Source organism: Phyllobacterium sp. 22552, assembly GCF_052044585.1.
Taxonomy (GTDB): domain Bacteria; phylum Pseudomonadota; class Alphaproteobacteria; order Rhizobiales; family Rhizobiaceae; genus Phyllobacterium; species Phyllobacterium ifriqiyense.
Genome location: NZ_JBQENG010000002.1, coordinates 1 through 113,510 on the forward strand (window position 1 = coordinate 1; position 113,510 = coordinate 113,510).

Here is a 113,510-nt window from a genome sequence, read left to right on the forward strand (position 1 = left end):
GCCGATCCATTGGCTGCATGATGACATGGCCGTTGATTCCGAGAATTCGGGTCAACAGCTCGGCCCGAAAACCATTCATCACCGCCATGACGATGATAAGCGTCGCCACGCCAAGCATGATACCGGTAAACGAGAACCCGGCGATAACCGAAATAAACGTTTCCTTGCGCCGAGCACGCAGGTAGCGCCAGGCAATCATACGCTCAAAGGCTGAAAATGGCTTTGAACCAGAGGGCGCGGTCGCTGCTTTTTCTGTCATAAAGTTCCCGCCTGAAAGTCCGCAGGGCCGGCCAATTTGTTGATTGCGGCTTCGATGGAGAGCGTTTCACGCTCGCCTGTAGCACGATCCTTGATCTCGACTTCGCCAGCGGCCACACCACGCGGACCAACAATTACCTGTGTCGGCAAACCGATCAGATCCATCTTGGCAAATTTTGCACCCGGACGATCATCCGTATCATCAAGCAGCGGCTCAAGGCCGGCCCTCGTCAAGGCGTCATAGAGCTTCAGCGCAACTGCATCACATGCATCGTCGCCGGGCTTCATGTTCACAATACCCGCACCAAACGGAGCAACTGCCTTGGGCCAGATGATTCCGTTTTCGTCATGTGAGGCCTCGATGATCGCTGCAATAACGCGCGACGGCCCAATGCCATAAGACCCCATCGAGACCAAATGCTCCTTTCCGTCAGGACCGCTTACCTTGGCCCCCATTGGTTCGGAGTATTTTGTGCCGAAGTGGAAAATGTGGCCAACTTCAATACCGCGTGCGGCCATCTGGTGGGAGCCATCCACCTTGGACCAAGCCGCCTCATCGTGCATTTCGTCAGTGGCAGCATAGGGCGTCGTCCAACGCGTGACGATATCGGCAATCTGCTGATTATCGTCGAAATCCGTATCAGCACCTGGCACTGGCAGATCGAGATAGGCGCGATCGCAAAAAACCTGGCTTTCTCCGGTTTCGGCAAGAATAATGAATTCGTGGCTCAAATCACCGCCGATTGGACCCGTATCCGCGCGCATCGGAATGACCTTGATACCGAGGCGCGAGAATGTCCGTAAATATGCAACGAACATACGATTATACGCAGCCTTGGCACCCTCAAAATCCATATCGAAAGAATAGGCATCTTTCATAAGGAATTCGCGCGAACGCATAACACCAAACCGGGGACGGCGCTCGTCGCGGAATTTCCACTGAATATGATAAAGATTGAGCGGCAAGTCCTTGTAAGATTTGACATAAGCCCGGAAAATCTCGGTGATCATTTCTTCATTTGTCGGGCCAAACAACATTTCCCGATCGCCGCGATCTTTAATACGCAGCATCTCGTCGCCATAAGCATCATAACGGCCGCTTTCACGCCAAAGATCTGCTGACTGAATTGTCGGCATCAGCAATTCAATTGCGCCCGAGCGATTCTGTTCTTCACGGATGATGTTGCTTACCTTGTTGAGAATGCGCAGTCCCGCCGGCAACCAGGCATAAATGCCTGCTGATTCTTGGCGAATCAGTCCGGCACGCAGCATGAGCCGGTGCGAGACGATTTCAGCCTCTTTAGGATTCTCTTTAAGGATGGGCAGAAAGTAACGGGAAAGCCGCATTGAGGGTCACCAAAATTGAACAACGCCTGAGTGCTTGAAGAATCAGGCAAAACCAAGTGCAAAGTCGATATTTCTTATCGGCTTCATGGCTGATTGGGAACCCGCAACTGCATATAACACAGGATGATATTGAGGGGTGATTCACTCTGCTGCAAGATTTCTAATCAAAAGATGACAGTAACGAATATTTTTCGTGACATTTCGAAGGCAGTCCGCTATTTTTTTAAGCATAAGGAGAAAGTAAGAATATTTCTGCTTTCCTACGCGGTCAAAGTCTTGGGAGGATGTGACCCTTGGCGCGGTTTCCGCAGCCGCCACGCAAGTGGATGGGTCAGACGCGATCTTTAAATGCAAGGCGAAAGCCTTGCATTTTTTTTGTCTTCATTTATGGGTTTGACGAATATTTTTCATATTAAATTCAATACCTTATTTTTTGTGCCTAATATCCTAATTTTAAAATAGGTGTGATTCCCGACCGACTGTCGGCTGTAACAGCGCTGTAACTAGAAATTAAAATTTATTTTAGCGCACCCATTCAATGAACTCGCACGGTCGCACGTGCGAACAGCATTTTTAGTCCAAGCTATTTTATTTATTTCAGGCAGATTATTTCATGACAGAATTATTGCGCAGAATTTGCGTGGGAACCGTTACCCGCAATCGCCCGATCATGTTGCAAGCACTCCTCGCCTCCTATGCGAAAATGGCTATCCCTGCCAACACGCAGCTGCATTTTGTTATTGTTGAGAACAATTCCTTTCCGACGCTTACCGAAATTATAGAGCGCTTTCGTACGAGCGTTCCCAACTGCAGCGTACAATATGAAGTCGAATCGCGCCTTGGAATTGCATATGTACGCAACCGCGTGCTCGATATTGCAATTTCCAGCGGCCACGATCTGCTTACCTTTGCCGATGATGATGAAACGGTAGAACCGGATTGGCTGGTTGAGCTGCTCGCGGAACGGGATGCTTCAAATCTTGATATTGTCGGCGGACCAGTACGGCCAGCACAAGTAGAGCAAATGTCGTTTTTCGAAAAGGTCGTTTGGAAAGGACTGTTTGAGAGTACTCAAAAATACGAGCAACGAGCAATTCAGCGACGAGAGGGCGGTAAGGCTGACAGGATTCTTATTGCCACAGGGAGTTGGATGGGAAATTTAGCGTTCTTTCGTGCAACCGGATTGAGATTTGATAATCACTTGGCTCTAAATGGCGGAGAGGATTGGAAGCTCTATCGGGAGGCCACGAGAATCGGCGCGCGGACAGGTTGGACACCTCATGCCGTAGTTTTTGAAACTGTTCCCCGCGAACGCTTGACTCTGACCTATCAATTTAGACGAAGCAGAGATCATAGCGCTTCTGATTTACGGGCAAGATTCGCCGAGGATCGCACTACCGCTCTTCTTCGTTTACCGGGCTCAATTCTATCGCGATTTTTAAAACTGATGACCCATCTTCTGAAGCTACCATTCAGACCCAGCCGATCGCTCGTCTTAGCGGCATCTTATCTTGGTCATATCGCTGGATCTTTCCTGGCATTTACTGGGAAAGCTTCGCCACATTATCAAACAACTACCGGCAAATAAGATCAGTCCAATTGTGGAAAAAATACCGGCAGGTCGTTGACGCCATAACCAAGCCGTTGATTGACCACATAGAAAATTGCGAAAATGACTGCGGATACAAGCGTGGTCCACAGGAAGACTCGTCCCATGCGATGCTTGTGCGGCGCGCTCGGCGTTGTGCCCAGTGTTACGTCATTCTCTTCAGCCTGCGTGCGCAGGCCAATCGGCAGCATGGTAAAAAGCGTCAACCACCAGAAAATGAAATAAACTGCCAGCGCTGTTGCAATCGGCATTACTCTTGCTCCAGTTCGATCAACGTTCCGTTGAAATCCTTCGGATGAAGAAACAGAACAGGTTTGCCATGAGCTCCAAGCTTCGGCTCCCCATCACCCAAAACCCGGGCACCCTGCTCTTTTAGGCGATCTCGCGCGCTCAGTATATCGGGCACTTCGTAGCACACGTGGTGAATACCACCTGACGGATTTTTCAAGAGGAAAGCCGATATGGGCGACTCGGAAGAAAGCGGTTCAAGCAGTTCGATCTTGGTGTTTCCGACATCGATGAACACAACTGTAACGCCATGCTCAGGCAATATCTGCGGTTCTGTCAGCTTTGCTCCGAGCGTATCCCTATAGATGGCTGACGCAGCCGCCATATCTGGAACTGCGATAGCCACATGGTTGAGCCGTCCCAGCATTGCTTACCTCAGACCTTGGTTACGAACACAGTGACAATCGGCTTTTTGCCCCATGCTTCGTTGGCGGCGGAGCGAACCGCACGGCGAATTGCCTCACGCACCATGGCAAGATCGCGTCGCTTCTCCCTCGGGATACTTTGGACCGCACCAACAGCAGCATCGTAAAGAAGATCCTCCAGGAGCTCACCTTCATCGTCGACTTCCGGAACTCCGAAAGGGACAAGCTCCGGATCTTCAAGAACGTTGTACTTGGCGTCGAGAATAAACGACACCGCAACATGGCCGACATAGGAAAGCTTTCGGCGATCAACGATGCCGACCTCTTCCTCGTCGCCGATCAGCCTGCCGTCTTTGATCAAGCGTCCGAAGGGCGCTTCACCAATGATCTCTGCCTTGCCCGGAGCAAGGCGCAATATATCGCCATTGCGCACTTGCGGCACTTCTGGAATGCCTGCCATTGCAGCCAGTGATCCCTGCCCGACAAGATGCGCAGCCTCACCGTGAACAGGAACAAGAATGCGCGGGCGAACCCACTCATACATCCGCTTCAATTCGTTGCGTCGCGGATGCCCCGACACATGCACCAATTGATCACCATCGGAAATGATCTGGACACCCTGCTCTATCAGAAGGTTTTTGGTGTCATTAATCGCCTTTTCATTGCCGGGAATGGCACGCGATGAGTAAATAACCGTATCGCCGGGCGAAAGTGCAACACTGCGCATTTCATCGCGCGCCAGTTTGGCAAGGGCAGCACGTGGTTCACCTTGGCTGCCGGTCAATATGATGACCATGTTTTCCCGCGGAATATAGCCGTAATCATCCTCCGACAGGAACTCAGGCACACCATCCAGATAACCAAGCTCGGTCGCGACATCGATCATGCGCTTCATCGAACGTCCGAGCACAAGCGTTTGCCTGCCGGCATCGCGCGCTGCCAGGGCAATCGAACGGATACGCCCGACATTGGATGAAAACGAAGTTATCGCAACGCGTCCACGGGCGTTTTCAATGATTTGCCGCAGGCTTTCGCCAACTTCTTGTTCGGATGGCGATTCGCCATCACGCAAGGCATTGGTAGAATCGCACATCATGGCAAGAACGCCTTCGTCCCCCAGAGCGCGGAATCGCGCTTCATTGATCAGCGGTCCGATCGATGGTTCCGGGTCCATCTTCCAGTCGCCCGTATGGATGACTGTTCCAAGCGGAGTCTTGATTGCCAATGAAACCGGTTCAGGAATGGAATGCGTTACAGCCAGTGCTTCGAACTCGAAAGGGCCGACATTGAAGGTTTCGCCAGCACGGTAGATTGTGACTGGAATGTCCGGTGCACCGGGTTCCGAGTGCCGCTTGGCGGCAAGAAGTCCGGCAGTAAATGGCGTGGCATAAACAGGAACATTGAGAAGTGGCCAGAGATCAAGCAGTGCTCCGTAGTGATCTTCATGCGCGTGGGTGATAACAATACCCTTGAGGTTGTTGCGCTCAGCCTGCAAAAAACGAATATCGGGCAGGATCAGGTCAGCTCCGGGAAGATCCGGGCCAGCAAAGCTCACACCCATATCGACCACGACCCATTCGCGTTTGCGCGCGGGGCCATAGCCGTAAAGGGCCAGATTCATGCCGATTTCGCCGACACCACCTAAAGGCAGGAAAACAAGTTCCGCTTGATCGGAATTTGCCATTTATGCTCCTAAAAACTGAAACTCATTCAGCGTTTGCCGATGCCACTGTTCCAAAATGGACGTCACCGGCTGCAATTTTTTGCCGTACACCGTCATTATCACGAATGACGAACTGGCAATCTTCGTCAATTGTTTCGAATATACCACGCAGTACAGCTCCGTCTATTCGAACGGCGACTTCACTGCCAATTCCTGCCGCCTGCGAGAGCCAACGTTTGCGAATGTCACTTAAGCCCCGTCCATTCGCCCAAATGCGATAGTTTTCTTCCCAGGCGTCCGACAAGGCTAGAAACACTGTTTCGGCATCGCAGTTCGCACCAAGCCGTGCCAATGACGTAGCTGGATAAGGGACATCCTGCGGATAGGCAACAACATTAACGCCGATGCCGATAACTACTGCCAAATGCCCATCCGGCATCAAGGTCGATTCAAGCAGGATACCGGCGAGCTTTGCGCCACCCGCCAGCAAATCGTTTGGCCATTTAAGCTCCACCCGTAATGGCGATTTTCCAGCACCTGCATTGCTGGCGCCATCAATGCCAACGGAAAAATTTGCTGAAGGACATACTGCGTTGAGCGCATCAGCAAGCGAAAGGCCAGCTACAAAGCCGAGCGTCGCCGCACTTTTCAGTTCAAGATTTCCAGTAAGCAATAAGGAAGCCGCCAGATTGCCCTCGGGAGAAGACCAAGCCCGGCCGCGCCGCCCTCGCCCGCTCGCCTGCTTCTTGGATACGATCCACAGCTTGCCAGGATCACCCGCCTGTGCGCGCTCGAGCGCGACAGCATTGGTGGATCCAATCGTTTCGAAAGCTTCCAGTCGAAAACCATTCTGCTCTGCGATAGGCGATAGGGCAAATCCCGTCAAATTCTTCGCCCTAGAAGAAGGACTTGGATGCCGCTTCCGCGTAGGTACTAATCGGACCGCCGATCAGAACATAGAGCAGAACAAGCAGACCGGAGGCACCAAGCACGAGTCGAAGTTCGCCAGCGACTGGAACGAAACCGCCAACCGGTTCATCGAACCACATGATCTTGATGATGCGCAGGTAGTAGAATGCGCCCACAACCGAAGCCACAATGCCGATAATGGCAAGCGCATAGAGATTAGCCTGCATCGCTGCAAGGAAGGTGTACCACTTGCCCCAGAACCCGGCGAGCGGTGGGATACCTGCGAGCGAGAACATGAGGATGGTCAATATGGTCGCCATAATCGGATTTGTACGCGAGAGACCGGCAAGGTCGCTGATCTGTTCGACATTTCCATCCTTGCGGCGCATTGCCAGAATGAATGCAAATGTACCAAGCGTTGTGACCAGGTAGATCAGCATGTAAATGGCAACGCCTTTAACGCCAACCTGCGTACCTGCAGCAAGCCCAACAAGGGCATAGCCCATATGGCTGATGGAAGAATAAGCCATCAGCCTCTTGATATTGCGCTGGCCGATGGCCGCAAAAGCGCCAAGGATCATCGACGCAATGGCAATAAACACGACAATCTGTTGCCAGTCATGCGTGATCGGCTGAAAGGTATCCACTGATACGCGTGTCAGCAGCGCCATCGCCGCCATTTTCGGCGCAGTTGCAAAGAAAGCTGTTACCGGTGTCGGCGCGCCTTCATAAACATCTGGCGTCCACATATGGAATGGAACTGCCGATATCTTGAATGCAAGACCAGCAAAAATGAAAACCAATCCAAAAACAACGCCGAGCTGGCGTTCGGAGCTGGCGAGAGACTGGGCAATACCTTCAAAGCCGGTATGACCCGTAAAGCCATAAACCAGTGAAATACCATAGAGGAGCATGCCGGATGACAGCGCGCCAAGAACAAAATATTTCAGGCCAGCTTCCGTGGAGCGAACGCTGTCGCGGTTGATGGCGGCGACGACATACAGCGCGAGTGATTGCAGCTCAAGGCTCAGATATAGAGACAGCGTGTCATTGGCTGAAATCATCAGCAGCATGCCGACATTGGCCAAAAGGATCAGGATCGGGAATTCGAACTTGTCGAATTTCTCGCTTTTGGCAAAGCCGGACGACATGATGAGAGTAACGATCGAGCCTGCCAGTGTGAGTACTTTCATGAAGCCGGAAAAGGAATCATTGATGAAAGCACGACCGAAAGCGTTTCCCTGTTGAGGAAACACGGCAACAAGCACCAGTGCCAGCAACAGCAATATGATGCTGAGACCATTGACCAGCTTGTACGACTTCTCGCCGGAAAATGCTCCGACCATCAGGAGAGCCATCGCTCCCACTGCTAGAAGCAGTTCGGGAGCCATGAGCGTCAGGTTGGCAATCATATCGGTCTGCATCGGCCTTGGCCTCTTCCTGCTATTTCAACGCCAAAGTGGCCGCTGAGGACAGCGCGTTATTATATTGATTGATAAGTGCATGGACGGAGCTGGCCGTCGCATCGAATACTGGCATTGGATAAACACCGTAGAAGATCGTCAGGATCAGCAGCGGATAAATCACTGCCTTTTCCCGCGGCGACATATCCAGAAGCGCCTTCAGGCTTTCCTTGTCGAGTGAACCAAACACAACGCGCCTATAGAGCCACAATGCATAGGCCGCCGAGAAGATAACACCCGAGGTGGCAAAAAGAGCAACCCATGTGTTGACACGGAACACGCCCATCAAGGTCAGGAATTCACCGATGAAACCGGATGTGCCAGGCAAGCCGACATTGGCCATGGTGAAGATCAAGAACACGACCGCATATTTCGGCATATTGTTCACAAGGCCACCATAGGCAGAGATTTCGCGCGTATGGGTGCGGTCATAGACAATACCGACACACAGGAACAGCGCTGCCGAAACCAGGCCGTGGGAAAGCATCTGGAACAATGCACCCTGAATGCCCTGCTCGTTTGCTGCGAAAATACCCATGGTCACATAGCCCATGTGAGCGACCGAGGAGTAAGCGATCAGCTTCTTGATGTCTTCCTGCATGAGGGCGACAAGGGATGTGTAAACAATAGCGACAACCGAAAGAGTATAGATGATCGGCGCGAAATCAGCCGATGCTATCGGGAACATCGGAAGCGAGAAGCGCAGGAAGCCATAGCCGCCAAGCTTCAACAGAATACCGGCAAGAATGGCGGAAGCTGCAGTCGGCGCTTCAACGTGCGCATCCGGCAACCAGGTGTGAACCGGCCACATAGGCATTTTCACCGCGAAGGATGCAAAGAAGGCGAACCAAAGCCATGTTTGCATTGAAGCGGGGAAAGAATGTGCAAGCAAGGTAGGAATATCGGTCGTTCCAGCCTGCCAGTACATTGCCATGATGGCGAGCAGCATCAGAACCGAGCCGAGCAGCGTATAAAGGAAGAACTTGAAGCTGGCATAGACCCGGCGCTTTCCGCCCCAGACACCGATGATAATGAACATCGGGACCAGTACTGCTTCAAAGAACACGTAGAATAACACGATATCGAGTGCGCAGAACACACCAATCATCAGCGTTTCCAGAACAAGAAACGCGATCATATATTCTTTAACGCGGTTCTGGATCGCTTCCCAGCTGGCCAGAATGCATAGAGGCATAAGGAAAGTGGTGAGGATGACGAACAGCATGGAAATGCCATCGACGCCCATATGGTACGATATACCACTATCGAGCCATGCGGCCTTTTCCACAAATTGAAAGCCCGCTTCTGCATTGTCGAAATAATACCAGATCGGCAATGACAGAAGGAAGGTAATGATCGTCGTCCACAAAGCGACATTGCGAATGTTGCGGCGTGCAGCATCGCTGTCATCCCGGATGAGCAGGATCAGAAAGGCACCGACCAATGGTAAGAAGGTAACGGTGGTAAGAATTGGCCAGTCGGTCATCAGAAGTTGCTCCCGAGCATCATCCACGTGACGAGTGCGGCGACCCCGATGAGCATCGCGAACGCATAGTGATAAAGGTAACCGGTTTGCAGACGCACCACGCGGTTGGTGACATCAACGACACGGGCGGAAATACCATCCGGGCCATGCCCATCAATCAGCCAACCATCGCCGCGCTTCCAGAGGAATTTGCCGAGTGCCATTGCCGGGCGAACGAAGAGGAAATCATACAGCTCGTCAAAATACCATTTGTTCAACAGGAACTGGTAAAGTCCGGAATGCTGCTCTGCCAGACGCCGCGGCGTTTCTGGCGAGCGAATGTAGAAGTACCAGGCACCGATAAAGCCCGCTACCATTGCCAGGAATGGCGACATGGCAACGATGAACGGCACGTGGTGATACTCCGCCAATATTTCGTTTTCAGGCCCGGTAAACAGCGCACCCTTCCAGAACTCGGCATATTCGTGGCCGAAGAAAAACTCCTTGAACACGACACCGGCAAAGAGAGCGCCAATGGCCAGAATGAACAGAGGCACAAGCATGATGTAAGGCGATTCATGGACGTGATGCATCACATCATGGCTTGCACGCGGCTTTCCATGGAATGTCATGAATATCAGGCGCCATGAATAGAAGCTGGTAAATACAGCCGCAATCACAAGCAGAATGAAAGCGTAGCCTGAAACCGGACTATGCGAAGCAAAGGCGGATTCGATAATCGCATCCTTGGAGAAGAACCCTGCCGTGCCGATAACGGTACCTGGAATACCAAGCCCAGTCAGTGCAACTGTTCCGATGATCATCATCCAATAGGTCTTGGGGATGAGCTTACGCAGACCACCCATACGGCGCATGTCCTGTTCGTCGGAAACGGCATGGATAACCGAACCGGCGCAAAGGAAAAGCAGTGCTTTAAAGAAAGCATGCGTGAACAGATGAAACACACCTGCGCCGTAAGCACCAAGACCGAGCGCCACAAACATATAGCCAAGCTGCGAGCAGGTTGAATAAGCGATGACGCGTTTGATATCGTTCTGGACCAGACCGACGGTCGCAGCAAAGAAAGCTGTTGTTGCGCCGACGACCGTCACGAAGATCAAAGCGGTATGGGACAGCTCGAATATTGGTGACAGACGCGCCACCATGAAAACGCCGGCCGTGACCATCGTTGCGGCATGGATCAGCGCCGACACAGGTGTCGGGCCTTCCATGGCATCCGGCAGCCATGTGTGCAGCAAAAACTGTGCCGACTTACCCATGGCGCCCATGAACAGTAGCAAACAGGCAATGGTGATTGCGCCCTGCTTGTCGAGTTCATAGCCAAGGAAGTTCAAGACAACCTTCCCTGCATCCGCAGCGCCTTCAGCAGGAAGATAGGTAGCAGCGGCGCTAAACAATGTGTCGAACTGAACAGTATCGAAAAGCACGAAAAGCGAGAAAATGCCGAGCAAGAAACCAAAGTCACCGACACGATTGACTATAAAGGCTTTCATGGCGGCAGCATTTGCCGAAGGCTTCTTGAACCAGAAGCCGATAAGCAGATAGGAAGCAAGACCAACACCTTCCCAGCCAAAGAACATCTGGACAAGGTTGTCGCCGGTCACAAGCATCAGCATTGCGAAGGTAAAGAGCGAAAGATAGGCGAAGAAACGCGGGCGATGCGGATCGTGATGCATATAGCCGATGGAATATGTATGCACGAGCGCCGATACAGTATTGACCACGACGAGCATGACAACAGTCAGCGTATCAATACGAAGAGCCCAGTCGAAGCTCAACGAGCCGGATTCCACCCAATGCAGAACCGGAACTTTGAACGCCTCGCCGTGACCAAGACCTACGCTTACAAAGGCTACCCAAGACAGGATAGCGACAATGATCAGCAGACCAGTCGTTACATATTCACTCGCCTTGGCACCGATTGACGAGCCAAAAAGGCCCGCTATCAGAAAGCCGATCAGCGGCAGGAAGACAATCGCCAGATACAGCATGCCCCCGTCAACCTTTCATCATATTGACGTCTTCCACGGCAATCGACCCACGATTGCGGTAGAACACGACGAGAATTGCAAGACCGATCGCAGCCTCAGCAGCAGCAACAGTCAGAACAAACAATGCGAAGATCTGGCCAACCAGATCACCCAACGCGGCTGAGAAAGCCACGAAATTCAAATTAACTGCCAGAAGGATCAATTCGACCGACATCAGGATAATGATCACGTTCTTTCTGTTAAGGAAAATGCCGAAGATGCCCATCGTGAACAACAAGGCAGAGACAGTGAGATAGTGAGCGATACCGATTTCCATCATCAAATACCTTTGCCTGTTTCAACCTGTTTGATCTCGACCGCCGTTTCAGGCGTGCGCGCGACCTGCTGCGAGATATTCTGACGCTTGATGCCTTCCTTGTGGCGCAGTGTCAGGACAATCGCACCGATCATCGCAACCAGAAGCACAAGACCTGCAATCTGGAAGAAATAAACGTAATCAGTGTAGAGAATATCGCCGAGCGCCGCCGTATTGGAACGTGTGGCAATGTCCGGCGTTGGCTGAACGACGACCGACGCAACATTTGGCGCAAAGACTGAACCGCCGAGCACTACAATCAATTCAACTGCAAGGATAATACCAACAAGCGCTCCAACCGGAGCATACTGCAAGGCGCCGCTTTTCAGTTCGGCAAAGTCCACATCCAACATCATGACAACGAAGAGGAAGAGAACAGCCACCGCACCGACATAGACAACAAGAAGGATCATCGCCAGGAATTCAGCGCCGGTCAGCAGGAACAGTCCCGCCGCATTAAAGAAGGCAAGGATAAGGAACAGTACGGAATGCACTGGATTGCGGGCTGCAATCACCATGAAAGCACTGGCGATTGTTATGAAGGCGAAGAGGTAAAAAAACGCCGCCGCTATACCTGTCAGCATGGGTTCCCCCGATTTCCATTCCGGCAGAATGTTCTGCCATTTTCAACGAATCGGCCGCACATTCGGCAACCGGTCCTTCCAAATTTCATGCGTCTTAGCGCATGTTCATGTCTGGTTGAAGCGACCGGACATGGACACAAGCGCGCAGTCGTCAATTAACGGTAAGGCGCGTCCAGAGCGATATTGCGCGCCAGTTCCCGCTCCCATCGATCGCCATTGGCGATCAACCGTTCCTTGTCGTAGTAAAGTTCTTCACGGGTTTCCGTGGCGAACTCAAAATTCGGCCCTTCGACAATCGCATCGACCGGGCAAGCTTCCTGACAGAAGCCGCAGTAAATGCACTTCACCATGTCGATATCGTAACGAACGGTGCGGCGCGTTCCATCATTGCGGCGTGGGCCAGCTTCGATGGTTATCGCCTGCGCCGGACAGATCGCCTCGCAAAGCTTGCAGGCAATGCAGCGCTCTTCCCCATTGGGGTAGCGGCGCAATGCATGCTCACCACGAAAGCGCGGGCTGATTGGTCCCTTTTCATAGGGATAATTCAATGTTGCCTTCGGCGCGAAGAACTGCCGCATCGACAAAAAGAATGCGTTGACAAACTCTAAAAGGAGTAGCGATTTGGCAGCTTGTGCGAGCGAACTCATGGTGTAAGCCCCGTGATTTTGAGAAAGGCTGCGGTCGCAACAACCATGAAGAGCGAGATCGGGAGGAATACTTTCCAGCCAAGGCGCATCAACTGATCATAGCGGTACCGCGGAACAAATGCCTTCACCATGGCGAACATGAAGAAGCACATAAAGAGTTTCAGCAGGAACCAGACAACACCCGGAACCCAGTTCAGGAACCAGACATCGACCGGCGGCAACCATCCACCGAGGAACATGATGGTCGTCAATGCGCACATCAACGTGATGGCAACATACTCGCCGAGGAAGAAAAGCAAAAACGCTGTCGAGGAGTATTCGATCATATGACCGGCAACGAGTTCGGATTCAGCTTCAACCAGATCAAAGGGTGGGCGATTGGTTTCAGCCAAAGCCGAAATGAAGAAGATGATGAACATCGGGAAGAGGCCGAGCCAATACCAGTCAAGGAAAGAGCTTGGCAGGCCAGCCATTGTGCCTAGGCCATCCCTCTGCGAATTGACGATATCCGTCAGGTTGAGTGAACCCACGCAAAGCAGGACGGTGACAATCACGAAGCCGATGGAGACTTCATAAGAGACCATCTGCGCTGCAGACCGGAGCGCGCCGAGGAACGGATATTTCGAGTTGGACGCCCAACCAGCCATGATCACGCCATAGACTTCCAGTGACGAAATCGCGAGAACATAAAGAATACCGACATTGACGTTGGCAACGGCCCAGCCTTCATTGACCGGGATAACAGCCCATGCAGCCATGGCCAGAACCGATGAAACCAAAGGCGCAAGAAGGAAAATACCCTTGTTTGCACCCGATGGAATAATCGGTTCCTTGACAACAAACTTGAGAAGATCGGCGAAGGACTGCAGTAAACCGAAGGGGCCGACAACGTTTGGACCACGACGCAACTGTACAGCGGCCCAGATCTTGCGATCTGCCAAAAGCAGGTAAGCGATGATCAACAGCATCACGACCAGCAGCAGCAGTGATTTTCCGAGGATAATCAGCAGCGGGACGATGTACGTGTAGAATATGTCTTCCATGTCAGTCTCTTCCCGCCTACTCGGCTGCCTGCTTGAAGCCGCCCTTGGCAAGCGCAGAGCACTCCGCCATGACAGCAGAAGCCCGCGCTATCGGGTTGGTTAGGTAAAAATCAGCGATCGGCGAAACGAAGGCCGTCTTTTCAATCGAAAGGGATGCATTTGCCAGCTTTGCAACATCGGCAGAGGCACCAGATTCGATTGCATCGACCGCTGCCAGATGCGGATACTCTGCATAGAGCTTCGAACGCAAGGCCACCAGAGAGTCGAAGGGAAGTTTTTTACCAAGAACATCAGACAGGGCACGCAGCACCGCCCAATCTTCTTTGGCATTGCCCGGAGCAAAACCGGCGCGATTGGTCATCTGCACCCGGCCTTCCGTGTTCACATATGTTCCGGACTTTTCAGTATAGGTTGCCCCAGGCAGAATAACGTCCGCATTATGCGCACCTTGATCGCCATGCGTGCCGATATAGACTGTGAACGCAGCGCTCTTGCCGGACCATGGAAGTTCGTCAGCGCCGAGCAGGAACAATACATCCAGTGCGCCGTTCATCTCGGCAACAGTCTTGCCGCCCTCACCCGGTACAAAGCCAATATCGAGCGCACCGACACGGCTTGCAGCCGTATGCACGACGCCAAAACCATTCCACTCATCGCCAAGCGCGCCGGTATCAGCAGCGATTTTCGCTGCAAGACCGAGAACTGCCGCACTATCAGCACGGTTAAGCGCGCCCTGACCGATAAGAATCAGCGGATTCTTTGCTTTCTTAAGGACGCCATGGAACTTCAGCGAACCGGTGGCAAGGTCAGCCAGGGTTTCAGCACCCGCGCCAAGATATTCGTACTTGAAGCGCATATCGGCCTGCTCGCCGATAACTGCAATCGGTATCCCAGCAGCTCGCCAACGCTTGCGCAGACGCGCATTGAGCAAGGAAGCCTCAAAGCGCGGATTCGAACCAATGATCAAAACCGCATCGGCTTGCTCAATTCCATCAATCGATGGGTTGAAAATGTAGGATGCGCGGCCATTGGCCGTGTTGAGCACCGAACCATCCTGGCGCGCATCGGTATTGGCTGAACCAAGCGACTGCATCAGCAGCTTCAGGGCATACATTTCTTCGACGGTTGCCAGATCGCCTGCAATCGCGCCGATCTTTTCGCCGCTTGTCTTCGCAACAGCGGCCTTGATCGCCTCAAAGGCTTCCGGCCAGCTGGCAGCAACAAGACGTCCGTCCTTGCGGATATATGGCCGGTCAAGACGTTGTGTACGCAAACCGTCCCAGATGAAACGTGTTTTGTCGGAAATCCATTCCTCGTTCACCTGCTCATTGACGCGCGGCAGAATGCGCATCACTTCGCGGCCTCGCGTATCAACGCGGATCGCTGAACCGACAGCGTCCATCACATCGATGGATTCAGTCTTCGTTAGTTCCCAGGGCCGCGCCTGGAAAGCGTAGGGCTTGGATGTCAAAGCACCAACCGGGCAAAGATCAATCACATTGCCCTGCAGTTCGGAGGTCATCGCCTGTTCAAGATAGGTGGTGATCTCGGCATCTTCGCCGCGACCAATCAGACCGAGCTCGGAGATACCAGCAACTTCAGTGGTAAAGCGAACGCAACGCGTGCAATGAATGCAGCGTGTCATGATCGTCTTGACCAATGGGCCGATATATTTGTCCTCAACGGCGCGCTTGTTTTCCTTGTAGCGTGATGAATCCACGCCAAAAGCCATCGCCTGATCCTGCAGATCGCACTCACCGCCCTGATCGCAGATCGGGCAATCCAGCGGATGGTTGATCAAGAGAAATTCCATCACGCCTTCGCGGGCCTTCTTGACCATAGGCGTATTGGTAAAGATTTCAGGTGTCTCGCCATTTGGACCTGGACGCAGATCGCGGACACCCATGGCGCAGGAAGCAGCTGGCTTGGGCGGCCCTCCCTTGACCTCGATCAGGCACATGCGGCAATTGCCGGCGATCGACAAACGCTCATGGAAACAGAAACGCGGCACTTCTGCACCAGCCGTTTCTGCGGCCTGCAGAAGCGTGTAGTGATCCGGTACCTCGATTTCATTACCGTCGACTTTGATCTTCGCCATCGTCTGTCCAACCTCGCGGAACATTCCGCATTCTTTTCCGGCTGCCTTAAAGGCCGCCAACAATTTCATACCGCCGGTACGACCGGCATGCTCTTTATTTTACTTCACTTACAAAACGGTTTGCCTGACCAACCCAGTCATCCCGCGAAATCCGGCCATTCAACTTCAGCTGTCCATCAATCTTGGCAATATCATCCGCTGTCCATGCTGCGATCTGCGCATAAGAACGAATGCCCATGGAGTTGAGAACTTGTTCAAGCTTCGGCCCTACCCCCGAAATCTTTTTAAGATCCTCGATTGCTGCCGATGAAATATTTTCCAACGAATTGGCGATAACATCGTTCTTGCTGCGCTGGGCCGGTTCGGAAGCCTTTGCTGCCTCGCCTGTCTTCTCACGAATGGCTGCCTTAAGATCAGCAATAGCGACAGGAGCGGTTTGTTTCCCGCCTGTCGTCTTCAAATCGAACGAGCCAAGCATGGCATTTGTCCAAATACCGAACATGCGTGTGGCAATAGCAGTGCTCGCAACGGAAACAGCCGCGGCTACCTCAAGCTGAGGTACCAATAGATTGGCAACCGGAATCATCTGTTTCGGCAAGAATGCCGTCCAGTCAGATCCCAGTGGTTTGTTTCCGATGTTGGACATCAATCCTTCAATCCTATTCCGCAGCCACAAGCACAGGACGGCTTGCATCTGCGTTACGTGAAAACTCATCGATACGGCGTTCGATTTCCGGGCGGAAATGACGGATCAATCCCTGAACCGGCCATGCAGCGGCATCACCCAGAGCACAAATGGTGTGGCCTTCAATCTGCTTTGTTACATCAAGCAGCATGTCGATTTCGCGCTTCTGCGCATTACCGGTCACCATGCGCTCCATAACGCGCCACATCCAGCCAGTGCCTTCACGGCAAGGCGTGCACTGACCGCAGCTTTCATGCTTGAAAAAGTAGGAAAGACGGGCAATTGCGCGAACAATATCCGTGGACTTGTCCATGACGATAACCGCAGCAGTTCCGAAAGATGATTTCACGGCTCGCAGCCCGTCAAAATCCATCGGGCAATCAATAATGTCAGCCGCAGGAACCACCGGACACGAAGCACCGCCTGGAATTACGGCGAGCAGATTATCCCAACCGCCGCGAATACCGCCCGCATGACGTTCGATCAATTCGCGGAAAGGGATGCCCATTTCTTCTTCAACGGTACATGGATTGTTGACATGACCGGATACCATGAAAAGCTTGGTGCCGACATTGTTTGGACGGCCAATACTCGAAAACCAGGCAGCACCACGACGCAAGATGGTCGGCGCAACAGCGATGGACTCGACATTATTTACAGTTGTCGGGCAGCCATAAAGACCCATATTGGCCGGAAATGGTGGCTTCAGGCGGGGTTGACCCTTCTTGCCTTCAAGGCTTTCAAGCAGCGCTGTTTCTTCACCGCAAATATAAGCACCCGCGCCGTGATGGACGTAGATGTCGTAGTCCCAGCCATTCTTGTTATTCTTGCCAAGCAGACCGGCATCGTAGCATTCATCAATGGCGAGCTGCAGCGCTTCGCGTTCACGGATATATTCGCCGCGCACATAGATATAGCAGGTATGTGCAGCCATGGCGAAACCGGCGATCAGGCAACCCTCGATCAATGTATGCGGATCGTGCCGCATAATATCACGATCCTTGCATGTGCCCGGCTCGGATTCATCCGCATTGATAACGAGATAATGCGGACGGCCGTCGCTTTCCTTCGGCATAAAGGACCATTTCAGACCGGTCGGAAAGCCTGCCCCGCCGCGTCCGCGCAAGCCGGAGGCCTTCATCTCGTTGATGATCCAATCACGGCCCTTGGCAATGATGCCCGCGGTGCCATCCCAATGGCCGCGTGACATCACGCCCTTCAACGACTTGTCGTGAAGGCCATAAATATTATTGAAGATGCGGTCCTTATCAGCAAGCATTTCGCACCGGTCCTACTCTCTTCGTCCATACTCGCGAATGCAAATTGCGCATCCGCCAATCCAATTTATCTCGGCTTCTTGCCGAAAACCTTGATGTATTCGGCTTCGCCGCCCTTGGCCAAAGCCTTGGCTTGCTTGACCCAATCGTCGCGCTCGATACGTCCCTTGAAATTCAGGTAATTATCAACCCATTCACGTTCGGCTTTTTTCCACGCCGCGACCTGCGCGTAGGTGAATATACCAAGATCGTGAAGAATGCCTTCAATCTTCGGGCCAACACCGGCAATCAACTTGAGATCGTCAACGATCGCTGGCTTTTCGATGCCGGCCGGGCGGTTATTGTCAGTGAGCGAAGCTGCCTTGGCAGGCGCCTTGATGGTCTGCACATCGGGCTTCTCGCCAAGCGAACCTTCCGCCAATGGCGGGTTCTTGATCATCCGGGCCGCTGAACTGGCTGTCGGCGCTGGCTTTGATGTCGCCGCCTCACCACCCTTTGCCGCCTTCACCGGAGAAGGTGTTTTGATTGCCGGATTAGTTGCATCATCATGCGTTACCGGCTTGCTCGCATTGGAGGGCGGAACCTGCGACGTTGCGCTGGCGGCCTTGCTTCCACGGCCTGATTTGGCAGTTGCGGCAGTATCAATAAGCGAAGTCGGAAGACCTTGGGGAGCCGAGAAATGACGGTCAATCTGAGGGCCAACGGGCACGGACGCGCCGTTTCCTGCCTCGAACGCATCGATAATCTCTTCAAGACGTTCTGGCGTCAGATCTTCATAAGTGTCTTTGAACACCATGATCATGGGGGCATTGACACAGGCCCCGAGGCATTCAACCTCTTCCCATGACAAAGTACCAGATTCATTCAAATGAAACTGCTCATGATGAATCTTGCTCTGGCAGACCTTTTTCAGGTCTTCCGAACCGCGAAGCATGCAAGGCGTTGTACCGCAAACCTGAATATGCGCACGCGTACCGACCGGCTTCAGCTGAAACTGCGTGTAAAAAGTTGCGACTTCAAGGACACGGATCATCGGCATGTCGAGCATTTCTGCAACATGCTCGATGGCTGCTTTGGTGACCCAGCCATCCTGTTCCTGCGCCCGCATCAAAAGCGGGATGACAGCGGACTGCTCGCGGCCTTTGGGATATTTCTTGATTGCAAGCTTCGCCCAGGCGCTGTTTTCGCGATTGAACGCGAAGGTAGCTGGCTGGACGTTATCTTCGGCTAGACGACGGACTGACATTAACGATCAACCTCACCAAATACGATATCAAGCGAGCCGAGAATGGCGGAAACGTCGGCTAGCATGTGACCACGGCATAGAAAATCCATGGCTTGAAGATGGGCAAAACCTGGTGCGCGCAGCTTGACGCGGTAAGGCTTGTTCGACCCGTCGGAAACCAGAAACACACCAAATTCACCCTTTGGCGCTTCGACTGCGGCATAAACCTCGCCAGCAGGCACATGGTAACCTTCAGTATAGAGCTTGAAGTGGTGAATCAGCGCTTCCATGGAGCGCTTCATCTCACCGCGCTTCGGCGGAACGATCTTTGCAGACGTATTGGAAACAGGCCCTACCCGCTCCTTGCCAAGCAATTGCTCGACACACTGGCGCATGATGCGAACCGACTGGCGCATCTCTTCCATACGGATCAGATAACGATCATAGCAATCGCCATTCTTACCGATTGGAACATCAAATTCCATTTCCGAATAGCATTCATAAGGCTGCGACTTGCGCAAATCCCAAGCCGCGCCAGAGCCGCGAACCATCACACCGGAAAAGCCCCAAGCCCAGGCATCTTCAAGATTTACGACGCCGATATCGACGTTACGCTGCTTGAAAATACGGTTTGGCGTAATCAAATCATCGAGATTTTTTACAGTTTGCAAAAATGGATCACACCATTTGCCAATATCTTCGATGAGCTGATCCGGCAGATCCTGGTGCACACCACCTGGACGGAAATAGGCAGCATGCATGCGTGCGCCACATGCGCGCTCATAGAATACCATCAGCTTTTCGCGCTCTTCAAAGCCCCAGAGCGGCGGTGTCAGCGCACCCACGTCCATCGCCTGCGTCGTCACGTTCAGCAGATGGGAAAGAATACGGCCGATTTCAGAAAAGAGCACGCGGATCAGCTGGCCGCGCTTAGGGACTTCGATCTTGAGCAAACGCTCCACAGCAAGCGCATAGGCGTGCTCCTGGTTCATCGGCGCCACATAGTCCAGGCGATCAAGATAAGGCACAGCCTGTAGATAGGTCTTGGCTTCCATCAACTTTTCGGTGCCACGATGCAGCAGGCCGATATGCGGGTCGACACGTGCTACAACTTCGCCGTCAAGCTCCAGCACGAGGCGCAAAACGCCATGCGCCGCAGGATGTTGCGGGCCAAAGTTGATGTTAAAGTTACGAACTTGAGTTTCAGCCATTGTTGGCTTCCTGACATTGTGCGGATGGATTGCCGTGCTCGCTCATCGGGCGGACCTCAATTCACCTTGGCCTTCTCATCGCCCGGAAGCACATAATCGGTGCCTTCCCAAGGAGACTGGAAGTCGAAGTTGCGGAATTCCTGCCTGAGTTCAACCGGCTCATAGACAACGCGCTTTACTTCGTCGTCGTAGCGAACTTCGACAAACCCGGTCAACGGAAAATCCTTGCGAAGCGGGTGACCCTCAAAGCCGTAATCGGTCAGAATGCGGCGAAGATCCGGATGACCGGAGAAGAGAACACCATAAAGATCATATGTCTCGCGCTCATACCAATCAGCACCGGGATATACAGGCGTGGCTGAAGGAACCGGCGTATCTTCATCGGTTGAAACCTTCACCCGGATGCGCAGATTCTGGCGGGGTGAAAGCAAGTGATAAACCACATCGAAGCGATTTACGCGCGATGGATAATCAACGCCGCTAATGTCAATCAACGAGATGAACTGGCACTGCACATCGTCGCGAAGGAATGCCAGCGTTGCGAGCAGCGCATCAGCATCCACCTCTACGGAAAGATCACCATAGGCAATACCAACCGACTTCAATGTGAGACCCGGCTTTTCCGTCAGATAGGTCGCAAGTTCACTCAATGCTTCTTCAAACATCGCACCCACCCTATCGCTCGATCGTGCCGGTTCGGCGAATTTTCTTCTGCAGCATCAACACGCCATACAAGAGCGCTTCAGCAGTCGGTGGGCACCCGGGGACATAAATATCTACCGGAACCACCCGATCGCAGCCGCGAACGACAGAATAGGAATAATGATAGTAACCGCCGCCATTGGCGCAGGAGCCCATCGAGATAACATAGCGGGGTTCTGGCATCTGGTCATAGACCTTGCGCAGCGCTGGAGCCATCTTGTTGGTCAGCGTTCCCGCGACGATCATCACGTCGGACTGGCGCGGTGAAGCGCGTGGGGCAAAACCAAAACGCTCGCCGTCATAGCGCGGCATCGAGGTATGCATCATTTCAACCGCGCAACATGCAAGACCGAAGGTCATCCACATCAGCGAGCCGGTGCGCGCCCAGGTTACCAATGCATCAGCGGAAGTAACGAGAAAGCCCTTATCGGCCAATTCATTATTGATCTCGCCGAAGAAAGCATCGTCAGAACCAATTGGCTTGCCCGTATTGGGATCAATGATGCCCTTTGGTTGCGGTGCCACAAGGGTGGTGGTGCTGTCGGTCAATCCCATTCCAGCGCTCCCTTTTTCCACTCATAAATAAAGCCGACCGTGAGGACGCCCAGGAATACCATCATTGACCAGAAACCGAACCAACCCACGTCACCGAACGATATCGCCCAGGGGAAAAGAAAGGCCACTTCCAGATCAAAGATAATGAAGAGGATGGAGACGAGATAAAAGCGCACGTCGAACTTCATGCGGGCGTCGTCAAATGCGTTAAAGCCGCACTCATAGGCCGACAATTTTTCAGGGTCAGGCGCGCTGTATGCAACCAGAAACGGTGCAATCAACAGTGCCAGACCGATTACCAGCGCCACACCGATAAAGATAACGATGGGCAGGTAGGAACTTAAGAGCTCGTTCATGATCCGTCTTTTTCTGCCTTGTGAACTCAGGCTGACAAGAATGCCATGTCATACACATGACTGCCGATAATGCACGGCAGATCGCGCCGTCTTTTGAAGTTGGCTCGATGGCCGAGGGTTAGCGCGTTAGCGCCATGCACGCAAGTGCAACAATCGTCGCGAAGCTGCGCGCGTATTATCATCCACACGCTATTCCGCCACGGAAATATCGTCTCATTTAGGCATTTTTACCCCCATTTTAGTGTAAAAAGGCCGCAAAAAGCTTTTTAGAATGATATTAATGTAGATTGCAGGTTGCAGCGGCCCGGCATGGCAAATCCCAACTGCGACATTCGGTCCTACAACCGATTTAGCCCTAAATGCGGACATGCATAAGTGGGCCGCAAGGCCCTTTTGACTTCCACGTGATTTGCAGACTTTACGCACTGGCAGAAGTTCAAATACCGGCAAGCGGTTCAAGGCCGAATTGCTGACCTTCTTCTGAGATCATCCTGGCGTGATGCGCCTTGCGGTCAAGCATAGTTGACCATACCGCCACAGCCAGCCCCATGAGAGCCAGGGCAGCACCAACGAATGGCAAATACTGGTATGGAATGCCCAGAGTAAGCGCTGCCCCACCAATCCAGGCACCGGAGGCATTCCCCACGTTGAAAGCACCCTGATTGAGCGTAGCTGCAAGATTTGGTGCTTCATCTGCAGATTCGACGACTCGCATCTGCAAAGGTGGAACAATGATAAAGGTCAAAACACCCCAGAAAAACACGGTAATGATTATCGCTGTCGGCAAACCCGAAATCTCGGCCAAGATGACATGTGTCAGCACCAGCGCAGTCAAAGTCCCTATAACGGTCGGCATAAGTTTCCAGTCGGCGAGTTTACCGCCAATAACATTGCCGACAGTCATGCCCGCACCGAAAAGCAGGAGAACCCATGTTACTGCCGAAGTCGAAATGCCGGAAACATCTGTCAGGATTGGCTTGATATAGGTGAAGACCGCAAAAAGACTGGCCGAGGCAAGCGCCGATATTACCATGGCAAGCCAGACCTGCAGCTTGCCCAGCACCTTGACCTCGCTGAGAATGCCGCTTCCTTTCGGCTCATTCTTGGAAGACGGCACCAGCGCTATAATTGCAATCACAGCCGCAACGCCAATAGCGACAACGGCAAAGAAGGTGGCGCGCCAGCCGTAAACTTCACCGAGAGCCGTTCCAGCCGGAACACCAAGAATGTTGGCAAGCGTTAGCCCTGCAAACATCAGTGCAATAGCGCTCGCCCGCTTATGGCGTGGCACGAGGTTTGCGGCCACAACCGAGCCAATTCCAAAGAAAGCGCCATGTCCGAAGGCAGTGACAACACGGGCGATCATCAGCATCCAGTAATTGGGCGCGGTGGCGCAAAAAAGATTGCCGACAACAAAGAGCATGGCAAGCCCGATGAGCACGGGCTTTCTCGGCAGGGAAGCCGTGGCTATTGCGATGATCGGTGCTCCAATGACCACGCCTAGCGCATAACCCGTCACGAGTAGTCCCGCACTGGGGATCGATACACCAAGATCAGCCGCAACTTCCGGCAGCAGTCCCATGATGACAAACTCGGTGGTGCCTATGCAAAAGGAAGCAATGGCCAGGGCAAGAATCGGTAAAGGCATAGCGAGCAACCGCAAATGAGAGAAAGCATGATGCTGCCTATTCCGCGATGGCTGCACAACCAATTTTTGTGCAATGCAGCAATGCATTATCGGATGGCTACTTAATCGCCATTGGAAATAGCGGTCAGCGCAGCGGCAAAATGAGGACGGTCCTACTGCTGGCCGCTTTCAATAGCCTTCAGATCTTCTGCCTGCTGCTGACGCAGCAAGCGGATTTCGGCCTGTTTGCGCGCAGCGGCCGCGGGATCGGCGGAAGGACCTCTTTGGCTGTTCTTTGCCGCAGTCGTACGGTTGCGCAAAGCGTCTTTCTCTTCCGGCGTAAACTGGGTCGTTTCACCTTTAGGGTCAGGCGTAAAATGCGGATAGGTTCCGGTGTTGACCGGCCCTGTCATTGGAGAATTCGACATTGGCGCAGGGCTTGTATTGGCGCACGCGCTCAAGCCAACGATCATAACGGCGCTTGCCGAGCAGCGCATGAGCAGTTTGAGCGAGATTTTCATTATGTGTCCTGACTCAGAAAAACGATATTTATCATGGCTACAATAAATGCACCTTGGAGGGATAGCACCAACTTATGTTATCATGTCAATAATGCTGATCGGGAGAATTGGCGGGAGGATGCCACTGTATGGATAATCAAGGCGATAAAAGCACAAAGATACCCAGCCTGGATCACTATGTGGTCAAGGACCCGGAGGCCTTTGCCCGCAATGTCGCCCATATGATCGAACAGGCTGGCAAAGCGGCCTCTGCCTGGGTCGAGCCGCGCGAAAAAGGCTTGAAGCGCGACACGCTCGCCGATCCTGTCACCGATATTGTCAAAACATTATCGAAGGTCTCCGAATATTGGCTCTCAGAACCCAGCCGCGCGCTTGAAGCCCAAACAAAATTGTTTTCGAGCTATATGGCGATCTGGTCAAACTCCATCAGGCGCATAAGCGGCGAGGAAGTTGAGGATATTGCTGCGCCGGAAAAGGGCGATAAGCGATTCACTGACGAGGATTGGGGCCGAAACGCATTCTTTGACTTTTTAAAACAGGCCTATCTGGTCACTGCGAGGTGGGCAGGTGACCTGGTTGAGAATGCCGAAGGGCTCGATGATCACACGCGCCACAAGGCGTCATTTTACGTCAAACAGATCACAACCGCAGCTTCACCAAGTAATTTCCTTTTGACCAACCCGGAACTCTATAAGGAAACAGTTGCCAGCAATGGCGAGAATCTCGTTCGCGGCATGAAAATGCTTGCGGAGGACATTGTTGCTGGCGGCGGCGATCTTCGCTTGCGCCAATCGGATTTGACCAAGTTTGCTCTTGGAGAAAACGTGGCAACGACACCAGGAAAGGTCATCGCCAGAAGCGACGTTGCGGAAATTATTCAATACGAGCCCACCACCAAGGATGTGCTCAAGCGCCCTCTCCTGATTTGCCCGCCCTGGATCAACAAGTTTTATATTCTCGATCTGAACCCTGAAAAATCATTTATAAAATGGGCAATTGATCATGGTCATTCGGTTTTTGTCATTTCATGGGTGAACCCGGATCAACGGCACGCGCACAAGGATTGGACAGCCTATATCAATGAGGGCTTGCGCTTCGGCCTTGACGCAGTTGAGGCTGCAACCGGCGAACGGGCGATCAATGCGATCGGGTATTGTGTAGGTGGCACATTGCTTAGCGCTGCGCTCGCTCTCTTTGCCAAGGAAGGCGAAGATCGAATCAAAAGTGCCACTCTGTTTACAACGCAGGTAGACTTCACCCACGCCGGTGATTTGAAAGTGTTTGTTGACGAGGATCAGATTCGCGCCCTCGAAAACGCAATGTCTGCGGAAGGCTATCTTGACGGAACCCGCATGGCGACCGCTTTCAATATGCTGCGGTCTGGCGATCTTGTCTGGCCCTATGTCGTCAATAATTACATGCGCGGGCGCGATCCCGTGCCATTTGATCTGCTATACTGGAATGCAGATGCGACGCGTATGAGTGCAGCCAACCACTCCTATTACTTACGCAATTGCTACCTTGATAATAACCTCGTTAAAGGAATGATGAAGCTGGCCGGCGAAAGCCTGTCACTGGCTGATGTGAAGATTCCCATCTACAATCTTGCGGCAAAAGAAGATCACATCGCTCCCGCATTGTCCGTATTCACCGGCTGCCAGTATTTTGGTGGCGACATCACCTATGTCCTTTCCGGTTCCGGCCACATAGCTGGCGTGGTCAATCCTCCTGCCAAGAACAAGTATCAATTCTGGACCGGAGATACACCTGTTGGTTCATTCGAATCATGGCTGGAGAAGAGTGTCGAGCACCCGGGATCATGGTGGAATCACTGGCATGCCTGGATAGAAAAACAGGATAATACGCGTGTCGCGCCGCGCATACCGGGCGAAAATAACGTGCAGGTATTGGCAGATGCGCCCGGCACTTATGTGAGAATACGCGTGTAATTACGCAGCTATAGCATTAATTTTCACTGTAACTTTCGATTAAGGACCATGGCAGGAAAGTGTCAGATCACGCTTTTGCCTCATTGTGTATATAGTTCGTGTCTTGTGCGGATCGCTAAAAACAACTAGTTATTGCTGCTCTCTGCCGATGTATTTGCGCCTCAATAGAACTTCGTGGGCTTAATGCTCTTATAAACGGGCCGGATTGAATTATCGAATCGTGCCGGACGTCCAGACGGGGGAATCGTTGAAAACACTGCCGCGTTCAGTTTCAGCCTTACGGGCAAGCACAGTCGTATGCGTTATGAGCTTTGCAGCTCTTATAGCAACTTCTTGCACATCTACTGGCTCCAATCCCAGCGTTACTTCCGCATTGACTGTTGCCCCAACTGATCAAGCTGCTGCGAGCGATACCCAAACCTCCCTGCCCTCTGGCGGTAATGCGCAAGTTACCCCTGAGGCGCTGGCATTGGCTGGATCAACAGAAACAAACGCCTTGCAGGCGGTCAATGGCGCGGTAAAGCCAGGCGAAAGCAAGCCTGAGCTTGCCAAGACGGATGCAAAGACCGATGTGGCGGCTGATACCGGGACAAAAACAGAAGAAGTACAAGTGGCAAGTGCAGCGACCGTTGTTGCGCAACCTCCCGTCAGGACTTCTCTTTTTGGAAGCATGACGAAAAAAACAGAGACTGCACCGGCTCCCGCGCCTGAAACACCTGCAGCGGCAGCAGAATCCGCAAAGCCTGAACCCAAGGCTGCAGAAACAACCGTTGCGGACACGGCTCCTCCGGAAGAAACCAAACCGGCGGCTGCTACACAGAAGAACAATGGCGCACTTTTGCGACTGTTTTCCAATAATCGCTCCAAACCCGCCAATCAGCGGCTTGTTGCGGTAATCGAGCCTAAATCAAAGCCTGCCGGGGCATCTGAAAGCGACCTTCCATCCGCTGATTCCTTTGCTGGCCGGACTGAACATCTTGCATCCCTGCCCGGTGTACGGCCAAATGCCGGCATCCAGATCATGCAGCGCGATAGTCTCTATGAAGATGACGACATTGAAGCAGCGGGCGCTCCTGTAATTTTGGCTTCGGCGGCGGGTCTTGCGCGCCTGGCACCCAATGGCCTGAAAGTTCAACGTGAAAGCGTTGATGTTGCCTGCCTGAAACCGCAACTGGTGGGCATTTTGAAGCTGATCGAGCGCAAATATGGCAAATCCGTCATTGTAACCTCCGGCTATCGCAGTCCTCCCTATAATCGCAAAGTAAACGGCGCCAAGGCTTCTCTTCATATGTCATGCGCCGCCGCTGATATTCAGGTCCCTGGAATCAGCAAGTGGGAATTGGCCAATTTTGCTCGCGCCATGACAGGTCGTGGCGGCGTCGGCACTTACTGCCATACCGAATCGGTACATGTGGATATTGGCCCGCGCCGGGACTGGAATTGGCGCTGTTCGGGCAGAAAAGGCTGATTCCAATTGGCTTTTCTCGTGGGGTTGACGGTTTCCGGGCAACCGTCTTTTCAATAAATTTCGCATAAACTGCACTTTTTCTAAAAAAGAATGCATTATGGGGTTGCGGCGGAAATACTGTTTCACTATAAGCCGCTTCACCGGAGGCGCCCATCGTCTAGCGGTTAGGACGGCGCCCTTTCACGGCGCAAACAGGGGTTCGATTCCCCTTGGGCGTACCAGTCTTTTTCCAATAAAAATCAGCACTTTGTACGGCAAAGATAATTGCCTGTGCTTTACGCATATAAAAACGGCCAGCTCTGGTGAGCGGGCCGTTATTTCAATCTCGGATAGATTAATTCGCTGGTGCAGGTTGCGATGGAGCAGGCTCTGCTGGGGCCGGAGCTGCCGGTGGGGTTGCAGGCTCCGTAGTGGTCGCAGGCGGGGTGCCTGTGTCTGCAGGCTTGTTATCGCAGGCTGCAAGGGAGAAAGCCGCCACTGCCATCAGAGGCAGGAAAATCTTGTATTTCATCAAAGTCCTCCTAACGTTTGTCCCTCCGCGCAGCATGTGACACTCTGAAGAATTAGAACAGCCCGGTTTTTTTCAAGCTTTGTCACGACATGTTAGACAAAGTTATGAGGCTGAAATGGTGAGCTAGCATATCATAAATTGTTGCCACGATTCCCATCGTGACAACAGGACTCGCATTTTACCTCCAACGAGTCCGATTCTCCCACCCCAGAGCAAACTTACCTGCCTTTCCCAAGGCAGGTTTTTTGTATGACGGTCGCCTTTGTACAAACGTCATTGGAACACATTATAGGCTCGTTTTCCGCTAAGATGAATTCATGCAGGAAATCACGAGTATGAATAATAATATCAACACTACATTGAAATTTCTCGCGGCCGGATTGGCCGCTGCGACCATGGTCCTAATGGCCAACACCACTTTCGCAGATGTCATTAATGCTGTGTTGCGAAACCACTGAATTTAAACCTATCGATTTAATGACCGGCTTGCGCTAGTTCTGCCGGATGATCTTTGCTTTCCCACTTGTTACCGGCACTTTGGTGCAGCGCTATAAACGCTTTCTTGCAGACATCGTTCTGGATGATGGCAAGGCTATTACCAGTTCGGTCCCCAATACCGGGTCCATGTTGGGTTTGACCGATCCGGGAATAAAGGTCTGGCTTTCCCATAGTGACGATCTGAAGCGAAAATACCCGCACACGCTGCAAATGGTTGAAGTCTCCGGGCACATAGTTGGAATCAATACCGGCCTGCCCAACCGCATTGCAGAAGAAGCGATTATTGCCGGATTAATCCCGTCGCTTGCTGGTTATGCCGCTCTTAAGCGCGAACAACGTTATGGTGCCAATTCACGCATCGATATATTGCTCACCGACCCGAACCGTCCAACCGCCTATGTCGAAGTGAAGAACGTACACTTTTCGCGTACGCCCGGCTTGGCCGAATTTCCCGATTCTCCCACCGCTCGCGGCGCAAAACATCTGGACGAGCTTGGCAACATGGTGGAAACTGGCCATCGTGGCGTGATGCTCTATGTGATTCAGCGAGGAGATTGCGATCAATTGAGGATATGCGGCGATTTGGACCCGGTTTACGCGGCGGCTTTTGAACGGGCGATGCGGCGCGGGGTTGAAGCTTACGCCGTAAAATGCCACATCACGCCTGCAGGTATCGCTGCAGTCAGCACGATGCCGATTATAGATTAACGTCAACCGGTCAGTTCAATGGTTACTTATCTCGACGCACAAAGCGCGCCCCTGAAAAATACAGGGCAAATTCGGCTTCATGGCCCCGAAGGCTTCGAAGCGATGCGTAAGGCTTGTCAGTTAACGGCACGCTGTCTGGATGAACTCGCCTCGATCGTAGCTCCGGGCGTTACAACCAACACAATTGACCGCTTCGTGTTCGAGTTTGGTGCCGATCAAGGTGCCCTGCCCGCAACGTTGAATTATCGCGGCTACACTAAATCCAGTTGCACGTCGATCAATCATGTCGTCTGCCACGGTATTCCTGATGACAAGTCGTTGCGCGAGGGCGATATCGTCAATATCGACGTTACCTATATCGTTGACGGCTGGCATGGTGATTCCAGCCGCATGTACCCGGTTGGCGAGATCAAACGCGCTGCAGAGCGGCTTATGGAAGTAACGCATGAAAGCCTGATGCGCGGCATTGCTGCCGTTCGTCCAGGCGCACGAACTGGTGCCATCGGTGCAGCCATACAGACCTACGCTGAAGCGGAACGTTGTTCCGTCGTTCGCGACTTCTGCGGCCACGGTGTGGGGCAACTGTTCCATGACGCACCCAATATCCTGCATTACGGCACGCCGAACGAGGGTGTGGAAATGCGCGAAGGCATGATTTTTACCATTGAGCCTATGATTAACCTTGGCCGTCCGCATGTGAAGGTTCTTGCCGATGGTTGGACCGCTGTTACCCGCGACCGGTCATTGACAGCTCAATATGAGCATACTGTGGGTGTCACGAATGAAGGCTGCGAGGTTTTCACCCTGTCTCCGGCTGGCCTGTTCGCACCTGGATTAAAACTCGGATAGATGGAAGCCGTATGAGTGAAGAAAAGCCCAACCTGACCTTCTTCCTCAACGAAACTTCCGCAAAACTCTCCTCAGAACAACCTGCCGTTGATATAAACAGGACATCGCGCAACGCACAGCCGCAGTCGGCCGAAGTCGAACCCATTCCGCACTACGTCGGACATCGCGAACGCATGAAGGAGCGGTTTCAAAGCGTCGGCCACGTCGGCTTTGCCGATTATGAAATGCTGGAAATGTTGCTCTATCGCTCCATAAGACAGGGTGACACAAAACCTTTGGCGAAAGCACTCATTGCGCGCTTCGGCTCTCTGGCAGAAGTCCTTGGGGCACCTGAGCACCTCTTGCGTGAGGTCAAGGGATGCGGTCCAGCTATTGCCTTCGACCTTAAGTTCGTCTCCGCCCTCACCCACAGGATGATCCGCAGCGAAATTCGCGATAAGATCGTGCTTGGTTCATGGGCCAAAGTCATGGATTACTGTGTCGCAGCAATGGCTTATGAGTCACGGGAACAATTTCGCGTCCTGTTTCTGGACAAGAAGAACGCCCTTATCGCTGATGAGGTCCAGCAAGTGGGCACTGTCGACCACACACCTGTTTATCCGCGCGAGGTTATTGCTCGCGCCTTACAGCTCTCTGCCAGTGCTATCATTCTTGCACACAACCATCCCTCCGGCGATCCGACACCATCGAAAGCTGATATTGAGATGACAAAGACAATCGCCAATATCGGCACACAGATGGGTATTGTCGTGCACGATCACATCATTATCGGCAAAAGCGGGCACGCCAGCCTGAAAGGGCTTGGCCTCTTTTAGGCTGGCTTACTTTCAAACAAATAGACCGCACTTGTGTCCGTCGAAGCGGCGCTGCCATTGCCAAAATCGGGCACTGAATATTTTGATAAGATGCGCAAGCGGTGGTGAGGCAGATATTCTCTTCCGGGATCACCTATGAGCACTTTGATACCTGCGGTGATGCATCTGTCGAGATAGGCAACGACCCTTCCGGCAATATCTGACGCATAGAACAAGTCACCCACAGCAATCATATCCACCTCTGGCGGATCATCGTCGAGAATGTCCTTGCAAATTGTGTCGACGTTCACCGCATTAGCCGCTGCATTCATACGGCTCGCTATAGCAGCGTAAGGATCAGTATCGACGCACACCACTGCGGTTGCTCGCGCTTTGGCAGCCGCAATTCCAACAATTCCGGAACCTGCTCCCAAATCGAGCACATGCAAGCCCGCGACCATTGCCGGATGGTCTAAAATATACCGGGCTAAAACTGTCCCGCCCGCCCAGCGATAAGCCCAGTATGGCGGATGATCATTGCCATATATGTCTTGATTTCCAAGTTTACCCAATCCGCTTGCTGGATGCGCCGTATAGAGCGATATCTCCGCCACAGCAGGAGTGGGCAGAATATGCAGGTTCTCCAAAATGAAAGCGCGTGGATCAACCAAGGGGGCACCGAGGTGAGCCAATTTGGGTTTTTTCAATTTCAACTTTCTGGGCTGTAAATAGAAACTTCTAGGCTATCGCCCTGAGATGGAAAGAAAAACGGCCCCGCAATGCGGAGCCGTTTTTCTTAACTGGCGATAAGCCGCTTACCGAGAAGCTTACGCTTCGTCTTCAGTCTTCTTCTTGGCTGCCTTTTTTGGCGCTGCCTTTTTGGCAGGCTTCTTGGCTTCGCCGGACTTTTCTTCCGACTCGTCTTCAGCCATCAACTCTTCCTTGGTCACCTTCTTATCGGTGACATTGATGCTGGCGAGCAGGTGGTCAACCACCTTCTCTTCGAAGATCGGAGCGCGAAGATTGTTGATCGCCTCCGGTGTCTTGCGGAAGAATTCATAAATCTGCTGTTCCTGACCAGGATACTGACGAACCTGATCGTAAACGGCGCGCTGCATTTCTTCTTCGGTTACTTCAATACCGGCTTTGTTGCCGATTTCCGAAAGAACGAGGCCAAGACGAACGCGGCGTTCAGCAAGCTTGCGATATTCGGCGCGTGCTTCTTCTTCCGTTGTATCTTCGTCTTCAAAGGTCTTGCCAGCCTGTGCAAGGTCCTGACCGATCTGAGCCCAGATATTGTTGAACTCGGCGTTGATCAGACGCTCTGGCGACTCGAACTGGTATTCGCCATCCAGCGCATCCAGAATCTGACGCTTCACTTTCTGGCGTGTGAAAGAACCGTATTGGCTCTCGATCTGCTCGCGAATAACCTGACGCAGACGATCAGCACTTTCAATGCCGAGCTTCTTTGCGGTTTCGTCGTTGATTTCGAGTTCGCCTGGCTTTGCAACTTCCTTGACAGTGATGTCGAAAGTAGCGTCCTTGCCTGCAAGATGAGCAGCCTGGTATTCAGCCGGGAAAGTAACCTTGATCTGCTTTTCATCGCCAGCTTTTACGCCGATCAATTGATCTTCGAAGCCTGGAATGAACTGGCCGGAGCCAAGAACCAATGTTGCATCGCTATCTGCGCCACCGTCGAAAGGAACACCATCGACCTTGCCGAGATAATCCATGGTAACGCGATCGCCGCTTTCAGCCTTGCCCTTCTTTGTTTCGAAGGTCTGGGCAGAGCTTGCAACACGCTTAACCTGCTCTTCGACTTCCTCATCGGAAACGTCAACGATCTCGCGGGTAATGCTGATCTTGGAAGTGTCTTTGATTTCAATCGCTGGCAGAACTTCATAATTAAGCGAGAATTCAAAGTCGGCTTCGCCGGAAAGAACCTTGTCAGCTTCCTTTTCGTCTTCGGTCATGACGACTTCAGGCTGGGTAGCCGACTTTTCGTTGCGATCCGAAAGAATGGTGCGCGAAGAATCGCTCAGGATTTCATTGACGACTTCAGCCATGAACGACTTGCCATACATCTTGCGAAGGTGGCTCATTGGCACCTTGCCGGGACGGAAGCCATTGATGCGCGCCTTTGCGCTGGCACCCTGGAGGCGTTCGGAAAGCTTTGCTTCCAGATCCTTGGCCGGAACAACGACCTTGATCTCGCGCTTCAGCCCTTCATTGAGCGTTTCAGTAACCTGCATGTCCAAACCTTCACTTTTTTAACATTTGTCCCGCCGTCGCCGGCTCGTTCGCCAAATTGCGGGAGAAAAACTGTTGCCTATGTGGCTTCCGGTGCGGATGAGCAATTTTTGCTTGGCCATCCACGCTGATTCTATTGCCGTATTTCCAACTCAACTCTCGATTTATGCCACGCATTGTATCACAGACTGTGGCACAAAGTTGGGTGAGAAATCGCACCTTCACCGACTGGTCGCTCCCTTTACTCGGCTCGGGTATAAAAATCAATGGCACTGCCATGCAGGCTGGCAAAATAGCATTGTTTGGTGCCGCTACAGCCTGAGATTGCAGGGTGACAAGAAAATGGAACTATGCAAATCTATTCATGTGGGGATTTTCGGATAGGTCAATTATGGCTGCACTATGTTAAAATTGTGCAGAGCCCTCTCGTAAACACTCCCCGCCAGCATTATGTGACTTCGCTCTACTCGACCTTATCGTCCGCAAAGACTGATCAAAGTTGATACCGTTTCAGCATTGCTGACACACCTTTGCGACACGCGTGGGACGTCTTACTGTCATGGAGGCCTACCCTTTGTCACGATCACTTTTAACAATAATCAAGGTTGGTTTGACAGCCGCTCTTCTGTCCTCTGGTGCTTCATTTGCCCAGGAAGCAGCGGCCCCGCCACCTCCCCCGCCGGTATCGGTCGCCAAGCCGGTCGTCCGTGATGTCGTTGACAGCGACGAATTCATTGGCCGCTTTGAACCTGTTGATGAAGTATCCATACGTTCCCGCGTCGCCGGATATCTCGACAAGATCGAATTTACAGATGGTGCGCTGGTTAAAAAAGGCGATCCGCTTTTTACAATCGACCAGCGACCTTTCGAAACAGCCCTGTCGCAGGCGCAGGCCTCGCTCGAAGTGTCAAAGACCACGCTCGTCTATGCCGAAGCGCAATTTAAGCGCACCGAGTCACTGGCTGCAAACGGCACGCTTTCCGCTTCGCAACTCGACGACAGGCGCCGCGACTTCATTTCGGCTCAGGCAAATGTCCGCGGCGCAGAGGCAGCTCTTGCCCGTGCGCAGCTTGATCTTGAATATACAAAGATAACAGCCCCCTTGAGCGGGCGCATTGATCGCCGCCTGATCTCCGTTGGCAATCTCGTTCAGCCAGACCAAACGATTCTTACGACAATCGTCTCACTCGACCCGATTGATTTTTACTTCAATGTCGATGAGCGTAACCTGCTTTCCTATGCACGCACCGCTCGTGAAAACGGCAGCACCTTGCAGGAAGGCGCCTCCGGTCTGGAAGTCACCGTCCGGCTTACCGATTCTGCCGAACCGCCTGTAAAGGGCAAGGTTGATTTCGCGGAAAATCGTCTGGATGACCAGACGGGCACAATGCGCGTGCGCGCCCGCTTCAGCAATCCGAATTTTGTTTTGCAGCCAGGCCTGTTCGGTCGCGTCGATGTTGCCGCATCCAATACCTATAAGGGTATTTTGATCCCGGATGAAGCAATCGGCTCTGACCAAAATGAACGCATCGTCTTCACAGTCAGCGAAGATGGCACTGTAACCCCGAAGCCGGTTCGCCTTGGACCGAAGCTTCATGGCTACCGCGTAATCCGCTCCGGAATGACGGGCGATGAAACCATCGTGGTAAACGGCCTGATGCGGATTCGCCCAGGCGTAAAAGTCAAGCCGGAACTGGTGGTGCTACCACCGGAAGCTGTAACGGCTGATGCGACCAAAGCGCCGGAGGCTGCGCAATGAGATTCGCGCACTTTTTCGTCGACCGGCCGATCTTTGCGAGCGTTCTTTCGATTGTCTTGCTGATTGTCGGCGGCATAGCTTACACACAGCTGCCAGTTGCGCAGTACCCCGAAATAGCCCCTCCAACCATTGTCATCCGCACTTCCTATCCGGGCGCCGACGCTGAAACCATTGCCAACACGGTGGCGACGCCAATCGAGCAGGAAATCAACGGCGTTGAGGGCATGTTGTATATGTCCTCCTATTCCACGGCCGATGGCTCCATGGCATTGACCGTGACATTTCGGCTGGGAACAGATCTCGATAAGGCGCAGGTTCTTGTACAGAACCGCGTGTCCATTGCGGAGCCGCGCCTTCCGGAAGAAGTCAGACGTCTTGGTATCACCACCACCAAAAGCTCGCCTGATCTCATGATGGTTGTGCATATTCTTTCGCCAAATGGTCGTTATGACCAGCTTTACGCCTCCAATTATGCACGCTCGCGCGTTCGCGACGTGTTGTTGCGTCTGGATGGCGTCGGCGATCTGATCATTTTCGGTGAGCGTGAATACTCGCTGCGTATCTGGCTCGACCCCGAAAAACTCTCAGCCTATGGCATGACATCAAGTGATGTCGTGCAATCGCTGCGAGATCAGAATGTGCAGGTTTCGGGCGGTTCCATTGGCGGACCGCCAACCTCCGGCACCAATGCGTTTCAATATACTGTCACCACTGAGGGCCGCTTCAGCGATGCCCGGCAGTTCCGCTACGTCATCGTCAAGGCGACAGAAAGCGGGCGCCTCGTGCAGTTGCAGGATGTGGCGCGCATCGAACTTGGTGCCAAGGATTATGTCACCAACTCCTATCTGAACGGCAATCCGGCAGTGGCCTTGGGTATTTTCAGCCGCCCGGGCACCAATGCCCTTGCTGCTGCGGATTCAATCCGAAGCACAATGGAGGAACTCAAGAAGGATTTTCCTGACGGGCTGACCTACGATATCGTTTACAACCCCACCGAGTTCATCGCGGAATCGATCAATGAGGTGTACAAAACGATCATTGAAGCCGTCATTCTCGTGGCGCTCGTCGTCCTTGTCTTCCTGCAATCGTGGCGCACCGCGATCATACCGATTGTCGCAATTCCCGTCTCCCTTATCGGAACGCTGGCATTGCTGCTCGCCTTCGGCTTCTCGCTCAATATGCTCACATTGTTTGGATTGGTCCTTGCCATCGGCATTGTCGTCGACGACGCCATTGTGGTTGTCGAAAATGTCGAACGAAACCTTGCAGCCGGCATGACGCCCAAGGAAGCCTCGCACGTCACTATGGACGAGGTCGGCACCGCCGTTATTGCCATTTCGCTGGTGCTGATCGCGGTCTTCGTACCGACTGCTTTCATTCCCGGCATTACGGGGCAATTCTACCTGCAATTTGCCATCACCATCGCAGTAGCAACGGCAATTTCGGCTCTTAATTCACTGACGCTTTCGCCAGCGCTTGCTGCGATTGTGCTGCGGCCACACAACCACAGCGAATCGAAAAACCCGGTTGCCCGTTTTGGCCGGGCCATGGCCAATGGCTTCAATACCGGCTTTGACAAGATGGCGAATGGCTACTCTTGGGTCATTCGCCACCTCGTCAGTTCAGCCATTGGTATCACGGCCTCCCTGCTTGTCTTTGTCGGGTTGCTTGTCGCCACATGGTATATGGCAACCGCTGTTCCACGCGGCTTTATCCCGACCATGGATCAGGGTTACGCCATCGTCGTGGTGCAGTTGCCTGACGGTGCGTCTCTCAATCGAACCGATGCAGTCATTGAAAAGGTTTCAAAGATCGTTCGGGACGTGCCGGGTGTAAAAAATGCCGTCGCCTTCTCTGGCTTTAACGGCGCGACTTTCACCAATGCGTCAAACTCCGGCGTAGTTTTCGCCGCCTTCGACTCCTTCGAAAATCGCCTGGAGGAAGGTCATAACGCCAACCAGATTATTGGTCAGCTTTATGGCAGTCTGCAAAGTATTCAGGAAGCCTTCATCATTGCCGTTCCTCCACCCGCCATCAGCGGTATAGGCAATTCCGGCGGCTTCAAGATGCAGCTGCTGGACCGTGACAGCTCCGACATGCGCCGCGTGCTCGCCCTGGCCTATCAGATGATGGGCGAAGCCGCACAGACACCGGGTGTAACCGGCGTTTTCACCACCTTCTCTGCCTCCAGCCCGCAATACTTCCTTGAAGTAGACCGGGACAAGGCAAGAGCGCTTAATGTGCCCATTCCGAGCATTTTCGAAACGCTTTCGACAAATCTTGGAACATCATATGTCAATGATTTCAATGCTTTCGGGCGCGTTTATCAAGTTCGTGCGCAGGCGGATCAACAATACCGCCTCGACCGGCAGGATATTTTGAACCTGAAGGTACGATCAGCCACGGGAGCGCTTGTTCCACTTGGCACGTTGATCGAGATCAGGGACACTACAGGGCCGTCGCTCGTGCAGCGCTACAATATGTACGTATCCGTACCGTTGCAGGGCAATGCTGCTCCCGGTGTATCGACCGGCGCAGCTCTTGATCAAATGGAAGCGCTGGCCGCCAAAACGCTGCCACAAGGCACATCGTTCAATTGGACGGAACTTGCCTTTCAGGAACGCGCGACCGGCAATACGGCGGTGTTTATCTTCGCCCTGTCTGTCATCTTCGTGTTCCTCGCCCTTTCAGCGCAGTATGAAAGTTGGGTATTGCCGCTGGCAATTATCCTGATTGTTCCACTGGCTGTCCTTGCCGCGCTGATAGGCGTGGCGTTGCGCGGGATGGACAATAATATCCTCACGCAAATCGGGCTTGTGGTTCTCATTGGTCTGGCGGCGAAAAACGCCATTCTTATTGTGGAGTTTGCCCGTCAACACGAGGAAGAAGGCGCAAACCCGGTAGAAGCAGCGATCGAAGCCAGCCGCTTGCGCCTGCGTCCGATCCTGATGACCGCCTTTGCCTTCATCTTTGGCGTTGTGCCTTTGATGATTGCAACTGGACCCGGTGCGGAAATGCGTCAGTCGCTCGGAACAGCGGTGTTCTCCGGAATGCTTGGGGTCACATTCTTCGGTCTGTTCCTGACACCGGTGTTCTACGTCGTGCTCAGATCCTTCCGGCGCAAACCGAAACCTGCGGCAGAACAAGCCGCAGCGCATTAAAAATAAAAGCGCGGGGCCTTAACAGCCCCGCGCTTTTGCATTGGCTTCAATATTCTATGGCAGACGATATCTGTACGTCGGTGAAAGCATATCGCGCGTCTTATATGTGAATGCGGCACGCTCGCTTGGCGTAAGATTGATGTCGCGCAGCATATAGGCATTCAAATCCCCAGGGTCGCCTGCCGGCACTGAAGTCTGCTTGGAAAAGCCCGCCCAAAAAACCGCAAGCGAACTCAATCCGAATAATCGCAATTCGGTCATGACACTCTCCATCAAGCTATTAATTGTCCTGTTGTGTGGACAGATGTATTATCTTATTAACAGGCATACCAACGCGAATTTGATGATTAGACATCAATAGATTTAATGGCTCGACATGACGTCACTTCCTCTAGGTTCTATCCGGGTTTTTGATAGTGTTGCGCGGTTGCAGAACTTTACGAAAGCAGCCGATGAGCTCAACATGACCCAATCGGCCGTCAGCTATCAGATCAAATTGCTGGAAGATTTTGCCGGTACGCCCTTGTTTCAGCGCCGCGCACGCGGCGTTACCTTGACGCCGAAGGGCGAAGTAATAGCGCCGGTGATACGCAGGGCTTTGGCTGATATGGGCGAGACATTCCGAGCCATTCGCGAAGAACAAAATTCCGTGCTGGTTATTTCAGTCATCCATACATTTGCCAGCAATTGGCTGACGCCGCGCATTACTGATTTTCAAAACCTGCATCCCGAGGTTTCGGTGCGCTTCGATATTTCCTCCCGCTTGGTTGATTTTTCCAGTGAGGGAATCGACTGCGGCATCCGGCTCGGTCGTGGAAATTGGCCAGGCTTGACCTCACATCGGCTTTTATCGGGCGGTTTCACACCCTTGGCCAGCCCCGCCTATCTTGAACGATATGGCAGACCGCAAACACCGGCAGACCTCCTGCAATGTCATCTGATCACGCCAGACGATAATTGGTGGCCCGTCTGGTTTCGCCAAGCAGGTGTCGAAGGGCCATTGACCATGACCAAACCCGGGGTAACGATTGATACCCAGCAGATTATCGGCGGATTGGCATTGTCCGGCGGCGGCGTCGGACTGGTTTCTTCAGCTTTTTTCCAGAATGAAATAGAGTCGGGCACGCTGGTAAAGCTTTTCGATATCGAAGCCTCAACCGGCACCAATTATTATCTGGTCTATCCCGAAGCCGGGCAATTGCCAGCCAAGGTGAAGTTCTTTCGGGACTGGATCATAGACTGCTCATGCAACACTAAGTTTTGACGATACGATCAAGCAACACGACATCACTGTCCTTGTAGATTGCACGTGAAAACTCCTTGAACCCGAGTTTTCCGGCCAGCTTTAACGAAGTGTCGTTCCAATGATCAATCATGCAAACGGTTCGCTCGGATATTTTCCGGGCATCGTACCATTGCAAGGCCGCGTACGCTGCTTCTGACGCCAGGCCTTGGCCATGGCGGGTATATTTGATCCTCCACAATGCCTCCGGAATTCCGTCAAAAGCCGGGCCATTGCCGCGATGAAACCTTGCCACCCCCGTTTCTCCGACCAGCTCCCCGGTTTGACGGTCGATGACCAGAAGCGGACCATAGCCAAAAACGTTCCAATGCCCGATCCAACGTAGTAGCCTATCCCAGCTTTGCTCATCGGTAAGTCCGGGCAAGACTTGAACACCCTTGCTTAGGTTGGGATCATTGATCCATATCGCCTTATAGAGTTCGAAATCCTCAATACGTTGCGGGCGCAACAAAAGGTGGCTTGTTTCAATCATGATCAGGTTTCCCCCACATGCACGCGAGTTTATCTGTCCAGTGCCTTATTCTCAATTGTGTTTGGAAAGATTGTGGTGCGGATAGAGGGACTCGAACCCCCACGGTCTCCCGCCAGAACCTAAATCTGGTGCGTCTACCAATTTCGCCATATCCGCATCCGAGGCACGTAGCCGAACCTCAAGCGCGGGTCTCTATAGCACCGTCTTTCTGAGGGTCAAAGGAAAAAGCCGGGTAATCGACACTATTATTTCAAACCCGTAATTTCCCGCCTATTTCTAATAGAGGGGTTCCTCGTAGAGAACCTTTCCATCGCTTCTTAAAGCCCGTATCTGGGCGTCTCCCTCATTCGATACAGCAATAACGACATCGATCTTTCTCTCGCGCTGCTGTTCTTCGATTGCCAGGCCCTGACCTTCCGGAACGTAATAGCGCTCAATGCCATAATCGACATGATAGGTGTTGTCGGAGGCAAAATAAGCGTAGTTTGGCGTACGTCCCCGAAGCTGCACTTCATCGGGCTTCAGGTCAGTGCGGGCCTGCCACGAAGCACTTGCAAAGTTCCAACGCTCATCTGCCCCTTTGACCAGTGTAACATAGACGTCAATGAGGCCCTTCGCCTCCGGGCGCGTACCGGATATCTTGTCGATGCTGACATTGGAGATATCATAGGAGAGGATCACATAGTCTCCGCGCAGGAAATCCCGGGGATCAATGGGCTGGCTTAGCAGGATCACGTCTTTGCCGCTCCGCAGGATGGATGCGCGCTGCTCAACCATTGCGTATAAAGCGCCCGATTGCAGCAAGGCGACGATAATACCCAGCCAGATAATGCGCTTGCCAGTGAACATCAGGCGGCTCCTTCCGCTTGCGCAATCTTCTTTTGCAGCCGCCGCTCCATGCGCACAACAAAGGCGGCAAGCAGCAATACCAGCACGCCCGCACTCAAGAAGAAGCTCGCGGTTCCGATAAGCGTCCCTATCGTCTTGAATGCCAGATAAAGCACTTCGAGCGAAAATACGGTGTAAGACATCCATCTGACGGCAAGATTGCGATAACCGGAGAGAACCAGCCCGGCAATCGCACAGGCCAATATACCAAAGCCGATAATGACCTGATCGCTTACTTCACTATCGAAGCGATCAAACTGAAAATAGCTCAGCACCAGAAGAAGCATCAGAAACCCGTAAGCGCCGATTGCCTTGCTCCAGCCGGTGAGCCGTTGCAGCACTGCAGTCGACAGCGCATCGCCAAGAAAGAGCACCCCGCCCGCCATAGCGGCGAGCCACAATATCCAATCACCGCTCAAATCATCATAAAGGGCGAAAACATAGGCCATCAGTACCAGCGCGATAAAATGGCGGGCGATCTGCGCCTTGGTATACCAGACAAGTCCTGCACTAATGAAAAGCAATACCGGCAGAAGCCAGCTATAGGTGTGCGAGTCATTGGTATCCAAAACCATGAAAAGGTAGAGCGCAGTTATCGCCACCCCGGTTGCGACCAACACAGGCGAGCGTAGCAAAAGCGCCGCAACCATTGTTCCCGCAGTCCAAAGCAAGACGGCTTCCGTTGTATCGCCTGATAAATGATACATCTGCCCGATGAGCGCTATACCGGCTCCAAAGGTGATTGCGGCAATCAGATAGAGCGCCTGACTAAAACGATTATCGCCGAGGCTCGACCGCCATGCGCCGCCAACATAGCCGATCCATAGCACCAGGATGATCATCACGACGCGAACAAGGCGCGGCATTACTTCCCAATTTGCCGCGACAAGCGAAATGATGGCAGCACCCAAGAGAACTGCGCCGAGCACCGCAAGAATCCCGCCAAGGCCAAAGCCAGACCGGGTTTTCTCTACGTCCTTGCGCAAAAGATCGGCTGTCACCTCGTCTATCAGACCTGCCTGCTGCCAGCGGGCAATGTGTTTTTTGATGCCGATCGAAAATGCCACGAAGTGCTCCTGAGTCGTACGGGGATTCAAATAACGCCAGCGGCAGGAAAAACGCAATTGCCACCGCATTGCCGAACTGATCGCGATTTTGACATTTGTGCGCCGCAGCAATTAAAATCGATTAATGATGCAATGCAACATATGCATAGCTGATCTGCAATCTTGTCTCTGCAAATTCTGCATGGGCTGCACTATCTTCAGTTCAACGATCAAGAGTGATCAACCGAACAACAACCGAAGTGGTGATTGAAATGAACCTTATCCGCTCTTACAGCAACTGGCGCCGTTATCGCGACACGGTTACTGAATTGAACCGTCTGTCGACCCGCGAACTTAGCGATCTGGGCATTGCCCGTTCGGACATTCCGTTCGTCGCCAAGAAGTCCGCAGTACGCTAATAGTTTGACGAATATCGCCGGGGCTTTACCTCCTCCCAAAGCCTCCCGCGATCAAAGCCCGGCACTCCTCCTCCCAGCCGGTCTTTATATAACGACACCCACCGCACCTCCTCCCGCGGTGGGTGTTGTTGTTTGTAGGATGCGCTGAGACATCAGCGCTGCCCGCCATAACCCCGCTCTTTCCATTCCAACAAACGCATCACATCTGGCGCCCCTCCTGCTGGTTCGTACCAGGAGTCAACGGCCCAGGATGTACCCGAGCGATCCCGCAACACTGCGGTGAAATGCGGATAGCGGCCATCGAGGAAACTCCCGCGTGAATCCCTGTTTCCCACTGTGTGGTGGCGCAACAGCTCGGCGCGCTGCAAATAGCTGAGGAAGCCGCCTGTATTGGCTGCCTCGTCGACGCAATCCATTTGGCCTCTCTCGCGCCCTTGGCCAAAATCCATTTTCGGGCGATCCCGGATACCGATTATTTGAGCGCTGCGACGCTCAAATATCTGCACAGCGCGCCGCACCGCAGCCCGTTCGGCTTGTGCCGACTTGCCTCCGCTCTTCATGATTGACGCGATTCTGCCGCGATCGGCAGGAGAAAGCGTCACACTGGTTTTGAACGTACAGCCATAGCCATGGCAAACACTGAATGTTTGCGCATTGGCGTTTGATACGCATGCCCAGGCAATGGCAGCGGGCAAAATAAGAAAGGCATATCTCATCATGAGAGAATATATCAGAAATTGCCTTTCGGCCTGTTGAAGAAATTGTGTCTGCAATGACGGGGTGGAAACCCGCATCGTCACGTCCTACATTCAAGCTCCCACCTCAATAATCCCCGGGAGTTCATCATGGAACAACGTCGTCTTGGCCGTACGGGCCTCACTATCGCTCCATTGGTCTTTGGCGGAAACGTCTTCGGCTGGACCGCCGACAAGAAAACTTCCTTCGATCTGCTTGATCGGTTCGTTGATGCGGGCCTCAACGCCATTGATACTGCGGATGCTTATTCGCGCTGGGTGCCGGGCAATGAAGGTGGCGAGTCCGAAACCATAATCGGCGAATGGATGAAAGAACGCAAATCTCGCGACAAGGTGGTGATAATCACCAAGGTTGGCTCCGATATGGGACAAGGCAAGAAGGATTTGTCTCCCGCCTACATTGCAAAGGCCGCCGAAGCCTCCTTGAAACGGCTTCAGATTGAAGAAATTGACCTTTATCTTTCGCATTGGCCGGATCCGGACACACCATATGAAGAAACCCTTGCCGCGCACGAGAAGCTGCTCAAGGCTGGCAAAATCAAATCAATGGGCTGCTCCAATCTCGACGCTGATCAATTGCGGAAATCGCTTGATGTGGCCAAGAATAAGGGGCTGCATCGCTACGATGTTTTGCAGCCGGAATATAACCTTTACGATCGCGCAAGCTATGATGGCCCACTGCGCGATCTCTGTATGGCTGAAGATATCGGCGTCATCACATATTTCAGTCTCGCGAAAGGCTTTCTGTCCGGCAAATATCGCAGCGAAGCCGATCTTGGCAAAAGCCCGCGGGGCGGCGGTGTGAAGGATTATCTCAACCCCCGTGGAAATCGTATCCTCGCAGCCCTTGATGATATATCCGCCAAGCATAAGGCAAAACAGGCCGAAGTCGCATTGGCCTGGATCATCCACCGCGATGGCGTAACTGCACCAATTGCCAGTGCAACATCGCTTGAACAGCTTGATAGTCTGATCAAGGCGGCCACTATGGAACTCAGCAAAGATGATCTGGCGACGCTTGATACTGCCAGCGCCTGATCTGCCCTAGGCGTCATGAAAGCCGTCACAATCATCTGTGACGGCTTTTTCATTGAAGCCAGCAATCAAAAAGACTATTGGTGCGCCATGTCACATAAACCCGTACACATTATTGGCGGCGGTCTCGCCGGTTCCGAAGCATCATGGCAGCTCGCAGAGGCTGGCATTCCCGTTATCCTGCACGAAATGCGTCCTGTTCGCGGCACAGATGCCCATAAAACGCAGGACCTTGCAGAGCTTGTATGCTCCAACTCCTTCCGTTCCGATGACGCCGAAACTAATGCTGTTGGCGTGCTTCATGCGGAAATGCGTCTGGCCAATTCACTCATTATTGCCTCCGCCGATGCCCATCAGGTTCCGGCCGGCAGTGCGCTTGCTGTTGATCGCGATGGTTTTGCGCAGGCAGTTACCGCGAAAATCGAAGCTCATCCACTTATCACTATCGAGCGCGAAGAAATTACCGGCCTGCCGCCAGCGGAGTGGGACAAGGTTATTATCGCCACCGGCCCGCTGACGGCGCCTTCACTTGCCGAAGCAATCGGCAATGAAACAGGGGCGGACTCCCTCGCCTTTTTTGATGCAATTGCACCGATCGTGCATTTCGATTCCATCGATATGAACACTTGCTGGTTCCAGTCGCGCTACGATAAAGTTGGCCCCGGCGGCAATGGCAAGGACTATATCAACTGCCCCATGTCAAAGGAGCAATATGACGCCTTCATTCAAGCATTGATTGCGGGCGACAAGACCGAATTCAAGGAATGGGAAGGCACGCCCTATTTCGATGGCTGCCTGCCAATCGAGGTCATGGCAGAACGCGGACCGGAGACATTGCGTCATGGACCGATGAAGCCAATGGGTCTGACCAACGCCCATAATCCGACAGTGAAAGCCTATGCGGTGGTGCAGTTGCGTCAGGACAATGCGCTTGGCACGCTCTATAATATGGTCGGTTTCCAGACCAAGCTGAAATATGGCGCGCAGACTGACATATTCCGCATGATCCCGGGCCTTGAAAATGCGGAATTTGCCCGGCTGGGTGGACTGCATCGCAACACTTACCTCAATTCACCGATTTTGCTTGATCCGACCTTGCAACTGAAATCCCGGCAAGGACTGCGGTTTGCCGGACAAATCACGGGATGCGAAGGCTATGTTGAATCCGCGGCCATCGGTCTTTTGGCGGGCCGTTTCATGATTGCCGAGCGTTTGGGTCAGCCAGTCACGCCGCCCCCTCTGACAACGGCTTTCGGCGCGCTGCTCGGACACATTACCGGCGGGCATATCGTATCGGATGAAGAACCCGGCAAACGTTCATTCCAGCCAATGAATGTTAATTACGGGTTATTCCCGCCGATTGAAGCGCCCGTCTCTGAGGGCAAGCGTTTGCGTGGCAAGGAAAAGACCAATGCCAAAAAACGCGCCATGAGCGCCCGCGCACTGGCAGATTGCCGTGCCTGGCTTGGCCTGCCCGCTGTCGCCGAGGCCGCTGAGTAACCCAATTTATTCAGCAGTAGCGCTTTGCGTGCTTCGACAAGCTCAGCATGAGGTGACATTGCGCCTGGCATAATAGTCTCAAAGATTGCAGGATTTAGCGTCCTGCAATCAGACCCCATTCCTCATGCTGAGCTTGTCGAAGCACGCAAATTGCTTTTGCAAAGGTGCTTTAAATATGCAGCGCGTGTCCCAGTGCTTTCAGCGCAGCTTCCTGGAAGCCCTCGCTCTGCGTTGGATGGGCATGGATTGTCCCGGCTATATCTTCCAGGCGCGCGCCCATTTCCAAGGCCAGTGCAAACGCTGCTGACAGTTCGGAGACTCCGGTTCCAACCGCCTGAATTCCCAATACAAGATGATTGCCCGCAGCAGCAACCACACGGACAAACCCCTCCTCGCCTTCTTGTGTCATGGCGCGGCCATTGGCAGCAAATGGGAACAGACCAATTTTGACCTCGTGCCCGGCCTGCTTTGCCTCTTCTGGCGAAAGGCCGACAGTCACGATTTCCGGATCGGTAAAGCAGACAGCTGCAATGGCTCGTTTGTCCCAGCTGCGATTATGCCCGGCGACGATTTCTGCCACCATCTCGCCTTGTGCCATGGCACGATGGGCCAGCATGGGCTCACCTGTCACATCACCGATGGCATAGACGCCGCGCATCGAGGTACGGCACTTGTCGTCAATGCGAACGAACTTTCCGTCCATGTCCAGAACAACTTCCTCAAGCCCCCAACCGGTGGTCACAGGTTTGCGGCCGACAGTTACCAGTATTTTATCCGCTGCAATCCTGTCATCCTTGCCATCAGCCGTTTCGATGAGCAGGGCATCACCCTTGGCGCTCATCCCTTTTGCTTTAACTCCGGTAAGAACTGTCATACCTAAGCTATTGAGACTCTTCACGATTGGCCGCGTCAGCTCTGCATCATATTGCGGCAGTATTTTTGCTTGCGCTTCAACAACAGTGACCTTTGATCCGAGTTTGGCATAGGCAGTGCCAAGCTCAAGGCCAATATAACCACCTCCCACAACCACCAGTTTTTCGGGCACAGTCTCAAGTGAGAGAGCTTCGGTGGATGAAATGACATTGCCGCCAAATGGCAATGAAGGCACCTCCACCGGCGCAGAGCCTGTTGCGATTACAATGTTTTCAGCACGGATGATTTGCTGGCCCGTCAGGGTTTCCACTTCGACGGTTTTTCCGTCGCGGAACTTTGCCCTGCCCGTGACGATCTTCACATTGGCCTTCTTCAAAAGTCCGGCTACGCCATTGTTCAAACGGCTGACAATTCCGTCTTTCCAAGCGATAGTTTGCGTGAAATCGATTGCCGGATTGCTGACGGATATGCCTAGAGGCGTCTGATTTGCTGCAAAATGCGCAACCTTTGCAAATTCATCAGCGGCGTGAATCAACGCCTTGGAGGGTATGCAGCCGACCATCAGGCAAGTGCCGCCGACCTTGGCCGCTTCAACAATCACCGTATCAACATTCAGCTGCCCGGCACGAATAGCGCAGATATAGCCACCCGGACCGGCGCCAATGACCAGCAGTTTGCAGGAAATATCCTTCATGGCTCAGTCCTCAACAAATATCATGGCTGGCGTTTCGAGAAGCGCCTTGATGCGCTGGATGAATACGGCGGCATCCCAGCCGTCGATGACCCGGTGGTCGAAGCTTGACGACAGATTCATCATCTTGCGCGGTATGAAGGCAGTGCCGTCCCACATGGGCCGGATCATGATCTTGTTGACGCCGATGATTGCTACTTCCGGGTGATTGATCACAGGCGTGGTCACCACGCCGCCCATGCTACCGAGTGAAGTGATCGTTATCGTCGAGCCACTCAGCTGTTCACGTGTCGCTGTACCCGTTTTTGCAGCATCTGCCAGCAGATTAACCTCGGCAGCACAGTCCCAAAGCGTTCTCGCCTCGGCATGTTTGACCACCGGCACGACGAGGCCGCCAGGCGTCTGCGCGGCAATCCCGATATGCACGCCCCCATGCTGATGAATAATATTCGCCTCGTCATCATACAGAGCATTGAGCTGCGGCTGATCGGCAATGGCCTTGACTATGGCCCGCATCAAGAACGGCAAGATCGTCAGCTTGGCCTGATCCGGGCGCTTTTTGCTATTCAGGGCTGCCCGCAGCTCTTCCAAGGATGTCACGTCGATTTCTTCGACATAGGTAATATGCGGAATCCGGGATTTCGCGATTGCCATTTTCTCGGCAATCTTGCGGCGAAGCCCGACAACCTTGATCTCCTTGACGGAATTGTCCGGGCTGAGCGCTGCACTACCGGGTTTCTGCGAGCCCCGCGCGAAGAAGGCATCAAGATCTTCGTGAGTGATCCGGCCTGCCGGTCCTGTACCGCTCACTTGACGCAAATCAACGCCGGAATCACGCGCACGCTGGCGTACAGCTGGAGAAGCCAAAGGCTTTTCACCTTCGCTACGGGGCGCGCTCGTATTGAAAACAGGTTTGGCAGCGGGCTTTACAGCTTCCTGTGGCTTTGCAGCAGCTGCTGCAGGCTTGCTCTCGGACTTTGCGGCCTCGGCAGGTTTTTCATCCGGTGCAGGCGCTTCAGCCTTGGCAGGCTTGGAGGGCTCCGCGGCTGCCGGTGCATGACCCTCGCCGTCGATCTTCAGGCGAATAATCGGCGAGCCGATCGGAATGACCTCACCGATCTCACCGCCAAGCCAGATGATCTCGCCATCGACCGGCGACGGGATTTCCACCGTTGCCTTATCGGTCATCACGGCGGCAAGAACCATATCCTCGCGTACCAGATCACCGACCTTTACATTCCACTCGACAAGCTCTGCTTCTGCAACGCCTTCGCCGACATCCGGCAGCTTGATGACATATTCGCCCATCTTAGAGCCCCTCCAGCGTTTCAACCAGCGCACGCCCGACCCTCGATGGCCCGGGGAAGTAATCCCACTCCTGGGCATGGGGATAAGGCGTGTCCCAACCGGCAACGCGAGCCACCGGCGCTTCAAGCTTATAGAAACAATGTTCTTGCACGAGTGCCGCCAGTTCCGCGCCAAAGCCCGATGTCAAGGTCGCCTCGTGAACCACGACACAGCGCCCGGTTTTTGAAACGGATTCAATAATCGTTTCGAGATCGAGCGGGAGTAATGTGCGCAGGTCGATAATTTCCGCATCAATATTATGTTCAGCTGCAGCGGCCTCTGCCACGTAAACCATGGTGCCATAGGTCAGGATCGTTAGCTGTGAGCCTTCACGGCGCTTGATGGCTTTGCCCAGCGGCACCGTATAATGACCATCAGGCACTTCGCCGAGATCGTGCTTGGACCACGGCGTGACTGGCCGGTCGTGATGTCCATCAAACGGACCATTATAAATGCGCTTGGGCTCAAGGAAGATCACCGGATCCGGATCTTCTATTGCCGCAATAAGCAGCCCCTTGGCATCATACGGGTTGGACGGCACAACCACCTTCAGGCCCGAAACATGGGTAAAAAGCGCTTCCGGGCTCTGGCTATGTGTTTGCCCACCGAAAATGCCGCCGCCCACCGGCATGCGCACGACCATCGGGCAGGTAAAATCGCCATTTGAACGATAGCGTAAGCGTGCAGCCTCCGAGACAATCTGGTCATAGGCGGGGTAGACATAATCTGCGAACTGGATTTCGACACAAGGCTTAAGTCCATAGGACGCCATGCCAATTGCAGCTCCGACGATGCCCGCCTCATTGATGGGCGCATCGAAACACCGCGTCTTTCCATATTTTGCCTGCAGCCCTTGCGTGCAGCGAAAGACGCCACCGAAAAAGCCAACATCCTCGCCGAACACAACCACGTTTTCGTCGCGTTCCATCATTGTATCCATCGCATCGCGGATGGATTCGATCATTGTTTTACGTGGCATTTGGCTTAAACCCCCGCCTGCTGACGTTGACGGCGAAGATGCGGAGGCATTTGTTCATAAACACCCTCGAACATATCGCGCGCTGATGGCTTGCCTCCGGCATGCAATGTTCCGAAGCTTTCGGCTTCTTTCTGCGCAGCGATGACTGTGTCGAGTATCTCGGCTTCGGTCTGGGTATGACGCTCTTCCGACCATGCGCCGCGTGCAATCAGGTGGTTCTTCAACCGAACAATAGGATCGCCCAGAGGCCAGGCCTCCGACTCCATCTTGGGCCGATAAGCAGATGGATCATCCGAGGTCGAATGCGCGCCGGCGCGATAGGTAACATATTCCACTAGCGTCGGCCCCAGATTGCGGCGTGCGCGCTCGGTTGCCCACTGCGCCACTGCAAAAACCGCGAGGTAATCATTGCCATCGACGCGCAGCGCCGGAATACCGAAACCAAGGCCACGCGCTGCAAAGGTACCTGAGCCACCGCGCGCAATGCCTTGAAATGTCGAAATCGCCCATTGATTATTGACGATATTGAGAACTACCGGCGCCTTATAGGTTGAAGCGAAAACCAGCGCGGCATGGAAGTCAGACTCAGCCGTGGAGCCATCGCCGATCCATGCGGCAGCTATCTTGCTGTCTTTCTTGATGGCGGATGCCATGGCCCAGCCAACACCTTGAATATACTGGGTGGCCAGATTGCCAGAGATCGAGAAAAAACCGTGTTCTTTGGAAGAGTACATGATTGGCAGCTGCCTGCCCTTCAACGGATCGCGCTCGTTGGAGTAGATCTGGCACATCATTTCGACCATGGGATACCCGCCGGCGATCAACAGACCAGCCTGACGATAGGTCGGAAAATTCATATCGCCCTGCACCAGCGCCTTACGGAAAGCGCAACTGACTGCCTCCTCGCCAAGATGCTGCATATAAAATGAAGTCTTGCCCTGCCGCTGGGCGATCTGCATACGCGCATCGAACGTGCGCAGCGTCATCATATGGCGCAGACCTTCAACCAGCTGATCGTCGGTCAGCAGATTTGCCCATGGCCCGACAGCCTCGCCTTCAGGGTTAAGCACACGAATAATCGAAAATGCGAGGTCACGCATGTCTTCAGGGTTTGTATCGACATCGGGGCGTCTCACCGAGCCTGCATCGGGAAAGGTGACGTTGGAAAAATCCGGTGTACCGCCCGGACGCACAGCCGGTTCAGGGACGTGTAGACTTAGCGGGCCAAACTCAACACTACCATTGTCCGACATTATGCAGACCTCCCAATCGATTATGCCTTTGTCCATAATAGCATAAAAGACCAATGGGGCGGCAACGGGCCGTTTGGCACAATCGAATTGCTGTATCTAGAGTTTTGAATCAGAAATCAGACATAAACGCCTGATTTAATTAGGTTTACCAAGTATAATATTGGAAATCCTGGCTTTCAATGCCAATAAAAAAGCAATGATGCGCCGGTTCTGGTGCGGCGCATCGATTATTTCATTCAAAGAGTGGCACTATTTTGTAATGAAATGTTCGATCAAGCGGTCAGAAGCCTATGCCGCCGCTATCGACAACATGCTTCGGCGCGCATTTTCGCGAATAGCATCGCGGTGAATACCGTTGAGCAAGGAAAGCAAATCATCATTTGCGGCGGCGGGAACAGCCCCTGCATAGGCTTCTACCCTCGCGATCTGCTCAATCATTGCGCGTGCGACATCATGCAAACCCAGCTTGCGCTTGCCGTTGATAATATCGCGCCATGCCTGAACTGCGGTGCACAGGGAAGCGTGTGTGCTTTCGGCCAAACCTGCAGCGCTAAACAGCGCCCCCAGCACGTTCGGACGGCCATCAATGAGCAGGCCGCGCACGCGACTATGCTTGTAACCGGACAGCGCAACAAGGATCGCGCCGAAGAAATCGATCTGTCCTTTCGCAACCACCCGAATGACAAAAGCTGTTGTTATGTCACCGCGCAGTTGTAGGTGTTCAACGAGAGCCGGATATTCTTCGATAGGCGTTGCGGCAACGAGGCCGATGGATGCTTTGACACAGGCATCATGTGTCATTCGTTCCGCTCTGCGACCTCCCATGAGTGCCTGCACAATATTCATCTGGCACAGCGCCTCTGCGGTCTTGACTGCAAGCGAGTGGCGGCAATCGGCTGGCAGGCTTTCATGATCGACGAGCAATGCACGCACTTCGGCAATATGTCCTGACCGTTCAAGCAGTCGACGATAACTCACCGGCATTATTTTCGCCTGTGTATTGGCTAGCAGCTCCAGTATGGCATCGGTCTCGCCAACTTCGATAATGGCGGCACAAACAGTTGGCGAAACGCGTGCCCGACCGGCAATGACGCGTTGCGCCTCTCCGCAACCACTCACAACACAGTCAATCAGGTCACTATCGCTGAGCAAAACCGAGCGACCGAGCATATAGGTCGAGATTTCAATCTGGTCGCGTGCGAGACTAGCAACGATATGGGCAGGAGCGCGGACACTTGTAGAAAACGCCTCAGCCAGCGTGAGCCGCACTTTTGGCGAAGAATCGTCCAGCAGGAGCGTTAGTACAGCCTCTGTCGCGCAACGCTCATCATGGTCGAGTTCGGAATGCAGATAGATATGCGCCAAAGCCGCCGTTGCATGACAACGTTGCGCCACTGACGCATTCTCGATCATTCTGAGATATTGCTGTACCGACATCCCTTATCGCCCCCATTTTTTCCAGCAAAAGCCTAGCGGAAAAAGGTTTACGATCAGTTCACCATATCCATTAACCATGACGACAAGGGTTTTGCCCCTGTTGCGATCCGCAGAGCACCGTCATAATGTCCCGCAAATCATTGCGGAGGTTCGAAAGCATCATGGGTGGGTTGTATCTGGAAGAGTTCGAGGTCGGACACGTTTTCAATCATTCGCTTCGCAAAACGATCACTGAAAGTGACAATATGCTATTTTCGGTCATGACATTGAACACCCAGCCGCTGCATATTGACTTTGATTTTGCCAGCAAGACAGAATGGGGAAAGCCTCTCGTCAACTCATTGTTTACGTTGGGTTTAATGATCGGTATTTCTGTCAATGACACGACGATTGGCACGACAATTGCCAATCTCGGCATGACCGATGTCACTTTTCCTTCCCCGCTATTTCATGGCGATACAGTACATGTTGAGACTGAGGTTATTTCAACACGCCCGTCCAAATCCAAGCCTGATCGCGGCATTGTCGAGTTCGAACACCGTGCCTTCAACCAGCATGGTGTTCTCGTTGCAAAATGCACGCGGCAAGCCATGATGAAATCAAAGAGTGCGGCGTGATGCGCTCGCTCCTGTTTGTTCCCGGCGATTCGGAAAAGAAACTTGAAAAAGGACTCGCCAGCGAAGCCGACATGCTTTTGATCGATCTTGAAGATTCGGTAAGCGCAGAGCGCAAGGCCGCCGCGCGGCAGATCACCGCTGATTTTCTGAAATCGAACCGCGGTACGGCCTCGCCTCGCCTTTTCGTTCGCATCAATGATCTCTCCAGCGGTTTCGCCGATGATGATCTTGCCGCCATTATGCCGTCGCTGCCCGTTGGCATTCTTCTGCCCAAATCCAATAGCGGTAAGGATGTGACGCGGCTTTCGGTGAAACTGAATGTGCACGAAGCGCAGGCAGGGCTTTCTGAAGGCGTCACGCAGATCATTGCAATCATTACCGAGACTGCAATTGGTACCTTGTCTGCAGCCACCTATCCAGATGCATCCAAACGATTAATCGGCCTCAGTTGGGGTGCGGAAGACCTTTCGGCAGTTATCGGCGCAACCGCGGTGCGCAACGAGGCGGGTCATTACACGGACGTGTTTCGCATGGCTCGCGCCTTGACGGTCCTTGGCGCATCCGCCGCTGATGTTGCGGCCATTGATACGGTCTACATCGACTATCGCAATGAAGAAGGTCTTGCCCGCGAATGCACCGAAGCCGCGCGCGATGGTTTCACAGCCAAACTGGCAATTCATCCGGCCCAGGTCGCAATCATCAATCAGATTTTCACGCCTTCGGCTGAAGCGGTCGATCAGGCAGAGCGTATCGTTGCAGCCTTCGCGGCTGAGCCCGCTGCCGGTGTAATTGGTATTGATGGTAAAATGTTCGACCGCCCGCATCTGAAGCGGGCGGAGCGGCTCATTGCCAGAGCGCGATCATTTTGATCTTACGCTAGCCTTTCCACGGCCCCGAATATTCGGAAAGTACCGCATCCACTTCCGGGCGAGGCCGCTCCGGCACTTTCTGCGCGCAAGTTCCAATATGAACAAACCCCGTGACCCGCTCATGTGGGGCCAGCCCTAGCAGCGCCCGGCCCTTTTCGTCCGACGAGTACCAATTGCTGATCCAATTGGTGACATAGCCCAATGCATTGGCGGCCAGGCAAAGCTTCATCGCCGCCGCACCCGAGGAAAGAAACTGCTCCCACTCCGGAATATGATGTTCAACTGGAGAGAACACCACGCCAATGACCAGCGGAGCGCGAGCAAAGCGCTTCAGTTCCTGCTCGCGGCGTTGTTCAGTCAGTGGCCCTTCACGTTCTTCACAAAGTTCGGCGAGATATTTCCCGACTTCGACACGTGCATCACCCCGATACAGAATAAAGCGCCAGGGCGTCAGACGACCATGATCCGGCACACGCGAAGCAATCGTAATGATCTTGCGAATCTCTTCGTCAGGTGGCCCTGGAAGGCCGATGGCCGAGATCGGGGTGGAGCTTCGTGTCGACAAAAAATCGAGGATTGGATTGGATGAGGAAGTGTTCATGGAATAATCGTAGCGACCCTGTTGCACTATTGCGCGGACAATGGCTTCGTTTTGTCGGTCAAGTAAAGACATGAGAGCGAGAAAAGCCTTGAAATTGCCATCGGCTTCGGATCAAAAGCTTGCATGGGCGTATTCCAGACAATTGCCACGGGCAGCATTTTCCGCAAACCCTTGTTTGCTATCGCGGCATGTGCGTGTCTGGCGTCGGGACCAGTCGCATTTGCACAGTCGCTGACACCGGATTCACCGGAAGTCGCCCCGCTTGAGCTACCCACCATTGCGCCGCCCGCCGGCAAGGGCGATATACCTAAAATTCCCAATCTGAATGAATATGCCAATCCAAAGGCTCCGCAGAACAATCCGCTGGTCAATGAGCCCGAGCTTGTTCTTACTGCAAAACTTTCAGACGAGAGTGAAGCGATTGGCCGGGGGCTGGTATGGCGGGTATTCTCACCCGATCCCGGCCCCGACGGCAAGCTGGCGCTTCTCGCCACTGCCAAAGGCGGTACCACTTCGTTCAATCTTGCTCCCGGCAGCTACCTGATCCACGTCGCCTTTGGCCGTGCTGGCGCAACCAAGCGCATTTCCATGACACGCGCCAAGCGCACTGAAACAATGATTCTCGATGCTGGCGGGATCAAGCTTAATGCTGTGCTTGCTGGCGGTGGTCGCATTCCTCCCGATCGTCTGCGATTTTCGATTTATGAGGATCATGAAGACGCCAATGGCGAACGCGCTTTGATCATTCCCGATATCAAGCCGGACAGCGTTGTCCGTCTGAACACTGGAACCTATCAAATCGTGTCAAACTACGGCACGGCGAACGCCGTCATTCGGTCTGACATCCGCGTTGAGGCAGGTAAAATCACGGAAGCGAATGTTGAACACCGCGCGGCACTGATGACGATGAAACTGGTGCGCGAAGCTGGCGGCGAAGCGCTTGCCGATACGGCTTGGTCTGTTCTCACCACGTCAGGTGATATTGTCCGGGAAAGCGTGGGGGCTTTCGCATCCATGGTGCTTGCGGAAGGTGATTATGTCATCATCGCCAAGAACAAGGACAAGATTTACCAGCGTGACTTCAAGGTTGTTGCCGGTCGCAATCAGGATGTGGAGGTCATCGCCTCCAATGGCGCAAGCACGGCGGCAAGCGCCAACCAGCCGGCGAAAGGCGAAGAGCCGCTGGACTGACCCCTAACATCTGCTCAAAACAGGCTGCATGGCTGCTTTGCGTGGTTCGACAAGCTCACCATGAGGAAGGGTGGAGGTTACAGAGGCAAAACCTGCACCGTGGCGGCTGTCATGCAAAACACCACCTTCCTCATGGTGAGCTTGTCGAACCACGCACCACATGCGCAAATTCACTAAACGCCAGCGACATGAGTATTGAGCTCTTATTTGCTCGATGAACCCGGCTGCAGCGAAAAAACAGCATTATAGAGATATTGCAAAAGCGTCTGGCGATCTTCCAGCACCTTCAATTCATCCCAACTGATGATATTGCCGATCCGCACATTGATGGATTTACCGGAAAGACGCCGGAATTCTCGAATCAACAATGATATGCGCAGCGTCATCGATACTTTGCTGGCGAGGTGAAATAGCCAGCCATTCTGCCCGCTGAAGTAGACTGGAATGACAGAAGCCTGTGCTTGCCTGATGAGCTTGGCAGGGAATATTTTCCAAGGCAGATCTTCCGCACGACCAAAACCCTTGCGCGCTGTCGCAACACCGCCTGCTGGAAAGACAATGATTGTCACGCCTTCCTTGAGCAAGCGCACTGCTTCGTGCCGCGTTGCCATGTTCATCGCCATGGCTTCCTTGGTCTCGTCGAAACATACCGGCAAGGCATAAGGGCGGATTTCCGGTACTTTCAGCAGATCATTATTGATCAGCACGCGGAAAGGTCTGCCTAATTGTTCGGCCAGCGCCAAAGCTGCGATGCCGTCTCCAATACCGAATGGATGATTAGCAATAAGCACCAGCGGCGTGTCAGGCAGATTTTGCGGCGGCCACTGATCGGGGCCCTCAAGCCTGATGTTGATCAGTTCCATCATGCGGCAAAAAACATCGATACCAGCGGGGACTATCTCAGTTCGCCATACATTATACAGCCCGACATAATGATTTCTGCCCGAGATCGCCTCAATCGAGCGGATCAGCCATTGCGTAAGGCGCGTCTGAGTATCGTTGGCATAGGAAAGTTCGGAAAACTGCACCGCGTGAAAACCCCGGAGGTTAATTCGGGGATTATCCCGGATATTTGTGACAGCGCGATGAAATCACCGCGCTGTCAACGGCATTGTCATTCGGCAGCCAGACGCAGAAGATCAGGCGGCGTAGCCTCGTGCTTCAATTGCTGTATTGCCTCGTCCAATGAGAGAGAAGTCTGGTTTTGCGAACCAAGACGGCGCATATTCACTGTCCGCTCTTCTGCTTCACGCATGCCGCAAACGAGAATCACCGGAACTTTCTGCAAGGAATGCTCACGCACCTTGTAGTTGATCTTCTCATTGCGGAAGTCGGTTATGACCTGAAGACCTGCGGCTTTCAGCTCCTTGGCGACCTGACGGCCATAATCATCGGCTTCCGTCGTGATCGTCGCAACCACAACTTGCACCGGCGCGAACCATAGCGGCATGTGACCCGCAAAGTTCTCGATCAAAATGCCGAGAAAGCGCTCCATGGAACCGCAAATGGCGCGATGGATCATAACCGGCTGCTTCTTCTCCGATGTTGAGTCGATATAAAATGCACCGAAACGCTCCGGCAGGTTGAAGTCGACCTGAGTCGTGCCGCATTGCCACTCACGGCCAATAGCGTCCTTCAGGGTATACTCGAATTTGGGGCCGTAAAACGCACCCTCGCCCGGCAGAATTCCAGTTTTGATGTCGTTTGACTGTTGCTGGATCTGCTCAAGTACGCCGGTCATGACCGCCTCGGCACGGTCCCATAATTCATCCGAGCCGACTCGCTTTTCAGGACGTGTCGAGAGCTTGATCGTGATCCCTTCGAAGCCGAAATCCTTGTAGACTGAAAGAATGAGATCATTGATGCGCAGGCATTCTGCGGCCATCTGCTCATCGGTACAAAATACATGCGCATCGTCCTGTGTGAACCCACGCACGCGCATCAAGCCATGCAACGCGCCTGATGGCTCATAGCGATGCACATTGCCGAATTCTGCAAGGCGCACCGGCAGATCGCGGTATGATTTCAGGCCATGCTTGAATATCTGCACATGACCCGGACAGTTCATCGGCTTAAGCGCAAAGACGCGTTCATCGTCGGTCTCGTCGCCTGCGACCGTCACCTTGAACATATTGTCACGATACCAACCCCAGTGACCGGAAGTCTCCCAAAGCGACTTGTCGAGCACTTGCGGTGCGTTGACCTCCTGATAGACGCCATCAAGCCGCCGACGCATATAGCTGACCAGAGACTGGAACATGCGCCAGCCCTTGGCATGCCAGAACACGACGCCCGGGCCCTCTTCCTGGAAATGAAACAGGTCCATTTCACGGCCGAGCTTGCGATGGTCGCGCTTCTCCGCCTCTTCCAGCATATGAAGATAGGCATTGAGATCATTATCATTGGCAAAGGCCGTACCATAAATGCGGCTCAGCATCGGATTATTGCTGTCACCGCGCCAATAGGCACCTGCAACCTTCATCAACTTGAAGGAGTTGCCGATCTGCCCTGTTGAGGCCATATGCGGTCCACGGCATAGATCATACCAGTCGCCCTGAGCATAGATTTTCAGGTCCTGCCCTTCGGCAATCGCATCAACGAGCTCAACCTTGTAGACTTCGCCCTTTTCGGCAAAGACCTGACGGGCCTTTTCACGCGACCAGATTTCCTTGGTGAAAGGCTTGTTGCGGGCGATGATCTCCCGCATCTTCTTCTCGATCAGCGGAAGATCTTCCGGCGTGAACGGCTCATTCTTGGCAAAATCATAATAGAAGCCGTTTTCAATAACAGGCCCGATTGTAACCTGCGTGCCGGGGAAAAGCTCCTGTACCGCTTCCGCCAGAACGTGCGCGCAATCATGACGGATGAGTTCAAGCGCGCGCGGATCATCGCGGGTCAATATTTCGATAGCGCCTGACGCACCAAGCGGATCAGACAAATCGCGGACCGTGCCATCGACAGCATAGGCCACAGCTTTCTTGGCGAGCGATTTTGAAATGGATTCTGCAAGTTCCGCACCGGTCATGGCGGCGTCATAATCACGCTTTGAACCATCGGGGAATTGCATGGATACAGTTTTGGCAACTGCTTGCGACATAAGACTTCTCCTATCCAGTCCCGCCAACGATTGCGGGTGGTTTTCTAAAACTCCCGGATTTCTTATCCGGTCGCGGACTTCTAAATGCAGATTGCTTTGAGGTAAAGAGGTTTGGGATAAAAGCATGCATAGATCATGTGCGTGGTTCGACGGGACTCACCATGAGGAAACTCGTTGATTGCAGAAAGTTGAATATTCCACGCTGGAGACCATTATTGCAGCACACCGATCTTCCTCATGGTGAGCTCCGTCGAACCACGCATAGCGATTGTGCAGCCAACGCTACTCCTCGCCGCGTTCCTGGCGCAGCTTTTGCCAATATTCCATGCGCTTGCGGATTTCCCGTTCGAACCCGCGCTCCGGCGGATCGTAGAAACTTTGCCTGCCTAGAGCTTCTGGAAAATAGTTCTGTCCGGAAAAGGCGTCAGGCTGGTCATGATCATAGGCATAACCCTTGCCATAACCCTCACCCTTCATCAGCTTGGTCGGCGCATTGAGAATATGTTTGGGCGGAAGCAGTGAGCCATTGGCCTTGGCCGCTCCCATTGCTGCCTTATAGGCTGTATAAACCGCATTGGATTTCGGCGCCGTAGCGAGATAGACGCAGGCTTGCGCCAGTGCCAGCTCGCCTTCCGGTGATCCCAGATAGTCATAGGCGTCTTTTGCCGCATTGCAGATGACCAGAGCCTGCGGATCGGCAAGACCGATGTCTTCGCTTGCCATGCGAACGAGCCTACGTCCCAGAAATAACGGGTCTTCACCAGCATCGAACATGCGGCACAAATAGTATAATGCCGCGTCGGGATCAGAGCCGCGCACGGATTTATGCAAGGCGGAGATCAGATTGTAATGGCCATCCTGCCCCTTATCATAGACAGGAGCGCGCCGTTGCACGATCTGCTGCACCCGTTCCGCATCAAAAACCTCGTCTTCACGCGCCGCGCGCCAAACCTCTTCAGCCAGCGTCAAAATTGCGCGGCCATCACCATCCGCCATGCGTACCAGACTTGCCCGCGCCTCGTCATTCAACGGAAGCGCTTTGCCCTCATGGCTTTCCGCCCGCTCGAGCAATGCCACAAGACTGGTTTCATCATGGGGTTTAAACACCAGAACCCGCGCCCGCGATAGCAAAGCCGCATTGAGTTCAAAGGAGGGATTTTCCGTCGTGGCGCCCACCAGCACGATCGTTCCATCCTCCATGACCGGCAGAAATGAGTCCTGCTGGGCGCGGTTGAAGCGATGAATTTCGTCAACAAAGAGCAATGTCTGGCGGCCGGACATTTTCCGTGACCGTGCCATCTCAAAGACCTTTTTCAGGTCGGCCACACCGGAAAATATCGCAGATATCTGCTCAAATGCGAGATTTGTCTCATTGGCGAGCAGCCGGGCAACGGTGGTCTTGCCTGTTCCGGGCGGTCCCCAGAAGATCATCGATCCGAGCGAACCGGAATCGATCATCCGCGTCAGCGCGCCTTCCGGTCCCGTCAGATGTGTCTGGCCGGTGACCTCGCTCAGGTTACGCGGTCGCAGGCGGTCAGCAAGCGGCCTGCTTCTGTCCGAAGCAGGATCGCCGCTTACTGAAAATAAATCCGCCATGCTCTTGCTGCCTTGTCGCGTCTAAAGCAATTCCAGCAAAAGTGTGAAGCGGTTTTGCGTCCGAAATTGCGTAAAAAGTCTAGAGCGTCGTTTTTTAAAAAGCAAAACGCTCTACCGAATGATCTGACGAATTATGGCACCCCCGCGCTCAAATTCGAAGCGCCAAAGCACGGGATTGGTCGACATTGCCTTGCTAAGATCGGCAATACTGTCAATTGAGGTGCCATTTATGCCCCGGATAATATCGCCGGGTTGCAAACCGATACGCGCAGCTGGAGAGTTTGGATAGACCTTGTCAACAGCAACACCGTCCGTCCCCTCCGGCAAGCGCAAACGCGCGAGGCTTGCAGGGCTTAGCTTGAGAACAAGTGCACCCGAAAGCGGGTTCTTGCCTTGAATCATCAGTTTATTGTCCGCAGAGTCAGGATCGGGCTTTTGCAAAGTCACTGAGACGGACTTTTCCTTGGAACGGCTCAATATGTCGAACTTGACTGTCTTGCCGATGCCCGCCGTCGTCATGCGATATCCAAGCCCATCCGGATTTTCAACGCGAACGCCATCAACATTCAACACCACGTCGCCAACCTGCAGTCCGCCTTTATCAGCCGGGCCACCTTTGGTGATATCGGTTACGAGCGCGCCGTAAGGCTGTCTCATTCCAAGACTTTCGGCCACATCAGCGGTCACGTTTTGGAAAGCAGCACCGATATAGGGGCGCTCGAATGTGTCTGCGCCGCCCTTGGCTGTATCAACAACTGCGCGCACCATATTGGCCGGTATGGCAAATCCGATTCCAACGGAGCCACCGGACTTGGAGAAAATTGCGGTATTCACGCCGACAAGTTCTCCATCCATGCCAATCAAGGCGCCGCCCGAATTACCGGGATTGATGGCCGCATCGGTCTGAATAAAAAAATCAAAGTCGGAAATACCGACGCGCGTGCGCGCCTGTGCCGAGACGATACCGCTCGTCACAGTCTGACCGACACCGAACGGGTTACCGATAGCCAGAACCAGATCACCCACCTCAACCTTGTCGGAATCTGCAAGTTTCAAAGATGGCAGCGGTTCGCCGGCATCAATTTTCAATATGGCCAGATCTGTCGACTCATCCTTGAGAAGGACTTTCGATTCAAACTCGCGGCCATCTGACAGCGCGATTTTTACGGTGTCAGCGTCGCGGATGACATGATTATTGGTTACGATAATGCCCGAACCGTCCACAATCACGCCGGAGCCAAGCGATGACTGAACGCGAGGCGGACCGCTAAACTGTCTCCCACCGAAGAACTGTTCAAAAAATGGATCCCCCGCAAAAGGCGAGCGTTGTTGAACCGAATGGGCCGCATAGACATTGACCACAGCGCCCGCTGTCTGTTTGACCAGCGGCGCAAAGGATAGTTGCGCCTCGGTACGGCTTTCCGGCACTTGCTTTGTAGTATCTGCAGTTTGCGCATAAACCGGAAGAGCGGTAGCGGAAAAGACAGCCGCACCAAGCAAAATCGCCCGGGCCGAAGCGCCTATTGTCGAGCTTCGCGAAACAGAACCCATATTAATCTCCGATAGCTAATGAATCAGTCAAACTGCTTCGACCAATGTGGTGATTTCGAGCGAGGATACCAGCTATTAAACAAAGCAAATTTGAGACATATCGTTTCACCATCAGCTTATTTGATGCGACTTCATCTTTAATAGGCATTCAGATAATATGCACGAAACAGGCGATGGACGATTGGGCAATATAAGAGGCCATTTCCGGATTTATCCGAGCGGCAATCCTGGCATACAAATTGTCGAGGCGGCTACGCGCCATTCTTTTGCCCGCCATACACATGACCAGTTCGGCATTGGCGTCATTCATCAAGGGGCACAAAAATCCCTTAGCGGGCGCGGTACTGTGGAAGCCGGACCGGGTTATGTCATCACCGTCAATCCCGGCGAAATACATGATGGCGTACCAATCGGCGATTCAGGCCGCTCTTGGCGGATGATCTATTTTGACCCCGCTCTCATTGAAAATATCATTGATGATATTAACGAAGGTGGTGCGACCACAACAGAATTCACTGAACCGGCCATGGATAACGTCCTCGCCGCCAAACAATTTCAGGAGCTTTTCAGCGCCTTGACGCGCAATGCGCATGAGCCGCTTCTTCCTGAAGAAAAACTGATTGACCTGCTTTCCATCACGCACAAAAAACCAGCTAAATCAGCACCGATCCCCCCTGCCATTCATATGGTGAGGCAGCACATAGATGATGCACCAACCGCATCATATACTTTGTCGGATCTGGCAAAAATAAGCGGCCTCAGCCGTTTTCAGGTTCTGCGAGGCTTTGCAGCGGCAACTGGCTTTACCCCCCACGCCTATCTTATGCAGCGACGCGCCGATATTGCCCGCCGCCTGATCTTGCAAGGCATGGCGCTTGCAGAAACTGCGGCAGCAAGCGGCTTTGCCGACCAAAGCCACATGAACCGCATTTTCGCGCAAAAGTTTGGATTGTCGCCCGGTTCCTATGCGGCATCGCTATAGTTAAGCCTCCGGCCATCTGGCGATAAGCGCTGCAATCCTGTCCAAGACGCTGCCAGCATTCCTTGATTTAATCCTTCTCCATAAGAGTAAGGAGCTTAGACTATGAGTCTGGAATTTATCATCACATCACTGATCATTGTCATATCGCCCGGTACCGGCGTGGTTTATACGCTGGCGACCGGATTGACGCGGGGCGCAAGAGCGAGCATCGCCGCGGCGTTTGGTTGCACAATCGGCATAATTCCCCATATGGCAGCGGCGATAGGCGGGCTGGCTGCTATCATGCATACGAGCGCCATTGCGTTTCAGACGCTCAAATATCTCGGCGTTATCTATCTTTTGTTCATGGCGTGGAATGCTTTGCGCGATAACGGCTCACTACGGGTGGATCAGGGAAACACCGAAAGCTCATTTAGTCGTGTAACTTTGACCGCAATCCTCATTAATATTCTTAATCCGAAACTATCGATCTTCTTTCTCGCTTTCCTGCCGCAATTCGTAACCGCAGATGAAAGGCGGCCCGTGCTGACCATGCTCGGTCTCAGCGGTGTGTTCATGGCAATGACATTCGTTGTCTTCGCCATTTATGGGCTCTTTGCAGCTTCTGTTCGAGACAAGGTAATTTCCCGGCCCATCGTTCTCATGTGGATGCGCCGCTCATTCGCCGCTGCTTTTATCGGGTTGAGTATAAAGCTTGCTTTGACACAGCGCTAAGTTCGGGTGGGTGCCTTCAAGGTCACGCAAACAAGGTAAGCGAGGCGTAATCAAACTCTCGCACCAGACCAGTAGTGTTGGCCGACTTCTTTGTGATATGCGTTCCTTGCCTCAACGGAGCTAACGACTTGGAGTCTGCCGCATGAAGTGTCTTCGCATCTATGCTACCCCGGATGGCGAGTCCCATTTTGATGAAATTGAATTGCCAACAACAAAGATAGAGGTACATCCCGGCGCCGTTCCGTTCGACGTTACAAGCAGCTATCCAGCGTCTCGCGTTCGCATAACCCAAATTCCCGCAGGCATGCGCGAGGTTGCTTGGCACAAGGTGCTGGAGCCGGTGCTCACGGTTAGACTAGATGGCTCGGTAGAATACGAAACGAGTGACGGAGAAGTGCGCCACGTTCAGGCGGGCAGCTTTGTACTGGTAGAGGACACTCACGGTAAAGGCCATCTGTCACGCCATTCTCAAGAGGCGCAGACTGTCATCTGGATTTCACTGCCGAATGGTCTTCAGTTAGCACCAACATAGTCGGCTCCAACGAGATGACTATTTGTGGCAATTACTTACTTTCCTGATCAAAATCAGTGGTCATTCAACATCATACCACGCGTCCACTTATTCTGAATGGGCGCTATCCACAATCACTAAGCTATCGGTAGGCAGTCGATACGCCTCGCTTACCAACGAGAGCCACAATGTTGCGCACCCTCTGCGCTGGTTGGATAGTCCCCAAAGCCACAAACAGAAAAAGGGAGCCGAAGCTCCCTTTAAACTTTCTACCGTAGAAGCGTTGATTACGCTGCTTCGGCTTCGTTAGCGCGCTCTTCTTCAACGCGGGCCAAATCCTTGGAACCCTTTGCGCTGACATCACGATCAACGAATTCGACAACTGCGAGCGGTGCATTATCACCGGTGCGGAAGCCTGCCTTCATGATGCGGATGTAGCCGCCATTACGCTGACCATAACGTGGTGCAAGTGTATCGAACAGCTTGGCAACCAGCTTGGCATCGCGGATAGCCGAGATGGCCTGACGACGAGCGTGCAGATCACCGCGCTTGCCGAGTGTGACAAGCTTTTCTACGATTGGACGAATTTCCTTGGCCTTGGGCAGCGTTGTCACGATCTGCTCATGCTCGATCAAAGATGCAGCCATATTGGCAAACATCGCCTTACGATGGCTGGCAGTCCGGTTAAGCTTGCGGCCTGAATTACCGTGGCGCATGAGCCTTCTCCTTCAGTTTTCTTTTCGGGCTCATTGCCCGGGCTAATTATTCAGTTCGGGCTCATTGCCCGGGCTTATTTGTCGGGCAGAGCCCGGATTAGTACTGGTCTTCGTAACGCTTGGCGAGATCTTCGATGTTCTCTGGCGGCCAGGCTGGAACTTCCATACCAAGATGGAGGCCCATGGAAGCCAGAACTTCCTTGATTTCGTTCAACGACTTGCGACCGAAGTTCGGTGTGCGCAGCATTTCTGCTTCTGTCTTCTGAATGAGATCGCCAATGTAGACGATATTATCATTCTTCAGGCAGTTTGCCGAGCGAACCGAAAGTTCGAGTTCATCGACCTTCTTGAGCAGAGCAGGATTGAACGCGAGTTCAGTAACCTGTTCCTGCTGAACTTCTTTTTGCGGCTCGTCAAAGTTGACGAAGATCGCCAGCTGGTCCTGAAGAATACGTGCTGCGTAAGCAACAGCATCTTCACCGGAGATCGAACCATCAGTCTCGATCTGGAGGATCAGCTTGTCGTAATCGAGAACCTGACCTTCACGGGTGTTCTCGATTTTATAGGAAACCTTGCGGACCGGTGAGTAAAGGCTATCGACTGGAATAAGACCAATCGGAGCATCTTCAGCGCGGTTGCGGTCAGCTGGAACATAACCCTTGCCGGTGTTGACAGTGAATTCCATGCGGATTTCAGCGCCTTCATCGAGCGTGCAGATAACGTGTTCCGGGTTGAGAATTTCAATATCGCCAACAGTCTGGATATCGCCAGCTGTTACAACGCCTGGGCCTTCCTTACGGACGACCATGCGCTTTGGACCATCGCTTTCCATGTGGATAGCGATTTCCTTGATGTTGAGGACGATGTCTGTAACATCTTCGCGAACGCCAGGGATCGACGAGAATTCATGCAGAACGCCGTCGATCTGTACCGCAGTCACGGCAGCACCGCGCAGCGAAGACAGAAGAACGCGGCGCAAGGCATTGCCCAGCGTCAAGCCATAACCGCGCTCTAGCGGTTCAGCGACGACAGTAGCCTTGGTCTTCGAGCCGGAAGTCTGAAACTCGACCTTGTTCGGCTTGATCAATTCTTGCCAGTTTTTCTGGATCATCTATGTTTTCCTTATCCTTGCCAGTGCCACCATCCAATCGTGGCCTTGAAGCGTGGAAACCCCGTCAGGGGCTTGAAGCCGATGAGTTGAAATCAACCCACCGGCCAAATCCTAGAGCAAAAGACTAGACGCGACGACGCTTGCGCGGACGGCAGCCATTGTGCGGGATCGGTGTCACGTCACGGATCGATGTGATTGTGAAACCCGCGGCCTGCAATGCGCGCAAAGCGGATTCACGGCCGGAGCCAGGTCCGCAAACTTCAACTTCCAAAGAACGCATGCCGTGTTCCTGTGCCTTCTTTGCACAATCTTCAGCAGCCATCTGAGCAGCAAATGGTGTGGACTTGCGCGAGCCTTTGAAGCCCTGCGCACCAGCCGACGACCAGGCAATCGCATTGCCCTGCGCATCAGTGATGGTGATCATTGTATTGTTGAATGTCGAATTCACGTGGGCAACGCCCGACGAAATGTTCTTCCGCTCGCGGCGGCGAACGCGTGTGGCTTCCTTGGCCATAGTAGTCCTTTCAGTTGATCTCGACGCCTCCGTATTTCCAGAGGCTCCACCGTGGTTCAGTTAACGTGTGAAACCAGCACGTCCGCCCCAAAAGGCAGAACCGGCGCAGCGAACCGCGCCGGACAATATTACTTCTTCTTGCCGGCAATTGCCTTGGCAGGACCCTTACGGGTGCGCGCATTTGTATGCGTGCGCTGACCGCGGACCGGAAGCGAGCGGCGATGACGCAGACCGCGATAGCAGCCCAAATCCATCAGACGCTTGATGTTCATGGAAACTTCACGACGCAGATCACCCTCAACGTGGTAATCACGATCGATCGTTTCACGGATCTGCAACACTTCGGCATCGGTCAACTGATTGACGCGACGCTCTGCAGGAATGCCGACTTTCTCGACGATTTCCTGTGCAAATTTTTGACCAATCCCGTGAATGTACTGAAGCGCGATAACAACGCGCTTGTTCGTCGGGATGTTGACGCCAGCGATACGAGCCACGTCTGTTCTCCTTGTTAACCGGCAGAGCTGGATTACCGATACGGCGGCCAGATGACGGGATGAAAATTAATATTCGAGGACAAACATAAACGATCAGCCCCGAACCTTTATTACCGGATCGGCGCCGACCGCTTTATAGCCAAGCGAATTTGCGCCGTACTTGAAGGAATCGCTGTCAAAAGTCAACTCCTCCAAGAAAATTAAGTCAGTCCTAGAGTTCCGACAGAATTTTCTCGATCGATGCCGTGACCTCTTCAAAGTCGGCCATGCCATCAACCTTCTTCAACTTGCCCTTGGCATAGTAGTAGCCAATCAACGGCGAAGTCTGCTTGTAGTATGCCTCAAGGCGCGTGCGCACCGTTTCAGCATTGTCGTCCGGACGGCGTTTGAATTCCGTCGAGCCGCATTTGTCGCAGACACCCGCAACTTTCGGCTTTTTATTGGTATCGTGATACCCGGTTCCGCATTTTGCGCAGGTATATCGGCCCGATATGCGCTCGACGAGAACGTTGTCGTCCACTTCAAGCTCGATCACGCAATCCAACTCCAGATCCTTATCAGCGAGCATGCGCTCTACTGCATCGGCCTGAACCAGAGTGCGCGGATAGCCGTCGAGAATAAATCCCTTGACTGCATCCGGCTGATCAATGCGTTCGGAGACGATCGCATTGACGATCTCGTCAGAAACCAGATTGCCGGCATCCATGACGGCTTTGGCCTTCAGGCCTACATCTGTTCCCTTAGTGACTGCTTCGCGCAACATGTCCCCCGTGGAGAGTTGCGGTATGCCTAACTTTTCGACCAAGCGCTGAGATTGAGTTCCCTTACCTGCCCCCGGTGGTCCGAGAAGTATTAATCTCATCTGTTGCGTTTCCCTCCACGGAGCTTCGACTTCTTGATAAGCCCCTCATATTGATGCGCGATCAGGTGCCCCTGGATCTGTGCAACCGTATCGAGCGTAACGCTTACGACGATCAGCAGCGACGTGCCGCCGAGATAGAAAGGAACACCAGCCCACGAGATAAGGAACTCCGGCAGCATGCAGATCAGAACCAGATAGGCTGCGCCGAGGACTGTGATACGGGTGAGCACAAAATCGATATATTCTGCTGTACGCTCACCGGGACGAATGCCAGGAATGAAACCTGAATGCTTCTTCAACTGATCGGCAGTGTCCTTCGGATTGAAGACAAGCGCCGTGTAGAAGAAGGCGAAGAAAACGATCATCGCAGCGTAGAGGAACATATAGGCAGGCTGGCCATGGCCGAGCGAAGACAGGATGCTCGTCGCCCAGGCAGGCATTTGTTCATTCTGGGCAAATCCGGCAACGGTTGCAGGCAAAAGCAGCAACGAGGAAGCGAAGATCGGCGGGATAACGCCAGCAGTGTTCAGCTTCAAAGGCAGATGCGAAGTATCGCCCTGGAACATGCGGTTACCGACCTGACGCTTCGGATACTGGATCAGAAGGCGGCGCTGTGCGCGTTCAACAAAGACGATAATACCGATAACAGCAATCGTCAGCACGATAATCGCCAGAATGACGCCCGTGGACAAAGCGCCGGTACGGCCAAGTTCCAGCGTACCGGAAATGGCTTGCGGCAGGTTGGCGACGATGCCCGAGAAGATGATCAGCGAAATACCGTTACCGATGCCGCGCGCAGTAATCTGCTCGCCAAGCCACATCAGGAACATTGTGCCGCCGACAAGAGTGATCACCGTCGAGAACAGGAAGAAGGGCCCCGGATCGGTGACAATGCCCTGACTGCCCTGCAAACCGACAGCAATCGCATAGGCCTGTACAGTCGCAAGCAGCACGGTGCCGTAGCGTGTATATTGATTGATAACCTTGCGGCCCTGCTCGCCATCCTTCTTCAACTGCTCGAGAGCAGGAATGACGGACGTCATGAGCTGGACGATGATCGATGCCGAGATATAAGGCATGATACCAAGCGCAAAGATCGCCATGCGTTCAACCGCACCGCCCGCGAACATGTTGAACATGCCGAGGATACCCTGCGCCTGATTGTTGAAAGCCTGAGCGAATGCGCCGAGATTGATGCCCGGCAACGGGATATAGGTGCCAAGCCGGTAAACCAGCAATGCGCCAAGTGTAAACCAGATACGCTTCTTGAGCTCACTGGCTTTTGAAAAAGCTGAGAAATTGAGATTTGACGCGAGCTGTTCAGCGGCTGAAGCCATTATAGTCTCCGGTCTGTGCCGTCAGAGCGGTATCCCGCTTCGACTTTTGTTCTTTCGCCATTTCAAACGGAAAACCGGCAGCCACTTTTCCTGAAATTGCGTTAGAGCCCGTTCTAAACCCGGTATCGAGAATCGACGGTCTTACCCCCAAATATGATGTGGGGAGAAAAGGTACAAGCGGCGATCGTAAAGATCGCCGCTTGCCTGTCCGTATTATTCTGCTGCTGCAGGTGCAGCTGGCAGCTTGACTGTACCGCCGGCCTTTTCGATCTTTTCGATCGCAGCCTTTGAGGCACCGGAAACTTCGAAAGTTACCGCAGTCGTGATTTCGCCGTCAGACAGAAGACGAACGCCATCCTTGGCGCGGCGGATAACGCCGGCAGCCTTGAGCGTTTCAATCGTGACAGCAGCCTTCGGGTCGAGCTTCTTGGCATCGATTGCAGTCTGCACGCGGCCGACTGAAACGGTGTTGAAGTTCTTCGAGAAGATGTTGGTGAAACCGCGCTTTGGCAAGCGACGGTAAACTGGCATCTGTCCGCCTTCGAAACCGTTGATGGCAACGCCCGAACGGGACTTCTGACCCTTGACACCACGACCGGCTGTCTTGCCGGAACCAGAACCAATACCGCGGCCGACGCGCTTGCGAGCCTTGGTTGCGCCTGGATTTTCACTCAGATCATTGAGTTTCATTTGTCTAATCTCCGGTATCAAGCCTCGTCCACGACGCGGACGAGATGTTGAACCTTGGCAATCATGCCGCGAATTGAAGGCGTATCTTCAAGTGTGCGACGACGATGCATTTTATTGAGGCCCAGGCCAACAAGCGTTGCACGCTGTTCTGCCGGACGGCGGATAGGGCTGCCGATCTGTTCGACCGTAACCGTCTTACCCTTCTTCTTCTCAACCATGACTTTGTCCTTTAGTCTCTACAGTGAGCAAAGCCGTAGGCCCTGCCCTGCTGCGCCACTTTATGGCCTATTCTTCCGAACCGACCACATCGCGGCGGCGAGCCTGCAGTGTCGAATACTTGATACCGCGCTGTGCAGCGATGTCCTTCGGGTGCATCTGATGCTTGAGAGCATCGAATGTCGCGCGAACCATGTTGTATGGGTTCGACGAACCGAGTGACTTGGCAACAACGTCCTGTACGCCGAGAGTCTCGAAGACTGCGCGCATTGGACCACCGGCGATGATACCCGTACCAGCTGTAGCTGCACGAAGCAGAACCTTGCCGGCGCCGTGACGGCCATGCACATCGTGATGCAATGTACGGCCCGAACGCAGCGGAACGAAGATCATTTCGCGTTTGGCAGCTTCAGTTGCCTTACGGATAGCTTCCGGCACTTCGCGCGCCTTGCCATGACCAAAACCAACGCGGCCCTTCTGATCGCCGACAACGACGAGAGCAGCAAAACCGAAACGACGTCCGCCCTTAACAACTTTGGCGACGCGGTTAATGTGTACGAGCTTGTCAACGAATTCGCTATCGCGCTCTTCGTTACGGCCACCACGATCGTCGCGGCCTCTCTTTTCCTGTGCCATGCTCCTAATTCCTTTTTCTTTTCCGGTAGCACGAATGACATTACAGCGCCGTGGATATGAATTGATCCACATAGATCGCGGTAACAGTTTTAGTACGCGAAGTCCGGCTTACAAGAGACGAGCCCTTGCAGTCCCGGACTTCGAAAGTCTTGACCCTGAAGTCCGATCTTAGAAACTAAGACCTGCTTCGCGGGCAGCTTCAGCAAGCGCCTTTACACGGCCGTGGTAAATATACGCGCCACGATCGAAGACAACTTCCTTGATGCCAGCCTTGACGGCGCGCTCTGCAACGAGCTTGCCAACCAGTGCCGCTGCATCCGAATCTGCACCAGTCTTCAGCTTGCCCTTGAGGTCAGCTTCGAGAGTGGATGCGGATGCAATAGTGTGACCATGCGCATCATCAATGATCTGCGCATAGATATTCTTTGAAGAACGGTGGACGCTGAGCCGCGGACGGTCACCGGCAACCGCCTTGAGCTGGCGGCGAACACGCGAAGCGCGACGCTGAATGATTTCTTTCGGCGATGCCATGACACGAGTTCCTTACTTCTTCTTACCTTCTTTGCGAACGATCTTCTCGCCCGCATATTTCACGCCCTTGCCCTTGTAAGGCTCTGGGCTACGATATTCGCGAATTTCAGCTGCGACCTGGCCTACCTGCTGCTTGTCGATGCCGGTTACGACGATTTCCGTCGGCTTCGGCACTGCAACTGTGATGCCTTCCGGCACCTGATAGACAACTTCGTGGCTGAAGCCAAGTGACAGCTGCAGGTTTTTGCCCTGCATGGCTGCACGATAGCCGACGCCGCTGATTTCAAGACGCTTTTCAAAACCGTCCTTAACACCCGTGAAGATGTTGACGACCATAGTGCGGCTCATGCCCCACTTTGAACGAGCGACTTTGGAGTTGTCACGCGGGTTAACGCTGACAGCACCGTCTTCGAACTTGACCACTACGTCGTCATTGGCAACGAAGGACAATTCGCCCTTCGGGCCTTTGGCCTTGATGGTCTGGCCGTCTACGCTGGCTGTTACGCCTTGCGGGACTGCCACTGGTTTTTTACCGATACGAGACATTTTTCAAACCTTTTCAAGCCGGTGCTTAGAATATACGGCAGAGCAGTTCGCCGCCGACATTCTGTTCACGTGCCTCGTGGTCTGCCATAACGCCCTTCGGCGTCGACAGGATCGAAATACCAAGACCGTTCGCAACCTGCGGGATCGACTTGACCGACACGTAAACGCGGCGACCGGGCTTCGAAATACGGGTAATCTCACGAATTACCGGTACATTCTCAAAATACTTCAGTTCGATTTCGATTTCGGACTTGCCGTTGTCGAAGTCTACCTGGCTGTATCCACGGATATAGCCTTCGGACTGAAGAACATCCAGAACGCGAGCGCGAAGCTTGGAGGCTGGTGTTGAAACCTTGCCCTTCTTGCGCATGATTGCGTTACGGATACGTGTCAGCATATCGCCGAGAGGATCTGTCATAGACATCGCGTTCTCTCCTTACCAGCTCGATTTCACGATGCCAGGCACCTGGCCGAGCGAACCCAGCTGGCGCAATGCGATACGCGACATTTTGATCTTGCGGTAATAACCGCGCGGACGACCCGATACTTCGCAACGATTGCGAATACGAACCTTGGTGGAATTGCGTGGCAGTTCTGCCAGCTGGATGGTGGCGCGGAAGCGCTCATCCAGAGGAAGCGACTGATTCATCACGACAGCCTTCAGGCGCGCCCGCTTTGCAGCGAAACGCTTAACCAGAAGACCGCGGCGCTTGTTCTTTTCGACTGCGCTCGTCTTTGCCATTTCAAATACCTCGCTACGCTTGCCGTTACTGGCGGAAAGGGAAGTTGAAGGCGCGCAGAAGAGCGCGGGCTTCATCATCCGTTTTTGCAGTCGTGCAAACGATGATGTCCATGCCCCAGATCTGATCAACCTTATCGTAGTTGATTTCCGGGAACACAATGTGTTCCTTGATACCCATGGCAAAGTTGCCACGGCCGTCAAAGCTCTTTGGATTCAGGCCGCGGAAATCTCGAACGCGTGGAAGCGCGATCGTGATCAGGCGGTCAATGAATTCGTACATGCGCTCTTTACGAAGAGTTACCTTCGTACCGATCGGCATATTCTCACGCACCTTGAAGGTAGCGATCGAATTGCGCGCACGGGTAATAACCGGCTTCTGGCCAGCAATCAATGCCAGATCTTCAGCTGCGACAGTTGGCTTCTTCGAGTCAGCTGTTGCTTCGCCTACACCCATGTTGAGAACAACCTTGGTGATGCGTGGGATCTGCATCTCGTTTTCGTATTTGAACTCTTCGAGAAGAGCTTTACGAACCACGTCGAAGTACTGTGTCTTCAGACGAGGTGTAATGTTTGCATCAGCCATCGATCAGATCTCCTGAACGCTTTGCTACACGTACCTTCTTGCCGTCCTCTAGGACCTTGAAACCAACGCGAGTTGGCTTGCCGTCCTTGTCGGCAATAGCAATGTTCGACAGATGGAGCGGCGCTTCTTTCGAAATAATGCCGGCTTCCTGGCTCTGTGTCTGCTTCTGGTGACGCTTTACAAGATTAACGCCGCGAACGAGCGCTTGCTCATCCTTCGGCAAAACTTTGATTACTTCGCCGGTACGGCCCTTGTCCTTACCAGCCAGAACGACAACGCGGTCGCCTTTACGGATCTTCTGCATCGTCTGCTCCTTACAAAACTTCTGGAGCCAGCGAGATGATCTTCATGTGGCTCTTTGCGCGAAGTTCGCGCGGAACCGGTCCGAAGATACGCGTGCCGATAGGCTCTTTCTTATTGTCGATCAAAACAGCAGCGTTCTTGTCGAAACGAATTACGCTACCATCTGCGCGACGGATGTCTTTGGCTGTACGAACAACCACAGCCTTCATCACGTCACCCTTTTTAACACGGCCGCGCGGAATTGCTTCCTTGATCGAAACGACAATAATGTCGCCGACCGAAGCATATTTCCGCTTCGAGCCGCCCAGCACCTTGATGCACATGACACGACGTGCGCCGGAATTATCCGCCACGTCGAGGTTTGTTTGCATCTGAATCATGACTAGCCGCCTTCTTCTTGTTCAACCGGACTGGGCTTTCTTTGCCCCTCGCGATTGTTGCGTACTTACATACAGATATTAATATTAACTTGCCGGGGCGTCAGTTACGACAACCCAACACTTGTCTTTCGAAATTGGCTTGGATTCCTCGATGGAAACCCGGTCGCCAACCTTGAACTGGTTGCTCTCATCATGCGCCTTGTACTTCTTGGACTGGCGCACAGTCTTCTGGAGGAGCGGGTGCGAATAGCGCCGCTCGACCTTGACCACGATGGTCTTGTCGTTTTTGTCGCTCACGACAACGCCCTGCAGAATGCGTTTAGGCATGGTTTTCTTCCTTAAGCCTTGCTCTCGACCGCTTTTTGGCGGGCGACAGTTTTGATGCGCGCAATATCACGGCGGATCTGCCGAACGCGAGCGGTTTTTTCCAACTGACCGGTTGCCTTCTGGAAGCGCAGGTTAAACTGCTCTTTCTTCAGCGAACCAAGTTCTTCATTCAACTGATCGAGGCTCAAGGCCCGAACTTCTGCGGATTTCATAACATCCACCCCTTATTCTGCGATGCGCTGAATAAAGCGCGTCTTGACCGAAAGTTTCGCAGCTCCGAGGCGAAGTGCCTCACGGGCGGTTTCTTCCGAAACACCGTCGAGCTCGAACATGATGCGGCCTGGTGCGACACGGGACGCCCAATAATCAACCGAACCCTTACCTTTACCCATGCGGACTTCAGTAGGCTTCGATGTAACTGGCACATCCGGGAAAATCCGGATCCACACGCGACCGGCACGTTTCATGTGACGGGTAATTGCACGGCGAGCGGCCTCGATCTCACGCGCTGTAACGCGGTTCGGCTCGAGGGCCTTCAGGCCGAAAGCACCAAAATTCAGATCCGTGCCGCCCTTCGATGCGCCGTGGATACGGCCCTTGAACTGCTTGCGGAACTTTGTGCGCTTAGGCTGCAGCATTGTTCTCTACTCCAAAATTCTCAGTTACGAAAGACGCTATTTTAAGCGTTTTCGCGACGACGGCCTGAACCCTGATGACTGGCATCGCCTTCAACAGCACGGCGTTCGGAAGCCATTGGGTCATGCTCGAGGATTTCGCCCTTGAATACCCAGACTTTAACACCGCAAATGCCGTAGGCAGTGTGCGCTTCAGCAGTTCCGTAATCGATATCGGCACGAAGGGTATGCAGAGGCACACGGCCTTCACGGTACCATTCCATACGAGCAATTTCCGCGCCGCCAAGACGACCCGAGCAATTGATACGAATGCCTTCTGCACCAAGACGCATTGCCGACTGAACGGCACGTTTCATGGCACGGCGGAAAGCGACGCGGCGTTCAAGCTGCTGCGCGATCGACTGAGCAACCAGAACAGCGTCTGTCTCTGGCTTGCGGACTTCGACGATATTGAGCGTTGTATCCGCATTGGTCATTTCTGACAGCTTCTTGCGCAACTTCTCGATATCGGCGCCCTTTTTGCCGATGATCAGACCTGGACGGGCAGCATGGATCGTGACGCGGCACTTCTTGTGCGGACGCTCGATAACTACCTTGGAAATGGCAGCCTGCTTCAACTCATCCATCAGATACTTGCGGATCTTCAGGTCTTCGTGCAGCAGCTTGCCATATTCACCAGTGTTCGCGTACCAACGCGAGTCCCAGGTGCGATTGATGCCCAGGCGGAAACCAATCGGATTAATCTTCTGGCCCATTATGCGGCCTCCCCTTTTTCCTCAGCTTCGCGAACAACGATCGTCAGATGCGAGAATGGCTTCTCGATCCGGCTTGCACGACCGCGGCCACGAACGTGGAAACGCTTCATCACGATTGACTTGCCTACATAGGCTTCAGCAACAACCAGAGTATCAACATCCAGATCATGGTTGTTCTCTGCGTTGGCGATAGCTGATTCGAGAGTCTTTTTCACCGTTCCTGCAATGCGCTTGCGCGAAAATTCCAGATCGGCAAGAGCGGCGTTAACCTTCTTGCCACGGATCAGAGCAGCCACCAGATTGAGCTTCTGAGGGCTGATGCGGAGCGTGCGGGCAACGGCTTTCGCCTCGTTGTCCTTTAGCTGGCGCGGAGCCTTAGCCTTGCCCATCGTTATTTCCTCTTCGCTTTCTTGTCCGCGCCATGACCGTAATAGGTACGCGTCGGAGCGAATTCACCAAACTTGTGTCCGATCATCTCTTCGTTGACCGAAACCGGCACATGCTTGTTACCATTATACACACCGAAGGTCAGACCGACGAACTGTGGCAGGATCGTGGAGCGACGGCTCCAGATCTTGATAACTTCACTGCGACCGCCCTCACGTACCTTCTCAGCCTTCTTGAGAAGATAGCCATCGATGAACGGGCCTTTCCAAACTGAACGAGCCATTTCAGACTACCTCTCTTACTTCTTGCGCTGATGACGCGAACGAGCGATGAACTTGTCCGTCGACTTATTGGAGCGCGTCTTCTTGCCCTTCGTAGGCTTGCCCCACGGAGTAACCGGATGACGTCCACCGGATGTACGGCCTTCACCACCACCATGGGGGTGATCGACCGGGTTCATGGTGACACCACGATTGTGAGGCTTGCGACCGAGCCAACGGCTACGACCTGCTTTACCCAGGTTGATGTTGCCATGGTCGGGGTTCGATACTGCACCAACCGTTGCAAAGCAAGAACCATGTACAAGACGCTGTTCGCCCGAGTTCAGGCGAAGGATCGCCATTCCCTGGTCGCGGCCAACGAGCTGCGCATAAGTTCCAGCCGAACGGGCAATCTGACCGCCCTTGCCTGGCTTCATCTCCACATTGTGGATGATGGTGCCGACTGGCATGGCTGACAATGGCATCGCATTGCCTGGCTTCACGTCTGTCTGTGCGCCGGCAATAACACTGTCGCCAACTGCAAGACGCTGCGGAGCAAGGATGTAGCTCAGCTCACCATCTTCATAGCGGATCAGCGCAATGAATGCGGTCCGGTTCGGATCGTATTCAAGCCGTTCAACCTTTGCAGCCACGTCATGCTTGCGGCGCTTGAAATCAACGAAGCGGTATGTGCGCTTGTGACCGCCACCCTGGAAACGCACGGTAATGCGACCAGTGTTGTTGCGACCACCCTTCGACGACAGACCTTCGGTCAATGCCTTGACAGGCTTGCCCTTGTAAAGCTCCGAACGGTCCACGATGACCAGCTGGCGCTGGCTTGGCGTGGTTGGATTATAATGTTTGAGTGCCATTGTCTTTACTCCACGGCCCCTCAGAGACCAGTCGAAATGTCGATTGACTGGCCTTCGGCCAACGTCACGACTGCTTTCTTGACATCACTCTGGCGTCCGACGATGCCGCGAAAACGCTTCACCTTGCCTTTGCGCACAGAAGTATTGACTGCAGTAACCTTCACGCGGAACAGCGCTTCGACTGCGGCCTTGATTTCCGGCTTCGTCGCCTTCTTGGCTACATTGAAGACAACCTGGTTGTTTTCGGAAACCATGGTCGACTTTTCAGTAATTACCGGGCTGACGATCACGTCATAATGGCGAAGATCGGTCATTTGAAACGCTCCTCGAGTGCTTCAACTGCAGCTTTGGAAAGCACGAGCTTGCCGCGACGCAGAATGTCATAAACATTGATGCCCTGAATTGGTAGAACATCGATGTTCGGGATGTTCGAAGCAGCGCGAGCAAAGTTCGCATCAATCTCGGCACCGCCGATCAGGAGCGCATTCTGCAAGCCAAGCTTGGCGAACTGCGAAACAAGTGTCTTTGTCTTGGCTTCTGTCGCGAGCAGATCATCGATGATGATCAGATCGGATGCCTTGACCTTGGCGGACAGGGCATGACGAAGTGCAAGAGCGCGAACCTTCTTTGGCAGGTCATGGGCATGGCTGTGAACAACCGGTCCATGAGCCTTACCACCGCCGCGGAACTGCGGTGCACGTGCTGAATGGTGACGAGCGCGGCCCGTACCCTTCTGCTTGTACATCTTGGCGCCGGTCCGTGCGATTTCCGAACGGGTCTTTGCCTTGTGCGTGCCCTGCTGCTTGCGTGCAAGCTGATAGCGGACCATGCGCTGAAGGATGTCGTCGCGTGGCTCCAGACCGAAAATCTCTTCGGAGAGTTTCAGCTTGCCGGCGTCCGCGCCTTCAAGTGTTGTAATCGTGAGATCCATTATTCGGCCCCCTCAGTTGTCTGCGCTACTTCTGCATCAGACACAGCTGCTGCGGCGTTTGCGGCATCGTCGATCAATGCGCGAAGGCCAGCTGGCTTCGGAGCATTCTCGGGCAGCGCTACCTTGACGGCATCACGCACGAGGATCCATGCACCCTTCGAACCAGGAACAGCACCACGAACCAGAATAAGGCCGCGATCCAGATCAGTCGAAACAACTTCGATGTTCTGGGTGGTGATACGGGTTGAACCCATATGACCGGCCATCTTCTTGCCCTTGAACACTTTACCCGGGTCCTGACGCTGACCGGTAGAACCGTGAGCGCGGTGAGTAACCGAGTTACCGTGTGTTGCGCGGTGACCGCCGAAGTTATGGCGCTTCATTGAACCGGCAAAACCTTTACCGATTGAAGTACCAGTCACATCGACCTTCTGGCCTGCAACATAATGTTCGGCGGTGATCTCGACGCCAACATCTAGAAGATTGTCAGCAGAGACGCGGAATTCCGCTACTTTCGCCTTTGGTTCGACCGAAGCTGTCGCGAAATGACCGCGCAAGCTCTTCGTCGTATTCTTTACCTTGGCCAGACCAACACCGAGCTGAACGGCAGTGTAGCCATTCTTCTCGACTGTACGCTGAGCCACAACCTGGCAGTTCTCCATGCGAAGAACTGTTACCGGCACATGCTCGCCAGCGTCGTTGTAGACGCGAGTCATACCCAGTTTCTGTGCAATTACACCTGAACGCATCGGTTCATCCTTCCGTCCTCAAGCCTTACAGCTTGATCTCGACATCAACACCAGCAGACAGATCGAGCTTCATCAGCGCGTCCACAGTCTGGGGGGTCGGGTCTACGATATCGAGAAGACGCTTATGTGTGCGCATCTCGAACTGCTCGCGGCTCTTCTTGTCGATGTGCGGCGAGCGGTTAACCGTGAACTTCTCGATCCGTGTAGGTAGCGGGATCGGTCCGCGCACATTGGCACCGGTACGCTTGGCAGTCGACACGATTTCCCGCGTCGAATCGTCAAGGATCCGATGATCAAACGCCTTGAGGCGAATGCGGATGTTTTGACCGTTCATTTCATCTTTTCCTTGTTTAGCGGAGACGCCCTATAACAGGCGTCTTCCGCATAAAACCTTAATTTACTCAATGATAGAAGCGACGATGCCAGCACCGACGGTGCGGCCACCTTCACGGATAGCGAAGCGGAGCTTCTCTTCCATGGCGATTGGCACGATCAGCGTCACATCAACCGAGATGTTGTCGCCAGGCATGACCATTTCCGTACCTTCCGGCAAAGTCACTACACCCGTCACGTCGGTCGTGCGGAAGTAGAACTGTGGACGGTAGTTGGAGAAGAATGGCGTATGACGGCCACCTTCGTCCTTCGTCAGAATATAGGCTTCTGCCTTGAACTTCGTGTGCGGCTTGACCGAACCTGGCTTGGCAAGGATCTGACCGCGCTCAACGTCTTCACGGCCAACACCGCGAACCAGTGCACCGATGTTGTCGCCTGCCTGGCCCTGATCGAGCAGCTTGCGGAACATTTCAACGCCGGTAACTGTTGTCTTTGTCGTCGGCTTGATGCCGATGATTTCAACTTCTTCACCAACCTTGACGATACCGCGTTCAACGCGGCCAGTCACAACCGTACCACGACCCGAGATCGAGAAAACGTCTTCGATCGGCATCAGGAATGGCTGGTCAATCGGACGTTCTGGTGTTGGAATGTACTTGTCAACTTCAGCCATCAGCGCGCGAACTGCGTCTTCGCCGATTTCCTTGTTGCTGTCTTCAAGCGCAGCCAAAGCCGAACCCTTGACGATCGGTACATCGTCGCCCGGGAAATCATACTTGGAAAGAAGCTCACGAACTTCAAGCTCAACCAGTTCGAGCAATTCGGCATCGTCAACCTGATCAACCTTGTTCAGGAACACGACGATCGCTGGAACGCCAACCTGACGGGCAAGCAGAATGTGCTCGCGGGTCTGGGGCATCGGGCCGTCAGCGGCAGACACAACCAGAATCGCGCCATCCATCTGCGCAGCGCCGGTGATCATGTTCTTCACATAGTCGGCGTGGCCAGGGCAATCAACGTGTGCATAGTGACGCGCAGGCGTCTCATACTCAACGTGTGCCGTCGAAATGGTGATGCCGCGTGCCTTCTCTTCCGGTGCAGCGTCGATCTGGTCATACGCCTTGTACTCACCAAAATACTTCGTAATCGCTGCCGTCAACGACGTCTTGCCATGGTCAACGTGACCAATCGTGCCGATGTTTACGTGCGGCTTATTACGTTCAAACTTGCTCTTAGCCATCTGAGCTCTCCGTTATATGTTCGCCTGCTCAGGCTTAACTTCAACTGTCACGCGCAACCTTATGGTTACGCAAACTTCTTCTGAATTTCCTGCGCGACTGCTGCCGGGACAGGTTCGTAGTGGTCGAACTGCATGGTGTACTGTGCACGGCCCTGGCTCATCGAACGCAGATTGCTCACATAACCAAACATGTTGGCCAGTGGGACGTTTGCGTTGACAACAGTGGCAATACCACGCGCTTCGGTACCCGAGATCTGACCACGACGTGAATTCAGATCGCCAATTACGTCACCGACGTAATCTTCAGGCGTAACAACCTCGACCTTCATGATCGGCTCGAGAAGCTGGGCACCAGCTTTCTGTGCACCTTCGCGGAATGCAGCGCGAGCTGCGATTTCGAAGGCGAGAACCGAAGAGTCGACATCATGGTAGGCACCGTCGATCAGCGTGGCTTTCACGCCGAGCATCGGGAAGCCTGCGAGCGGACCCGCACCCATAACACTTTCAATGCCCTTCTGTACGCCTGGAATGTATTCCTTTGGTACAGCACCACCGACGATCTTCGATTCGAAGATGAAATCATCACCTTCATGCGGCTCGAAGATAACCTTGATGCGAGCGAACTGGCCCGAACCACCGGACTGCTTCTTATGCGTGTAGTCGATTTCAGCCTTGCGGGTGATCGATTCACGATAAGCAACCTGTGGGTTACCAATGTTTGCTTCAACCTTGAACTCGCGACGCATACGGTCAACGAGAATGTCGAGATGAAGCTCGCCCATGCCGGCGATGATTGTCTGACCGGATTCTTCATCCGTCTTGACGCGGAATGAAGGATCTTCAGCTGCCAGGCGGTTGAGCGCGAGGCCCATCTTTTCCTGGTCGGCCTTTGTCTTTGGTTCGATCGAAATCTCGATGACCGGATCCGGGAAGATCATGCGTTCAAGAATAACCGGCTTCAGAGGATCGCAAAGCGTATCACCTGTTGTCGTTTCCTTGAGGCCAGCAAGAGCAACGATATCGCCAGCAAAGGCTTCTTCGATGTCTTCGCGGGAATTGGAGTGCATCTGCAACATACGGCCGATACGCTCACGCTTCAGCTTAACAGTATTGTCAAGCGAAATGCCCTTGGTCAGCTTGCCGGAATAGATGCGGCAGAATGTCAGCGAACCAACGAACGGATCGTTCATGATCTTGAACGCGAGCATTGACAGTGGCTCTTCGTCCGAGGACTTGCGAACTGTTTCCGCATCGGTCTTCGGGTCGATGCCCTTGATCGAAGGAACATCAACAGGCGAAGGCAAGAAGTCAACAACACCGTCGAGCAGAGGCTGTACGCCCTTGTTCTTGAATGCCGAACCACAGAATACCGGATGGAATTCAACGCGGCATGTACCGATACGGATCAGTTCACGCAGCTTGTCATTGTCTGGCATATTGCCTTCGAGGTAAGCCTCGGTAGCAGCTTCGTCGACTTCAACAGCGGTTTCGATGAGCTTTTCGCGGAATTCTTCAGCACGATCCTTAAGATCGGCAGGAATTTCAACGACATCCCATTCAGCACCGAGCTGTTCGTCGCGCCATACAAGTGCCTTCATCTCGATCAGATCGATAACGCCCTTGAACTCTGTCTCAGCGCCGATTGGCAGCTGCATGACGAGTGCCTTGGCACCAAGACGTGTCTTGACCATATCAACGCAGCGATAGAAATCGGCGCCGGTCTTGTCCATCTTGTTGACGAAGATCATGCGTGGAACGTGATATTTCTCAGCCTGACGCCATACGGTTTCAGTCTGTGGCTCTACACCGGCGTTTGCATCGAGAAGTGCAATCGCACCATCGAGCACGCGCAGAGAGCGCTCTACTTCAATCGTGAAGTCAACGTGACCAGGCGTATCGATGATGTTGAAGCGACGCTTCTTGCCATCACGGCCAGTCCAGTAAGTCGTGGTTGCAGCGGAAGTGATCGTGATACCACGCTCCTGCTCCTGCTCCATCCAGTCCATCGTAGCGGCGCCGTCATGGACTTCACCGATTTTGTGCGACTTGCCGGTGTAATAAAGAATACGCTCGGTCGTCGTTGTCTTGCCGGCGTCGATGTGCGCCATGATACCGAAGTTACGGTAGTCTTCGATTTTATATTCGCGGGCCATGATCTGGTGCCTCTAAGAATAGGGTTTCGACGATTACCAGCGGTAATGCGAGAATGCGCGGTTGGCTTCTGCCATGCGATGCGTGTCTTCACGCTTCTTCACAGCCGAGCCACGGTTGTTTGCAGCATCCAGAAGTTCACCCGACAGGCGATCAACCATTGTCGTCTCGTTGCGACCACGGGCTGCATTGATCAGCCAACGGATTGCAAGAGCCTGACGGCGCTCCGGACGAACATCGACCGGAACCTGGTAAGTCGCACCACCAACGCGGCGCGAACGTACTTCTACGTGTGGCGCTACATTGTCGAGAGCCTGATGGAACAGGGCAACTGGCTCCTGCTTGCTCTTGGCTTCGACTGACTCAAGCGCACCGTAAACGATACGCTCAGCAATCGACTTCTTGCCATGATGCATAACTGCATTCATGAACTTTGTCAGAACGAGATCGCCGAACTTTGGATCCGGGTTAATCTCACGCTTTTCTGCACTATGGCGTCTGGACATATTCTCTGTCTCTTATCTGCATCGGGTTGACCTACCTGGTGGCCAAATTCCCGGAAAATCTTACTTCGGACGCTTTGCACCGTACTTGGAACGGCGCTGCTTACGATTCTTGACGCCCTGAGTATCCAGAACACCACGGATGATGTGGTAACGAACACCTGGCAAATCCTTTACACGGCCGCCGCGGATCATCACGACAGAGTGCTCTTGAAGGTTGTGACCCTCACCCGGAATATACCCGATAACTTCGAAGCCGTTGGTCAAACGCACCTTGGCGACCTTACGGAGAGCCGAGTTTGGCTTCTTCGGTGTCGTCGTATAGACGCGAGTGCAAACGCCGCGCTTTTGCGGGTTTTCCTGCAATGCAGGGACTTTATTGCGCTTTACCGGCGCAGTGCGCGGCTTGCGGATCAACTGGTTTACGGTAGGCATTCAACCTTCCCTCTTTGTAATGCGTATCAAAGCGCTAGCGCTTCGGCACAAATCTCGTATCTTCGCCCGTCAGGGCCGTTTCAGCGCCATGCTCATGCACGAATTCGGGCAACTAAACCACCCCAAGGGTGGTTGCCCGAATAAAAGCAGAGGAAGCCATAAGGCCTCATGCGAGCGGCAAATTGCATTTCGTTCGTAAAACGAACCCTGTTTGAGATGAACTCCAGAGCGTGTCGCTCCGAAATGGCCAATCTCACATCGGCTCAGATGGGCTGCTGATACTGGTGTTTCAGCCTTTCGTCAAGCCTGAACCCCCAATATTCTTTGAGCGCACAGCATTTGCTGGCGCTTTTGCATCCCGACGACCGATAGTTTCGTTGAACAATCGTTAATTCAAGTTAAATTTCGTCTTCTTCACAGGGATTCTTGCCGACTCGCATGCCAGACCGACTCGTTACGTCTATTCTGACCGTAGAATCGAAGAATCGGGAATCAAACCAATGCCATCAGACAAGCCTGAACCGAAAATCGTCCATCTCGTCGTTGCCGATGTATGGAAAGAGAAGCAGGATGAGCCGCGACAGGTTCACCTCCTTCTTATGCGGGACGATGCTGAAGGACTGGTCGACTTCGCCCTGCAGATTCTCGCCAATGAAGGCTATGATGAAGCAGAGCTACTCGAGATCGGCACCCTCACCGAAGAGCCAACTGAAGAGCCCCATCTGTCAGCCTACAAGAATGCCCTGACTGGGCAGATCGCGATGATAGAGTTCAACGAATAGCTGTCGCCGGCCGATCTACAGATTTTTTGAAATTCGCACCAGAGCACCATAATGGGTGTTTGCTTCCGACAACGCAGGTACTGCCGAACAATACAACTGGACACTCTTATTGATTGCGAGCTCATGGGCGTTTCGGGACAATCCTTCAGATCGCCTCCCTGCCCTTTCCGACATATTCCTTCATTATCTCAAACATCGGCAACGTTTCTGAGAGATTTGGAGCATTTTTGCCGAAAAACCGCCGATTTTTGCTGAAGATTTTCCATCGTGAGTAGTAGTTTGGTTGTGGTTGGTTGAAAAACCCATGAAAAAGGCCGCCTCGGATTTCTCCGGGGCGGCCTTTTGATTTGGTGCAGCTAACCAGCTTACTCGGCTGGCTGGCCTGTCATGTCTGTCAGCATCGGGCCAGCTTTCGCGGCGCTTGCTCCAGCTTCCTTGCGGCGCTCGTCGATGATCAACTCGTCGCGAGCTCCGGCAATGCGGCGGATCTGCTTGACCGTTCCGCCTGTACCTGCCGGGATCAAACGTCCAACAATGACGTTCTCCTTCAGGCCCTGCAGAGCATCCATCTTGCCGGCAACAGCAGCTTCCGTGAGGACGCGTGTTGTTTCCTGGAAGGACGCTGCCGAGATGAACGACGGTGTCTGCAAAGAAGCCTTGGTGATGCCGAGCAGCACCGGAGTGCCGTAGCCTGGCTTCTTGCCATCTTCTTCAAGACGCTCGTTAATTTCGTCCAGCTCGATCCGGTCAACGTGATCGCCAGCAATAAAGCCGGTGTCACCAGACTCGGTGATTTCGACCTTCTGCAGCATCTGACGGACAATCACTTCGATGTGCTTGTCGTTGATCAGAACGCCCTGCAAGCGATAGACTTCCTGAATTTCATTGACGAGATATGAAGCCAAAGCTTCCACGCCCTTGATCGCCAGAATGTCGTGCGGTGCCGGGTTGCCGTCGAGGATATAATCGCCCTTTTCGATCGCATCGCCATCCTGAAGATGGAAAGGCTTGCCCTTGGGGATCAGATACTCAACAGGCTCTAGTGTCTCGTCGTTCGGTTCGATGACAATGCGGCGCTTGTTCTTGTAGTCGCGGCCAAAACGAACCGTACCATCAATCTCAGCGATGATAGCGTGGTCCTTCGGACGACGGGCTTCGAACAGTTCCGCAACGCGTGGAAGACCACCGGTGATGTCCTTGGTCTTGGCGCTTTCCATCGGAATACGCGCAAGAACGTCACCAGCCTTAACGTGCGAGCCTGGCTCGACCGAAAGGATGGATTCCACTGACAGCTGGAAGCGTGCGTCGCCGCCCTTTGCCAGTTTCAGAACCTTGCCTGCCTTGTCCTTGACCACGATTGACGGTTTCAGATCCGAACCACGCGGTGTTGAGCGCCAGTCGATAACCACACGCTTGGTGATACCGGTGGACTCATCCGTCGTTTCCGTAACCGAGAGACCGTCGACCATGTCTTCGAATTCGACGTGACCTTCGACTTCCGTCATGACCGGGCGGGTATAAGGATCCCACTCGGCAACGCGCTGACCGCGCTTAACCGTGTCGCCGTCATCAACATAGATGCGCGAACCATAGGTAACGCGGTGTGTTGCGCGTTCCTTGCCCGTTGCATCCAGGATGACAACTGCCATGTTGCGGCCCATGACAACCAGATGGCCATCGGAGTTACGCACCACGTTGCGGTTGCGGATTTGTACGGTGCCTTCATAACTGGCTTCGAGGAACGACTGATCGACAACCTGCGCTGTACCACCAAGATGGAACGTACGCATGGTCAACTGCGTGCCTGGCTCACCAATGGACTGAGCAGCGATAACACCGACCGCCTCACCCTGGTTGACCGGCGTACCACGGGCAAGATCGCGGCCGTAGCACTTGGCGCAGATACCGCCGCGCGTCTCACAGGTGAGAGCCGAGCGAATGCGGATCGACTGAACACCAGCCTTCTCAATGGCATCGATATCGAACTCGTCGATGATATTGCCACCAGTTACAAGCACGTCGCCTGAAATCGGGTGCAAGATATCTTCAAGCGCGGTACGACCGAGAACGCGCTGGCCAATTGTCGCAACGACCTGACCCGCATCAACGATCGGCTGCATTGTGAGACCGGTTGTGGTGCCACAATCAACAGAGATGACGATGCAATCCTGAGCGACGTCAACCAGACGGCGTGTCAGATAGCCGGAGTTAGCCGTCTTCAATGCAGTATCTGCAAGTCCCTTACGGGCACCGTGGGTCGAGTTGAAGTACTCGTTCACAGTCAGACCTTCCTTGAAGTTCGAAATGATTGGCGTTTCGATGATTTCGCCCGAAGGCTTGGCCATCAGACCGCGCATACCGCCCAGCTGACGCATCTGGTTCGGAGAACCACGAGCGCCGGAGTGCGACATCATATAGATCGAGTTCATCTGCTTCTGGCGACCAGTAACAGGATCAAACTCAACGGCCTTAATGCGGGCCATCATTTCGTCGGCGACCTTCTCGGTGCACTTACCCCAAGCGTCAACAACCTTGTTGTACTTCTCGCCCTGAGTGATCAGGCCGTCATTGTACTGCTGTTCGTATTCGGTCGCCAAAGCTTCGGTTTCAGCAACCAACTTCGCCTTGGTTTCCGGAATAACCATGTCGTCCTTGCCGAACGAGATACCGGCGCGGCAAGCATGGCTGAAGCCAAGCTGCATGATGCGATCGCAGAAAATGACCGTCTCTTTCTGTCCGCAATGGCGATAAACCGTGTCGATCATCTTGGAGATGTTCTTCTTGGTCATTTCCTGATTGCAGATATCGAAAGGCACATTGTGGTGTTTCGGAAGAAGCTCACCGATGATCATGCGGCCAGGCGTCGTGTCGAAAATCTTCGACGTTGGCTTGCCGTCAGCGTCGATGCTCTTGAAGCGGCCCTTGATCTTCGTGTGAAGAGTGACCGAACCATTGCCGATAGCATGATGAAGTTCGCCCATATCGGCAAACGCCATGCCTTCGCCCGGCTCTTTAACCGCAACGATCGACAGATAGTAAAGGCCGAGAACCATGTCCTGAGACGGTACGATAACCGGCAGACCATTTGCAGGATGCAGGATATTGTTCGTCGACATCATCAGAACGCGGGCTTCAAGCTGCGCTTCCAGCGAAAGCGGTACGTGAACAGCCATCTGGTCACCGTCAAAGTCCGCGTTGAAAGCGGTACAAACGAGCGGATGCAGCTGGATTGCCTTGCCTTCGATCAGGGTGGGTTCGAATGCCTGAATACCAAGACGGTGCAGCGTCGGAGCGCGGTTCAACAGAACCGGATGCTCGCGAATGACCTCATCAAGAATATCCCAGACTTCCGGCTTTTCCTTTTCCACCAGCTTCTTCGCCTGCTTGACGGTTGAGGAATAACCCTTTGCGTCAAGACGGGCGTAGATGAATGGCTTGAACAGTTCGAGCGCCATCTTCTTTGGCAGACCGCACTGGTGAAGCTTGAGTTCAGGACCAGTCACGATAACCGAACGGCCGGAATAATCGACGCGCTTGCCTAGAAGGTTTTGACGGAAGCGGCCCTGCTTGCCCTTGAGCATATCGGACAGCGACTTCAGCGGACGCTTGTTGGCACCGGTGATAACACGACCACGACGGCCGTTGTCGAACAACGCATCGACCGATTCCTGAAGCATGCGCTTCTCGTTGCGGATGATGATGCCAGGAGCACGCAGTTCGATCAGGCGCTTCAAGCGGTTGTTACGGTTGATTACGCGACGATACAGATCATTAAGATCGGATGTAGCGAAACGTCCGCCATCCAGCGGAACCAGAGGACGAAGATCCGGAGGAATGACCGGAACGATCTTCATGATCATCCATTCCGGACGGTTACCCGACTCCAGGAAGTTTTCGACGATCTTAAGACGCTTCATCAGCTTCTTCTGCTTCAGATCAGACGTTGTTGTCGCCAGATCTTCGCGCAGATCGCCAGCAATCTTTTCCAGATCCATGGAAGCGAGCAGCTCATGAATTGCTTCCGCACCGATCAGCGCAGTGAAGGAATCTTCACCATACTCATCGACAGCAATCATGTATTCTTCTTCCGAAAGAAGCTGGTGCTCCTTCAGTGCAGTCAGGCCTGGCTCGGTCACAATGTAGTTCTCGAAATAGAGAACGCGCTCGATGCCCTTAAGGGTCATATCAAGCAATGTGCCGATACGGCTTGGCAGGGACTTCAGGAACCAGATGTGCGCAACCGGCGCAGCAAGTTCAATATGGCCCATGCGCTCACGGCGAACGCGTGACAGCGTGACTTCCACACCGCACTTTTCGCAGATGATGCCCTTGTATTTCATGCGCTTGTACTTGCCGCACAAGCATTCGTAGTCCTTGATCGGCCCGAAGATCCGAGCACAGAAAAGACCATCCCGCTCCGGCTTAAAGGTGCGGTAGTTGATCGTCTCCGGCTTCTTGATCTCACCGTATGACCAGGACAGAATCTTCTCAGGGCTGGCGATCGAAATCCTGATGGAATCGAATGCCTGCACAGGCGCCTGAGGATTGAAAAGATTCATGACCTCTTGGTTCATGCCGTTTCTCCATGGGGCAAAAAAGTGCCCTCTCCTTGCGATGAATATCCGCCACCGCGGTCCATCTAGATCAAATGCCGCTTCTTCAGCGGCTCGAAACGAATGCCGGGGTGCGCGGAAACTAATCGCGCACCCTGACGTTTTTTACTCTGCAGCGTCAGGCAATGCCTGTTGCTGTTCCTGCTGGCGTGTATCGTCCAGCTCGACATTAAGTCCGAGCGAACGCATTTCCTTGACGAGAACGTTGAAGCTCTCGGGAATGCCTGCTTCGAACGTATCGTCGCCGCGGACAATCGCCTCATAGACCTTGGTACGACCGGCAACGTCATCGGACTTGACCGTAAGCATTTCCTGCAGCGTGTAAGCCGCACCATATGCTTCCAGTGCCCAGACCTCCATTTCACCGAAGCGCTGACCGCCGAACTGGGCTTTACCACCCAGAGGCTGCTGCGTAACGAGCGAGTAAGGTCCGATCGAACGGGCGTGGATCTTGTCGTCAACCAGATGGTGCAGCTTCAGCATATAGATGTAGCCGACAGTCACCTGACGATCAAAAGTTTCACCCGTACGTCCGTCGTACAGTGTCGACTGACCGGAGGATTTTAGGCCGGCCTGCTCCAGCATCACATTGATGTCTGGTTCATGCGCACCGTCAAATACCGGCGTTGCAATCGACACACCGCGCTTCATCTGTTCGCCAAGACGAATGATGCTTTCATCATCATAGTTGCGAACCGGTTCGTTGCGGTCATTGTCCGGGATGATCGACTCAATCGTCGCCCGAAGTGGAGCAATGTCGCCCTGCTCGCCTAGTGCGTGCTGTGCCTTATAGGCTTCGATCAGTTCCCCGATCTTCTTGCCCATTCCGGCGCAAGCCCAGCCCAAATGCGTCTCAAGGATCTGACCAACGTTCATTCGGCTTGGCACGCCAAGCGGATTTAGAACGATGTCAACATGCGTTCCATCTTCAAGGAACGGCATATCCTCAACAGCAGCAATACGCGAAACAACACCCTTGTTGCCGTGACGGCCAGCCATCTTGTCGCCTGGCTGGATCTTGCGCTTCACAGCGACAAAGACCTTGACCATCTTCATGACCCCTGGAGGCATCTCATCGCCGCGCTGGACCTTTTCGACCTTGTCCATGAAGCGCTGTTCAAGCAGCTTCTTGGAGTCGTCATACTGGTTGCGCAGAGCTTCGATTTCGCCCTGGATCTTTTCGTCTTCGACAGCAAACTGCCACCACTGCGAACGTGGGTATTCACCCATGATGTCCTGCGTAACGACTGTGCCCTTCTTGAACGCTTTCGGTCCGGCAACAGCAGATTTGCCGTTGAGAACATCAGCAAGACGGCCATAGACGTTGCGGTCCAGGATAGCCTGTTCGTCGTCGCGGTCCTTGGCCAGGCGTTCGATTTCCTCACGCTCAATAGCCATGGCACGTTCGTCCTTTTCAACGCCGTGGCGATTGAAAACGCGAACTTCCACTACCGTACCGTAAGTCCCGGGCGGCATGCGCATCGAGGTGTCACGAACGTCCGAAGCCTTTTCACCGAAAATGGCGCGAAGAAGCTTCTCTTCCGGCGTCATTGGGCTTTCGCCCTTCGGAGTGATCTTGCCGACAAGAATATCGCCCGGCTGAACTTCAGCACCGATGTAGACGATACCGGCTTCGTCCAGATTCTTCAGCGCTTCTTCCGAAACGTTCGGAATGTCACGCGTGATTTCTTCCGGTCCAAGCTTCGTGTCGCGAGCCATAACTTCGAACTCCTCGATATGGATCGAGGTGAAGACGTCATCCGAAACGATCTTTTCAGAAAGCAGGATGGAATCTTCGTAGTTGTAGCCATTCCACGGCATGAACGCGACCAGCACGTTACGGCCAAGAGCCAAATCACCCAGATCCGTCGAAGGACCGTCAGCAATGATATCGCCCTTTTCGATCCGGTCGCCTACACGTACCAGCGGACGCTGATTGATGCAGGTGTTCTGGTTCGAGCGCTGGAACTTCATCAGGCGATAAATATCAACGCCAGACTTGCCCGGTACGAGATCTTCCGTCGCACGGATAACGATACGGGTTGCGTCAACCTGATCGACGATACCTGTACGGCGGGCACCGATAGCAGCACCGGAGTCGCGAGCAACAACCGGCTCCATACCTGTTCCGACGAATGGCGCCTCAGCACGAACCAGAGGAACGGCCTGACGCTGCATGTTCGAGCCCATCAGAGCGCGGTTGGCGTCGTCGTTTTCAAGGAACGGAATAAGCGCGGCGGCAACCGATACAAGCTGCTTTGGTGAAACGTCCATCAAATCCACGTTTTCACGTGGGGCCATCAAGACTTCACCCGCATGGCGGCAGACAACGAATTCGTCTGTGAATCCGCCGGAAGAGTCGAGCTCCACATTGGCCTGCGCCACGTGATACTTGGCTTCTTCCATTGCCGACAGATAAACAACGTCGTCGGTAACCTTGCCATCAATGATCTTGCGATACGGGCTTTCGATAAAGCCGTACTTGTTGACCCGGGCAAAGGTTGCAAGCGAGTTGATCAGACCGATATTCGGGCCTTCCGGCGTTTCAATCGGGCAGATACGGCCGTAATGTGTCGGATGAACGTCGCGAACTTCAAAGCCTGCACGTTCGCGAGTCAAACCGCCGGGTCCCAAAGCCGAAAGACGACGCTTATGCGTAATCTCGGACAGCGGGTTGGTCTGATCCATGAACTGCGAAAGCTGCGAAGAACCGAAGAACTCACGAACCGCTGCTGCTGCTGGCTTCGCGTTAATCAGATCCTGCGGCATGACAGTGTCAATTTCGATGGATGACATACGTTCCTTGATGGCACGCTCCATGCGAAGCAGACCAACACGGTACTGGTTTTCCATCAATTCGCCGACCGAACGCACACGGCGATTGCCGAGATTGTCGATGTCGTCGATTTCACCACGGCCATCGCGCAGATCAACCAGCATCTTGACCACGGCAAGAATGTCTTCCTTGCGCAGGATACGGACAGTGTCTTCCGCATCCAGATCAAGGCGCATATTCATCTTGACACGGCCAACAGCCGATAGATCATAACGCTCGCTATCAAAGAACAGCGACTTGAACATGGCTTCAGCCGAGTCAATTGTCGGTGGTTCACCCGGGCGCATGACACGATAAATGTCAAACAATGCGTCCTGACGGCTCTCGTTCTTGTCCACGGCCAGCGTGTTACGGATATACGGTCCGATATTGACATGGTCGATATCGAGGACGTTGATTTCCGAAACGCCCGTGTCAAGCAGAACCTTGAGTGTCTTCTCGTCAAGCTCGTCGCCTGCTTCGAGATAAACTTCACCGGTTTCCATGTTGACGATATCTTCGGCTAGATAGGAGCCGAGCAGATCGTCTTCGGTCGCCTTGATGAACTTCAAGCCTTTTTCAGCAAGCTGCTTGGCGCTACGCGCAGTCAGCTTCTTACCGGTTTCGAGGATAACCTCACCAGTATCAGCATCGATAACGTCAGTGGTCGCCTTGAAGCCGCGGAAACGGTCGACTGAGAATGGAATACGCCATGTCTCGCCGTCACGGTTGAATGTGAGCGAGTTGTAGAAAGTCGACAGAATCTCTTCTGGATCCATGCCGAGCGCCATCAACAGCGATGTCGCCGGAATTTTGCGGCGACGATCGATACGCGCATACACAACGTCCTTTGCATCGAATTCAATATCGAGCCATGAACCGCGATACGGAATGACGCGCGCAGCAAACAGAAGCTTGCCGGACGAATGGGTTTTGCCCTTGTCGTGATCAAAGAAGACGCCCGGTGAACGGTGCATCTGCGAAACGATCACGCGCTCGGTGCCGTTTACAATAAACGTACCATTATCGGTCATGAGCGGCATATCGCCCATGTAAACGTCCTGTTCCTTGATGTCCTTGATCGACTTCGCGCCGGTATCTTCATCGATATCGAACACGATAAGGCGCAGCGTCACCTTAAGCGGCGCAGCATATGTCAGATCGCGCTGACGGCATTCGTCAACGTCGAATTTTGGAGCTTCGAACTCGTACTTGACGAATTCGAGCATGGAAGCACCAGAGAAATCCTGGATCGGGAAAACAGACTTGAATACAGCCTGCAAACCTTCGTCCAAACGTCCGCCCTTGGGCTCTTCCACCATCAGAAACTGATCGTAGGAAGCCTTTTGAACCTCGATGAGGTTCGGCATCTCTGCGACTTCCGGAATCTTACCGAAAAACTTGCGTACGCGCCTACGACCATTGAAAGAATGGGTCTGAGCCATCGTCGCTCCTCGTCTTTATGCCAGAAACTGGCCTGTTTCTTAAAACCGCGTATGCGGCCCCGTGAACGGGACAAAACCCGTTTCCTGAAAGCACCAAATTGCCATCAGGAAAAGGGTTGAGTACCGGGCCCTCCGGAGAGGGTAGTCGGCGGACAGGTCACCCTGCCCGCCAATAACGCAAGGATTACTTGAGTTCAACCTTGGCGCCAGCTGCTTCGAGCTGTGCCTTGATCTTGTCAGCTTCGTCCTTAGTCGCTGCTTCTTTAACTGCCTTAGGAGCAGCTTCAACGAGGTCCTTGGCTTCTTTCAGGCCAAGACCGGTGATTGCGCGGACTTCCTTGATCACGTTGATCTTGTTAGCGCCGGCATCGGTCAGAACGACGTCGAATTCAGTCTTTTCTTCAACAGCAGCTGCAACTGCACCACCGCCAGCAGCGGCAACAGCAACAGGAGCGGCAGCAGAAACGCCCCACTTCTCTTCAAGAAGCTTGGAAAGTTCCGCAGCTTCAAGAACTGTAAGGTTGGACAGGTCTTCTACGATCTTTGCGAGATCAGTCATTGTGATATTCCTTTACAAGGTTCGATATATTGACAGCGAGAACGGCCTTATGCCGCTTCGTCCTTCCGGGCATAGGCGCCAAAAACGCGGGCAAGCTGAGCTGCCGGTGCGTTTACGACCTGAGCGATGCGAGAAGCTGGTGTCTGGATCATACCAACCAGCTTTGCGCGCAACTCGTCGAGTGATGGAAGTGCGGCCAGAGCCTTCACGCCATCTGCATCAAGAGTTGTTGCTCCCATTGAGCCACCGAGGATAACGAGCTTTTCGTTGCCCTTGGCAAATTCAATGGCGATCTTTGGTGCCGTAATCGGATCATTGGAATAGGCAACAAGTGTCTGACCTACGAATAGATCAGAAATGCCTTCCGATTCCGTGCCTTGAAGAGCGATCTTGGCAAGGCGGTTCTTCGCGACTTTAACAGTGCCACCAGCATCACGCATCTTGGAGCGAAGATCGCTCAGCTGCGCAACGGTGAGACCGGTATAGTGGGCCACGACAACTGAACCGGAATCCTTGAAGACCCCATTCAGCCAAGTGACAAATTCGCGCTTTTCCGCTTTTTCCACTGTCTCTCTCCATTTGACAGTAATGCGATATTGCATTCCTGCCGGGTTGCCTTTTGTTGCAAGCCTTCAGTCCGAAAACTGAAACCAAACAACAGTTGAGGATCCTGTCCCCCCTGCTTCGCCGGATTGGCTGCAAGCGAAAGGCAACTACGGTTCGAACCTTGTTCTTTGGGCAAAGCCCTCAAATCAAAGTTTTTCCACGTCTCATGCAGGTTCTTACGAATTAAGGCGAACCACCCGCAATCTCGGACAGGATAACCGGATTTTCATCCGGTTATCCAGGCCCCGAAAGGCCTGGAATTCTTTTCAATCAAGCAGTTAAGCTTGAAAACTCAATCAACAGTTACGCAATGCGTACTGTTGCCGGGTCGATCTTTACGCCAGCGCCCATTGTCGAGGAAATCGCGACGCGCTTGACATATTCGCCCTTGGAACCAGCAGGCTTGGCCTTGGTTACCGCATCAGCGAAAGCCTTGATATTCTCTTCAAGCGCCTTGGCATCAAAAGAAGCCTTACCGACGCCAGCGTGAATAATACCGGCCTTCTCAACGCGGAACTCAACAGCGCCGCCCTTCGAAGCCTTAACTGCAGCTGTAACGTCAGTCGTAACCGTGCCAACCTTTGGGTTTGGCATCATACCGCGAGGTCCTAGAACCTTACCGAGACGGCCAACGAGCGGCATCATGTCCGGTGTTGCAATGCAGCGATCGAAATCGATCTTGCCGCCATTGACGATCTCGAACAAATCTTCTGCACCAACGATATCTGCGCCGGCAGCCGTGGCTTCATCAGCCTTGGCACCGCGTGCAAACACGGCAACACGAACTGTACGGCCAGTGCCGTTTGGCAGATTGACAACACCACGAACCATCTGATCCGCATGACGAGGATCAACGCCGAGATTCATTGCAACTTCGATAGTTTCGTCGAATTTGGCAACTGCGCGCTCCTTGACCATGGCAATCGCCGAAGTCAGATCATAGAGCTTGTTGCGGTCAATGCCTTCACGAACCTTCGCTACGCGCTTTGCTACTTTTGCCATCGGATCAGCCCACCACTTCCAGGCCCATCGAACGGGCAGAACCTTCGACCATGCGCATTGCAGATTCAACATCTGCTGCGTTCAGGTCTTTCATCTTCGCTTCAGCGATTTCGCGGACTTTCTCGCGCGTAACCTTACCGGCAACGACCTTACCTGGTTCTTTGGAACCGGACTTCAGATTTGCAGCCTTCTTGAGGAAGTAGGAAACCGGAGCGGTCTTCATTGCAAAAGTGAAGGACTTGTCCTGATAATATGTGATCACGACTGGAACGGGCGAGCCCTTTTCCATTTCCTGCGTAGCCGCATTGAAGGCCTTGCAGAATTCCATGATGTTGATGCCGCGCTGACCAAGTGCCGGTCCGATTGGCGGGGATGGCGTTGCCGATCCTGCCGAAACCTGCAGCTTGAGCTGGCCTGCTATTTTCTTAGCCATTATACTCTGCCTTATGGTTATGCCGGATAAACCGGCACCTTTACATTATGCTGAAAAACCAGCGGTTGCAGTTTGGTGGTTCGGTTTAAAACCCGGCTAAGGTTTCTCGCCTCCCACCTCTTCGTCACCGGAGTGACAGGACAACTTCGAGAGCCACCCTTATGATCAGACTTTTTCCACCTGACCAAATTCCAGATCGACAGGAGTTGCACGACCAAAGATCGAAACCTCGACCTTGAGGCGCGAACGCTCCTCATCAACTTCCTGTACCGTACCGTTGAACGACGCAAAGGGTCCATCAGCAACACGAACGCTTTCACCAATCTCAAACGAGATCGATGCCTTAGGACGCTCAACACCCTCCTGAACTTGGGTCAGGATGCGCTCTGCTTCCTTGTCGGAAATTGCGATCGGCTTATTATCCGAACCCAAAAAACCGGTTACCTTCGGCGTGTTCTTGATCAAATGATATGCATCATCCGTCAAATCAGCACGAACCATGACATAGCCCGGGAAGAATTTACGCTCAGCATCAACCTTACGGCCACGGCGCACTTCAACCACTTTTTCGGTCGGAACGAGGATCTTTTCAAAAAGATGCGACAGACCCTTCTGTCGCGCCTTTTCTTCGATCGACTCGGCGACCTTCTTCTCAAAATTCGAATAGGCGTGAACGATATACCAGCGCGCGGTCATTGTTGAATTCCCAATCCCGATTTTCTTGTCAGCCTGCGTTAACGACCAAGACCGAGAATGAGATCAATCCCGTATGCCATCAACTGATCAGCTGCGAAAAAAAAGATCGCAGCAAAGAACGCCATTATCATCACCATCGCAGTGGAAATGAGCGTTTCGCGACGCGAAGGCCATGTGACCTTTGCGGTTTCAGCGCGCACTTGCTGAAAAAAAGTTATTGGATTCGTTTTGGATGCCATTTACCGCTCGTGCGTGTCATTTCGCTGCAAACACACTGCATTAATATTTAAATGCCGACTGTTCACACCATTACGGCCCGTAAAGCTGATTATTCAGCTCCACGCACCGCGTGTCTGTTGACGTTACATAGAACCGATTCCGGTAAAACACAAGGCCCCGGAGTCAATTCCTTCTCAACATCTGCAGTTACACCATCCAATCGTGTACCCAGCAGACTATATAGATGGCAGGGGAGACAGGATTCGAACCTGCGACCTACGGTTTTGGAGACCGCCGCTCTACCAACTGAGCTACTCCCCTATCTTCGGGGCGTACATTCCACAAAGCCGTGGCCTTTTCAAGGGCCAATACGCGACTTCTTGCGCCTTGCTGAAAAATTATCTGTTTAGCTTGCCAACAATTGCGCCTGGCTGCGCCTATTTTCGATTCGAAACCAAATTCTTTGCAAACAAAAAGGGCGATCCAATGGACCGCCCTTCCCGATTCGAACTGTCAGGCGACAGTCTTACTCAATGATAGAAGCGACGATGCCAGCACCGACGGTGCGGCCACCTTCACGGATAGCGAAGCGGAGCTTCTCTTCCATGGCGATTGGCACGATCAGCGTCACATCAACCGAGATGTTGTCGCCAGGCATGACCATTTCCGTACCTTCCGGCAAAGTCACTACACCCGTCACGTCGGTCGTGCGGAAGTAGAACTGTGGACGGTAGTTGGAGAAGAATGGCGTATGACGGCCACCTTCGTCCTTCGTCAGAATATAGGCTTCTGCCTTGAACTTCGTGTGCGGCTTGACCGAACCTGGCTTGGCAAGGATCTGACCGCGCTCAACGTCTTCACGGCCAACACCGCGAACCAGTGCACCGATGTTGTCGCCTGCCTGGCCCTGATCGAGCAGCTTGCGGAACATTTCAACGCCGGTAACTGTTGTCTTTGTCGTCGGCTTGATGCCGATGATTTCAACTTCTTCACCAACCTTGACGATACCGCGTTCAACGCGGCCAGTCACAACCGTACCACGACCCGAGATCGAGAAAACGTCTTCGATCGGCATCAGGAATGGCTGGTCAATCGGACGTTCTGGTGTTGGAATGTACTTGTCAACTTCAGCCATCAGCGCGCGAACTGCGTCTTCGCCGATTTCCTTGTTGCTGTCTTCAAGCGCAGCCAAAGCCGAACCCTTGACGATCGGTACATCGTCGCCCGGGAAATCATACTTGGAAAGAAGCTCACGAACTTCAAGCTCAACCAGTTCGAGCAATTCGGCATCGTCAACCTGATCAACCTTGTTCAGGAACACGACGATCGCTGGAACGCCAACCTGACGGGCAAGCAGAATGTGCTCGCGGGTCTGGGGCATCGGGCCGTCAGCGGCAGACACAACCAGAATCGCGCCATCCATCTGCGCAGCGCCGGTGATCATGTTCTTCACATAGTCGGCGTGGCCAGGGCAATCAACGTGTGCATAGTGACGCGCAGGCGTCTCATACTCAACGTGTGCCGTCGAAATGGTGATGCCGCGTGCCTTCTCTTCCGGTGCAGCGTCGATCTGGTCATACGCCTTGTACTCACCAAAATACTTCGTAATCGCTGCCGTCAACGACGTCTTGCCATGGTCAACGTGACCAATCGTGCCGATGTTTACGTGCGGCTTATTACGTTCAAACTTGCTCTTAGCCATAATCGTCGTTCTCTCGTCATCACAACCGGTCTAGAGGCCGGTACCATGTTTGTAGTCAGACGAGACAGCGAGCCGTCCGTCAGCACAGTCACCCGCCCGGCCAAACACGACCGATCCGGGTTGGGTTTGTCTTGGGATATGCTCGTTCATATGGGGACACATGAGCGGCGTACAAGCTCAAGACAAAATCGAAGAGCACCATACGCGCTCTCGCGTGTACGCGGTGCTCTCTGTCGAAACTGGAGCGGGTAGCGGGAATCGAACCCGCATATTCAGCTTGGAAGGCTGCTGCTCTACCACTGAGCTATACCCGCACAACACTCAAATTGGCACATAATCTCCACCAAGACCAATTCGTCTTGAGATTATGCGCCAGGCGGGCGGTTCCGGCAGTGGTGGAGGAGGTTGGATTCGAACCAACGTAAGCCAAGCTAACGGATTTACAGTCCGTCCCCTTTAACCACTCGGGCACTCCTCCGGTCACTGCCGATGGAACCGCGCCATTTGGCACTTCGCAAACACCCGCCGGACAGTTCATCAGGCTGCTGCTTGCGGAGGGCCTTATGCCGACTAGGTCACGTGGTGTCAACACTTACTGGCAGAAAATGAATGAGTTGTGGAAATTGCCTGACAAATTATGCGGTTCAACCGACCGAAGCCAATAAATTCAACGAATAGTCGTATCGCTGAACGAAGTGAAAGCGTATATGGTCGCGTTATGACGACACAAAAACCCACACATACGCAAAAAGATTCCCATTACGCGACATTGCGCCGCCAGTACCGCGATCAGAAGGCTGGCGGTACACCGCAACAGGCTGAACGAGCTTCGCGTCCTCAAGTCGCCGGCACACAAGCACCGGAAGGGCTTGTCCGGCTCTATGGTTTGCATACGGTCCGCGCAGCACTGGATAACCCTGCCCGCCAGATCAAACGCATGCTGGTCACGAAGAATGCTCTCGATCGACTGGAAATCGCTGATCCAGACGCCCTGGGATTCGACGTTGAAATTGTTGAGCCCCGCGCAATCGATAAGGAAACCGGCTCTGATGCCGTGCATCAAGGCGTGATGATCGAAGCAAAGCCTTTAAAAGCCCAATCTTTGAAAGTGCTTCAAGAAAGCGATCTCCTGCTGATTCTTGATCAGGTTACTGATCCACACAATGTCGGCGCAATCATGCGGTCCGCAGTGGCCTTCGGCGCTGGAGCTATCATCACAACGGCAAGGCACAGCCCACAAGAATCAGGCGTCCTTGCAAAAGCCGCTTCTGGCGCGCTTGAACTTATTCCCCATATAGAAGTTCGCAATCTTGCTGATGCGATCAGTGAATTACACGAGCTCGGCTTCACAACAATTGGGCTTGATTCGGAAGGGCCGCTCGAACTCGAAAAAACGATGAAGCCAGGACGCATTGCCTTGGTCCTCGGCGCAGAAGGCAAAGGCTTACGTCAGAAGACGCGCGAGACAGTTACCCACCTCGCCCGTCTTGATATGCCCGGCGCTATCAAATCATTGAATGTGTCCAACGCGGCTGCAATCTCACTTTATGCAGCCCAACGCTATCTGACGCGATGAAGGAACTGCCCATCACGGTATTGGCTTGATCTAAACAACCTTGGCGGCTGCCCGACCAGCAATACGACCGGAAAATATGCAACCGCCAAGAAAAGTTCCTTCAAGCGAGTTATATCCGTGAACTCCTCCACCGCCAAAGCCAGCCGCCTCGCCCGCCGCGTAAACTCCCGGTAGCGGCTCGCCGCCTTGTTTCAGAACACGTGCATTCAGATCAGTCTCTATGCCGCCCAATGACTTGCGCGTCAGAATATTGAGTCTCACCGCTATCAGGCGCCCATGTTTTGGGTCCAGTATCTTGTGGGGAGGCACGACGCGAACGAGCTTGTCGCCGATATAATTGCGCGCGCCCCTTATCGCCGTGATTTGTGCGTCCTTCGTGTAGGTGTTCTCGACTTCGCGATCGCGTGCGGCAATTTGTGCGTGAAGTTTTTGCTCATCAATCAAATTATCCCCGCTCAGAGCGTTCATTCGCCGCACCAGATCAGTCAGATTATTTTCAACGATGAAATCTTCGCCCTTATCGAGAAACGCTTTAACAGGTGAGGGAATGCCACCGGTGGCTCGCTTCAATACCTGCCGCCAACTCTTGCTGGTGAAATCAGGGTTTTGTTCTGAGCCTGATAGCGTGAATTCTTTTTTCACAATGGTCTCGTTGAGTATGAACCAGGAATAATCATATCCCGTTTTCATGATGTGACTGAGTGTGGCCAATGTGTCGAAGCCCGGCAAGCATGGTGCAGGCAAGCGATTTCCATTGGCATCAAACCATAAGGATGATGGCCCCGGCAAAATACGGATAGCATGCCTAGACCAAATCGGGTTCCAATTGTGCACGCCTTCGACATAGTGCCACATGCGATCGCAGTTGATTAGATGCGCGCCGCTTTGTTCGCTTATGCCCAGCATCAATCCATCAACATGATCCGGCACCCCGCTGATGAGGCGTTTAGGAGCTTCACCCAAGCGTTTTGGCCAATTTTTGCGCACAAGATCGTGATTGGCTCCCATGCCTCCACTGCAAACAACAATTACCTGCGCCCTTAAAATGAACGAGCTGGCAACCACACGTGAACTGGGCTCACTGCGCTTGACATTGCTAGGCTCAAGCACCTCACCCTCCACGCTGTCCACAATGCCGCCATTCGTGCCGAGCGACGTGACCCTGTGGCGAAATCGGAAACTTAAAAGTCCTTTTTGTTCAGCCTCACGGGCCCGCCGGACAAAGGGCTCGACTACGCCCAACCCCGTTCCCCACGTAATATGAAAGCGTGGCACAGAATTTCCGTGGCCCGTCGCCAATGAACCGCCCCGCTCCGCCCAACCGACGATAGGAAACCAGCGCATCCCTTGCGCATGCAGCCATGAACGTTTTTCGCCGGCAGCAAAATCGACATAGGCCTCAGCCCATTTTCGCGGCCAATGGTCCTCCTCGCGATCAAAGCCCGCAGATCCCATCCAATCCTGCAATGCCAACTCGTAAGAATCTTTAATTCGCAGTCGACGTTGTTCGGGACTATTTACAAAAAACAATCCACCAAAAGAGCGCCACGCCTGTCCGCCCAATGTCTGCTCGGGTTCCTGATCAACAATGATTACCCGCTTGCCCGCATCGGTCAGTTCCGTGGCAGCTACCAACCCCGCCAGCCCCGCCCCAATCACAATAGCATCAGCATCATATGTCATCTCTGAGATCTCCCCCTTAAGCAACATTGAACTACAGATAACCTTTACGTCAACGTTATTACGCACGTCGATTCTTCGAGCGCCTGATTATCGTGGCGCTTACGCGCGTTTCCGATGATATCGAGACATGCTTGGCCAGACTGCCCTATTCGACTAACCCTGAAAGACAGTATCGGCCCGGTTTTCGGGCTTTTCGTAAAATTATTTCGTATAAACCACATTTTCCGTTTTACACTTCGGAGCTTTGTGCTAATCGAACGCCGCTGCCCTTATAGCTCAGTTGGTAGAGCATCTGATTTGTAATCAGAGGGTCGGGAGTTCGAGTCTCTCTGGGGGCACCACCTTTTCCTTTAATATTTGCACGCGAGCACGCTGGTAATTCTTTACCTGCTTCGCGCATGATGCACGCTCCAGATCTTTTCGCCGGCTAGTTGTCCAAGCGCTGCAGCGGCGTTGTTTCTTTACCAATATCACTTTCGCGTTTTGCCAGATCACGCCCAGCGTGCTAGGCGATATATCCTTATTCCTTTACATTTCGCAGGCAGTCATGAACCGGAAAATTGAAACATTTGCTTTTCTTTCCTCCGGCACGCCGGATTCGGATGAAGCTGCTCAAGAACTCATCAAATTCTACGGTCAGTCCGACGCTCGCGATGCTGATGTGATCGTTGCGCTCGGTGGCGACGGTTTCATGCTGCAGACATTGCAGCACTACATGAACCAAGGAAAAATGATCTACGGCATGAACCGCGGATCCGTTGGCTTTCTAATGAACGAGTTCAGCAGCGTTGGCCTGAAGGATCGAATTGAGGCTGCGCAATCCGAGACGATCCGGCCACTGAAGATGGTAGCGGAATCGGTGGAAGAAGGCACTGTCACGGCCTTCGCCCTCAATGAAATCTCCTTGCTTCGCCAATCATACCAGGCAGCGAAAATCCGCATCAGCGTTGACGATCAAATCCGGCTGGAAGAACTCATTTGCGATGGTGTCATGGTTGCCACGCCTGCAGGTTCGACGGCTTACAATCTTTCAGCCCAAGGGCCCATCCTGCCGCTTGATGCGCGCCTTCTTGCGCTTACACCTGTTTCGGCTTTCCGGCCGCGGCGCTGGCGTGGCGCGCTCCTGCCCAATAAGGTGACTGTGCGTTTCGATATTCTTGAGCCGGAGAAACGACCTGTCAACGCCGTTGCAGATCATACGGAAGTAAAGTCGGTTTTATCGGTCACCATTGAAGAAGCTTCCCAGCTGCGAGCTACCATTCTCTTTGATAAAAACCATTCGTGGAACGAACGAATTCTAAAGGAACAGTTCCTTTATTGACAACATTAGAATAAAATGACGGACAATTGTAACAAACGCTTAAATGTGACCATACCAAAGAGTTGACTTTTGCTGGTATGCGCCGTAACGCAATTACAGCAAACGCTATGCAATCAAGCGTCAGATGCTTCTGGCAAATGCAGCTTTACGCCACTAACAGGCATGTATGGTACCGACTGCAGATAGAAAGTTAAATCTCCATTGACCACCTTTGCTGATCTGGGCCTTTCACCGAAAGTGCTCGATGCTGTAGAAGCAGCAGGATATACGATCCCGACACCCATCCAGGCAGGCGCAATTCCACATGCGCTGCAACGCAAGGATGTCCTCGGCATTGCCCAGACGGGAACCGGCAAAACCGCTTCATTTGTATTGCCTATGCTGACACTGCTCGAGCAGGGGCGCGCCCGTGCCCGCATGCCCCGCACGCTCATTCTCGAACCCACGCGCGAACTCGCAGCGCAGGTCGAGGAAAATTTTGTTAAATATGGAAAAAACCACCGCTTGAATGTTGCGTTGCTCATCGGCGGCGTTTCTTTCGACGACCAATTGCGCAAGCTTGAACGTGGCGCAGACGTACTGATCGCTACGCCAGGCCGTTTGCTTGATCATTTCGAGCGCGGCAAACTGCTGCTGAGCGCAGTAGACATTCTCGTGATCGATGAAGCTGACCGGATGCTCGACATGGGCTTTATCCCGGATATTGAGCGCATTTGTAAACTCATTCCCTTCACACGGCAGACACTGTTTTTCTCGGCTACCATGCCACCTGAGATCACCAAGCTGACGGAACAGTTTTTGCACTCGCCAGTACGCATCGAAGTGGCGAAGGCTGCAACGACTGCAAAGACGGTTGAACAGAAGCTAGTAAAGTCCGGCAAGAAGGATTGGGAGAAACGGGCAATATTGCGCGATCTTATCCGCGCTGAGGCCGATGGACTTAAAAACGCAATCATCTTCTGCAACCGCAAGAAAGATGTATCGGAGCTCTTCCGCTCGCTCGTTAAACATGAGTTCGACGCTGGCGCACTCCACGGTGATATGGATCAACGTGCACGCACGACAATGTTGGCGAATTTCAAGGATAACAAGCTTAAAATACTTGTTGCATCCGATGTCGCCGCGCGCGGGCTCGATATACCCGATGTGAGTCACGTGTTCAATTTCGATGTACCAATTCATTCCGAGGATTATGTTCATCGTATTGGACGCACGGGACGCGCAGGACGCTCCGGAAAGGCGTTTACGCTCGTAACACAAGCAGACGTCAAATATCTGGCATCCATAGAAAAACTGATCGGCGAAGATATCGTCTGGTACGATGGTGATCTGTCGACACTGCCCGTATCGAACGAGCCGGATGAGGCCCCTCGTCGTGGACGCGGTGGCCGTGACAAGCCAGCACCAAAGCGTCGCCGCAATGAAGGTCGTGAGCGCGAGCGCCCACAGTCCGAAATTGACATCATAGCGGCTGCTGAGAAGGCAAAAGACATTGAAGTCGAGCCTTTGGACGATCAGCCTGTTATTCGTACAGCTGATAAGCCCAACAAGGTTGCGATTAAAACTGAGAATGAACAACGTCGCGCTCGCCCCGCTGCAGCTCGGCTCGAGCAACGGCCGGAACCACGCCGCGACCATCGCAGAGACCGTGATGATATGGGGACAGCCCCCATTGGCTTTGGCGACGAAATTCCTGCGTTTATGCTGATTGATACTAAAATCTGAGCATGAATAGTCCGGGCGTTGGGTGCGGCATCGTATTTCTGAAAGAGGGGCATATTCTTCTTCTGCAGCGCAAGAAGAGCCCGGAAATAGGTTGTTGGGGCATACCAGGCGGTAAAGTAGATTTTCTTGAAACCGCCGAACAGGCTGTGCATCGCGAAGCACTCGAAGAAACCGGGCTTTACGCCAGCACCATGAGTTTGCTCGGCATCAGCGAACAGCTATTTCATGATGAACAGCAACACTGGCTGGGAGTGTTGTTTCTTGCTGAAAATTTTTCAGGTGAAGTGCAATTGCTGGAACCCGAAAAGCATGCGGGAGTAGGCTGGTTCCCGTTTCAACAATTGCCAAATTTATTGACCTTGCCCACAAGGCATGCTCTCGGCTTTCTCGAGCAGCGCGGCTTGATCTGAGACTATTTGGCCACGCGCAGAGCGGCTTCATAAGCCCGCTTGGCCCATTCGGTCATGATATCCGGGTCATCAAAAGCCTCCTCCGGAACGGACCAGTAGGGCATTTTTACCTGCTTGGACTTACCTGTGTAGGTCCATTGCTCACAGCCTGCTGCTTCAAATTCCGGAATTGATACCTCATCGGCTTTAAGAAGGACATTTCCGGTTGAAAGTTCAAGGGCGATAATTACCCCCTCGAAATAGATACCCTTGCCACCAAACATCCGCCGGATGCTAACGCCGCCCAATCCAGCAAACAAATCGTGGATCGCATCATTATCCACGTGACGACTATCAAGAAATGGCAGGCGTCAAAGCTTCGGGGCGAGCCGGTGTCAATTCAACCGATTCGCCGCAGCCGCAAGCTGACGTTTGATTTGGGTTATTGAATACAAAACCAGTGCGCAGTTTGGTAATTTCGAAGTCCATTTCGGTGCCAAGCAAGTAAAGCACTGCTTCAGGCGCGACAAAAACCTTGGAGCCATTTTTCTCGATAACGTCATCGCCCGGCTTGGCCTCAGTGACGAGATCGATTGTATATTCCATACCTGCACAACCGCCCTTCTTGATTCCGACGCGGATACCCAGCGCATCTTCACGCGACGATGTAATTTCGTCGACGCGGCTCGCAGCAGCGTCAGTCAATGTTATGACAGAAAAACGACCCATTTATCAGCTTTCTTGTTCAGACGGTGCAACATTCACCTGCCACTATAATTAGTGTTACACGGACGTCACTGCAAGTGTTCACAATAGGCATGGGCTCGAAAACAGACAAACGGAAGGCAATGACCATGAAAAATCGTTATTGTGTCCTTATCGGCATTGCAATGCTGGCTCTCCACACGGCTCCAGTTATTGCACAGGAACCAAAAGCACCTGCCTCAAGCAGCGAAACACCTGCGGTGTCTGACACATCTTCCAAAATCGAAACGGCACTGAGTCCAACTCAGACGCCCCCCGAATACCTGGATAATCGAAGCACGCCGGAAACTCTTATCAAATCCTACTACAATGCTATCAATCGACAAGAATATGCGAGAGCTTACAGCTATTACTTACCTGAAAGCCCTCCCCAGCCATTTCCACAGTTTCAGGCTGGATATGAAAATACCAAATCGGTGACGGTTCAGTTTGGAAAGGTGGAAGGCGAAGGTGCTGCAGGATCAGCCTATTGGAGCCAACCCATTGCGGTAAAATCCGAAGAGAAAGATGGCTCAATCAAAGTCTTTTACGGTTGCTATCGACTAAAGCTTGCGAACCCCGCCATACAGGGCGTTCCATTCGTGCCGCTTTCATTGATAGACGGCACGTTGCAAAAGTCCGAAAAAAGCATGGAAGAAAGTGTGCCGGAAGGTTGTGAAGCCCCCTGAATTCCGGCACTCTCTTTCGTGGATTAGATGAAGCAGATTACCGCTCCGATGATCGCAGCAATACTAAGCAGGTCGATGGTGCGATTTTTTCTGTCCTTCATCATTGCACGGCTACTATTCACCATGATCAAACGCTGGATGCCATGAGCGCCCGAAGCACCGACCCAGCCATTTCTAGCGAGAGTTCGGCGATACCACAGCGCTTGCAGCACGAAGCAACCGAAGAAAATTGTGATCAAAAAATTGATATTCGCTAAGGTTACATAACTGGTCATCACTATCGCTCCAACAACCAAAAACAGTGTAGCTTTTAAAAGAGAAATGTCCTTGCATGACGTTCGCTCTCATCTGCTGGTTGCAATAGAATGGAATAATTGCAGTAACAATCCGTACCTTAGTCGTACGCCTATAGTCTAATACCCTGCACGCGGCTCATTAAAACGATTTATGAATTCGTTGAAACGTTCAGAAATTTACAGGAGAGAGTGCCACAGATCGGGGCCATTGGCGCGGTATAATCGCGCCCATCAATCGAAATAACAGTATAATATTGTTGCCATAATGACAGCGGCGCTAGCTAAACCCATTGAAACCAACGTCTCGCGCAACAGTTTTTTCCGCTCCTTCGCCACGTCGGCCAAAAGGGTCAACGTGCAGCGCCCGTCCGACAGGCCCGCAATATCTGCCGCATTTAATATCTCAGATAATTCGTGGCTGTGCCAACACGCTTTTATTATGAATGAGAGGCTAACGGAGACCAAAAGGATCCGAGCCACAGACACACCATCAAACATTCTTATTCCACTGTAAAATAAGCAGCAAAAATGGATAAATCAGAACGAAAATTTCTGTTCCGGGAATAATGTAATGTATCGAAAAGAATAAGCTGATTCCAGCCAGACTTTAGTCTAACTCATTGAAAATAAAGACTGCTTATTAATACCAACCAACGGCGACTTGCGCTTCTTCAGACATTCGGTCTGGCGTCCATGGTGGATCGAACGTCATCGTTACGTCGACAAAACTCACGCCCTCTACGGCGCTGACTGCATCTTGTACCCAGCCAGGCATTTCACCGGCAACCGGGCAGCCCGGCGCGGTAAGCGTCATCTCAATTTTCACCGAACGATCATCTTCGATATCAATCTTATAGACGAGGCCGAGTTCATAAATATCGGCGGGAATTTCCGGATCGTAGACAGTTTTTAAGGCGCCAATAACATCATCTGTCATGCGCGCCAATTCATCGGCGGGAATGGCAGAGACTTGTTCCGAGTCGACTATCGGCGCGGCTTCGAGGGCCACATTTTCTGTTTCGACTTTATCGGTCATGATCATCACCCAAAAAACTTTCGCGCTTTTTCAAGCGCATCGGCGAGAACATCGATCTCGTCTCTGGTATTGTACATTGCAAACGATGCACGGCATGTGGAGGTTACGCCGAAGCGTTTCAAGAGCGGCTGCGCGCAATGCGTTCCCGCACGGACAGCCACACCGGCACGGTCAATAACCATCGACACATCGTGTGCGTGAATGCCCTGAAGCTCAAATGAGATAATGGCACCTTTGTCTTTGGCATCGCCAAAAATACGCAGCGAATTGATCTCGCGCAGCCGTTGGTGGGCATAGTCGCGCAGATCTTCTTCATGTGCCAAAATGGCATGGCGTCCAATTTTCTCGACATATTCAATTGCCGCGCCAAGCCCGATCGCCTGCGCTATCGGTGGCGTACCGGCCTCAAAACGATGCGGCGGATGATTATAGGTGACATAATCCTCAGTCACCTCCTCAATCATTTCGCCTCCGCCCTGAAACGGTCGCATCGATTCGAGTATCTGTTTGCGGCCGTAAAGCACGCCGATACCGGACGGACCATAAATCTTATGGCCTGTGAAAATATACCAATCGCAACCGAGCTCCTGGACGTCGACCGGCAAATGCACGGCGCCCTGACTACCGTCGACAAGAACCGGAATGCCTCGCGCGTGGGCGATACGCACAATATCTTTGATCGGCGTTACGGTTCCCAGCACATTCGACATATGCGTAATAGCGACCAGCTTGGTACGATCCGTCAGACGCTTCTCAAATTCTTCGACGTGAAACGCGCCCTGTTCATCGACCGGTACCCACACAAGTTTGGCGCCTTGCCGTTCACGAATGAAATGCCAAGGAACAATATTCGAATGATGCTCCATTATCGACAGAACGATCTCGTCGCCCTCGCCGATATTTGGCATACCGTAACCATAAGACACTGTGTTGATGGCTTCAGTGGCTGACTTCGTGAAGATGATCTCGTCAACCGATGCGGCATTTATAAAACGCCGGACACTTTCCCGTGCTTTTTCATATGCGTCGGTGGTAGCGTTAGAGAGAAAATGCAGCCCCCGATGCACGTTAGAATATTCATTGGAGTAGGTCTGTGAGATCGTGTCGATAACGGCCCGCGGTTTTTGTGCCGAAGCGCCATTGTCAAGATAGACGAGTGGCTTGCCATAGACTTCACGCGATAGGATCGGAAAATCCCTACGGATCGTGTCTACATCATAGCCGCTATTGATGATCTTCGTATCCATGATCGCTGCACTTGTCCTTGGGATTGTCGCGTATCGATCAGATATGCGCGCTCAGCCATTTGTCGAGAATTGCTTCAAGCGCTTCTACCAATGCTTCGCTTTCAAGTTCTTCAATAATCTCAGCAACGAAAGCTTTGATCAAAAGTCCACGCGCTTCATTTTCTGGTATTCCGCGCGCTTTTAGATAGAACAGATGATTGCCATCGATTTCAGTGACAGTTGCACCATGACCGCAAGCGACATCATCAGCGAAGATTTCAAGTTCAGGCTTTGCATCAAACTCGCCGTCATCGGATAACAGAAGGGTATTGCACGCCATGCGTGCATCGGTCTTCTGGGCGATCCTGTTCACTTTAATCTGACCCTGAAACACACCGCGAGCACGATCCGTAACAACGTTGCGAACAACCTGCACCGAAGTCGTATTTTCAACCAAATGACCCAGCGTCATAGTAACGTCGGTGTGCGTATCGCCGGCAAGGAGGTTTACGCCGCGCAACTGGAAATCAGAGCCTTCGCCTTTTACCAGCACATGCACTTCCTGGCGTACGAGCTTACCACCTGCATTAACAACATAGAGTGTAAGCTTTGAATTGCTGCCAAGCGTCGCCGTTAATTGCGCCAACTGCGTTGCATTGGCACCCTGTTCACGCAAAATGATCCAGTTTACTTCCGCATCATCAGCAACAGTCAAATTACTGACGCTTGTCGAAAATCCTTCGCCATCGCCGCCGGTCTGGCGCTCTATGACTGTAGCCTTGACGCCTTTTCCGAATTGAACCGGAAAACGAACATGGCCCTGCCCGCGAAGCTGCGCATTTTGTATCTCTAACGGCGCTTCGAGTTCGACGCCATCGTCAACAATGATGCTCCAACCGTCAGTTACATAAGCTGCATTGATCTGACCAATAGCGTCATCGCCATCCCGAATAGCCAGATGCCGTATCGCGGAACCATTGGCGAGTAACTCGCTGAACTTCGTGAACGTGACAGAATCAATCTTCGGGGCGTTCAACGCAGTACCGTTTGAGACAGTTGCTACTAATGATCCTGCGATAACCGAAGGTAGGGCCGCGCTACCGGCGGATGAATCATAGTCAGGTATGCCGCGTAACAAAGTGCGAAGATCGGTATAATGCCAAGCTTCGACGCGCCTTGATGGCAATCCTTGCGTCTTCAAAGCCTCAATTGCGTTATCGCGAGCACTAACAACCTCGGCATCGCCAGGCAACTCACCCATGCGATCAACAAAAGCGTCGACCAAAGCCGATTCCGCTGCAGTGGGCTGACGCCCTGTGTGAACATTCATGACATCAATCCTCAAGCGGCCTCACCGATGATATCGGCGTAGCCATTCTCTTCGAGATGAAGTGCAAGATTCTTGTCGCCAGACTTGATGACCTGGCCTTTGTAAAGCACGTGCACGCTATCTGGCACGATATAGTCGAGCAGACGCTGATAGTGGGTAATAACTATCACGGCCCGATCAGGCGAGCGCAGTGCATTCACGCCGTCGGACACGATCTTTAGAGCATCAATGTCAAGCCCAGAGTCTGTTTCATCGAGCACGCAAAGCTTTGGCTCCAACAGTTTCATCTGCAGGATTTCAGCACGCTTTTTCTCACCGCCCGAAAAACCAACATTCAGGGGACGCTTGAGCATTGCCAGATCCATGTCGAGCGATCCAGCTGCTGTTTTAACACGTGAAATGAATTCAGGAATCTTCAAAGGCTCTTCACCGCGCGCCTTGCGCTGCGAGTTCAGAGCAACTTTCAGGAATTCCATCGTTGCTACGCCAGGTATTTCCATCGGATACTGGAATGCCAGAAAGATGCCTTTTGCGGCACGCTCGGCTGGATCAAGTTCCAGAATGGACTCGCCATTATAAAGAATATCGCCTTCAGTAACTTCATAATCGTCACGGCCAGCAAGAATATAGGACAAAGTTGACTTACCCGACCCGTTCGGTCCCATGATAGCCGCAACTTCACCAGCCTTCACCGTCAAATTAAGACCGCGAATGATTTCGGTATCTGTGTCTGCGATCTTCGCATGGAGATTTCTGATTTCCAGCATTTTAGTACCCTTTGATATTCCGTGGATCCACACTCGTGATCCCAGTTAAATTTTATGGTAGTCGGCGCCGAGCTATGACGAACTTTCGCCACTTAAGCTTTTGAGGCGCTCGACCACCGAAACAAGCTCCTTGCGAGCTCTCATCAGTTCCGGTTCGAGGACACGTTCCGTCGCGGTGGAAGCCCGACCGAGCGTATCGGTCAGTTCATCGATGACATCGCCAAGCTCTTTATAGCGCTTGCGTAGCCGATCCAGTTCTTCCTTCGTGACGGTTACGGCCATTATCCGACGCTCCCCTCGAGACTGATACCGATCAGTTTTTGGGCCTCAACGGCGAACTCCATCGGTAATTCCTGAATGACTTCCTTGACAAAACCATTAACGATCAAGGCAATCGCCTCTTCCTCGGGAATGCCGCGTTGCATCACATAGAACAACGCATCTTCGGAAATTTTCGACGTTGTGGCTTCATGCTCGAACTGAGCCGTCGCATTTTTCGCTTCGATATATGGCACCGTATGCGCACCGCAATCATTGCCGATCAGCAGCGAGTCACACTGGGTAAAGTTACGCGCGTTTTCAGCCTTGCGATGGGCGGAAACTTGACCGCGATAGGTATTGTTAGACTTACCTGCGGAAATGCCTTTAGAGATGATGCGGCTTGATGTGTTTTTGCCAAGATGCAACATCTTGGTGCCGCTATCGATCTGCTGATGGCCATTGGAAACTGCAATCGAATAGAATTCGCCGCGTGAATTATCACCACGTAGAATAACTGACGGATATTTCCAAGTGATCGCTGAGCCCGTCTCAACCTGCGTCCAGGAAATCTTGGAATTGACACCGCGGCAATCACCACGCTTGGTGACGAAGTTGTAAATGCCGCCCTTGCCTTCCGCATCGCCCGGAAACCAATTCTGGACGGTTGAGTATTTGATCTCGGCATCGTCCAGTGCAATCAGTTCGACGACTGCGGCATGTAATTGGTTTTCGTCACGTTGCGGTGCGGTACATCCTTCCAGATAGGACACGTACGCGCCTTCCTCAGCGATGATCAATGTACGTTCGAACTGGCCTGTATCGCGCTCGTTAATACGGAAATAAGTGGAAAGTTCCATCGGGCAACGCACACCCTTGGGTACATAGACAAACGAACCATCCGTGAAGACCGCCGAGTTCAGCGTCGCATAAAAATTATCCGAGACTGGAACGACCGTGGCAAGATACTTCTTCACCAGTTCCGGATGCTCACGAATGGCTTCGGAAATGGAACAGAAGATGACACCCGCTTTTGCCAGCTCGGCCTTAAATGTCGTTACAACGGAGACGCTGTCGAACACGGCATCAACTGCAACGCGGCCTGATTTATAAACGTTGTCACTGGCTTCTTCGTCTTCATCGCTTGGGCTTGGTTCACCGACCTTGCGGACACCGGCTAGGATTTCCTGCTCCTTCAGCGGAATACCTAATTTTTCATAGGTACGCAGAAGCTCCGGGTCGACTTCAGCAAGCGAGGTGGGGCCTGTCTGATTCTTCGGACCGGCGTAGTAAACCATGTCCTGAAAATCAATCTTGGGATAGTTGACCCGGGCCCATGTGGGCTCTTCCATCGTCAACCAACGCTCATAGGCTTTAAGGCGCCATTCCAGCATCCATTCTGGCTCATTTTTCTTGGCTGAGATGAACCGGATAATGTCGGCGTTCAGGCCCTTTGGCGCTTTATCCATTTCGATAAGCGTTTCAAAGCCATACTTATATTGGTCCACGTCAAGCGTACGGACCCGATCAATGGTTTCCTGCACTGCAGGCATTGGCGTTCTCCATCCTCGCGGGGTTCAAGGTCCCGCAGTTGCAAACGTCAAGGCAGTATGTCGTCTTGAATATTTGCCTTTATGTAATGTGCATTCGCACGATTTAACACCGGCATTTACCGGATTTTTTGCAACTATCGACGAAAAACGTCAATAATTGAAATTTTTATGCTGCATCAGCAGCGGCGGTTCCCGAACGGTCGCTTCGAATAACGATTTTCTTCAGCGCATCGAGAAATAATTCGATGTCATCATCATCCGTGTCCGGCGCGGTAGACACACGAATCCCTCCGGTACCGTCGCCATGCCCCATGGCTGCCAGAACGTGACTAGGGCCAACTTTACCGGATGAGCACGCAGAGCCCGCAGATAAGGCGATCCCTGCCAGATCAAAAGCTATTTGCACCGTTTCTGCTTTGGCGTGTGGCAAGGAAAAGAAGGTCGTATTCGGGAGCCGTTCTACATCCGAACCGTAGATTATTGCATTTGGAGCAATGACACGAATACCACGCTCAATCTTGTCCCGCTGTAAAACGGGCCAACCGCCCTGCTCAAGGCGCTCGCGCGCAATTCGCGCAGCAGCTGCAAAGCCAACAATCAACGTCAAGGCTTCAGTTCCGGCACGATGCCCTTTTTCTTGCCCTCCACCACGTATAAGCGGCTTGGGCATGATCAAGTCTGACAAGGCGATAATTGCCCCAATTCCTTTAGGACCACCAATCTTGTGCGCTGACAAAATGAAGTAATCCACGGAACTCGTTGTAATATCTAATGCAATTCGACCAGCAGCCTGGACGGCATCCACGACAAATACACCGCCGAACTGCTTTACCAGAGCGCCGATTTCTGCAATTGGTTGCAAAA

At 53.1% G+C, this 113,510-nt stretch carries 115 protein-coding genes, 6 tRNA genes and 1 pseudogene (1 of these 122 running past the window's edge); 26 read left to right on the forward strand and 96 right to left on the reverse strand.

The window, feature by feature from the left end:
- Positions 1–259: pseudogene (locus ACTJI9_RS04050) on the reverse strand (lipoprotein-releasing system transmembrane subunit LolC); the annotation flags it as partial.
- Positions 256–1,605 carry a proline--tRNA ligase gene (gene proS, locus ACTJI9_RS04055; protein WP_115055280.1) on the reverse strand — a complete coding sequence of 450 codons (1,350 nt, stop codon included), beginning with the start codon at positions 1,603–1,605 and terminating at the stop codon, positions 256–258. The pseudogene ACTJI9_RS04050 and the gene proS, both read right to left, overlap by 4 nt.
- A 613-nt stretch (positions 1,606–2,218) precedes the next feature.
- Between proS and ACTJI9_RS04060 the strand changes: the two genes are divergently transcribed.
- A complete protein-coding gene (locus ACTJI9_RS04060; RefSeq protein ID WP_440806251.1) occupies positions 2,219–3,193 on the forward strand; it encodes a glycosyltransferase in 975 nt (324 codons plus the stop codon).
- Between the two features lie 2 nt (positions 3,194–3,195).
- Here ACTJI9_RS04060 and ACTJI9_RS04065 read toward each other — a convergent pair whose 3' ends face one another.
- From ACTJI9_RS04065 to ACTJI9_RS04165, 21 genes are all read right to left on the reverse strand, one after another.
- Entirely contained in the window at positions 3,196–3,465 is a 270-nt protein-coding gene (locus tag ACTJI9_RS04065; protein WP_115055284.1) for a DUF1467 family protein, read from the reverse strand.
- The gene (mce, locus tag ACTJI9_RS04070) at positions 3,465–3,869 is read right to left on the reverse strand and encodes a methylmalonyl-CoA epimerase (RefSeq protein ID WP_115055286.1); all 405 of its coding nucleotides are present in this window, start codon (positions 3,867–3,869) and stop codon (positions 3,465–3,467) included. The genes ACTJI9_RS04065 and mce overlap by 1 nt, the downstream gene beginning before the upstream one ends.
- A gap of 8 nt (positions 3,870–3,877) precedes the next feature.
- The gene (locus ACTJI9_RS04075; protein ID WP_115055288.1) at positions 3,878–5,551 is read right to left on the reverse strand and encodes a ribonuclease J; all 1,674 of its coding nucleotides are present in this window, start codon (positions 5,549–5,551) and stop codon (positions 3,878–3,880) included.
- Between the two features lie 22 nt (positions 5,552–5,573).
- Positions 5,574–6,416: a biotin--[acetyl-CoA-carboxylase] ligase gene (locus ACTJI9_RS04080; protein ID WP_115055290.1), complete on the reverse strand. Its 843-nt coding sequence runs from the start codon at positions 6,414–6,416 to the stop codon at positions 5,574–5,576.
- Between the two features lie 10 nt (positions 6,417–6,426).
- Positions 6,427–7,863 (reverse strand): NADH-quinone oxidoreductase subunit NuoN, encoded by a 1,437-nt coding sequence (gene nuoN / locus ACTJI9_RS04085; RefSeq protein WP_307284662.1) that lies wholly within the window; start codon positions 7,861–7,863, stop codon positions 6,427–6,429.
- A 19-nt stretch (positions 7,864–7,882) separates the two neighbouring features.
- The gene (locus tag ACTJI9_RS04090) at positions 7,883–9,388 is read right to left on the reverse strand and encodes an NADH-quinone oxidoreductase subunit M (protein WP_307284659.1); all 1,506 of its coding nucleotides are present in this window, start codon (positions 9,386–9,388) and stop codon (positions 7,883–7,885) included.
- On the reverse strand, positions 9,388–11,379 hold the full coding sequence (gene nuoL, locus ACTJI9_RS04095; protein WP_115055296.1) for an NADH-quinone oxidoreductase subunit L: 1,992 nt from the start codon (positions 11,377–11,379) through the stop codon (positions 9,388–9,390). The genes ACTJI9_RS04090 and nuoL overlap by 1 nt, the downstream gene beginning before the upstream one ends.
- Before the next feature lie 7 nt (positions 11,380–11,386).
- Positions 11,387–11,695: an NADH-quinone oxidoreductase subunit NuoK gene (gene nuoK / locus ACTJI9_RS04100; RefSeq protein WP_115055399.1), complete on the reverse strand. Its 309-nt coding sequence runs from the start codon at positions 11,693–11,695 to the stop codon at positions 11,387–11,389.
- Between the two features lie 2 nt (positions 11,696–11,697).
- Complete coding sequence (locus ACTJI9_RS04105; protein WP_115055298.1) at positions 11,698–12,318, reverse strand: NADH-quinone oxidoreductase subunit J; 621 nt, start codon at positions 12,316–12,318, stop codon at positions 11,698–11,700.
- Between the two features lie 155 nt (positions 12,319–12,473).
- On the reverse strand, positions 12,474–12,965 hold the full coding sequence (gene nuoI / locus ACTJI9_RS04110; protein WP_115055300.1) for an NADH-quinone oxidoreductase subunit NuoI: 492 nt from the start codon (positions 12,963–12,965) through the stop codon (positions 12,474–12,476).
- Complete coding sequence (gene nuoH, locus ACTJI9_RS04115; RefSeq protein ID WP_115055302.1) at positions 12,962–14,008, reverse strand: NADH-quinone oxidoreductase subunit NuoH; 1,047 nt, start codon at positions 14,006–14,008, stop codon at positions 12,962–12,964. The genes nuoI and nuoH overlap by 4 nt, the downstream gene beginning before the upstream one ends.
- 16 nt (positions 14,009–14,024) lie before the next feature.
- Positions 14,025–16,106: an NADH-quinone oxidoreductase subunit NuoG gene (nuoG, locus tag ACTJI9_RS04120; RefSeq protein ID WP_440806259.1), complete on the reverse strand. Its 2,082-nt coding sequence runs from the start codon at positions 16,104–16,106 to the stop codon at positions 14,025–14,027.
- Positions 16,107–16,200: 94 nt separating this feature from the next.
- Positions 16,201–16,752, reverse strand: a complete 552-nt coding sequence (locus tag ACTJI9_RS04125) for a helix-hairpin-helix domain-containing protein (protein WP_440806260.1) — start codon at positions 16,750–16,752, stop codon at positions 16,201–16,203.
- A 13-nt stretch (positions 16,753–16,765) separates the two neighbouring features.
- A complete protein-coding gene (gene nuoF, locus ACTJI9_RS04130; protein ID WP_115055306.1) occupies positions 16,766–18,070 on the reverse strand; it encodes an NADH-quinone oxidoreductase subunit NuoF in 1,305 nt (434 codons plus the stop codon).
- 65 nt (positions 18,071–18,135) lie between these two features.
- Positions 18,136–19,314: an NADH-quinone oxidoreductase subunit E gene (locus ACTJI9_RS04135; protein WP_307284642.1), complete on the reverse strand. Its 1,179-nt coding sequence runs from the start codon at positions 19,312–19,314 to the stop codon at positions 18,136–18,138.
- Entirely contained in the window at positions 19,314–20,504 is a 1,191-nt protein-coding gene (locus tag ACTJI9_RS04140) for an NADH-quinone oxidoreductase subunit D (protein ID WP_115055310.1), read from the reverse strand. The genes ACTJI9_RS04135 and ACTJI9_RS04140 overlap by 1 nt, the downstream gene beginning before the upstream one ends.
- Positions 20,505–20,560: 56 nt before the next feature.
- On the reverse strand, positions 20,561–21,169 hold the full coding sequence (locus ACTJI9_RS04145) for an NADH-quinone oxidoreductase subunit C (protein ID WP_115055312.1): 609 nt from the start codon (positions 21,167–21,169) through the stop codon (positions 20,561–20,563).
- Between the two features lie 10 nt (positions 21,170–21,179).
- Positions 21,180–21,761: a NuoB/complex I 20 kDa subunit family protein gene (locus ACTJI9_RS04150; RefSeq protein ID WP_115055314.1), complete on the reverse strand. Its 582-nt coding sequence runs from the start codon at positions 21,759–21,761 to the stop codon at positions 21,180–21,182.
- A complete protein-coding gene (locus ACTJI9_RS04155) occupies positions 21,752–22,117 on the reverse strand; it encodes an NADH-quinone oxidoreductase subunit A (protein WP_115055317.1) in 366 nt (121 codons plus the stop codon). Before ACTJI9_RS04155 ends, ACTJI9_RS04150 begins: the two co-directional genes overlap by 10 nt.
- Before the next feature lie 436 nt (positions 22,118–22,553).
- Positions 22,554–23,765 (reverse strand): MFS transporter, encoded by a 1,212-nt coding sequence (locus ACTJI9_RS04160; RefSeq protein ID WP_336441830.1) that lies wholly within the window; start codon positions 23,763–23,765, stop codon positions 22,554–22,556.
- 152 nt (positions 23,766–23,917) lie between these two features.
- The gene (locus ACTJI9_RS04165) at positions 23,918–24,265 is read right to left on the reverse strand and encodes a hypothetical protein (RefSeq protein ID WP_115055319.1); all 348 of its coding nucleotides are present in this window, start codon (positions 24,263–24,265) and stop codon (positions 23,918–23,920) included.
- 128 nt (positions 24,266–24,393) lie between these two features.
- Between ACTJI9_RS04165 and ACTJI9_RS04170 the strand changes: the two genes are divergently transcribed.
- From ACTJI9_RS04170 to ACTJI9_RS04180, 3 genes are all read left to right on the forward strand, one after another.
- Positions 24,394–26,214 (forward strand): PHA/PHB synthase family protein, encoded by a 1,821-nt coding sequence (locus ACTJI9_RS04170; RefSeq protein ID WP_440806266.1) that lies wholly within the window; start codon positions 24,394–24,396, stop codon positions 26,212–26,214.
- Positions 26,215–26,518: 304 nt separating this feature from the next.
- Positions 26,519–27,682 (forward strand): D-Ala-D-Ala carboxypeptidase family metallohydrolase, encoded by a 1,164-nt coding sequence (locus ACTJI9_RS04175; RefSeq protein ID WP_440806915.1) that lies wholly within the window; start codon positions 26,519–26,521, stop codon positions 27,680–27,682.
- A 146-nt stretch (positions 27,683–27,828) separates the two neighbouring features.
- Positions 27,829–27,903, forward strand: a tRNA-Glu gene (locus ACTJI9_RS04180).
- 113 nt (positions 27,904–28,016) lie between these two features.
- Here the strand turns inward: ACTJI9_RS04180 and ACTJI9_RS04185 are convergent.
- Positions 28,017–28,193, reverse strand: a complete 177-nt coding sequence (locus tag ACTJI9_RS04185) for a hypothetical protein (protein ID WP_307284627.1) — start codon at positions 28,191–28,193, stop codon at positions 28,017–28,019.
- A gap of 504 nt (positions 28,194–28,697) precedes the next feature.
- On the opposite strand from ACTJI9_RS04185, the gene sfsA reads away from it, so the two are divergent.
- The 3 genes from sfsA to radC are packed head-to-tail and all read left to right on the forward strand — an operon-like array spanning position 28,698 to position 31,063.
- Positions 28,698–29,399 (forward strand): DNA/RNA nuclease SfsA, encoded by a 702-nt coding sequence (gene sfsA / locus ACTJI9_RS04190; protein ID WP_115055325.1) that lies wholly within the window; start codon positions 28,698–28,700, stop codon positions 29,397–29,399.
- 18 nt (positions 29,400–29,417) lie between these two features.
- The gene (gene map / locus ACTJI9_RS04195; RefSeq protein WP_440806270.1) at positions 29,418–30,248 is read left to right on the forward strand and encodes a type I methionyl aminopeptidase; all 831 of its coding nucleotides are present in this window, start codon (positions 29,418–29,420) and stop codon (positions 30,246–30,248) included.
- A gap of 11 nt (positions 30,249–30,259) precedes the next feature.
- Positions 30,260–31,063 carry a RadC family protein gene (gene radC / locus ACTJI9_RS04200; RefSeq protein WP_307284622.1) on the forward strand — a complete coding sequence of 268 codons (804 nt, stop codon included), beginning with the start codon at positions 30,260–30,262 and terminating at the stop codon, positions 31,061–31,063.
- Here radC and ACTJI9_RS04205 read toward each other — a convergent pair.
- Together ACTJI9_RS04205 and tig are read right to left on the reverse strand one after the other, a co-directional pair.
- Positions 31,060–31,749: a class I SAM-dependent methyltransferase gene (locus ACTJI9_RS04205; RefSeq protein WP_440806273.1), complete on the reverse strand. Its 690-nt coding sequence runs from the start codon at positions 31,747–31,749 to the stop codon at positions 31,060–31,062. The two genes, radC and ACTJI9_RS04205, sit on opposite strands and share 4 nt — an antisense overlap.
- A 120-nt stretch (positions 31,750–31,869) precedes the next feature.
- Complete coding sequence (gene tig, locus ACTJI9_RS04210) at positions 31,870–33,294, reverse strand: trigger factor (protein ID WP_115055331.1); 1,425 nt, start codon at positions 33,292–33,294, stop codon at positions 31,870–31,872.
- Between the two features lie 557 nt (positions 33,295–33,851).
- On the opposite strand from tig, the gene ACTJI9_RS04215 reads away from it, so the two are divergent.
- Positions 33,852–35,051 carry an efflux RND transporter periplasmic adaptor subunit gene (locus ACTJI9_RS04215; protein WP_115055336.1) on the forward strand — a complete coding sequence of 400 codons (1,200 nt, stop codon included), beginning with the start codon at positions 33,852–33,854 and terminating at the stop codon, positions 35,049–35,051.
- A complete protein-coding gene (locus ACTJI9_RS04220) occupies positions 35,048–38,212 on the forward strand; it encodes an efflux RND transporter permease subunit (RefSeq protein ID WP_336441833.1) in 3,165 nt (1,054 codons plus the stop codon). Before ACTJI9_RS04215 ends, ACTJI9_RS04220 begins: the two co-directional genes overlap by 4 nt.
- A 54-nt stretch (positions 38,213–38,266) precedes the next feature.
- On the opposite strand, the gene ACTJI9_RS04225 is transcribed toward ACTJI9_RS04220, so the two are convergent.
- On the reverse strand, positions 38,267–38,473 hold the full coding sequence (locus ACTJI9_RS04225) for a hypothetical protein (RefSeq protein WP_440806277.1): 207 nt from the start codon (positions 38,471–38,473) through the stop codon (positions 38,267–38,269).
- Positions 38,474–38,588: 115 nt separating this feature from the next.
- Here ACTJI9_RS04225 and ACTJI9_RS04230 point away from each other — a divergent pair, with 115 nt between their 5' ends.
- Positions 38,589–39,476, forward strand: coding sequence for a LysR substrate-binding domain-containing protein (locus tag ACTJI9_RS04230; protein ID WP_307284610.1), 888 nt, complete (start codon positions 38,589–38,591; stop codon positions 39,474–39,476).
- On the opposite strand, the gene ACTJI9_RS04235 is transcribed toward ACTJI9_RS04230, so the two are convergent.
- From ACTJI9_RS04235 to ACTJI9_RS04250, 4 genes are all read right to left on the reverse strand, one after another.
- Positions 39,466–39,987 (reverse strand): GNAT family N-acetyltransferase, encoded by a 522-nt coding sequence (locus ACTJI9_RS04235; RefSeq protein ID WP_440806280.1) that lies wholly within the window; start codon positions 39,985–39,987, stop codon positions 39,466–39,468. The two genes, ACTJI9_RS04230 and ACTJI9_RS04235, sit on opposite strands and share 11 nt — an antisense overlap.
- A gap of 73 nt (positions 39,988–40,060) precedes the next feature.
- Positions 40,061–40,143 (reverse strand) — tRNA-Leu (locus ACTJI9_RS04240).
- A 120-nt stretch (positions 40,144–40,263) separates the two neighbouring features.
- A complete protein-coding gene (locus tag ACTJI9_RS04245) occupies positions 40,264–40,836 on the reverse strand; it encodes a GDYXXLXY domain-containing protein (protein ID WP_440806282.1) in 573 nt (190 codons plus the stop codon).
- Positions 40,836–41,942 (reverse strand): DUF2157 domain-containing protein, encoded by a 1,107-nt coding sequence (locus ACTJI9_RS04250; protein ID WP_440806284.1) that lies wholly within the window; start codon positions 41,940–41,942, stop codon positions 40,836–40,838. The genes ACTJI9_RS04245 and ACTJI9_RS04250 overlap by 1 nt, the downstream gene beginning before the upstream one ends.
- Positions 41,943–42,193: 251 nt before the next feature.
- Between ACTJI9_RS04250 and ACTJI9_RS04255 the strand changes: the two genes are divergently transcribed.
- The gene (locus ACTJI9_RS04255; protein WP_081497128.1) at positions 42,194–42,340 is read left to right on the forward strand and encodes a DUF1127 domain-containing protein; all 147 of its coding nucleotides are present in this window, start codon (positions 42,194–42,196) and stop codon (positions 42,338–42,340) included.
- Between the two features lie 152 nt (positions 42,341–42,492).
- Here ACTJI9_RS04255 and ACTJI9_RS04260 read toward each other — a convergent pair whose 3' ends face one another.
- Complete coding sequence (locus ACTJI9_RS04260) at positions 42,493–43,059, reverse strand: hypothetical protein (protein ID WP_440806287.1); 567 nt, start codon at positions 43,057–43,059, stop codon at positions 42,493–42,495.
- Between the two features lie 126 nt (positions 43,060–43,185).
- Here ACTJI9_RS04260 and ACTJI9_RS04265 point away from each other — a divergent pair, with 126 nt between their 5' ends.
- Positions 43,186–44,133 carry an aldo/keto reductase gene (locus ACTJI9_RS04265; RefSeq protein WP_115055351.1) on the forward strand — a complete coding sequence of 316 codons (948 nt, stop codon included), beginning with the start codon at positions 43,186–43,188 and terminating at the stop codon, positions 44,131–44,133.
- An 87-nt stretch (positions 44,134–44,220) separates the two neighbouring features.
- Positions 44,221–45,630 carry a methylenetetrahydrofolate--tRNA-(uracil(54)-C(5))-methyltransferase (FADH(2)-oxidizing) TrmFO gene (gene trmFO, locus ACTJI9_RS04270; RefSeq protein WP_337353952.1) on the forward strand — a complete coding sequence of 470 codons (1,410 nt, stop codon included), beginning with the start codon at positions 44,221–44,223 and terminating at the stop codon, positions 45,628–45,630.
- 169 nt (positions 45,631–45,799) lie between these two features.
- Here the strand turns inward: trmFO and lpdA are convergent, their stop codons facing one another.
- From lpdA to ACTJI9_RS04295, 5 genes are all read right to left on the reverse strand, one after another.
- The gene (gene lpdA / locus ACTJI9_RS04275; RefSeq protein ID WP_440806290.1) at positions 45,800–47,197 is read right to left on the reverse strand and encodes a dihydrolipoyl dehydrogenase; all 1,398 of its coding nucleotides are present in this window, start codon (positions 47,195–47,197) and stop codon (positions 45,800–45,802) included.
- A 3-nt stretch (positions 47,198–47,200) separates the two neighbouring features.
- Positions 47,201–48,502 carry a dihydrolipoamide acetyltransferase family protein gene (locus tag ACTJI9_RS04280; protein ID WP_440806293.1) on the reverse strand — a complete coding sequence of 434 codons (1,302 nt, stop codon included), beginning with the start codon at positions 48,500–48,502 and terminating at the stop codon, positions 47,201–47,203.
- 1 nt (position 48,503) lies between these two features.
- Positions 48,504–49,520, reverse strand: a complete 1,017-nt coding sequence (locus tag ACTJI9_RS04285) for a transketolase C-terminal domain-containing protein (protein WP_115055356.1) — start codon at positions 49,518–49,520, stop codon at positions 48,504–48,506.
- 5 nt (positions 49,521–49,525) lie between these two features.
- Positions 49,526–50,773: a 3-methyl-2-oxobutanoate dehydrogenase (2-methylpropanoyl-transferring) subunit alpha gene (locus ACTJI9_RS04290; protein WP_115055358.1), complete on the reverse strand. Its 1,248-nt coding sequence runs from the start codon at positions 50,771–50,773 to the stop codon at positions 49,526–49,528.
- A gap of 288 nt (positions 50,774–51,061) precedes the next feature.
- On the reverse strand, positions 51,062–52,210 hold the full coding sequence (locus tag ACTJI9_RS04295; RefSeq protein WP_440806296.1) for a DUF2336 domain-containing protein: 1,149 nt from the start codon (positions 52,208–52,210) through the stop codon (positions 51,062–51,064).
- A 125-nt stretch (positions 52,211–52,335) separates the two neighbouring features.
- On the opposite strand from ACTJI9_RS04295, the gene ACTJI9_RS04300 reads away from it, so the two are divergent.
- On the forward strand, positions 52,336–52,827 hold the full coding sequence (locus ACTJI9_RS04300) for a MaoC family dehydratase (protein ID WP_440806299.1): 492 nt from the start codon (positions 52,336–52,338) through the stop codon (positions 52,825–52,827).
- Positions 52,827–53,696 (forward strand): HpcH/HpaI aldolase/citrate lyase family protein, encoded by an 870-nt coding sequence (locus tag ACTJI9_RS04305; RefSeq protein WP_115055362.1) that lies wholly within the window; start codon positions 52,827–52,829, stop codon positions 53,694–53,696. The genes ACTJI9_RS04300 and ACTJI9_RS04305 overlap by 1 nt, the downstream gene beginning before the upstream one ends.
- Before the next feature lie 7 nt (positions 53,697–53,703).
- On the opposite strand, the gene ACTJI9_RS04310 is transcribed toward ACTJI9_RS04305, so the two are convergent.
- Positions 53,704–54,297 (reverse strand): nitroreductase family protein, encoded by a 594-nt coding sequence (locus ACTJI9_RS04310; protein ID WP_440806301.1) that lies wholly within the window; start codon positions 54,295–54,297, stop codon positions 53,704–53,706.
- 123 nt (positions 54,298–54,420) lie between these two features.
- On the opposite strand from ACTJI9_RS04310, the gene ACTJI9_RS04315 reads away from it, so the two are divergent.
- Positions 54,421–55,488 carry a hypothetical protein gene (locus ACTJI9_RS04315; RefSeq protein ID WP_440806303.1) on the forward strand — a complete coding sequence of 356 codons (1,068 nt, stop codon included), beginning with the start codon at positions 54,421–54,423 and terminating at the stop codon, positions 55,486–55,488.
- 203 nt (positions 55,489–55,691) lie between these two features.
- Here the strand turns inward: ACTJI9_RS04315 and ACTJI9_RS04320 are convergent, their stop codons facing one another.
- The 4 genes from ACTJI9_RS04320 to ACTJI9_RS04335 form a co-directional block, all read right to left on the reverse strand.
- Positions 55,692–56,516: a lysophospholipid acyltransferase family protein gene (locus ACTJI9_RS04320; protein WP_307284578.1), complete on the reverse strand. Its 825-nt coding sequence runs from the start codon at positions 56,514–56,516 to the stop codon at positions 55,692–55,694.
- Between the two features lie 86 nt (positions 56,517–56,602).
- On the reverse strand, positions 56,603–58,585 hold the full coding sequence (gene thrS / locus ACTJI9_RS04325) for a threonine--tRNA ligase (protein ID WP_307284576.1): 1,983 nt from the start codon (positions 58,583–58,585) through the stop codon (positions 56,603–56,605).
- Positions 58,586–58,867: 282 nt separating this feature from the next.
- On the reverse strand, positions 58,868–60,181 hold the full coding sequence (locus ACTJI9_RS04330) for a replication-associated recombination protein A (RefSeq protein WP_440806306.1): 1,314 nt from the start codon (positions 60,179–60,181) through the stop codon (positions 58,868–58,870).
- A gap of 111 nt (positions 60,182–60,292) precedes the next feature.
- Positions 60,293–61,732, reverse strand: a complete 1,440-nt coding sequence (locus tag ACTJI9_RS04335) for a DegQ family serine endoprotease (RefSeq protein ID WP_440806309.1) — start codon at positions 61,730–61,732, stop codon at positions 60,293–60,295.
- A 157-nt stretch (positions 61,733–61,889) separates the two neighbouring features.
- Between ACTJI9_RS04335 and ACTJI9_RS04340 the strand changes: the two genes are divergently transcribed.
- From ACTJI9_RS04340 to ACTJI9_RS04350, 3 genes are all read left to right on the forward strand, one after another.
- Positions 61,890–62,714: an AraC family transcriptional regulator gene (locus tag ACTJI9_RS04340; RefSeq protein WP_440806311.1), complete on the forward strand. Its 825-nt coding sequence runs from the start codon at positions 61,890–61,892 to the stop codon at positions 62,712–62,714.
- A 102-nt stretch (positions 62,715–62,816) separates the two neighbouring features.
- The gene (locus ACTJI9_RS04345) at positions 62,817–63,428 is read left to right on the forward strand and encodes a LysE family translocator (RefSeq protein ID WP_440806314.1); all 612 of its coding nucleotides are present in this window, start codon (positions 62,817–62,819) and stop codon (positions 63,426–63,428) included.
- Between the two features lie 142 nt (positions 63,429–63,570).
- A complete protein-coding gene (locus ACTJI9_RS04350) occupies positions 63,571–63,960 on the forward strand; it encodes a hypothetical protein (RefSeq protein ID WP_440806316.1) in 390 nt (129 codons plus the stop codon).
- Between the two features lie 266 nt (positions 63,961–64,226).
- On the opposite strand, the gene rplQ is transcribed toward ACTJI9_RS04350, so the two are convergent.
- From rplQ to rpsL, 31 genes are all read right to left on the reverse strand, one after another.
- Entirely contained in the window at positions 64,227–64,655 is a 429-nt protein-coding gene (gene rplQ, locus ACTJI9_RS04355) for a 50S ribosomal protein L17 (RefSeq protein WP_115055376.1), read from the reverse strand.
- A 97-nt stretch (positions 64,656–64,752) separates the two neighbouring features.
- Complete coding sequence (locus ACTJI9_RS04360; protein WP_008124954.1) at positions 64,753–65,766, reverse strand: DNA-directed RNA polymerase subunit alpha; 1,014 nt, start codon at positions 65,764–65,766, stop codon at positions 64,753–64,755.
- 124 nt (positions 65,767–65,890) lie between these two features.
- On the reverse strand, positions 65,891–66,280 hold the full coding sequence (gene rpsK / locus ACTJI9_RS04365) for a 30S ribosomal protein S11 (protein ID WP_008124952.1): 390 nt from the start codon (positions 66,278–66,280) through the stop codon (positions 65,891–65,893).
- A gap of 128 nt (positions 66,281–66,408) precedes the next feature.
- A complete protein-coding gene (rpsM, locus tag ACTJI9_RS04370) occupies positions 66,409–66,777 on the reverse strand; it encodes a 30S ribosomal protein S13 (protein WP_008124949.1) in 369 nt (122 codons plus the stop codon).
- 211 nt (positions 66,778–66,988) lie between these two features.
- Positions 66,989–67,639: an adenylate kinase gene (locus ACTJI9_RS04375; RefSeq protein WP_307284552.1), complete on the reverse strand. Its 651-nt coding sequence runs from the start codon at positions 67,637–67,639 to the stop codon at positions 66,989–66,991.
- Complete coding sequence (gene secY, locus ACTJI9_RS04380) at positions 67,636–68,976, reverse strand: preprotein translocase subunit SecY (protein ID WP_115055380.1); 1,341 nt, start codon at positions 68,974–68,976, stop codon at positions 67,636–67,638. Before secY ends, ACTJI9_RS04375 begins: the two co-directional genes overlap by 4 nt.
- A gap of 213 nt (positions 68,977–69,189) precedes the next feature.
- The gene (gene rplO / locus ACTJI9_RS04385) at positions 69,190–69,666 is read right to left on the reverse strand and encodes a 50S ribosomal protein L15 (protein WP_115055382.1); all 477 of its coding nucleotides are present in this window, start codon (positions 69,664–69,666) and stop codon (positions 69,190–69,192) included.
- Between the two features lie 17 nt (positions 69,667–69,683).
- Positions 69,684–69,884: a 50S ribosomal protein L30 gene (rpmD, locus tag ACTJI9_RS04390; RefSeq protein ID WP_008124941.1), complete on the reverse strand. Its 201-nt coding sequence runs from the start codon at positions 69,882–69,884 to the stop codon at positions 69,684–69,686.
- A gap of 67 nt (positions 69,885–69,951) precedes the next feature.
- The gene (gene rpsE / locus ACTJI9_RS04395; protein ID WP_008124939.1) at positions 69,952–70,518 is read right to left on the reverse strand and encodes a 30S ribosomal protein S5; all 567 of its coding nucleotides are present in this window, start codon (positions 70,516–70,518) and stop codon (positions 69,952–69,954) included.
- Between the two features lie 168 nt (positions 70,519–70,686).
- Entirely contained in the window at positions 70,687–71,049 is a 363-nt protein-coding gene (gene rplR, locus ACTJI9_RS04400) for a 50S ribosomal protein L18 (protein ID WP_008124937.1), read from the reverse strand.
- 12 nt (positions 71,050–71,061) lie between these two features.
- Positions 71,062–71,595, reverse strand: a complete 534-nt coding sequence (gene rplF, locus ACTJI9_RS04405) for a 50S ribosomal protein L6 (protein ID WP_115055384.1) — start codon at positions 71,593–71,595, stop codon at positions 71,062–71,064.
- A gap of 25 nt (positions 71,596–71,620) precedes the next feature.
- Positions 71,621–72,019, reverse strand: a complete 399-nt coding sequence (gene rpsH / locus ACTJI9_RS04410; RefSeq protein ID WP_008124933.1) for a 30S ribosomal protein S8 — start codon at positions 72,017–72,019, stop codon at positions 71,621–71,623.
- 12 nt (positions 72,020–72,031) lie between these two features.
- Positions 72,032–72,337 (reverse strand): 30S ribosomal protein S14, encoded by a 306-nt coding sequence (gene rpsN, locus ACTJI9_RS04415; protein ID WP_008124931.1) that lies wholly within the window; start codon positions 72,335–72,337, stop codon positions 72,032–72,034.
- Between the two features lie 25 nt (positions 72,338–72,362).
- Complete coding sequence (rplE, locus tag ACTJI9_RS04420) at positions 72,363–72,920, reverse strand: 50S ribosomal protein L5 (RefSeq protein WP_115055386.1); 558 nt, start codon at positions 72,918–72,920, stop codon at positions 72,363–72,365.
- Positions 72,913–73,224 (reverse strand): 50S ribosomal protein L24, encoded by a 312-nt coding sequence (rplX, locus tag ACTJI9_RS04425; RefSeq protein WP_008124927.1) that lies wholly within the window; start codon positions 73,222–73,224, stop codon positions 72,913–72,915. Before rplX ends, rplE begins: the two co-directional genes overlap by 8 nt.
- A gap of 10 nt (positions 73,225–73,234) precedes the next feature.
- Entirely contained in the window at positions 73,235–73,603 is a 369-nt protein-coding gene (rplN, locus tag ACTJI9_RS04430; protein WP_008124924.1) for a 50S ribosomal protein L14, read from the reverse strand.
- Positions 73,604–73,687: 84 nt separating this feature from the next.
- Positions 73,688–73,930, reverse strand: coding sequence for a 30S ribosomal protein S17 (rpsQ, locus tag ACTJI9_RS04435; RefSeq protein WP_115055388.1), 243 nt, complete (start codon positions 73,928–73,930; stop codon positions 73,688–73,690).
- A gap of 11 nt (positions 73,931–73,941) precedes the next feature.
- A complete protein-coding gene (gene rpmC, locus ACTJI9_RS04440) occupies positions 73,942–74,142 on the reverse strand; it encodes a 50S ribosomal protein L29 (protein WP_008124920.1) in 201 nt (66 codons plus the stop codon).
- A gap of 12 nt (positions 74,143–74,154) precedes the next feature.
- A complete protein-coding gene (gene rplP / locus ACTJI9_RS04445) occupies positions 74,155–74,568 on the reverse strand; it encodes a 50S ribosomal protein L16 (protein ID WP_115055391.1) in 414 nt (137 codons plus the stop codon).
- 41 nt (positions 74,569–74,609) lie between these two features.
- On the reverse strand, positions 74,610–75,320 hold the full coding sequence (rpsC, locus tag ACTJI9_RS04450) for a 30S ribosomal protein S3 (RefSeq protein ID WP_115055393.1): 711 nt from the start codon (positions 75,318–75,320) through the stop codon (positions 74,610–74,612).
- On the reverse strand, positions 75,320–75,709 hold the full coding sequence (rplV, locus tag ACTJI9_RS04455) for a 50S ribosomal protein L22 (protein WP_106716807.1): 390 nt from the start codon (positions 75,707–75,709) through the stop codon (positions 75,320–75,322). The genes rpsC and rplV overlap by 1 nt, the downstream gene beginning before the upstream one ends.
- 2 nt (positions 75,710–75,711) lie before the next feature.
- Entirely contained in the window at positions 75,712–75,990 is a 279-nt protein-coding gene (rpsS, locus tag ACTJI9_RS04460; RefSeq protein WP_008124912.1) for a 30S ribosomal protein S19, read from the reverse strand.
- A 15-nt stretch (positions 75,991–76,005) separates the two neighbouring features.
- Complete coding sequence (gene rplB / locus ACTJI9_RS04465; RefSeq protein WP_008124910.1) at positions 76,006–76,839, reverse strand: 50S ribosomal protein L2; 834 nt, start codon at positions 76,837–76,839, stop codon at positions 76,006–76,008.
- A 20-nt stretch (positions 76,840–76,859) separates the two neighbouring features.
- The gene (locus ACTJI9_RS04470; RefSeq protein WP_008124907.1) at positions 76,860–77,153 is read right to left on the reverse strand and encodes a 50S ribosomal protein L23; all 294 of its coding nucleotides are present in this window, start codon (positions 77,151–77,153) and stop codon (positions 76,860–76,862) included.
- Complete coding sequence (gene rplD / locus ACTJI9_RS04475) at positions 77,150–77,770, reverse strand: 50S ribosomal protein L4 (protein ID WP_115055395.1); 621 nt, start codon at positions 77,768–77,770, stop codon at positions 77,150–77,152. Before rplD ends, ACTJI9_RS04470 begins: the two co-directional genes overlap by 4 nt.
- Entirely contained in the window at positions 77,770–78,519 is a 750-nt protein-coding gene (gene rplC, locus ACTJI9_RS04480) for a 50S ribosomal protein L3 (RefSeq protein ID WP_115055397.1), read from the reverse strand. The genes rplD and rplC overlap by 1 nt, the downstream gene beginning before the upstream one ends.
- Before the next feature lie 25 nt (positions 78,520–78,544).
- Positions 78,545–78,853: a 30S ribosomal protein S10 gene (gene rpsJ, locus ACTJI9_RS04485; RefSeq protein WP_008124902.1), complete on the reverse strand. Its 309-nt coding sequence runs from the start codon at positions 78,851–78,853 to the stop codon at positions 78,545–78,547.
- 63 nt (positions 78,854–78,916) lie between these two features.
- Positions 78,917–80,092 (reverse strand): elongation factor Tu, encoded by a 1,176-nt coding sequence (gene tuf, locus ACTJI9_RS04490; RefSeq protein ID WP_115055874.1) that lies wholly within the window; start codon positions 80,090–80,092, stop codon positions 78,917–78,919.
- Positions 80,093–80,157: 65 nt separating this feature from the next.
- On the reverse strand, positions 80,158–82,245 hold the full coding sequence (fusA, locus tag ACTJI9_RS04495; RefSeq protein WP_307284497.1) for an elongation factor G: 2,088 nt from the start codon (positions 82,243–82,245) through the stop codon (positions 80,158–80,160).
- Between the two features lie 33 nt (positions 82,246–82,278).
- Positions 82,279–82,749: a 30S ribosomal protein S7 gene (gene rpsG / locus ACTJI9_RS04500; RefSeq protein WP_008121762.1), complete on the reverse strand. Its 471-nt coding sequence runs from the start codon at positions 82,747–82,749 to the stop codon at positions 82,279–82,281.
- 60 nt (positions 82,750–82,809) lie between these two features.
- The gene (rpsL, locus tag ACTJI9_RS04505) at positions 82,810–83,181 is read right to left on the reverse strand and encodes a 30S ribosomal protein S12 (RefSeq protein ID WP_008121760.1); all 372 of its coding nucleotides are present in this window, start codon (positions 83,179–83,181) and stop codon (positions 82,810–82,812) included.
- A 500-nt stretch (positions 83,182–83,681) separates the two neighbouring features.
- On the opposite strand from rpsL, the gene ACTJI9_RS04510 reads away from it, so the two are divergent.
- Positions 83,682–83,963 (forward strand): hypothetical protein, encoded by a 282-nt coding sequence (locus ACTJI9_RS04510; RefSeq protein ID WP_440806336.1) that lies wholly within the window; start codon positions 83,682–83,684, stop codon positions 83,961–83,963.
- 365 nt (positions 83,964–84,328) lie between these two features.
- On the opposite strand, the gene rpoC is transcribed toward ACTJI9_RS04510, so the two are convergent.
- The 12 genes from rpoC to ACTJI9_RS04570 all read right to left on the reverse strand — a co-directional run bounded on the left by rpoC (position 84,329) and on the right by ACTJI9_RS04570 (position 98,531).
- On the reverse strand, positions 84,329–88,537 hold the full coding sequence (gene rpoC / locus ACTJI9_RS04515) for a DNA-directed RNA polymerase subunit beta' (protein WP_115055805.1): 4,209 nt from the start codon (positions 88,535–88,537) through the stop codon (positions 84,329–84,331).
- 144 nt (positions 88,538–88,681) lie between these two features.
- Complete coding sequence (rpoB, locus tag ACTJI9_RS04520; protein WP_115055807.1) at positions 88,682–92,836, reverse strand: DNA-directed RNA polymerase subunit beta; 4,155 nt, start codon at positions 92,834–92,836, stop codon at positions 88,682–88,684.
- Positions 92,837–93,020: 184 nt separating this feature from the next.
- Positions 93,021–93,395, reverse strand: a complete 375-nt coding sequence (rplL, locus tag ACTJI9_RS04525) for a 50S ribosomal protein L7/L12 (RefSeq protein ID WP_115055809.1) — start codon at positions 93,393–93,395, stop codon at positions 93,021–93,023.
- A 47-nt stretch (positions 93,396–93,442) separates the two neighbouring features.
- Complete coding sequence (gene rplJ / locus ACTJI9_RS04530) at positions 93,443–93,961, reverse strand: 50S ribosomal protein L10 (protein ID WP_115055811.1); 519 nt, start codon at positions 93,959–93,961, stop codon at positions 93,443–93,445.
- 343 nt (positions 93,962–94,304) lie between these two features.
- A complete protein-coding gene (gene rplA, locus ACTJI9_RS04535) occupies positions 94,305–95,003 on the reverse strand; it encodes a 50S ribosomal protein L1 (RefSeq protein WP_115055813.1) in 699 nt (232 codons plus the stop codon).
- Between the two features lie 4 nt (positions 95,004–95,007).
- Positions 95,008–95,436, reverse strand: coding sequence for a 50S ribosomal protein L11 (rplK, locus tag ACTJI9_RS04540; protein ID WP_115055815.1), 429 nt, complete (start codon positions 95,434–95,436; stop codon positions 95,008–95,010).
- A 165-nt stretch (positions 95,437–95,601) separates the two neighbouring features.
- Positions 95,602–96,132: a transcription termination/antitermination protein NusG gene (gene nusG, locus ACTJI9_RS04545; RefSeq protein WP_008121728.1), complete on the reverse strand. Its 531-nt coding sequence runs from the start codon at positions 96,130–96,132 to the stop codon at positions 95,602–95,604.
- 38 nt (positions 96,133–96,170) lie between these two features.
- Positions 96,171–96,371: a preprotein translocase subunit SecE gene (gene secE / locus ACTJI9_RS04550; protein ID WP_008121726.1), complete on the reverse strand. Its 201-nt coding sequence runs from the start codon at positions 96,369–96,371 to the stop codon at positions 96,171–96,173.
- A 225-nt stretch (positions 96,372–96,596) separates the two neighbouring features.
- Positions 96,597–96,672, reverse strand: a tRNA-Trp gene (locus ACTJI9_RS04555).
- 205 nt (positions 96,673–96,877) lie between these two features.
- Complete coding sequence (gene tuf / locus ACTJI9_RS04560; protein ID WP_115055874.1) at positions 96,878–98,053, reverse strand: elongation factor Tu; 1,176 nt, start codon at positions 98,051–98,053, stop codon at positions 96,878–96,880.
- Between the two features lie 240 nt (positions 98,054–98,293).
- Positions 98,294–98,367 (reverse strand) — tRNA-Gly (locus ACTJI9_RS04565).
- 79 nt (positions 98,368–98,446) lie between these two features.
- A tRNA-Tyr gene (locus tag ACTJI9_RS04570) sits at positions 98,447–98,531 on the reverse strand.
- Between the two features lie 240 nt (positions 98,532–98,771).
- Here ACTJI9_RS04570 and rlmB point away from each other — a divergent pair.
- Positions 98,772–99,629, forward strand: a complete 858-nt coding sequence (gene rlmB / locus ACTJI9_RS04575) for a 23S rRNA (guanosine(2251)-2'-O)-methyltransferase RlmB (protein WP_307284438.1) — start codon at positions 98,772–98,774, stop codon at positions 99,627–99,629.
- 30 nt (positions 99,630–99,659) lie between these two features.
- Here the strand turns inward: rlmB and ACTJI9_RS04580 are convergent, their stop codons facing one another.
- The gene (locus tag ACTJI9_RS04580) at positions 99,660–101,312 is read right to left on the reverse strand and encodes an FAD-binding dehydrogenase (RefSeq protein WP_307284436.1); all 1,653 of its coding nucleotides are present in this window, start codon (positions 101,310–101,312) and stop codon (positions 99,660–99,662) included.
- Positions 101,313–101,577: 265 nt separating this feature from the next.
- Between ACTJI9_RS04580 and ACTJI9_RS04585 the strand changes: the two genes are divergently transcribed.
- The 4 genes from ACTJI9_RS04585 (at position 101,578) to ACTJI9_RS04600 (ending at position 104,768) form a co-directional block, all read left to right on the forward strand.
- Positions 101,578–101,653: transfer RNA gene (locus ACTJI9_RS04585), tRNA-Thr, on the forward strand.
- Between the two features lie 173 nt (positions 101,654–101,826).
- A complete protein-coding gene (locus tag ACTJI9_RS04590; RefSeq protein WP_336441924.1) occupies positions 101,827–102,633 on the forward strand; it encodes an NAD kinase in 807 nt (268 codons plus the stop codon).
- A 201-nt stretch (positions 102,634–102,834) separates the two neighbouring features.
- Positions 102,835–104,358 carry a DEAD/DEAH box helicase gene (locus tag ACTJI9_RS04595; protein ID WP_115051637.1) on the forward strand — a complete coding sequence of 508 codons (1,524 nt, stop codon included), beginning with the start codon at positions 102,835–102,837 and terminating at the stop codon, positions 104,356–104,358.
- A gap of 2 nt (positions 104,359–104,360) precedes the next feature.
- Complete coding sequence (locus ACTJI9_RS04600) at positions 104,361–104,768, forward strand: NUDIX domain-containing protein (RefSeq protein WP_115051638.1); 408 nt, start codon at positions 104,361–104,363, stop codon at positions 104,766–104,768.
- A gap of 2 nt (positions 104,769–104,770) precedes the next feature.
- Here ACTJI9_RS04600 and ACTJI9_RS04605 read toward each other — a convergent pair whose 3' ends face one another.
- Positions 104,771–105,091: a TfoX/Sxy family protein gene (locus tag ACTJI9_RS04605; RefSeq protein WP_115051639.1), complete on the reverse strand. Its 321-nt coding sequence runs from the start codon at positions 105,089–105,091 to the stop codon at positions 104,771–104,773.
- 10 nt (positions 105,092–105,101) lie between these two features.
- The gene (gene sufA, locus ACTJI9_RS04610) at positions 105,102–105,476 is read right to left on the reverse strand and encodes a Fe-S cluster assembly scaffold SufA (protein WP_115051640.1); all 375 of its coding nucleotides are present in this window, start codon (positions 105,474–105,476) and stop codon (positions 105,102–105,104) included.
- A 125-nt stretch (positions 105,477–105,601) separates the two neighbouring features.
- On the opposite strand from sufA, the gene ACTJI9_RS04615 reads away from it, so the two are divergent.
- Positions 105,602–106,180, forward strand: a complete 579-nt coding sequence (locus ACTJI9_RS04615) for a hypothetical protein (RefSeq protein ID WP_440806344.1) — start codon at positions 105,602–105,604, stop codon at positions 106,178–106,180.
- Positions 106,181–106,203: 23 nt separating this feature from the next.
- On the opposite strand, the gene ACTJI9_RS04620 is transcribed toward ACTJI9_RS04615, so the two are convergent.
- From ACTJI9_RS04620 to ACTJI9_RS04655, 8 genes are all read right to left on the reverse strand, one after another.
- The gene (locus ACTJI9_RS04620; RefSeq protein ID WP_440806346.1) at positions 106,204–106,455 is read right to left on the reverse strand and encodes a hypothetical protein; all 252 of its coding nucleotides are present in this window, start codon (positions 106,453–106,455) and stop codon (positions 106,204–106,206) included.
- Positions 106,456–107,116: 661 nt separating this feature from the next.
- Entirely contained in the window at positions 107,117–107,518 is a 402-nt protein-coding gene (locus tag ACTJI9_RS04625; RefSeq protein WP_440806919.1) for an SUF system Fe-S cluster assembly protein, read from the reverse strand.
- Complete coding sequence (locus ACTJI9_RS04630) at positions 107,518–108,759, reverse strand: cysteine desulfurase (RefSeq protein ID WP_440806348.1); 1,242 nt, start codon at positions 108,757–108,759, stop codon at positions 107,518–107,520. Before ACTJI9_RS04630 ends, ACTJI9_RS04625 begins: the two co-directional genes overlap by 1 nt.
- 37 nt (positions 108,760–108,796) lie before the next feature.
- Positions 108,797–110,077 (reverse strand): Fe-S cluster assembly protein SufD, encoded by a 1,281-nt coding sequence (gene sufD / locus ACTJI9_RS04635; protein ID WP_435530182.1) that lies wholly within the window; start codon positions 110,075–110,077, stop codon positions 108,797–108,799.
- A 2-nt stretch (positions 110,078–110,079) separates the two neighbouring features.
- Positions 110,080–110,835: a Fe-S cluster assembly ATPase SufC gene (gene sufC / locus ACTJI9_RS04640; protein ID WP_115051645.1), complete on the reverse strand. Its 756-nt coding sequence runs from the start codon at positions 110,833–110,835 to the stop codon at positions 110,080–110,082.
- Positions 110,836–110,907: 72 nt separating this feature from the next.
- On the reverse strand, positions 110,908–111,117 hold the full coding sequence (locus ACTJI9_RS04645; protein WP_307284406.1) for a hypothetical protein: 210 nt from the start codon (positions 111,115–111,117) through the stop codon (positions 110,908–110,910).
- A complete protein-coding gene (gene sufB, locus ACTJI9_RS04650; protein WP_115051647.1) occupies positions 111,117–112,646 on the reverse strand; it encodes a Fe-S cluster assembly protein SufB in 1,530 nt (509 codons plus the stop codon). Before sufB ends, ACTJI9_RS04645 begins: the two co-directional genes overlap by 1 nt.
- Positions 112,647–112,812: 166 nt before the next feature.
- A protein-coding gene (locus tag ACTJI9_RS04655; RefSeq protein WP_440806352.1) for a cysteine desulfurase family protein crosses the window boundary here: on the reverse strand, positions 112,813–113,510 show its 3' portion. The gene runs 478 nt beyond the window's last position; only the last 698 of its 1,176 coding nucleotides appear in the window; the start codon falls outside the window, past its right edge; the stop codon is at positions 112,813–112,815.

Excerpts from the sequence above, each read along its gene's own strand:
- proS (WP_115055280.1), bottom strand. The coding sequence starts at position 1,605 with ATGCGGCTTTCCCGTTACTTTCTGCCCATCCTTAAAGAGAATCCTAAA.
- ACTJI9_RS04060 (WP_440806251.1), top strand. The coding sequence starts at position 2,219 with ATGACAGAATTATTGCGCAGAATTTGCGTGGGAACCGTTACCCGCAAT.
- ACTJI9_RS04065 (WP_115055284.1), bottom strand. The coding sequence starts at position 3,465 with ATGCCGATTGCAACAGCGCTGGCAGTTTATTTCATTTTCTGGTGGTTG.
- mce (WP_115055286.1), bottom strand. The coding sequence starts at position 3,869 with ATGCTGGGACGGCTCAACCATGTGGCTATCGCAGTTCCAGATATGGCG.
- ACTJI9_RS04075 (WP_115055288.1), bottom strand. The coding sequence starts at position 5,551 with ATGGCAAATTCCGATCAAGCGGAACTTGTTTTCCTGCCTTTAGGTGGT.
- nuoN (WP_307284662.1), bottom strand. The coding sequence starts at position 7,863 with ATGCAGACCGATATGATTGCCAACCTGACGCTCATGGCTCCCGAACTG.
- ACTJI9_RS04090 (WP_307284659.1), bottom strand. The coding sequence starts at position 9,388 with ATGACCGACTGGCCAATTCTTACCACCGTTACCTTCTTACCATTGGTC.
- nuoL (WP_115055296.1), bottom strand. The coding sequence starts at position 11,379 with ATGCTGTATCTGGCGATTGTCTTCCTGCCGCTGATCGGCTTTCTGATA.
- nuoK (WP_115055399.1), bottom strand. The coding sequence starts at position 11,695 with ATGGAAATCGGTATCGCTCACTATCTCACTGTCTCTGCCTTGTTGTTC.
- ACTJI9_RS04105 (WP_115055298.1), bottom strand. The coding sequence starts at position 12,318 with ATGCTGACAGGTATAGCGGCGGCGTTTTTTTACCTCTTCGCCTTCATA.
- nuoI (WP_115055300.1), bottom strand. The coding sequence starts at position 12,965 with ATGAGTTCGCTCGCACAAGCTGCCAAATCGCTACTCCTTTTAGAGTTT.
- nuoH (WP_115055302.1), bottom strand. The coding sequence starts at position 14,008 with ATGGAAGACATATTCTACACGTACATCGTCCCGCTGCTGATTATCCTC.
- nuoG (WP_440806259.1), bottom strand. The coding sequence starts at position 16,106 with ATGGCGAAGATCAAAGTCGACGGTAATGAAATCGAGGTACCGGATCAC.
- ACTJI9_RS04125 (WP_440806260.1), bottom strand. The coding sequence starts at position 16,752 with ATGTCCAACATCGGAAACAAACCACTGGGATCTGACTGGACGGCATTC.
- nuoF (WP_115055306.1), bottom strand. The coding sequence starts at position 18,070 with ATGCTTGCTGATAAGGACCGCATCTTCAATAATATTTATGGCCTTCAC.
- ACTJI9_RS04135 (WP_307284642.1), bottom strand. The coding sequence starts at position 19,314 with ATGTCAGTCCGTCGTCTAGCCGAAGATAACGTCCAGCCAGCTACCTTC.
- ACTJI9_RS04140 (WP_115055310.1), bottom strand. The coding sequence starts at position 20,504 with ATGGCTGAAACTCAAGTTCGTAACTTTAACATCAACTTTGGCCCGCAA.
- ACTJI9_RS04145 (WP_115055312.1), bottom strand. The coding sequence starts at position 21,169 with ATGTTTGAAGAAGCATTGAGTGAACTTGCGACCTATCTGACGGAAAAG.
- ACTJI9_RS04150 (WP_115055314.1), bottom strand. The coding sequence starts at position 21,761 with ATGGGATTGACCGACAGCACCACCACCCTTGTGGCACCGCAACCAAAG.
- ACTJI9_RS04155 (WP_115055317.1), bottom strand. The coding sequence starts at position 22,117 with ATGAACGAGCTCTTAAGTTCCTACCTGCCCATCGTTATCTTTATCGGT.
- ACTJI9_RS04160 (WP_336441830.1), bottom strand. The coding sequence starts at position 23,765 with ATGCCTTTACCGATTCTTGCCCTGGCCATTGCTTCCTTTTGCATAGGC.
- ACTJI9_RS04165 (WP_115055319.1), bottom strand. The coding sequence starts at position 24,265 with ATGAAAATCTCGCTCAAACTGCTCATGCGCTGCTCGGCAAGCGCCGTT.
- ACTJI9_RS04170 (WP_440806266.1), top strand. The coding sequence starts at position 24,394 with ATGGATAATCAAGGCGATAAAAGCACAAAGATACCCAGCCTGGATCAC.
- ACTJI9_RS04175 (WP_440806915.1), top strand. The coding sequence starts at position 26,519 with ATGAGCTTTGCAGCTCTTATAGCAACTTCTTGCACATCTACTGGCTCC.
- ACTJI9_RS04185 (WP_307284627.1), bottom strand. The coding sequence starts at position 28,193 with ATGAAATACAAGATTTTCCTGCCTCTGATGGCAGTGGCGGCTTTCTCC.
- sfsA (WP_115055325.1), top strand. The coding sequence starts at position 28,698 with ATGATCTTTGCTTTCCCACTTGTTACCGGCACTTTGGTGCAGCGCTAT.
- map (WP_440806270.1), top strand. The coding sequence starts at position 29,418 with ATGGTTACTTATCTCGACGCACAAAGCGCGCCCCTGAAAAATACAGGG.
- radC (WP_307284622.1), top strand. The coding sequence starts at position 30,260 with ATGAGTGAAGAAAAGCCCAACCTGACCTTCTTCCTCAACGAAACTTCC.
- tig (WP_115055331.1), bottom strand. The coding sequence starts at position 33,294 with ATGCAGGTTACTGAAACGCTCAATGAAGGGCTGAAGCGCGAGATCAAG.
- ACTJI9_RS04215 (WP_115055336.1), top strand. The coding sequence starts at position 33,852 with ATGGAGGCCTACCCTTTGTCACGATCACTTTTAACAATAATCAAGGTT.
- ACTJI9_RS04220 (WP_336441833.1), top strand. The coding sequence starts at position 35,048 with ATGAGATTCGCGCACTTTTTCGTCGACCGGCCGATCTTTGCGAGCGTT.
- ACTJI9_RS04225 (WP_440806277.1), bottom strand. The coding sequence starts at position 38,473 with ATGACCGAATTGCGATTATTCGGATTGAGTTCGCTTGCGGTTTTTTGG.
- ACTJI9_RS04230 (WP_307284610.1), top strand. The coding sequence starts at position 38,589 with ATGACGTCACTTCCTCTAGGTTCTATCCGGGTTTTTGATAGTGTTGCG.
- ACTJI9_RS04235 (WP_440806280.1), bottom strand. The coding sequence starts at position 39,987 with ATGATTGAAACAAGCCACCTTTTGTTGCGCCCGCAACGTATTGAGGAT.
- ACTJI9_RS04245 (WP_440806282.1), bottom strand. The coding sequence starts at position 40,836 with ATGTTCACTGGCAAGCGCATTATCTGGCTGGGTATTATCGTCGCCTTG.
- ACTJI9_RS04255 (WP_081497128.1), top strand. The coding sequence starts at position 42,194 with ATGAACCTTATCCGCTCTTACAGCAACTGGCGCCGTTATCGCGACACG.
- ACTJI9_RS04260 (WP_440806287.1), bottom strand. The coding sequence starts at position 43,059 with ATGATGAGATATGCCTTTCTTATTTTGCCCGCTGCCATTGCCTGGGCA.
- ACTJI9_RS04265 (WP_115055351.1), top strand. The coding sequence starts at position 43,186 with ATGGAACAACGTCGTCTTGGCCGTACGGGCCTCACTATCGCTCCATTG.
- trmFO (WP_337353952.1), top strand. The coding sequence starts at position 44,221 with ATGTCACATAAACCCGTACACATTATTGGCGGCGGTCTCGCCGGTTCC.
- lpdA (WP_440806290.1), bottom strand. The coding sequence starts at position 47,197 with ATGAAGGATATTTCCTGCAAACTGCTGGTCATTGGCGCCGGTCCGGGT.
- ACTJI9_RS04280 (WP_440806293.1), bottom strand. The coding sequence starts at position 48,502 with ATGGGCGAATATGTCATCAAGCTGCCGGATGTCGGCGAAGGCGTTGCA.
- ACTJI9_RS04285 (WP_115055356.1), bottom strand. The coding sequence starts at position 49,520 with ATGCCACGTAAAACAATGATCGAATCCATCCGCGATGCGATGGATACA.
- ACTJI9_RS04290 (WP_115055358.1), bottom strand. The coding sequence starts at position 50,773 with ATGTCGGACAATGGTAGTGTTGAGTTTGGCCCGCTAAGTCTACACGTC.
- ACTJI9_RS04295 (WP_440806296.1), bottom strand. The coding sequence starts at position 52,210 with ATGTCGGTACAGCAATATCTCAGAATGATCGAGAATGCGTCAGTGGCG.
- ACTJI9_RS04300 (WP_440806299.1), top strand. The coding sequence starts at position 52,336 with ATGTCCCGCAAATCATTGCGGAGGTTCGAAAGCATCATGGGTGGGTTG.
- ACTJI9_RS04305 (WP_115055362.1), top strand. The coding sequence starts at position 52,827 with ATGCGCTCGCTCCTGTTTGTTCCCGGCGATTCGGAAAAGAAACTTGAA.
- ACTJI9_RS04310 (WP_440806301.1), bottom strand. The coding sequence starts at position 54,297 with ATGAACACTTCCTCATCCAATCCAATCCTCGATTTTTTGTCGACACGA.
- ACTJI9_RS04315 (WP_440806303.1), top strand. The coding sequence starts at position 54,421 with ATGGGCGTATTCCAGACAATTGCCACGGGCAGCATTTTCCGCAAACCC.
- thrS (WP_307284576.1), bottom strand. The coding sequence starts at position 58,585 with ATGTCGCAAGCAGTTGCCAAAACTGTATCCATGCAATTCCCCGATGGT.
- ACTJI9_RS04330 (WP_440806306.1), bottom strand. The coding sequence starts at position 60,181 with ATGGCGGATTTATTTTCAGTAAGCGGCGATCCTGCTTCGGACAGAAGC.
- ACTJI9_RS04335 (WP_440806309.1), bottom strand. The coding sequence starts at position 61,732 with ATGGGTTCTGTTTCGCGAAGCTCGACAATAGGCGCTTCGGCCCGGGCG.
- ACTJI9_RS04340 (WP_440806311.1), top strand. The coding sequence starts at position 61,890 with ATGCACGAAACAGGCGATGGACGATTGGGCAATATAAGAGGCCATTTC.
- ACTJI9_RS04345 (WP_440806314.1), top strand. The coding sequence starts at position 62,817 with ATGAGTCTGGAATTTATCATCACATCACTGATCATTGTCATATCGCCC.
- ACTJI9_RS04350 (WP_440806316.1), top strand. The coding sequence starts at position 63,571 with ATGAAGTGTCTTCGCATCTATGCTACCCCGGATGGCGAGTCCCATTTT.
- rplQ (WP_115055376.1), bottom strand. The coding sequence starts at position 64,655 with ATGCGCCACGGTAATTCAGGCCGCAAGCTTAACCGGACTGCCAGCCAT.
- ACTJI9_RS04360 (WP_008124954.1), bottom strand. The coding sequence starts at position 65,766 with ATGATCCAGAAAAACTGGCAAGAATTGATCAAGCCGAACAAGGTCGAG.
- rpsK (WP_008124952.1), bottom strand. The coding sequence starts at position 66,280 with ATGGCCAAGGAAGCCACACGCGTTCGCCGCCGCGAGCGGAAGAACATT.
- ACTJI9_RS04375 (WP_307284552.1), bottom strand. The coding sequence starts at position 67,639 with ATGAGATTAATACTTCTCGGACCACCGGGGGCAGGTAAGGGAACTCAA.
- secY (WP_115055380.1), bottom strand. The coding sequence starts at position 68,976 with ATGGCTTCAGCCGCTGAACAGCTCGCGTCAAATCTCAATTTCTCAGCT.
- rplO (WP_115055382.1), bottom strand. The coding sequence starts at position 69,666 with ATGAAACTCAATGATCTGAGTGAAAATCCAGGCGCAACCAAGGCTCGC.
- rpmD (WP_008124941.1), bottom strand. The coding sequence starts at position 69,884 with ATGGTTGAGAAGAAGAAGGGTAAGACGGTTACGGTCGAACAGATCGGC.
- rpsE (WP_008124939.1), bottom strand. The coding sequence starts at position 70,518 with ATGGCACAGGAAAAGAGAGGCCGCGACGATCGTGGTGGCCGTAACGAA.
- rplR (WP_008124937.1), bottom strand. The coding sequence starts at position 71,049 with ATGGCATCGCCGAAAGAAATCATTCAGCGTCGCGCTTCGCGTGTTCGC.
- rplF (WP_115055384.1), bottom strand. The coding sequence starts at position 71,595 with ATGTCTCGTATCGGTAAAAAACCAGTGGCAGTCCCGCAAGGCGTAACA.
- rpsH (WP_008124933.1), bottom strand. The coding sequence starts at position 72,019 with ATGTCTATGACAGATCCTCTCGGCGATATGCTGACACGTATCCGTAAC.
- rpsN (WP_008124931.1), bottom strand. The coding sequence starts at position 72,337 with ATGGCAAAGACGAGCGCAGTCGAAAAGAACAAGCGCCGCGGTCTTCTG.
- rplE (WP_115055386.1), bottom strand. The coding sequence starts at position 72,920 with ATGGCTGATGCAAACATTACACCTCGTCTGAAGACACAGTACTTCGAC.
- rplX (WP_008124927.1), bottom strand. The coding sequence starts at position 73,224 with ATGCAGAAGATCCGTAAAGGCGACCGCGTTGTCGTTCTGGCTGGTAAG.
- rplN (WP_008124924.1), bottom strand. The coding sequence starts at position 73,603 with ATGATTCAGATGCAAACAAACCTCGACGTGGCGGATAATTCCGGCGCA.
- rpsQ (WP_115055388.1), bottom strand. The coding sequence starts at position 73,930 with ATGCCTAAACGCATTCTGCAGGGCGTTGTCGTGAGCGACAAAAACGAC.
- rpmC (WP_008124920.1), bottom strand. The coding sequence starts at position 74,142 with ATGAAATCCGCAGAAGTTCGGGCCTTGAGCCTCGATCAGTTGAATGAA.
- rplP (WP_115055391.1), bottom strand. The coding sequence starts at position 74,568 with ATGCTGCAGCCTAAGCGCACAAAGTTCCGCAAGCAGTTCAAGGGCCGT.
- rpsC (WP_115055393.1), bottom strand. The coding sequence starts at position 75,320 with ATGGGCCAGAAGATTAATCCGATTGGTTTCCGCCTGGGCATCAATCGC.
- rplV (WP_106716807.1), bottom strand. The coding sequence starts at position 75,709 with ATGGGCAAGGCTAAGGCTCCGCGCCAGCTAAAGGACAACGAGGCGAAA.
- rpsS (WP_008124912.1), bottom strand. The coding sequence starts at position 75,990 with ATGGCTCGTTCAGTTTGGAAAGGCCCGTTCATCGATGGCTATCTTCTC.
- rplB (WP_008124910.1), bottom strand. The coding sequence starts at position 76,839 with ATGGCACTCAAACATTATAATCCAACCACGCCAAGCCAGCGCCAGCTG.
- ACTJI9_RS04470 (WP_008124907.1), bottom strand. The coding sequence starts at position 77,153 with ATGACCGATCTTCGCCATTATGACGTGATCGTCAGCCCGGTAATTACT.
- rplD (WP_115055395.1), bottom strand. The coding sequence starts at position 77,770 with ATGGATCTCACGATTACAACACTTGAAGGCGCGGACGCCGGCAAGCTG.
- rplC (WP_115055397.1), bottom strand. The coding sequence starts at position 78,519 with ATGCGTTCAGGTGTAATTGCACAGAAACTGGGTATGACTCGCGTCTAC.
- rpsJ (WP_008124902.1), bottom strand. The coding sequence starts at position 78,853 with ATGAACGGTCAAAACATCCGCATTCGCCTCAAGGCGTTTGATCATCGG.
- tuf (WP_115055874.1), bottom strand. The coding sequence starts at position 80,092 with ATGGCTAAGAGCAAGTTTGAACGTAATAAGCCGCACGTAAACATCGGC.
- fusA (WP_307284497.1), bottom strand. The coding sequence starts at position 82,245 with ATGGCCCGCGAATATAAAATCGAAGACTACCGTAACTTCGGTATCATG.
- rpsG (WP_008121762.1), bottom strand. The coding sequence starts at position 82,749 with ATGTCCAGACGCCATAGTGCAGAAAAGCGTGAGATTAACCCGGATCCA.
- rpsL (WP_008121760.1), bottom strand. The coding sequence starts at position 83,181 with ATGCCTACCGTAAACCAGTTGATCCGCAAGCCGCGCACTGCGCCGGTA.
- ACTJI9_RS04510 (WP_440806336.1), top strand. The coding sequence starts at position 83,682 with ATGCCATCAGACAAGCCTGAACCGAAAATCGTCCATCTCGTCGTTGCC.
- rpoC (WP_115055805.1), bottom strand. The coding sequence starts at position 88,537 with ATGAACCAAGAGGTCATGAATCTTTTCAATCCTCAGGCGCCTGTGCAG.
- rpoB (WP_115055807.1), bottom strand. The coding sequence starts at position 92,836 with ATGGCTCAGACCCATTCTTTCAATGGTCGTAGGCGCGTACGCAAGTTT.
- rplL (WP_115055809.1), bottom strand. The coding sequence starts at position 93,395 with ATGACTGATCTCGCAAAGATCGTAGAAGACCTGTCCAACCTTACAGTT.
- rplA (WP_115055813.1), bottom strand. The coding sequence starts at position 95,003 with ATGGCAAAAGTAGCAAAGCGCGTAGCGAAGGTTCGTGAAGGCATTGAC.
- rplK (WP_115055815.1), bottom strand. The coding sequence starts at position 95,436 with ATGGCTAAGAAAATAGCAGGCCAGCTCAAGCTGCAGGTTTCGGCAGGA.
- nusG (WP_008121728.1), bottom strand. The coding sequence starts at position 96,132 with ATGACCGCGCGCTGGTATATCGTTCACGCCTATTCGAATTTTGAGAAG.
- secE (WP_008121726.1), bottom strand. The coding sequence starts at position 96,371 with ATGGCATCCAAAACGAATCCAATAACTTTTTTTCAGCAAGTGCGCGCT.
- tuf (WP_115055874.1), bottom strand. The coding sequence starts at position 98,053 with ATGGCTAAGAGCAAGTTTGAACGTAATAAGCCGCACGTAAACATCGGC.
- rlmB (WP_307284438.1), top strand. The coding sequence starts at position 98,772 with ATGACGACACAAAAACCCACACATACGCAAAAAGATTCCCATTACGCG.
- ACTJI9_RS04580 (WP_307284436.1), bottom strand. The coding sequence starts at position 101,312 with ATGACATATGATGCTGATGCTATTGTGATTGGGGCGGGGCTGGCGGGG.
- ACTJI9_RS04600 (WP_115051638.1), top strand. The coding sequence starts at position 104,361 with ATGAATAGTCCGGGCGTTGGGTGCGGCATCGTATTTCTGAAAGAGGGG.
- sufA (WP_115051640.1), bottom strand. The coding sequence starts at position 105,476 with ATGGGTCGTTTTTCTGTCATAACATTGACTGACGCTGCTGCGAGCCGC.
- ACTJI9_RS04615 (WP_440806344.1), top strand. The coding sequence starts at position 105,602 with ATGAAAAATCGTTATTGTGTCCTTATCGGCATTGCAATGCTGGCTCTC.
- ACTJI9_RS04620 (WP_440806346.1), bottom strand. The coding sequence starts at position 106,455 with ATGACCAGTTATGTAACCTTAGCGAATATCAATTTTTTGATCACAATT.
- ACTJI9_RS04625 (WP_440806919.1), bottom strand. The coding sequence starts at position 107,518 with ATGATCATGACCGATAAAGTCGAAACAGAAAATGTGGCCCTCGAAGCC.
- ACTJI9_RS04630 (WP_440806348.1), bottom strand. The coding sequence starts at position 108,759 with ATGGATACGAAGATCATCAATAGCGGCTATGATGTAGACACGATCCGT.
- sufC (WP_115051645.1), bottom strand. The coding sequence starts at position 110,835 with ATGCTGGAAATCAGAAATCTCCATGCGAAGATCGCAGACACAGATACC.
- ACTJI9_RS04645 (WP_307284406.1), bottom strand. The coding sequence starts at position 111,117 with ATGGCCGTAACCGTCACGAAGGAAGAACTGGATCGGCTACGCAAGCGC.
- sufB (WP_115051647.1), bottom strand. The coding sequence starts at position 112,646 with ATGCCTGCAGTGCAGGAAACCATTGATCGGGTCCGTACGCTTGACGTG.